The organism is Wenzhouxiangella sp. XN24 (assembly GCF_011064545.1).
Classification (GTDB): domain Bacteria; phylum Pseudomonadota; class Gammaproteobacteria; order Steroidobacterales; family XN24; genus XN24.
The window spans coordinates 113,941-228,366 of record NZ_JAAMFG010000017.1 but is presented as its reverse complement, the minus strand read 5'-3'; the positions used below and the strand labels follow the sequence as shown (position 1 = coordinate 228,366).

At 67.3% G+C, this 114,426-nt stretch carries 108 protein-coding genes (2 of these 108 cut by a window edge); 69 read left to right on the top strand and 39 right to left on the bottom strand.

Going from position 1 to position 114,426, the window contains the following annotated elements:
• From G6032_RS01265 to G6032_RS01175, 19 genes are all read left to right on the top strand, one after another.
• On the top strand, window positions 1-480 hold the final stretch of the coding sequence (locus tag G6032_RS01265; protein WP_346763733.1) for a DUF1538 domain-containing protein. 1,029 nt of this gene lie to the left of the window's left edge; 480 of the gene's 1,509 nt are visible here — the last part of the coding sequence; the start codon falls outside the window, past its left edge; the stop codon is at window positions 478-480.
• Entirely contained in the window at window positions 477-824 is a 348-nt protein-coding gene (locus G6032_RS01260) for a transcriptional regulator (RefSeq protein ID WP_165280308.1), read from the top strand. The genes G6032_RS01265 and G6032_RS01260 overlap by 4 nt, the downstream gene beginning before the upstream one ends.
• Window positions 825-882: 58 nt before the next feature.
• Window positions 883-1,290: a CBS domain-containing protein gene (locus G6032_RS01255; protein ID WP_165280307.1), complete on the top strand. Its 408-nt coding sequence runs from the start codon at window positions 883-885 to the stop codon at window positions 1,288-1,290.
• Window positions 1,283-2,461 (top strand): FAD-dependent oxidoreductase, encoded by a 1,179-nt coding sequence (locus G6032_RS15540; protein ID WP_165280306.1) that lies wholly within the window; start codon window positions 1,283-1,285, stop codon window positions 2,459-2,461. Before G6032_RS01255 ends, G6032_RS15540 begins: the two co-directional genes overlap by 8 nt.
• A complete protein-coding gene (locus tag G6032_RS01245) occupies window positions 2,458-3,708 on the top strand; it encodes a GTPase (protein WP_346763732.1) in 1,251 nt (416 codons plus the stop codon). Before G6032_RS15540 ends, G6032_RS01245 begins: the two co-directional genes overlap by 4 nt.
• Window positions 3,705-5,252 (top strand): GTPase domain-containing protein, encoded by a 1,548-nt coding sequence (locus G6032_RS01240; RefSeq protein ID WP_165280305.1) that lies wholly within the window; start codon window positions 3,705-3,707, stop codon window positions 5,250-5,252. Before G6032_RS01245 ends, G6032_RS01240 begins: the two co-directional genes overlap by 4 nt.
• A gap of 173 nt (window positions 5,253-5,425) precedes the next feature.
• A complete protein-coding gene (locus tag G6032_RS01235; protein ID WP_165280304.1) occupies window positions 5,426-6,214 on the top strand; it encodes a DUF3450 domain-containing protein in 789 nt (262 codons plus the stop codon).
• Window positions 6,211-7,650, top strand: coding sequence for a MotA/TolQ/ExbB proton channel family protein (locus G6032_RS01230; RefSeq protein WP_206211726.1), 1,440 nt, complete (start codon window positions 6,211-6,213; stop codon window positions 7,648-7,650). The genes G6032_RS01235 and G6032_RS01230 overlap by 4 nt, the downstream gene beginning before the upstream one ends.
• A 19-nt stretch (window positions 7,651-7,669) precedes the next feature.
• A complete protein-coding gene (locus G6032_RS01225; protein ID WP_165280303.1) occupies window positions 7,670-8,197 on the top strand; it encodes a MotA/TolQ/ExbB proton channel family protein in 528 nt (175 codons plus the stop codon).
• Between the two features lie 13 nt (window positions 8,198-8,210).
• Window positions 8,211-8,627 carry a biopolymer transporter ExbD gene (locus tag G6032_RS01220; protein WP_165280302.1) on the top strand — a complete coding sequence of 139 codons (417 nt, stop codon included), beginning with the start codon at window positions 8,211-8,213 and terminating at the stop codon, window positions 8,625-8,627.
• Between the two features lie 9 nt (window positions 8,628-8,636).
• Window positions 8,637-9,242 carry an energy transducer TonB gene (locus tag G6032_RS01215; RefSeq protein ID WP_165280301.1) on the top strand — a complete coding sequence of 202 codons (606 nt, stop codon included), beginning with the start codon at window positions 8,637-8,639 and terminating at the stop codon, window positions 9,240-9,242.
• A 2-nt stretch (window positions 9,243-9,244) separates the two neighbouring features.
• A complete protein-coding gene (locus G6032_RS01210; RefSeq protein WP_165280300.1) occupies window positions 9,245-10,573 on the top strand; it encodes a tetratricopeptide repeat protein in 1,329 nt (442 codons plus the stop codon).
• A 180-nt stretch (window positions 10,574-10,753) separates the two neighbouring features.
• Window positions 10,754-13,858, top strand: coding sequence for a TonB-dependent receptor (locus tag G6032_RS01205; protein ID WP_165280299.1), 3,105 nt, complete (start codon window positions 10,754-10,756; stop codon window positions 13,856-13,858).
• Window positions 13,859-13,942: 84 nt separating this feature from the next.
• Entirely contained in the window at window positions 13,943-15,835 is a 1,893-nt protein-coding gene (locus G6032_RS01200; protein WP_165280298.1) for a hypothetical protein, read from the top strand.
• Between the two features lie 183 nt (window positions 15,836-16,018).
• Complete coding sequence (locus G6032_RS01195) at window positions 16,019-17,398, top strand: sensor domain-containing diguanylate cyclase (protein ID WP_165280297.1); 1,380 nt, start codon at window positions 16,019-16,021, stop codon at window positions 17,396-17,398.
• A gap of 90 nt (window positions 17,399-17,488) precedes the next feature.
• Window positions 17,489-18,091, top strand: a complete 603-nt coding sequence (locus G6032_RS01190; RefSeq protein ID WP_165280296.1) for a DUF2799 domain-containing protein — start codon at window positions 17,489-17,491, stop codon at window positions 18,089-18,091.
• 25 nt (window positions 18,092-18,116) lie between these two features.
• Window positions 18,117-19,043 (top strand): winged helix-turn-helix domain-containing protein, encoded by a 927-nt coding sequence (locus G6032_RS01185; protein WP_165280295.1) that lies wholly within the window; start codon window positions 18,117-18,119, stop codon window positions 19,041-19,043.
• A 123-nt stretch (window positions 19,044-19,166) separates the two neighbouring features.
• Complete coding sequence (locus G6032_RS01180; protein ID WP_165280294.1) at window positions 19,167-19,589, top strand: hypothetical protein; 423 nt, start codon at window positions 19,167-19,169, stop codon at window positions 19,587-19,589.
• 98 nt (window positions 19,590-19,687) lie between these two features.
• Window positions 19,688-20,203: a Fur family transcriptional regulator gene (locus tag G6032_RS01175; protein ID WP_165280293.1), complete on the top strand. Its 516-nt coding sequence runs from the start codon at window positions 19,688-19,690 to the stop codon at window positions 20,201-20,203.
• Window positions 20,204-20,263: 60 nt separating this feature from the next.
• Here the strand turns inward: G6032_RS01175 and G6032_RS01170 are convergent, their stop codons facing one another.
• Window positions 20,264-21,427, bottom strand: coding sequence for a cation diffusion facilitator family transporter (locus G6032_RS01170; protein ID WP_165280292.1), 1,164 nt, complete (start codon window positions 21,425-21,427; stop codon window positions 20,264-20,266).
• A gap of 148 nt (window positions 21,428-21,575) precedes the next feature.
• Between G6032_RS01170 and G6032_RS01165 the strand changes: the two genes are divergently transcribed.
• From G6032_RS01165 to G6032_RS01145, 5 genes are read left to right on the top strand one after another with little or no spacing between them, the layout of a single operon-like run.
• Window positions 21,576-23,087, top strand: coding sequence for an alpha/beta hydrolase (locus G6032_RS01165; RefSeq protein WP_165280291.1), 1,512 nt, complete (start codon window positions 21,576-21,578; stop codon window positions 23,085-23,087).
• A gap of 16 nt (window positions 23,088-23,103) precedes the next feature.
• Window positions 23,104-23,850: an ATP-binding cassette domain-containing protein gene (locus G6032_RS01160; protein ID WP_165280290.1), complete on the top strand. Its 747-nt coding sequence runs from the start codon at window positions 23,104-23,106 to the stop codon at window positions 23,848-23,850.
• The gene (locus G6032_RS01155) at window positions 23,847-25,019 is read left to right on the top strand and encodes an ABC transporter permease (RefSeq protein ID WP_165280289.1); all 1,173 of its coding nucleotides are present in this window, start codon (window positions 23,847-23,849) and stop codon (window positions 25,017-25,019) included. Before G6032_RS01160 ends, G6032_RS01155 begins: the two co-directional genes overlap by 4 nt.
• A gap of 13 nt (window positions 25,020-25,032) precedes the next feature.
• Complete coding sequence (locus G6032_RS01150; protein WP_346763731.1) at window positions 25,033-25,587, top strand: LemA family protein; 555 nt, start codon at window positions 25,033-25,035, stop codon at window positions 25,585-25,587.
• Window position 25,588: 1 nt separating this feature from the next.
• Window positions 25,589-27,280 carry a DUF2207 domain-containing protein gene (locus tag G6032_RS01145; protein ID WP_165280288.1) on the top strand — a complete coding sequence of 564 codons (1,692 nt, stop codon included), beginning with the start codon at window positions 25,589-25,591 and terminating at the stop codon, window positions 27,278-27,280.
• A 28-nt stretch (window positions 27,281-27,308) separates the two neighbouring features.
• Here the strand turns inward: G6032_RS01145 and G6032_RS01140 are convergent, their stop codons facing one another.
• Window positions 27,309-27,662: a metallopeptidase family protein gene (locus G6032_RS01140; RefSeq protein ID WP_165280287.1), complete on the bottom strand. Its 354-nt coding sequence runs from the start codon at window positions 27,660-27,662 to the stop codon at window positions 27,309-27,311.
• Window positions 27,663-27,724: 62 nt separating this feature from the next.
• On the opposite strand from G6032_RS01140, the gene G6032_RS01135 reads away from it, so the two are divergent.
• From G6032_RS01135 to fetB, 3 genes are read left to right on the top strand one after another with little or no spacing between them, the layout of a single operon-like run.
• Complete coding sequence (locus tag G6032_RS01135; protein ID WP_165280286.1) at window positions 27,725-29,086, top strand: response regulator; 1,362 nt, start codon at window positions 27,725-27,727, stop codon at window positions 29,084-29,086.
• Window positions 29,083-29,712, top strand: coding sequence for an ATP-binding cassette domain-containing protein (locus tag G6032_RS01130; RefSeq protein WP_165280285.1), 630 nt, complete (start codon window positions 29,083-29,085; stop codon window positions 29,710-29,712). Before G6032_RS01135 ends, G6032_RS01130 begins: the two co-directional genes overlap by 4 nt.
• On the top strand, window positions 29,697-30,494 hold the full coding sequence (gene fetB, locus G6032_RS01125) for an iron export ABC transporter permease subunit FetB (protein ID WP_165280284.1): 798 nt from the start codon (window positions 29,697-29,699) through the stop codon (window positions 30,492-30,494). The genes G6032_RS01130 and fetB overlap by 16 nt, the downstream gene beginning before the upstream one ends.
• Here fetB and G6032_RS01120 read toward each other — a convergent pair.
• The gene (locus G6032_RS01120; RefSeq protein WP_165280283.1) at window positions 30,491-30,982 is read right to left on the bottom strand and encodes a DUF4920 domain-containing protein; all 492 of its coding nucleotides are present in this window, start codon (window positions 30,980-30,982) and stop codon (window positions 30,491-30,493) included. The genes fetB and G6032_RS01120 overlap by 4 nt on opposite strands.
• A 97-nt stretch (window positions 30,983-31,079) precedes the next feature.
• Window positions 31,080-31,550: a hypothetical protein gene (locus G6032_RS01115; RefSeq protein ID WP_240901842.1), complete on the bottom strand. Its 471-nt coding sequence runs from the start codon at window positions 31,548-31,550 to the stop codon at window positions 31,080-31,082.
• A 95-nt stretch (window positions 31,551-31,645) separates the two neighbouring features.
• Here G6032_RS01115 and G6032_RS01110 point away from each other — a divergent pair, with 95 nt between their 5' ends.
• The gene (locus G6032_RS01110; RefSeq protein WP_165280282.1) at window positions 31,646-32,755 is read left to right on the top strand and encodes a PQQ-dependent sugar dehydrogenase; all 1,110 of its coding nucleotides are present in this window, start codon (window positions 31,646-31,648) and stop codon (window positions 32,753-32,755) included.
• Between the two features lie 30 nt (window positions 32,756-32,785).
• Here G6032_RS01110 and G6032_RS01105 read toward each other — a convergent pair whose 3' ends face one another.
• From G6032_RS01105 to G6032_RS01045, 13 genes are all read right to left on the bottom strand, one after another.
• On the bottom strand, window positions 32,786-34,993 hold the full coding sequence (locus G6032_RS01105; RefSeq protein ID WP_165280281.1) for a patatin-like phospholipase family protein: 2,208 nt from the start codon (window positions 34,991-34,993) through the stop codon (window positions 32,786-32,788).
• Between the two features lie 58 nt (window positions 34,994-35,051).
• On the bottom strand, window positions 35,052-35,564 hold the full coding sequence (locus tag G6032_RS01100; RefSeq protein WP_165280280.1) for a DUF1043 family protein: 513 nt from the start codon (window positions 35,562-35,564) through the stop codon (window positions 35,052-35,054).
• A 109-nt stretch (window positions 35,565-35,673) separates the two neighbouring features.
• Complete coding sequence (locus G6032_RS15850) at window positions 35,674-37,407, bottom strand: hypothetical protein (protein WP_165280279.1); 1,734 nt, start codon at window positions 37,405-37,407, stop codon at window positions 35,674-35,676.
• A 43-nt stretch (window positions 37,408-37,450) separates the two neighbouring features.
• Window positions 37,451-38,836, bottom strand: a complete 1,386-nt coding sequence (locus G6032_RS01090; protein ID WP_165280278.1) for a DUF4397 domain-containing protein — start codon at window positions 38,834-38,836, stop codon at window positions 37,451-37,453.
• Window positions 38,837-38,838: 2 nt separating this feature from the next.
• Window positions 38,839-39,633, bottom strand: coding sequence for an AAA family ATPase (locus G6032_RS01085; protein WP_165280277.1), 795 nt, complete (start codon window positions 39,631-39,633; stop codon window positions 38,839-38,841).
• A gap of 14 nt (window positions 39,634-39,647) precedes the next feature.
• Window positions 39,648-39,926, bottom strand: a complete 279-nt coding sequence (locus G6032_RS01080) for a ubiquitin-like small modifier protein 1 (protein WP_165280276.1) — start codon at window positions 39,924-39,926, stop codon at window positions 39,648-39,650.
• A gap of 111 nt (window positions 39,927-40,037) precedes the next feature.
• The gene (gene yqeC, locus G6032_RS01075) at window positions 40,038-40,787 is read right to left on the bottom strand and encodes a selenium cofactor biosynthesis protein YqeC (RefSeq protein ID WP_165280275.1); all 750 of its coding nucleotides are present in this window, start codon (window positions 40,785-40,787) and stop codon (window positions 40,038-40,040) included.
• Complete coding sequence (locus G6032_RS01070; RefSeq protein WP_165280274.1) at window positions 40,784-41,863, bottom strand: hypothetical protein; 1,080 nt, start codon at window positions 41,861-41,863, stop codon at window positions 40,784-40,786. Before G6032_RS01070 ends, yqeC begins: the two co-directional genes overlap by 4 nt.
• The gene (gene moaB, locus G6032_RS01065; RefSeq protein WP_165280273.1) at window positions 41,860-42,378 is read right to left on the bottom strand and encodes a molybdenum cofactor biosynthesis protein B; all 519 of its coding nucleotides are present in this window, start codon (window positions 42,376-42,378) and stop codon (window positions 41,860-41,862) included. The genes G6032_RS01070 and moaB overlap by 4 nt, the downstream gene beginning before the upstream one ends.
• Window positions 42,379-42,415: 37 nt before the next feature.
• Entirely contained in the window at window positions 42,416-43,672 is a 1,257-nt protein-coding gene (glp, locus tag G6032_RS01060; RefSeq protein WP_165280272.1) for a gephyrin-like molybdotransferase Glp, read from the bottom strand.
• A 34-nt stretch (window positions 43,673-43,706) separates the two neighbouring features.
• Complete coding sequence (gene mobA / locus G6032_RS01055; RefSeq protein ID WP_165280271.1) at window positions 43,707-44,324, bottom strand: molybdenum cofactor guanylyltransferase MobA; 618 nt, start codon at window positions 44,322-44,324, stop codon at window positions 43,707-43,709.
• Window positions 44,321-45,049: a phosphate ABC transporter ATP-binding protein gene (locus G6032_RS01050; RefSeq protein ID WP_346763730.1), complete on the bottom strand. Its 729-nt coding sequence runs from the start codon at window positions 45,047-45,049 to the stop codon at window positions 44,321-44,323. The genes mobA and G6032_RS01050 overlap by 4 nt, the downstream gene beginning before the upstream one ends.
• Window positions 45,050-45,086: 37 nt before the next feature.
• The gene (locus tag G6032_RS01045) at window positions 45,087-45,791 is read right to left on the bottom strand and encodes an ABC transporter permease (protein WP_165280269.1); all 705 of its coding nucleotides are present in this window, start codon (window positions 45,789-45,791) and stop codon (window positions 45,087-45,089) included.
• Between the two features lie 265 nt (window positions 45,792-46,056).
• Here G6032_RS01045 and G6032_RS01040 point away from each other — a divergent pair, with 265 nt between their 5' ends.
• Both G6032_RS01040 and G6032_RS01035 read left to right on the top strand, forming a co-directional pair.
• A complete protein-coding gene (locus tag G6032_RS01040; RefSeq protein WP_165280268.1) occupies window positions 46,057-47,433 on the top strand; it encodes a sigma-54 dependent transcriptional regulator in 1,377 nt (458 codons plus the stop codon).
• A 46-nt stretch (window positions 47,434-47,479) separates the two neighbouring features.
• Complete coding sequence (locus G6032_RS01035) at window positions 47,480-47,701, top strand: DUF6494 family protein (protein ID WP_165280267.1); 222 nt, start codon at window positions 47,480-47,482, stop codon at window positions 47,699-47,701.
• A gap of 36 nt (window positions 47,702-47,737) precedes the next feature.
• Here G6032_RS01035 and G6032_RS01030 read toward each other — a convergent pair whose 3' ends face one another.
• Window positions 47,738-48,688, bottom strand: coding sequence for a helix-turn-helix transcriptional regulator (locus tag G6032_RS01030; RefSeq protein ID WP_206211725.1), 951 nt, complete (start codon window positions 48,686-48,688; stop codon window positions 47,738-47,740).
• Window positions 48,689-48,876: 188 nt separating this feature from the next.
• Here G6032_RS01030 and G6032_RS01025 point away from each other — a divergent pair, with 188 nt between their 5' ends.
• The 10 genes from G6032_RS01025 (at window position 48,877) to G6032_RS00980 (ending at window position 58,570) form a co-directional block, all read left to right on the top strand.
• Window positions 48,877-49,365 (top strand): DUF3305 domain-containing protein, encoded by a 489-nt coding sequence (locus G6032_RS01025; RefSeq protein WP_165280266.1) that lies wholly within the window; start codon window positions 48,877-48,879, stop codon window positions 49,363-49,365.
• Between the two features lie 6 nt (window positions 49,366-49,371).
• Entirely contained in the window at window positions 49,372-50,094 is a 723-nt protein-coding gene (locus G6032_RS01020) for a DUF3306 domain-containing protein (protein WP_165280265.1), read from the top strand.
• Entirely contained in the window at window positions 50,084-51,751 is a 1,668-nt protein-coding gene (locus G6032_RS01015; RefSeq protein ID WP_165280264.1) for a 4Fe-4S binding protein, read from the top strand. The genes G6032_RS01020 and G6032_RS01015 overlap by 11 nt, the downstream gene beginning before the upstream one ends.
• 160 nt (window positions 51,752-51,911) lie before the next feature.
• On the top strand, window positions 51,912-52,586 hold the full coding sequence (locus G6032_RS01010) for a molecular chaperone TorD family protein (RefSeq protein ID WP_165280263.1): 675 nt from the start codon (window positions 51,912-51,914) through the stop codon (window positions 52,584-52,586).
• 43 nt (window positions 52,587-52,629) lie between these two features.
• Window positions 52,630-52,833: a transcriptional initiation protein Tat gene (locus tag G6032_RS01005; protein WP_240901840.1), complete on the top strand. Its 204-nt coding sequence runs from the start codon at window positions 52,630-52,632 to the stop codon at window positions 52,831-52,833.
• A gap of 54 nt (window positions 52,834-52,887) precedes the next feature.
• Window positions 52,888-55,779 (top strand): formate dehydrogenase subunit alpha, encoded by a 2,892-nt coding sequence (locus tag G6032_RS01000; protein WP_165280262.1) that lies wholly within the window; start codon window positions 52,888-52,890, stop codon window positions 55,777-55,779.
• A 14-nt stretch (window positions 55,780-55,793) separates the two neighbouring features.
• Complete coding sequence (gene fdh3B, locus G6032_RS00995; protein WP_165280261.1) at window positions 55,794-56,381, top strand: formate dehydrogenase FDH3 subunit beta; 588 nt, start codon at window positions 55,794-55,796, stop codon at window positions 56,379-56,381.
• Window positions 56,382-56,447: 66 nt separating this feature from the next.
• Complete coding sequence (locus G6032_RS00990) at window positions 56,448-56,630, top strand: hypothetical protein (RefSeq protein ID WP_165280260.1); 183 nt, start codon at window positions 56,448-56,450, stop codon at window positions 56,628-56,630.
• 34 nt (window positions 56,631-56,664) lie between these two features.
• A complete protein-coding gene (locus G6032_RS00985) occupies window positions 56,665-57,765 on the top strand; it encodes a formate dehydrogenase subunit gamma (RefSeq protein ID WP_165280259.1) in 1,101 nt (366 codons plus the stop codon).
• A 94-nt stretch (window positions 57,766-57,859) separates the two neighbouring features.
• Entirely contained in the window at window positions 57,860-58,570 is a 711-nt protein-coding gene (locus tag G6032_RS00980) for an ankyrin repeat domain-containing protein (protein WP_165280258.1), read from the top strand.
• Here G6032_RS00980 and G6032_RS00975 read toward each other — a convergent pair.
• On the bottom strand, window positions 58,567-59,310 hold the full coding sequence (locus G6032_RS00975; protein ID WP_165280257.1) for a twin-arginine translocation signal domain-containing protein: 744 nt from the start codon (window positions 59,308-59,310) through the stop codon (window positions 58,567-58,569). The two genes, G6032_RS00980 and G6032_RS00975, sit on opposite strands and share 4 nt — an antisense overlap.
• A gap of 85 nt (window positions 59,311-59,395) precedes the next feature.
• The gene (locus G6032_RS00970) at window positions 59,396-59,854 is read right to left on the bottom strand and encodes a nitrous oxide-stimulated promoter family protein (RefSeq protein WP_165280256.1); all 459 of its coding nucleotides are present in this window, start codon (window positions 59,852-59,854) and stop codon (window positions 59,396-59,398) included.
• A 124-nt stretch (window positions 59,855-59,978) separates the two neighbouring features.
• Here G6032_RS00970 and G6032_RS00965 point away from each other — a divergent pair, with 124 nt between their 5' ends.
• Complete coding sequence (locus tag G6032_RS00965; RefSeq protein WP_165280255.1) at window positions 59,979-60,260, top strand: hypothetical protein; 282 nt, start codon at window positions 59,979-59,981, stop codon at window positions 60,258-60,260.
• A 127-nt stretch (window positions 60,261-60,387) separates the two neighbouring features.
• On the opposite strand, the gene G6032_RS00960 is transcribed toward G6032_RS00965, so the two are convergent.
• The gene (locus G6032_RS00960) at window positions 60,388-61,392 is read right to left on the bottom strand and encodes a serine/threonine protein kinase (protein ID WP_165280254.1); all 1,005 of its coding nucleotides are present in this window, start codon (window positions 61,390-61,392) and stop codon (window positions 60,388-60,390) included.
• Between the two features lie 228 nt (window positions 61,393-61,620).
• On the opposite strand from G6032_RS00960, the gene G6032_RS00955 reads away from it, so the two are divergent.
• The 4 genes from G6032_RS00955 (at window position 61,621) to G6032_RS00940 (ending at window position 64,657) form a co-directional block, all read left to right on the top strand.
• Window positions 61,621-62,892 (top strand): DEAD/DEAH box helicase, encoded by a 1,272-nt coding sequence (locus G6032_RS00955; protein ID WP_165280253.1) that lies wholly within the window; start codon window positions 61,621-61,623, stop codon window positions 62,890-62,892.
• Window positions 62,893-62,983: 91 nt separating this feature from the next.
• Complete coding sequence (locus G6032_RS00950; protein ID WP_165280252.1) at window positions 62,984-63,274, top strand: RNA-binding protein; 291 nt, start codon at window positions 62,984-62,986, stop codon at window positions 63,272-63,274.
• Between the two features lie 128 nt (window positions 63,275-63,402).
• Window positions 63,403-63,822 (top strand): hypothetical protein, encoded by a 420-nt coding sequence (locus G6032_RS00945; RefSeq protein WP_165280251.1) that lies wholly within the window; start codon window positions 63,403-63,405, stop codon window positions 63,820-63,822.
• Between the two features lie 79 nt (window positions 63,823-63,901).
• Window positions 63,902-64,657, top strand: coding sequence for a peptidase (locus tag G6032_RS00940; protein ID WP_165280250.1), 756 nt, complete (start codon window positions 63,902-63,904; stop codon window positions 64,655-64,657).
• Here G6032_RS00940 and G6032_RS00935 read toward each other — a convergent pair.
• From G6032_RS00935 to G6032_RS00920, 4 genes are all read right to left on the bottom strand, one after another.
• Entirely contained in the window at window positions 64,596-65,627 is a 1,032-nt protein-coding gene (locus G6032_RS00935; RefSeq protein ID WP_165280249.1) for a putative zinc-binding metallopeptidase, read from the bottom strand. The genes G6032_RS00940 and G6032_RS00935 overlap by 62 nt on opposite strands.
• On the bottom strand, window positions 65,624-66,559 hold the full coding sequence (locus G6032_RS00930) for an alpha-E domain-containing protein (protein WP_165280248.1): 936 nt from the start codon (window positions 66,557-66,559) through the stop codon (window positions 65,624-65,626). Before G6032_RS00930 ends, G6032_RS00935 begins: the two co-directional genes overlap by 4 nt.
• Window positions 66,560-66,561: 2 nt before the next feature.
• Window positions 66,562-68,013, bottom strand: coding sequence for a circularly permuted type 2 ATP-grasp protein (locus G6032_RS00925; protein WP_165280247.1), 1,452 nt, complete (start codon window positions 68,011-68,013; stop codon window positions 66,562-66,564).
• A 70-nt stretch (window positions 68,014-68,083) separates the two neighbouring features.
• Window positions 68,084-69,313 (bottom strand): saccharopine dehydrogenase NADP-binding domain-containing protein, encoded by a 1,230-nt coding sequence (locus tag G6032_RS00920; protein ID WP_165280246.1) that lies wholly within the window; start codon window positions 69,311-69,313, stop codon window positions 68,084-68,086.
• Window positions 69,314-69,448: 135 nt separating this feature from the next.
• On the opposite strand from G6032_RS00920, the gene G6032_RS00915 reads away from it, so the two are divergent.
• Genes G6032_RS00915 through G6032_RS00905 form a run of 3 tightly spaced genes read left to right on the top strand, consistent with a single transcriptional unit; the run spans window position 69,449 to window position 72,001 of the window.
• Window positions 69,449-70,555, top strand: coding sequence for an S-(hydroxymethyl)glutathione dehydrogenase/class III alcohol dehydrogenase (locus tag G6032_RS00915; RefSeq protein ID WP_165280245.1), 1,107 nt, complete (start codon window positions 69,449-69,451; stop codon window positions 70,553-70,555).
• Between the two features lies 1 nt (window position 70,556).
• A complete protein-coding gene (gene fghA / locus G6032_RS00910; protein ID WP_165280244.1) occupies window positions 70,557-71,420 on the top strand; it encodes an S-formylglutathione hydrolase in 864 nt (287 codons plus the stop codon).
• Window positions 71,417-72,001, top strand: coding sequence for a class I SAM-dependent methyltransferase (locus tag G6032_RS00905; RefSeq protein WP_165280243.1), 585 nt, complete (start codon window positions 71,417-71,419; stop codon window positions 71,999-72,001). The genes fghA and G6032_RS00905 overlap by 4 nt, the downstream gene beginning before the upstream one ends.
• Here G6032_RS00905 and hemP read toward each other — a convergent pair.
• Both hemP and G6032_RS00895 read right to left on the bottom strand, forming a co-directional pair.
• Entirely contained in the window at window positions 71,991-72,179 is a 189-nt protein-coding gene (hemP, locus tag G6032_RS00900) for a hemin uptake protein HemP (protein ID WP_165280242.1), read from the bottom strand. The genes G6032_RS00905 and hemP overlap by 11 nt on opposite strands.
• Before the next feature lie 96 nt (window positions 72,180-72,275).
• A complete protein-coding gene (locus G6032_RS00895; RefSeq protein ID WP_165280241.1) occupies window positions 72,276-73,325 on the bottom strand; it encodes an aminoglycoside phosphotransferase family protein in 1,050 nt (349 codons plus the stop codon).
• 89 nt (window positions 73,326-73,414) lie between these two features.
• Here G6032_RS00895 and thrA point away from each other — a divergent pair, with 89 nt between their 5' ends.
• The 5 genes from thrA (at window position 73,415) to arsB (ending at window position 79,581) form a co-directional block, all read left to right on the top strand.
• Window positions 73,415-75,877: a bifunctional aspartate kinase/homoserine dehydrogenase I gene (gene thrA, locus G6032_RS00890; RefSeq protein WP_165280240.1), complete on the top strand. Its 2,463-nt coding sequence runs from the start codon at window positions 73,415-73,417 to the stop codon at window positions 75,875-75,877.
• Complete coding sequence (gene thrC, locus G6032_RS00885; protein ID WP_165280239.1) at window positions 75,877-77,193, top strand: threonine synthase; 1,317 nt, start codon at window positions 75,877-75,879, stop codon at window positions 77,191-77,193. Before thrA ends, thrC begins: the two co-directional genes overlap by 1 nt.
• A 417-nt stretch (window positions 77,194-77,610) precedes the next feature.
• Window positions 77,611-77,970 carry a metalloregulator ArsR/SmtB family transcription factor gene (locus G6032_RS00880; protein ID WP_346763729.1) on the top strand — a complete coding sequence of 120 codons (360 nt, stop codon included), beginning with the start codon at window positions 77,611-77,613 and terminating at the stop codon, window positions 77,968-77,970.
• On the top strand, window positions 77,967-78,470 hold the full coding sequence (locus G6032_RS00875) for an arsenate reductase ArsC (RefSeq protein WP_165280237.1): 504 nt from the start codon (window positions 77,967-77,969) through the stop codon (window positions 78,468-78,470). Before G6032_RS00880 ends, G6032_RS00875 begins: the two co-directional genes overlap by 4 nt.
• Window positions 78,471-78,486: 16 nt before the next feature.
• Window positions 78,487-79,581: an ACR3 family arsenite efflux transporter gene (arsB, locus tag G6032_RS00870; protein ID WP_165280236.1), complete on the top strand. Its 1,095-nt coding sequence runs from the start codon at window positions 78,487-78,489 to the stop codon at window positions 79,579-79,581.
• Between the two features lie 670 nt (window positions 79,582-80,251).
• Here arsB and G6032_RS00865 read toward each other — a convergent pair.
• From G6032_RS00865 to G6032_RS15770, 3 genes are all read right to left on the bottom strand, one after another.
• A complete protein-coding gene (locus G6032_RS00865) occupies window positions 80,252-81,979 on the bottom strand; it encodes a thiamine pyrophosphate-binding protein (RefSeq protein ID WP_165280235.1) in 1,728 nt (575 codons plus the stop codon).
• 11 nt (window positions 81,980-81,990) lie between these two features.
• On the bottom strand, window positions 81,991-83,706 hold the full coding sequence (locus G6032_RS00860; protein ID WP_165280234.1) for a CoA-transferase: 1,716 nt from the start codon (window positions 83,704-83,706) through the stop codon (window positions 81,991-81,993).
• A 62-nt stretch (window positions 83,707-83,768) separates the two neighbouring features.
• Entirely contained in the window at window positions 83,769-83,903 is a 135-nt protein-coding gene (locus tag G6032_RS15770) for a hypothetical protein (RefSeq protein ID WP_276610759.1), read from the bottom strand.
• Between the two features lie 14 nt (window positions 83,904-83,917).
• On the opposite strand from G6032_RS15770, the gene G6032_RS00855 reads away from it, so the two are divergent.
• From G6032_RS00855 to G6032_RS00845, 3 genes are read left to right on the top strand one after another with little or no spacing between them, the layout of a single operon-like run.
• A complete protein-coding gene (locus tag G6032_RS00855) occupies window positions 83,918-85,024 on the top strand; it encodes a prephenate dehydrogenase/arogenate dehydrogenase family protein (RefSeq protein ID WP_165280233.1) in 1,107 nt (368 codons plus the stop codon).
• Complete coding sequence (locus G6032_RS00850) at window positions 85,021-86,334, top strand: MFS transporter (RefSeq protein WP_165280232.1); 1,314 nt, start codon at window positions 85,021-85,023, stop codon at window positions 86,332-86,334. Before G6032_RS00855 ends, G6032_RS00850 begins: the two co-directional genes overlap by 4 nt.
• 12 nt (window positions 86,335-86,346) lie before the next feature.
• Window positions 86,347-87,855 carry a helicase HerA-like domain-containing protein gene (locus tag G6032_RS00845; RefSeq protein WP_165280231.1) on the top strand — a complete coding sequence of 503 codons (1,509 nt, stop codon included), beginning with the start codon at window positions 86,347-86,349 and terminating at the stop codon, window positions 87,853-87,855.
• Here G6032_RS00845 and murI read toward each other — a convergent pair.
• Window positions 87,852-88,646, bottom strand: a complete 795-nt coding sequence (gene murI / locus G6032_RS00840) for a glutamate racemase (RefSeq protein ID WP_240901838.1) — start codon at window positions 88,644-88,646, stop codon at window positions 87,852-87,854. The two genes, G6032_RS00845 and murI, sit on opposite strands and share 4 nt — an antisense overlap.
• Window positions 88,647-88,873: 227 nt before the next feature.
• Between murI and G6032_RS00835 the strand changes: the two genes are divergently transcribed.
• From G6032_RS00835 to G6032_RS00790, 10 genes are all read left to right on the top strand, one after another.
• The gene (locus tag G6032_RS00835; RefSeq protein ID WP_165280229.1) at window positions 88,874-90,082 is read left to right on the top strand and encodes an acetyl-CoA C-acetyltransferase; all 1,209 of its coding nucleotides are present in this window, start codon (window positions 88,874-88,876) and stop codon (window positions 90,080-90,082) included.
• Window positions 90,083-90,097: 15 nt separating this feature from the next.
• On the top strand, window positions 90,098-92,230 hold the full coding sequence (locus G6032_RS00830) for a 3-hydroxyacyl-CoA dehydrogenase NAD-binding domain-containing protein (RefSeq protein WP_165280228.1): 2,133 nt from the start codon (window positions 90,098-90,100) through the stop codon (window positions 92,228-92,230).
• Window positions 92,231-92,285: 55 nt separating this feature from the next.
• Entirely contained in the window at window positions 92,286-93,062 is a 777-nt protein-coding gene (locus G6032_RS00825; protein WP_165280227.1) for an enoyl-CoA hydratase-related protein, read from the top strand.
• A gap of 2 nt (window positions 93,063-93,064) precedes the next feature.
• A complete protein-coding gene (locus G6032_RS00820; protein WP_165280226.1) occupies window positions 93,065-94,225 on the top strand; it encodes an acyl-CoA dehydrogenase family protein in 1,161 nt (386 codons plus the stop codon).
• Window positions 94,212-95,162 (top strand): nitronate monooxygenase family protein, encoded by a 951-nt coding sequence (locus G6032_RS00815; protein WP_206211724.1) that lies wholly within the window; start codon window positions 94,212-94,214, stop codon window positions 95,160-95,162. Before G6032_RS00820 ends, G6032_RS00815 begins: the two co-directional genes overlap by 14 nt.
• Entirely contained in the window at window positions 95,162-96,328 is a 1,167-nt protein-coding gene (locus tag G6032_RS00810; protein WP_165280225.1) for a CaiB/BaiF CoA-transferase family protein, read from the top strand. Before G6032_RS00815 ends, G6032_RS00810 begins: the two co-directional genes overlap by 1 nt.
• A 3-nt stretch (window positions 96,329-96,331) precedes the next feature.
• Window positions 96,332-97,132, top strand: a complete 801-nt coding sequence (locus G6032_RS00805) for a crotonase/enoyl-CoA hydratase family protein (protein ID WP_165280224.1) — start codon at window positions 96,332-96,334, stop codon at window positions 97,130-97,132.
• A gap of 1 nt (window position 97,133) precedes the next feature.
• Complete coding sequence (locus G6032_RS00800) at window positions 97,134-98,021, top strand: patatin-like phospholipase family protein (protein ID WP_165280223.1); 888 nt, start codon at window positions 97,134-97,136, stop codon at window positions 98,019-98,021.
• A gap of 196 nt (window positions 98,022-98,217) precedes the next feature.
• The gene (locus G6032_RS00795; RefSeq protein WP_165280222.1) at window positions 98,218-98,370 is read left to right on the top strand and encodes a DUF3096 domain-containing protein; all 153 of its coding nucleotides are present in this window, start codon (window positions 98,218-98,220) and stop codon (window positions 98,368-98,370) included.
• Between the two features lies 1 nt (window position 98,371).
• Entirely contained in the window at window positions 98,372-100,660 is a 2,289-nt protein-coding gene (locus G6032_RS00790; protein WP_276610756.1) for a heavy metal translocating P-type ATPase, read from the top strand.
• 18 nt (window positions 100,661-100,678) lie between these two features.
• Here G6032_RS00790 and G6032_RS00785 read toward each other — a convergent pair whose 3' ends face one another.
• The 7 genes from G6032_RS00785 to pdhA are packed head-to-tail and all read right to left on the bottom strand — an operon-like array spanning window position 100,679 to window position 111,493.
• Entirely contained in the window at window positions 100,679-101,677 is a 999-nt protein-coding gene (locus G6032_RS00785) for an aldo/keto reductase (RefSeq protein WP_206211723.1), read from the bottom strand.
• A 52-nt stretch (window positions 101,678-101,729) separates the two neighbouring features.
• Window positions 101,730-102,464, bottom strand: coding sequence for a 2,3-diphosphoglycerate-dependent phosphoglycerate mutase (gene gpmA, locus G6032_RS00780; RefSeq protein WP_240901861.1), 735 nt, complete (start codon window positions 102,462-102,464; stop codon window positions 101,730-101,732).
• Window positions 102,465-102,516: 52 nt separating this feature from the next.
• Window positions 102,517-103,275 carry an NYN domain-containing protein gene (locus G6032_RS00775; protein ID WP_165280220.1) on the bottom strand — a complete coding sequence of 253 codons (759 nt, stop codon included), beginning with the start codon at window positions 103,273-103,275 and terminating at the stop codon, window positions 102,517-102,519.
• Between the two features lie 31 nt (window positions 103,276-103,306).
• Entirely contained in the window at window positions 103,307-108,166 is a 4,860-nt protein-coding gene (locus tag G6032_RS00770; RefSeq protein WP_165280219.1) for an NAD-glutamate dehydrogenase, read from the bottom strand.
• The gene (locus tag G6032_RS00765) at window positions 108,163-109,428 is read right to left on the bottom strand and encodes a dihydrolipoamide acetyltransferase family protein (RefSeq protein ID WP_165280218.1); all 1,266 of its coding nucleotides are present in this window, start codon (window positions 109,426-109,428) and stop codon (window positions 108,163-108,165) included. The genes G6032_RS00770 and G6032_RS00765 overlap by 4 nt, the downstream gene beginning before the upstream one ends.
• A 5-nt stretch (window positions 109,429-109,433) precedes the next feature.
• On the bottom strand, window positions 109,434-110,411 hold the full coding sequence (locus G6032_RS00760; protein ID WP_165280217.1) for an alpha-ketoacid dehydrogenase subunit beta: 978 nt from the start codon (window positions 110,409-110,411) through the stop codon (window positions 109,434-109,436).
• Window positions 110,411-111,493 carry a pyruvate dehydrogenase (acetyl-transferring) E1 component subunit alpha gene (gene pdhA / locus G6032_RS00755; RefSeq protein WP_165280216.1) on the bottom strand — a complete coding sequence of 361 codons (1,083 nt, stop codon included), beginning with the start codon at window positions 111,491-111,493 and terminating at the stop codon, window positions 110,411-110,413. Before pdhA ends, G6032_RS00760 begins: the two co-directional genes overlap by 1 nt.
• Window positions 111,494-111,630: 137 nt before the next feature.
• On the opposite strand from pdhA, the gene G6032_RS00750 reads away from it, so the two are divergent.
• Window positions 111,631-112,470 carry a tryptophan 2,3-dioxygenase family protein gene (locus G6032_RS00750; RefSeq protein ID WP_165280215.1) on the top strand — a complete coding sequence of 280 codons (840 nt, stop codon included), beginning with the start codon at window positions 111,631-111,633 and terminating at the stop codon, window positions 112,468-112,470.
• 16 nt (window positions 112,471-112,486) lie between these two features.
• Here the strand turns inward: G6032_RS00750 and G6032_RS00745 are convergent, their stop codons facing one another.
• Entirely contained in the window at window positions 112,487-112,948 is a 462-nt protein-coding gene (locus tag G6032_RS00745; RefSeq protein WP_165280214.1) for a MarR family winged helix-turn-helix transcriptional regulator, read from the bottom strand.
• 105 nt (window positions 112,949-113,053) lie between these two features.
• On the opposite strand from G6032_RS00745, the gene hppD reads away from it, so the two are divergent.
• Complete coding sequence (gene hppD / locus G6032_RS00740; RefSeq protein ID WP_165280213.1) at window positions 113,054-114,112, top strand: 4-hydroxyphenylpyruvate dioxygenase; 1,059 nt, start codon at window positions 113,054-113,056, stop codon at window positions 114,110-114,112.
• 32 nt (window positions 114,113-114,144) lie between these two features.
• Window positions 114,145-114,426, top strand: partial view of a homogentisate 1,2-dioxygenase gene (locus G6032_RS00735; RefSeq protein ID WP_165280212.1) — the 5' end (the start) only. Its footprint extends 849 nt past the window's final position; only the first 282 of its 1,131 coding nucleotides appear in the window; it begins with the start codon at window positions 114,145-114,147; its stop codon lies beyond the right edge, outside the window.

Genomic DNA, 114,426 nt, shown 5'->3' with positions numbered 1-114,426 from the left:
GTCTATCTTTTCGCGTTCGCGATCGGCTTCGCCACCACCCTGGCCGAACCGGCACTCATCGCCATCGGCCGCCAGGCCGAGGAAGCGGCACGCGGCAAGCTGGACGCCACGGTGATCCGCATGCTGGTGGCCGTCGGAGTGGCCGTCGGTATCACCATCGGCGTCCATCGCATCATCAGCGGCGACTCGATCCATTTTTACGTGATGGGCGGTTACGCCATCGTGATCGTGCTGACACTGCTCGCGCCACGCTATATCGTGCCGCTGGCCTACGATCTCGGCGGCGTCACGACTTCCGAGGTCACGGTGCCGCTGGTGACAGCGCTGGGGATCGGCCTGGCTACGCAGATCGAGGGACGCAACGTGATGATCGACGGCTTCGGCCTGATCGCGTTCGCTTCCATATTTCCGATAATATCCGTGATGGCTTACGCCATCCTCGTGGAAATCGCCAACCGGCGAAGAGGACTCGTGTCATGAAATTTGCCCTGCTTGTCGCCATCGTCGCTGAAGATCTCGAGGAGAAAGCCATCGAGGTCGCCCGCCAGGCGGGTGCCGGAGGCATGACGATCGTCAGCGCCCGGGGAACCGGCGCGGAAGAGAAGAAGACGTTTTTCGGCCTGACTTACCAGGGCAGCCAGACGGTGGTGATCTGCATCCTCGAGAAAAAGCTCTCACTTGGGGTGATGAAAGCCCTGACCGAGGACCTCGATCTTAAAACCCACTCGAAGGGCGTCGTGTTCACCGTGCCGCTGGAGCACCTCGCGGGCATCGACATGCGCCAGATCGAAAGCTTTGCCGAGCAGATCCGCGAAGAGATCTGAACGCCGCCAGGCCCTGTTTCGCTTTTTCCCGAGATAACAGTTTCTTTCCGGAGGCCCCATGCTCGTCAAGGACATCATGCAGACCGACGTGGTCACGATCTCGCCGCTCGCCACCTTGCGCGATGCGATCGAGAAGATGAGAAGCCGGAAAGTGAAATCGCTCGTGGTCGAACGGCGCGATGCCCACGACGCCTACGGCATCATCACCTACGCCACCATCCTGCGCACGATCGTCGCGGAGGAGGGCGATATCGACCTCGTCAACGTCTACGATGTGTATCGTAAGCCGGTGATTACCGTGCCGCCGTCCATGGACGTGAAATATGTCGCCCGGCTGATGGCGCATCAGCGTCTCAGCCGGGTCGTGGTGCTGGAGACGGATGAGCTCGCGGGGATCATCACCATGAACGATATCGTCGGCGAGGTGCTGGCCATGGCGGACGACAAACCGGGACGCGATGCCTGAAACCAGGCGCCTCCTGCTTGCCGGCGGGGGGCACGTCCATGTACAGGCCTTGCGAGCCCTGGCGCGTCGGCCTGGCCCCGACGGCGACGTCGCCATGGTGACGCCGAGTCGCTTCCCGATCTACTCCGGCATGCTGCCCGGCTGGATGGCGGGCCATTACACGCTCGCCCAGTGCCGGCTCGACCTGGCGCCGCTCGCTGCGGCCGCCGGCGTGGAACTGGTGCTCGACCGGATCGACGCCATGAGCGCCGCGGATCGCTCCGTTTCGCTGGTCTCCGGTCGATGCATGCATTTCGAACTGGCGTCGCTGGATGTCGGCAGCGGGATCCAGGTCGCGGCGCTGGCCGGCACCGGCGCGGCGCTATTGCCCGTGCGACCCCTCGAGACCTTCGTCGCGCAGTGGCCGCGGATCGTCGCCGCGGCACGCGCCGGGAGCTGCCGGCGGCTGGTCGTCGCCGGTGGCGGCGCCGCCGGCGTGGAGCTCGCCTTCGCAGCACGCCACGCCATGGGGGTCGATGGGCTCGACGTGGCTGTCGAGCTGGTGGCCGCGGAAGAGGGCGTGATGCCGGAGCATGCCCGGGGAGTCCGGCGGCGGGTTAAGCGCCTGTTGGAGCGGCGCGGCATCCCGGTGCATCGTTCGCCTGCGAGCGGCGTGCCGGATGGCCTGTGCCTGGCCTCGGGCGAGCGGCTGGCGGCCGACTGGGTCATCGCGGCCACCGGGGCCCGGCCGCCGGCCTGGCTGGCGTCGTCGGGCCTGGCGCTGGATGCCCAGGGCTTCGTGCTCGTGGACGAGCACCAGCGCAGCACGTCTCATGCGACCGTGTTTGCGGCCGGGGATGTGGCTGCACGCGAAGATGTCCGCATGACGCGGTCGGGTGTCAATGCCGTGCGCGCAGGGCCGGTGGTCGGCGACAACCTGGTGGCCGTTCTCGAAGGCAAGGCCCTGCAGGCATTTCATCCCCGGCAACGAACCCTGTTCCTGCTCTCGACGGGGCCGCGCCACGCGATCGGCGTCTGGGGGCGCTGGAGCCTCGCGGGCCGTTGGGTATGGTGGCTCAAGAACTGGATCGACCGCCGTTATATCCGGCGCCATGGCGGTCCGGCCCAGTCCGCGCCGCCCCCTCGCGATGGCGCGGGCGCGGGCGCGGACAGCAGAGGGGGTTTGGCGTGAACGCGCCGTCGGGTCGCTGGAGCGCCTTGTGGCGCGCGCTGCAGAAGGCGCTGGCGCAGCCGGAGGCCGAACTCGAGGGGCTGGAGACCGCCGTGCGCGCAGCGGCATCGCGCCAGCCTGCGCCCGTGATCTGGTTGCTGGGGAAGGCGCAATCCGGCAAGACCTCGATCGTGCGGGCACTCACCGGGAGCTCGCGCGCCGCCATCGGCGATGGCTTCCAGCCTTGCACGCGGACGGCCAGCCGCTACGATTTTCCGTCGGACGCCCCCGTGGTCAGCTTCCTCGACACGCGCGGCCTCGGGGAGGTCGATTACCACCCCGATGACGACATCGCCTTGTGCGAGTCCCGCGCCCACCTGGTGATGGCGGTGGTCAAGGCCACCGACACCCGGCCCGGGGTGCTCGTCGATGTGTTGCGCAAGGTGCGCGGCCGGCATCCCGAATGGCCGCTGCTGGTCGTCCAGACCTGCCTGCACGAGGCTTATCCAGCCGGCATGGAGCACGTCGTGCCTTATCCGTTCGAGGCGGCCGACTGGATGGATCGTGTACCGGACGCGCTGCGCAGGTTGCTGCTGGCCCAGCGCGAGCAGTTCGAGGCGATGCCCGGTTTCGGCGCAGTGCATTGCGTGCCCGTCGATTTCACGCTTCCGGAAGACGGTTACGTGCCGGTCGAATACGGTATCGACAGCCTGTGGACGGCGATCGAGGAGACTTCGTCCCTGGGTCTCCAGGCACGGCTCCGCGCCGACCCGGAGGTCAGCGATCTATACAGCCGCGCGGCCCATCCGCACATTGTCGGGTACAGCCTGGCCGCCGCCGCCGTGGGTGCGGTGCCCGTGGTGGACCTGGCGCTCGTGCCGGCACTGCAGGCCCGCCTCCTGAAGGTGCTCGCGGGGATCTATCGCCTGCGCTGGAACGCGCGCAACAGTTCGGAGTTCATCGGGCTGCTGGGTGGCGGTTACGCCGTGGGTTACGGCCTGCGGATCGCGGGGCGCGGTATCGCCAAGCTCGTCCCCGTCCTGGGACAGACGGTGGGCGCGGTCTGGGGTGCGAGCGCCAGCGGCGCGATGACCTACGCGCTCGGCAAGGCCGCCTGTGCGTACCTGGCCCGCCGCCGCGAAGGGCAGGCGATCGAGGCGGAGACGCTGCGTGCCATTTATCGCGACGCGTTGAAGACGGGGCGGCGCATGATGCGGGAGCAGCGCTCGATCCAGCGCCTGCCGCCGCCGGACGCGCCCGACCGATGAAAGACCTCATCGCCCAGTTCGGCTGGCCGCGGCTCGTCGCGATCGCGATTGCGCTCGCGCCCCTGGTCATCTTGCCGGTGCTCGGCACCGTGTGGCTGTGGCAGGCGGGCGGGATGTTGTGGTGGCTCCTGGGCGTGGCGCTGGCCGCAGCGAGCGGGCTCTTGCTGAACAAGCTGGCGGTCATGCGCGAGCAGCGCGCCCTGGACCGATCGACCACCGAGCCGGGCGCGCACTGGCCCGGTGATGCGGAGCAATGCTGGCGCAAGGTGGAGGCCCTGGCGGACGAGGCCACCCCGGAGGAATGGCCGCTGAGCGACGGGGCGGGCCTGATGCGACTCGCCCGCAGGGTCCTGGTCATGGTGGCGGGGCACTTTCATCCCCGTGCCAGCCAGCCCCTGCTGCAGATGACCCTGCCGCACACGCTGTTGATCATCGAGCGCGCGTCCCGCGAACTCCGCGAAGAGGTCGTCGGGACGATTCCTTTCAGTCATCGGCTGACGCTCGGCACGGTGGCCCACGCACGGACCCTGCGGGAGCTGTTCCGGCGCCACGAGGGCTGGATTCGGGCCGCCCGGGCCGTGGTGTCGCCGCAGCGTGCGGTCGTCGAGGAGTTGCGCCGGGCGGTGTTCGGCGAGCTGCTCGAACACGGGTCGGACCGCGTGCAGACCTGGCTGCTGCGTGAATACATCCGCAAGCTCGGCTATCACGCGATCGAACTGTACGGCGGACTCGTGCAACTCGACGACAGTGTGCCGCTGGAGGCCCCGGTCCCCCGCCTGGCCGGCGACGAGGCTGCCGCCGATGCCCGCGCCGCTGACACCGCGGAACCACTGCGCATCCTGTTGCTCGGCCGCGCGAACGCAGGTAAATCCAGCCTCATCAACGCCTTGTTCGGCGAAGTGACGACGGCGACCGACGTCTTGCCGGACACCACCACCGGCATCGAGCCCTTCCGGCTGGATCGCGACGGCGCATTGCGGGCCCTGGTGTTCGACACGCCCGGCTTCGACGGCGAGCTTTTCGACGAGCGGGCCCTCGAGAGAATCGCCCGGGAAGCCGACCTGCTGCTGTGGGTGAGCGCGGCCAACCGCGCCGACCGGGCCGAGGAACGCGTGCGGCTCGACCGCTTGCGTGCTTCGCTCGCGGATCCGGCGCGGCGCGCCCCGCCGATGCTGGTGGTGATGACGCACATCGACCAGCTGCGCCCGATGCGCGAGTGGGATCCGCCCTACGTGCTCGATCCGCCACAGGGCGCCAAGGCCGGCCAGATCGTCGCAGCCATGGCCCGGGTCGCCGCCGACCTGGACGTGCCGATGGCGCAGGTCATTCCGGTTTGCCTGGCCGAGGGCATGACCTACAACGTCGACGATGCGCTCTGGGCCGCGATGCTGCTGGAGCAACCCGACGCCGATCGGGTGCGGCTGTTGCGCTGCCTGCGCGCGCGCCAGCGCGACGAGGACTGGCGCCTGCTCTGGGCCCAGCTGCGGTCGGCGGGCCGCGTGCTGGCCTCGCTGCGCGCCTCCGGCGGAACCGATTCCCGCTGATCCCGGGGCCCGCCACAGCCGGATCGCCGGCTGAAACATATTTGCAACATTTCTTTCCTAACATACGCGCATCGCCAATCCATGCCGATGCTCGATCCGCTGGGCCCGTCGCGCACCAGTGAGGGCAGGCTGTCTTGACCAATACGGATATCGCCGGATATCGGGAGCCCCCCATGCTATCTCGCCGCAAGCCTTTCAAGTCGCTGCTGGTTTCCGCGACTCTCGCGATGACCGCGGGCGCCATCACACTCGTTTCCGCCGCCGATCTCGACAACGTGATCCGGAAGGGCGACGAGCGGATCCGCGTAGCCCAGGCCTCCCAGGACCGCATCGATGACGTGGTCGAGGCGACCCGCGGCCTGGAAAACCAGTACCGGACTGTCCTCAAGGAGATCGACGGCCTCGAGGTTTACACCGACCTGCTTGCATCCCAGGTCGAGGCGCAGGGCACCGAGATCGAGGACCTGGGCGCATCCATCGACCAGGTGACGGTCATGGAGCGCCAGATCACGCCGCTGATGATCCGCATGATCGAGGGACTGGAGCAGTTCGTCGCGCTGGATGTGCCGTTCCTGCTCGAGGAGCGTCGCGAGCGCGTGGCAGGACTCGAGGAGCTGATGGCCCGGGCCGACGTCACCGTCGCCGAGAAGTTCAGGCGCGTGACCGAGGCCTACCAGATCGAGATCGATTACGGCCGGACCATGCTGGCTTACAAGGGCACCCTCGAACTCGACGGCGGTTTGCGCGAGGTGAATTTCCTGCGCGTCGGCCGCGTCGGGCTGTATTACCAGAGTGTGGATGCCGAGCGGACCGGCGTATGGAACAAGTCCACCGGCGAATGGCAGGCGCTCGATTCCAGCGAGGCGCGCAACCAGGTTCGCCTGGGCCTGCGGATGGCCAACAAGCAGGTCGCGCCCGACCTGCTCCTGCTGCCGGTACCGGCGCCCGAGGTGACGTCATGATGCGCAATTCCCTGCTTGCCGGCGTGCTCGCCGCTTCTCTCCTCGCCTCCGGCGTCCTCGTCTCCACCGCCGTACTTGTGCCGGGCGTTGCGGGCGCCCAGGAGCAGGCGCCGTCGATGGCCGAGCTGCTGCGCCGGGTCGAACAGGGCCAGGTGCGCGACCAGCAGGCCTTCCAGCAGCGCGAAGCGGAATTCCGCGGCGCCCGTGCCGACCAGGAGCGCCTGCTCGCCGAGGCGCGCGAGCGTCGTGCCGAGCTGGAGGGGACCAGCGAAGACCTCGAAGCCACCTACGAGGAGAACGAGGTGCGTATCGGGGAGCTCGAGGCCGCGCTCGACAAGCGGCTTGGGTCGTTGCGCGAACTGTTCGGCGTGCTCCAGCAGGTGTCCAGCGACACCCAGGGCCTGTTCGAGAATTCGCTGGTAAACATCCAGTACCCCGAACGCACCGCGTTCCTCGCTGACCTCGCGGCAAAGATGGGCACCACGTCCCGCCTCGCCTCCATGGAGGAGGTCGAGCGCCTGTGGTTCGAACTGCAGCGCGAAATGACCGAGCAGGGACGCGTGGTGCGTTTCCCGACCGAAATTATCGAGCTCGACGGCACACGCGGCCCGGCAGACGTCACACGTGTGGGCGTGTTCAACATCATCGCGGGCGACAATTATCTCCAGTTCACGCCGCAGACGGGCAATGTCTCCGTGATGCCGCGCCAGCCGGAACAGGGCCGATTCGTCCGCTCGGTCGCCAACCTCGACGAGGCCGCCGGCGGCACCGAGATGGTGAATTTCGCCCTCGATCCGACCCGCGGCCAGATCCTTTCCCTGCTGACGGAGAAGCCGAACCTGGTGGAACGCATCCAGCAGGGCGGGGTCGTCGGCTACGTGATCATCGGCCTGGGCCTGCTCGGGCTGTTGCTGGCCGCGGAACGGCTGGTCTCCCTCGGCCTCGCGAGCAGCAAGGTCTCCGCGCAGCTGAAGCGCGAGCAGCTCGACAGCGGCAACCCGCTCGGCCGGGTGCTCAAGGTGGGCGAAGAGAACCGGCGCAAGGACACGGAAACGCTGGAGCTCAAGCTCGGTGAGGCGATCCTCCACGAGACCCCGGCCCTGCAGCGCGGCATCCTGTTTCTCAAGCTGATCTCCGTGGTCGCGCCGTTGCTGGGGCTGCTCGGCACGGTGACCGGCATGATCGTGACCTTCCAGGCGATCACGCTGTTCGGCACCGGCGACCCGAAGCTGATGGCGGGCGGAATTTCGCAGGCGCTCGTGACGACCGTCCTCGGTCTCGTGGTCGCCATCCCGATCGTGTTCCTGCACACCATCGTCAACGGCCGCGCCCGCCGCATCCAGCACGTCCTGCAGGAGCAGGCGGCCGGCGTCATCGCCGAGCGCGCCGAGGAGCTCGGGGGCGACGGCGGCAAGCGCCAGGCCCTGGCGGCCTGAGTAACGGAATCCGGCCGAGATGCAAGGACTCTTCGACCAGTACGCGGCGATCCGGGATTTCCTGGAGCTCGGCGGCGACGTCCTCGACCTGATCGTCGTGGTCATTTTCGCCATGTGGGTGTTGATTCTCGAGCGGATCATTTTCTTCAGCCGCCAGCGTCGCCGCCTGGAACAGGCCGTGCGCCAGCGCTGGGAGACGCGGCCCGAGCGGCAGTCCTGGAACGCCAAGCAGGTGCGCGACGCGCTGGTGTCGCGTTTCAAGCTGCAGGCGAATGCAGGTATCCCGCTCATCAAGACGATGGTCGCGCTGTGTCCCCTGCTGGGCCTGCTCGGCACGGTCACCGGGATGATCGCGGTCTTCGAGGTCATGGCCGTCTCGGGCACCGGCAATGCGCGCTCCATGGCGTCGGGCGTGGCGATGGCCACGGTGCCCACCATGGCGGGCATGGTCGGCGCGCTGTCCGGCGTCTTCGCCGGCATCATGTTGTCAAGAAAGGCGGATCGCGCGGTCGAGAAACTGCGCGACAGCCTCACCATGGATCACTAGGGAGTCATTGCAGATGCGTCAGCCTCTCGGCGTCCTCAGCCGCGACGAAGAAGAACAGGAGATCAACATCACGCCGATGCTCGACGTGGTGTTCATCATGCTGATCTTCTTCATCGTCACGGCCTCTTTCGTCAAGGAGGCCGGCATCGACGTGAACAAGCCGGATGCCTCGACTTCCGTACCCAAGGAAAAGGCGAACATCCTCATCGCCATCGATGCCAACGACAAGATCTGGATCGACCGCCGCATGGTGGACGCGCGCGCCGTGCGCGCCAACATCGAGCGGCTGCACGCCGAGAATCCGCAGGGCACCGTGGTGATCCAGGCGGACAAGGACTCGCGCACCGAGATCCTGGTCGGCGTCATGGACTCGGCACGAATGGCCGGTGTCTATGATGTCGCGATCGCCGCACCGACGAGCGGGGAGTAGGCGGGCACCATGCTGTCGCGCTATGCCATCGCGATCCCCGGGGGACTGTTGATCACCTTCCTGCTGGTGTTTGCCATGCAGGCGCTGATCACCATGGGAAATCGCGACCTGGACGATTCGAGCGTCAGGCATTTCGTGGATTTCGTGCAGGCCCAGCGCGAGGAGATCGTCGAACGCAAGGATCGCAAGCCCGAGCGACCGCCCGAGCCGACGGCGCCCCCTCCGGACCAGCCGCAACCGCGCACCGATGCGATCGATCCGCTCTCGGACAGCATCAGCATCGGTGCCGCCCCCATGAGCACCGACGTGCAGCTCGGCGGCATCGGACTCGGGGGTGGTGATGGCGATTACCTGCCCATCGTCAAGGTGGCGCCCGTCTATCCGCAGCGTGCCCTGTCGCGCGGCATCGAGGGCTGGGTGGTGGTGGAATTCACGGTCACCACGGCGGGTACCGTCCGCGATGTTCGCGTCGTGCAGGCGGAGCCGCCCGGGATGTTCGATACGGCGGCACGGGACGCGGCCCTGAAATTCAAGTACAAGCCGCGCGTCGTGGACGGCGAGGCCATCGAAGTGGCCGGCGTCCAGAACCGCATCGTATTCAAGATCGAGCAATGAGCATGACCAGCAACCTTTCCGGCATCCTGGCGGGCACGCGAGAACGGACGCGGACTGGGGCGCATGTGCTGGCGCTCGTGATTGCTGCGACGTTCGGCGCGGGACTGTCCTGGGCGCCCGCGGTCGAGGCGCAGCAGCCCGGCGCACAGAAGCGCGAGTCACGGGCCACGCCCGCCATGCGCGAGAGCGTCTATCGCGAACTGAGCGCGGCGCAGACGGCGGCCGACAACGGTGACGCGACGGAGGCGATCCGCCTGCTGGATCGTGTGCAGCAGCGCAAGGATCTCAACAGCTACGAGCTGGCCCAGCTCTACAATTTCTACGCCTTCATCTATTACTCCCAGGACCAGTACGACAAGAGCGTCGAGGCCTACCGCAAGCTGCTGGCGCAGCCCGACATCCCCGAGGCGCTGGAGATCAGCACGCTCTACGGCATCGCGCAGCTGTCGCTCGTGACCGAGGATTACGAGGGCGCCGCGGCTTACCTGGAGCGCTGGTTCCGGCTGGTTCCCGATGCGGGTCCGGACGCCTATGTGCTGTTGTCACAGGCCTACTACCAGCAGGGCGAGCACGAAAAAGCGCTGCGCCCGCTCAACACCGCGATGAAGCTCGCCCGCGAACAGGGCCGGCCCATCAAGGAGAACTGGTGGCTCATGTCGCGGGCGCTGAATTTCGAGCTGGGCCACTACGGTCGCGTGGTGGAGGCCCTCGAGGCGCTGCTGACGGACTACCCGCGGAAGGAATACTGGGTCCAGCTGGCCGCCATGTACGGTCAGACGGACCAGGAGAAGAAACAGCTCGTCGCCTACGAGATCGCCAACGAGCAGGGCCTCCTGACCCAGGAGCGGGAGCTCGTGCTGCTCGCCCAGCTCTATCTCCAGCAGGACGTGCCCTACAAGGCGGCGCGGGTGCTGGAGGACGGCATGGAGAACGGCCGCATCGAGAAAAAGGCACGGAACCTGCGGTTGTTGTCGCAGGCCTGGATGCTCGCGCAGGAAAGTGATAACGCCATCGAGGCCCTCAGAGCGGCGGCAGCCAGTTCAGACGATCCGGAGCTCTACCTGCGCCTCGCGCAGCAATACGCGGGGCTTTCGCAGTGGCAAAACGCGCTGGAAGCTGCCGAAACCGCACTGGAAAAAAACGTCGAAGCAAAAGGCGAAACGCACATGCTGATGGGCATGGCGCAATTCAACCTGGATCGTCTCGACCAGGCCCGCCGGAGCTTCCGCGCCGCGACCGGTTTCGAGCGCAACGCGCCGAGCGCGCGGCAATGGATCGAGTACATCGACCGGGAGCAGGCGCGCAAGGAACAGCTCGCGCGCGCGCGGTGACGTTCTTGCAGCGCGCACTGCAGCAACGGCATGTGGCGCTACTCCAATTCGACATCCGGCTGTAACAGCAGCTTCATAAATCCCCCCTAGACTGCGCGCCAATCGACCGTTCGGTGCGGGTCGTCCAGACCATCGCGCCAGCAAATTCTAGTGTTCACCGCCCCCGGGGGATCTTTAATCATGCGGGTATTCGTAGCAGTCTGGCTCCTTGCGTTTTCGAGCATCGGCTTCGCAGCGCAGTATGGTCCCGGCGACGTGGCTGTTTTCGTTTTCGACCGCGGTCTCCCTGCCGAAGGCGTGACCGTCGAGCTGGATGGCGAGCGGCTGGGCGAGACCGACGAGCTGGGCGCGCTCGATCTCGTCGTCGGCGCAGGCGCTCACGAGTTCACGTTCTCCCGATCCGGACGCGTCGTCGCAACCGTCCCGTTCGATCTGTCCGCACGCCAGTCCGCGGAGATCTCCGTCACGCTACTTGGGATCGGCCGCGAACCCCGTGTGCAGCTGCGCCAGTTCGAGGGAGCAGAAGGTGTCGCGACTGTCGGCGGAACCGTTTACGATCCTTCGGGGAACCCGCTCGGCGGCGCCACCGTCAGTGTGCCGGGCCAGCAGGCCGAGGCGCTGACCGCGGACGACGGCAGCTTCAGCCTGCAGATGGCGCGCGGTGTGTTCGACCTGAGCATCGACCATCCGGAGTATCCCGCCCTGACCTTGCCGGGCGTGCGCGCCCTCGCCAGCGTGGAGGGATCGCTCGATATCGTCCTTCGCTCTGCCGCGACCGCCGACGGCGGCATCGAGGAACTGGTGGTCACGGGTCGTTATATCCCGGACACGGCCATCGCCAACGAGCGCAGTGCCGAGTCCGTGCTCGACGTGATCACCGCGAAGGAGATTTCCCTGGCGGGCGATTCGACGGCTGCGGATGCCCTGCAACGCGTCACGGGTGTGACCATCCAGAAGGATCTTCCCGTCGTGCGCGGTCTCAATGACCGTTTCTCGACCACCTTGCTGAACGGCGCAGAGATTCCCAGCCCGGACCCGTCGCGACGCGCCATCGGCCTGGATATTTTTCCGACCGACCTGATCGGCGGGATCTCCGTGCAGAAGACCTACACGCCCGACCTGCCCGCCGATTTCTCGGCCGGCGCCATTCGCATCGAGACGCGTGGCGTCCCGGAAGAGGTCGAGGGAAGCCTGTCGGCCAGCGTCGGCTACAACACCCGATCCACCACCGAGCGTGGCCTGATCTACCAGGGCGGCGATCGTGACGATCTCGGTTACGACGACGGCACACGGGATATCCCGAATGTCGCCGCGACGTTGACCAACAGCGGCCGCACGCCGCTCAGCGCACTGACGCCGGCGCAGAACGAGCAGGTGGCCGAGTCGCTGCCGAACAACTACAACATCATGGGTTCGGAGCTCGATCCGGATTTCGGCTTCGCCGCCTCTCTCGGAGGCCGGGCGGATCTCGGTGATGTGCCGGTCGGCGCACGAATCGCATTGCAATACGACAACAAGTGGCGCTTCCGGCGCGAGTCCCGCGCCAGCTTCACCAACATCACCTCCGGCGGATTGTTCGGCGAGGACTCGGAGCTGCAGCGCACGGAGAACACCGTCACCACCGGTGCCATGCTCGGCGCGACCGCCGAACTGGATCCCCGGAACACCATCAACCTGCTGTCGCTGTTGTCACGAATCTCCGTAGACGGGACGTTCTTCGAGCAGGGATTCAACGTCAGCGATTCGCGGGATTTCCGCAGCCTGACGCTGGAATGGTCGGAATCCCAGCTGTTGTCCAACCAGCTCAGCGGCTCACACGAGCTGGACTGGCTCGGCGGCTTCGCCGCGGACTGGCAGGTGTCGCTCTCGAATGCCGAGCGTGACGAGCCCGGTACCCGCGAATACACCTACTCCCGTCCCGCCGGCAGCGATGAAGTCTACCGGTTGGCGACCGGGCCGGGCGAAGCCGGCCTGCCTCCGGTGTGGAGCTGGGAATTCCTGGACGAAGACACCCTCGATGCGGGTCTCAATCTCGCCTTCCCGGCCGAGTTGTTTTCGAACTGGACCGGCGAATGGAAGGTCGGCGTCGGCGCCGTGCAACGCGAGCGGGACTACGAAATCGTCCGCTGGCGCTTCGCCCTGGCGCCGGGCGCAGGAGCGAACGATCCGTTCTTCTTCGAGACGTTCGCCTTCCCCTCGCCCGAAATGATCCTGATCCCGGAACGCATCGGACCCGACGGCTTCCAGCTGGTGAATGCCAGCACCGCGGCCGCCGGCGGGGCCAACGCCGACAACTACCAGGGCGAGCACGACATCCTGTCGACTTACCTCATGGGTGACTTTTACATCGGCAGCGCCTATCGCCTCCAGGCCGGTGCCCGCATCGAAGCCTCGGACCTGTCGGTGACGACGAGCTCCCTGACCACCCAGGGCGCGGTCAGCGAGGGGCGGATCGACGAAACGGACGTGCTGCCGGCCGTCAACCTGACATGGTTCCTCAACGATGAGAGCCAGCTGCGCATGGCTGCCAGCAAGACGCTCAATCGCCCGCAGTTCCGTGAACTTTCGCCGGCGCCCTTCCGCGATCCCGAGACCCGTTTCGAGGCCGTCGGCAATCCGAATCTCGACCAGGCCGAGATCCTGAATTTCGACCTCCGTTACGAGCGTTACTGGTCGAACGACGAAGGCTTCACCATCGCGGCGTTCTACAAGGATTTCACCGATCCTATCGAGGTCGTGACCATCGGTGGTGGCTCCGACGATCGCGGTGTGCGTTCCTTCGCCAACGCCGACGGCGCGGAGCTCTACGGCGTGGAGATGGATGCCCGCTACAACTTCGCCAGCCTGGCCCCCAACACGCCGTTCTTCTCGAACATGTACATCGCCGGCAACCTGGCGTTGATCGAGTCCGAGGTCGAGGTCAGCGCGTCCGATCTCGGGGTCAGCACCAACAGCAAGCGCCGCCTCCAGGGGCAGTCGCCCTGGGTCGGCAACGTGACTTTCGGTTACAGCAACCCGGAGCGGGAAATCGACGCGGTGCTGCTGGTCAACGCCTTCGGTGAGCGCATCAGCGAGGCGGGGATCAACGGTGTCCCCGACGCCGAGGAACAGACGGCGACGCAGCTCGATTTCAACTATCGCCAGGCGTTTTTCGACAACTGGATGCTCGGCGTTAAGTTCCGCAACCTGCTCGACAGCAAGATCGAGGTCCAGCAGGGCAACACGATACAGCGCAGCTACCGCACCGGCCGGACTTATTCGCTGTCCCTGGACTACCGGTTCTAGCCCGGTCCGGTCGACTCTTTCGTAATACCACCGCAACAACCACCACTTATCTTCGACGCGCCCACAGCTGGAGGAATCTCCGATATGTTTTCAAAGAACACCGCCCTTATCGCCATCATGGCCAGCGCCGCGATCATCGCGGGCTGTGATGATGACGACGGATCCGATTTCGGACCCGGATCTCCCTCGATCGTCATCAACCAGCCGCCCATCACCGTGATCGTTCCCGGTGGCGGCGGTGGCGAGACGCCCGACCCGACGCCCGGCGACGACACCGTGGGTGGCCAGCCGATCGGGCCCGGCCTGGTCGACAATCCCAACGACCCGATTCCGGACGGCGCGATCCTTGGCCTGGTCGCGTCGAACGACGGCGACAGCGCTACCGGCCCGACACCCGCGCCGGCCGCCGTCGCGTCGGATCCCTGGGCGATCGCCGATTTCTTCGCCGGCGCGAGCGCCACGACGCCCTTGAATAATACCGAGGACGTCCGTGGCGCCATCGACAGCACCGGCATGCCCATCGGCTCGCCGGCCCGCCTGTCCGCCGCCTTTTCCGCCCCGGACGTTTGGCCCCCCGCTTCGGCGACCGATGCGACCTCGCTGCCGTTGCCGTCCTATATCGGCAATACCAGCTACATCGGCGCGATGGCGCCCGGCGTCGCCCGCGCGGACCAGTGGACCCGCGACTGGACCGTGCGCGTCAACGGCAACAACGACGTTTGGGGCTTCGCCGGCGGCGAGCCTGGAACGGCCCTGGCCGGCAACACCTCCGCGCCGGTTGCTGACGGCACCTGCCCCACGGGCACGACACTGGCCGGATCGTTCTCCGACCTGATCGGCGCCCTGGCCGACGACGGCGAAGGCCTGTTCACCGGCAGCGCCGCGAGCGGCGACTACGACGTCTGTACGTTGGCGGCCCGCTATGACACCGACGCTTCGACGATCACGTTGACCAATGACAACGTCTACAACATCGCCGACGGTTTCCCCGGCACCAAGGTCGGCACCGGCGACGACGAAGACGCGACCAATGACGTCAGCGTCAACCTCGTGATCGAAGCCGGCACGCTGATCTACGGCGAGCCGCAGGAAGCGTTGATCGTCACCCGCGGTGCGACCATCGAAGTCAACGGCACCCGCGATGCGCCGGTGGTCATGACCTCCCGCGCGCAGCTGACGAATCGCTTCGACGGCGATCCTTCGACCGGCGTAGATGGCAGCCAGCAGGGCGAATGGGCCGGCTTCGCGCTCATGGGGCGCGCCCGCAGCAACCAGTGCGGCGGCGGCGATTTCGCCAACTGCAACGTGCTCGCCGAGGGCGGTGTTGGCAGCTATGGTGGCGACGACGACGAGGATTCCTCGGGCAACGTCAACTTCCTGGTCATCCGCCACGCCGGCAACGACCTCGACGGGCAGGGCAACGAGCTGAACGGCTTCACCCTGTTCGGCGTGGGCCGCAACACCGAGCTGCAGTACGTGCAGATCCACCGCGGCTTCGACGACGGCATCGAGTTCTTCGGCGGCAATGCCTTCATCCGTTACCTGGTGCTCACCGGCAACGGCGACGACAGCCTCGATTACGATTCCGGCTGGACGGGCGGTGCGCAGAACGTGCTGATCATCCAGGAGGGCGCCCCCCGCGGCAACAACGGGATCGAGGCCGATGGCCGCTTCGCGCTGGAGCCGTTCACCTTCGAGCTGCTGGCCAACGTGACGATCCTCGGCCCCATCAACCGCGCGTCGAACAATCCGGCTTCGGGTGATGAGGGTATCCGGTTCCGCGAGGGCAAGCGCGGGCAGGTGCACAACTCGATCGTCACGGGCGAGTACAGCGGTTGCATCAACTTCAACGACGATGACACCTTTGCGCGCGCCGACGAAGCGGGTGGCACGGCCCCGAACGACCCGGGCCCGCACCTGATCTTCCGCAATTCCATCGTGGATTGCGTCGCCGGACCGAACTACAAGCAGGAGTAAGGCTGACGGTTACACGCCCGACCCGCGCCACGGAAGGTGCGGCGCCGGGCGACCACCACCAAAATAGCCTGGAGCGGCGTCGCAGGAAACTGCGGCGCCGTTTTTTTAATGGCGCCGGTATCTCACGGAGCATCTATACTCGGGTTGAGTGAGCCATGCCCGCTGGTGTCACGGTGGACGGAAATGCTTTCGCAGGAACGGCTGTATTCCACCCTGGACGGACTCGAGACGTTGACCACCGATGTCTCCGAGGACGACCTCGTGAACATGGCCGTGGAGCTTGCGCAGTCGGCGACCGACAGCGCCATCGCCTATCTGCATTTTCTCAACGACGACCAGGAGACGATCGAACTCGTCACCTGGTCCGAAGCGACCCTCAGGCATTGCCAGGCGACTTACGACCGCCATTACCCCCTCGCCGCGGCGGGAATCTGGGGCGACGCGGCTCGTACGGGCCTGCCCTGTATCCACAACGATTATTCCGGCGAGGCCGGACGCCGGGGACTGCCGGCGGGTCACGTGCCGCTGTCACGCCACCTCGCCGTGCCGGTCGTGGACCAGGGGCGCGTGCGCATGCTGATCGGGGTCGGCAACAAAGCCGGGCCCTACGACGAGTTCGACACGCACCTGCTGGATATCGTCGCGCGTCGTGCGTGGTCCGTGGTTCGTCAGCGCCGCATGGTCCGCCGGCTGCTCAGTATCGAACGCCAGTTCGTCGAGATGGAGAACGTCAACCTGTTCTGCGGCCTCCAGTACGACTGCGATCTCGATCAACTGGCTTGCGATTCCATGTTCGCGACGGTTTTCCGCATGGGTGCGATGGAACCGCTGCCTGCCCGCCTGGAAGAGCTGCTGGCCTTCATCGCTCCGGAGGATCATCAGAACGTCCGCTGGCTGCTCGGCGAACCGGGCGAGACGCGCCGCGAGGCAAAGATCCGATGCCGGAGACCGGGCGGTGACTTCACGGCCGAGTTGCGCAGCAAGTACCGCCGGCGCGAACTGGGCCGCGGATTCGTGGCCGTGGCGACCTTGCAGGATTGCTCGCATCAGGTCGATATGGACGTGTTGCGGCACCGCGCCGAAACCGACCCGCTGACGGGATTGCCGAACCGCCATCGCCTGCACTCGTTCCTCGACGCTCCCCGGGACGCGCCCGGAGCCGGCCCGGTGGCATTTCATTACATCGACCTCGACGGGTTCAAGCCGGTCAACGACGCGCATGGCCACCTCGCGGGCGATGAGCTCCTGCGGATCATCGGCAAGCGCCTGCAGGGCACGGTCCGCGAGGAGGACCTCGTGGTGCGCCTCGGGGGCGATGAGTTTGCCCTCGTCCAGTCGACGGTCGACGGGCCGTCGTCGGTGCTGGCGATGGCAGAGAAGGTCATCGCGGCCATAGAAGCGCCGGTGGTGATACGCGACGAGACGCTGCAGATCAGCGCGAGCATCGGAGCGGCGATCCGGACAGGGTATGATCAGCCACTTCACGAGGTCATCGCCGCCGCGGACCGGGCGCTCTACCAGGCCAAGGCGGCGGGCGGTGGTCGCGCGGTCTTCTGGCATTGATCCAGCGTCGCCCGCATCACGCGGCCCGCTGTCAACGGATTGGAGCACGGCATGAGAACCGGAGTTTCACAACTTCGCGCAGCAGCAGCAATGACTTTCGTGGCGCTGGCCCTGGGTGGCTGTGCGTCGATGAACAAGAGCGAGTGCCTCGCCGTCGACTGGCGGGTCATCGGCTACGAAGACGGTGTCGCGGGCCATGCCGGCGATCGCGTCGCGGTGCATCGCAAGGCGTGTGCGAAGCACGGCGTGGCGCCTGACCTGGAGCGCTACCAGCAGGGGCGCCGGGAGGGCCTGGAGGAGTATTGCAGGCCGGCCAACGGGTTCCGGGTCGGCGCACGCGGTGTTGCCTACCAGGGCGTCTGTCCCGCTGAGCTCGAGGCCGCATTCACGGCGGCGCACCAGTCGGGCGCCCGGCTGCACTTGCTGGAGTCGCGGGTCGCGCAGGCTGATTATTCGCTTCGCGCGAAACAGCGCGAACTGGAGGCTCTCGAGGAATCGATGTTGCAGAACTCGCTGATCGTAGTCAGCGCCGAATCGACCGCCGAGGAGCGCGCGCAAGCCCTGCTCGATACGCGCCGCATGGCGGAGGACTCCGGGCGACTCAAGAGCGAGGTCCGCCAGCTCGAATCGGATCGGCAGGTCCTCGCACAGGACCTGGAAGCCTATCGCGCCAGCCTCGCGGAAGGCATCTAGGCGAGCCGGTCTTGTCATCCCCGTCGTGAGTCGTTACCGCTTCGACGCTTTTGTTTTCGATCCCGCTGACGGGCGACTCGAACATGCCGTTACAGGCGAATCCACCACGCTGCGCCCCCAGGTCGCGGCGCTGCTGGCCAGGCTCCTGGAGAGTCCCCGCACCGTCGTGGACCGCGAGGCGCTGTGCCGCGCCGTGTGGGGCGAGAAGGCCGTCGTGGATTTCGAGTCCGGGCTGGCGGCGGTGGTGCGGGAATTGCGCCAGGCTTTCGTGGAGCTTGGCGGTACGGCCGAACTCCTGGAAACCATGCCGCGCCGTGGTTATCGCCTCCTGGCCGACGTCATGCCGCTCGACCTGGGCGTCGGGCCGCCGGGGGACATGCCGGGTTCCCCGAATACGCGCCGGCTCGCCACCCGATGGCCCGGGTTCGTCCTCTTTTCACTGGCCGGAGCGGTGCTCCTGGCCGGTCTCGCCTGGTGGCTGCAGAAGGCGCCCGACCCGGCGGCAGGTGATGCGGAGCCTGGTCAGGCGGCGCTTGCCGTCTTGCCCTTCGAGCGTTTCGGCGCCCCGGGCACGGACGGCACGCGACCCGAACTGTTGCTGGCCGACAGCCTGCTGGCGGAGTTGTGGCGTGCCGACCTCAGGGACGTCGTGCTGATCGGTCGCGCGACCCTGCGTCCTTACCAGGGGCGAGAGGATGTGGCCACCGCGGTGGCACGGGATCTCGGCGCCCGCCTGCTCGTCGAGGGCAGCATCGTACGGAACGAAGCCGACTGGCAGGTCACGGCCCGCCTGCTGGAAATGCCCGGGGGGCGGGTCCTGTGGCTGGACACGGTGGAATCCTCCGCGGATGTCCTGCCGGCCGGTGACATCGCGGCTCGGCTTGCCGAAAGCCTCGCGCGCGCCTGGGCCACGCAAGCCGGACCACAGGCATTGCAGGGCCTCGGAGAGTAATCGCAGGGCACTGCAGAGTAATTCCAGGGAAGTTTCATGGAAATTCCAGGCGCTTCCCATGGCGGGAACGCCGCTCCGGCGCCATGCTCGTCTCATCGGACCATTCCATCGAGGGAGATTTCCATGCCCAGGCTCAGACTTTCGGCGGTTTTACCGGTCGCGCTCATCGGGCTGCTGCCGGTCACGCTCCAGGCAGACGATTTCGAGACCGTGAATCCCGGCCCTGACGCGGCGCAGATCAGCGGGAGGCCGGGTAACGAGGTACAGGATATCTACCCGGTGAATTTCATCGAGATCAACGGGAAAAACCTCATTCCGCGCAGCATCCTGTGGCTCGAGCCGGGCAGCTACACCATCAAGGTCCAGGTCCTCGCCACGCAACCCCGGCCGCCCGCCGCTCGTGCCAGGAGACACCAGGACTACCCCGGGCACAACGTCATCGAACTGGAACTCGAGGCCGGAAAAACCTACGAGATCCGCGCCCGTTTCAACAAGGGGAGCGAGGGGCCGCCGTACAGCGTGATACTGCACCGCGTCGATGAATAGCCCCGTTGCCGGATAGCGCCTCCCCGGGGCTTTCGCTATAGTGCGGCCACCGTGCCTATGACTCACGCATGCCGCCGATGGCTCCGGGGATACCGCGCATGACCCGGTCTTCCGTGCACCGCAACTGCGGCACGGCGGCTCGTGTTGCGCCGCGGGCCCCCGATCAGCAGGTCACGCTGGCCGCCGAACTTTGCGCGCAACGCGGCGCGCGCCTCACGGCGATCCGGCGCCTGGTCCTCGAGCTGTTGTGGCGGCGCAACGAGCCGATGGGCGCCTACGAGCTCATCGAGGACTGGAAGCGCGCCACGGGACGGACGGTCGGTCCGCCGACCGTGTATCGCGCCCTGGAATTCCTGATCGCGCAGGGCCTCGTGTCCAAGCTGGAGAGTCGCAATGCCTTCGTGCCTTGCGCGCACCCCGAGCACCACCACATCTGCGTGTTTTTCATCTGTGTCGTCTGCGGGGCCTCCACCGAACTCGAGGATCCCGATATCGAGGCGCAGCTGTCGCGCGATGCCGCCACACTCGGTTTCCGCATCGGCCGCCGGATCGTGGAGGTCCAGGGCACGTGCGCGGCGTGTGCGGACGAGTCAGGGGTGGCGCCGCACGCCTGAGCCCTGGATGCCGGGCCGGGCGAGTCGAGCCGAGCCGACGTTCGCACATGCCGGACTGGGTCAGGCGCGAAACGACACTCGCACGCGGGCCACGCTTTCCACCTGCCTGCTGGCTCGCCCCAGCCTGTCGGCTGCCTCGCGGGCGGCCTCGATGCTGTCGAAGGCCCCCAGCGGCAGCTGGAGCTCGAGATAGGCCTTGCCGTCGAGGTAATGAAACATGACGTCGTCCGGCGCCAGCGTCATGCCGACTTCCCGCCAACGCGGTTCCAGCTGCGCCAGCAATGCCTCCCTGCCCGGGAGATGGCTGCTAGGCGCCGCGCGCTGGTCATCTTCCGGGTCGATGTGCACCAGCACGTCGTCGAGATCTTCGTGGTTGGCCTTCAGCACGTCGGCAACCGCGTCGCTGATCCGGTGTCCTTCGGAGACGCTGATGCGCGGCGCCACCAGCACGTGCACGTCCGCGAGCAGGACGCTGCCCATGCGCCGCGTGCGCAGGGCGTGGGCGCCGCGCACCCCATCGATGCTGCGCACGACCGCCAGCAAGCGCTCCTGTTCCTCCGGCTCGACGCCGGTGTCGATCAACTCGAAAGCGCTGCGCCAGATCATCTTCGCACCCATGCGGCCGATCAGCACCGCGACCAGGATGGCGGCGGCCGCATCCATGAACGGCAGGCCGGCCAGTGTGGCGCCGACGCCGATCAGCACCACGATCGAGGAGACGACGTCGGAACGGTGATGCCAGGCGTTGGCCTCGAGCAGCCTGGAGCGCACCTTGCGCGCGCTGCGCATGGTGTAGTGATAGAGCGCTTCCTTGGAGACGATGGCGAGGACCGCGAAGAACAGCGCCAGGGGTGTAGGCGCGAGGAGGGCGTCCGGTGACAACAGGCGCCGGCCCGCATCCAGCACGATGCCCATGGCGACTGCGAGCAGCACCATCCCGACCGCCACCGTGGCCAGTGTCTCGATCCGCCCGTGGCCATAGGGATGACGGGCGTCGGCGGCCGCGTTCGCCTTGCGGGATGCGAACAGCACCATGAAGTCGCTGGCGAGGTCCGACAGCGTGTGGGCGCCGTCGGCGATGAGCGCCTGCGAATGCGTCAGCACGCCGCCGACCAGCTGCGCCATGGCCAGCCCCGTGTTGATGACCGCGCCGGCGAGGGTGACGCGCCGCATGATGCGGTAGCGTCCTTCCCCCGGGCGGCCTGCGGACTTAGCTGTCTCCATGGAATGTGGACTCCCGGGTCCCGCGCGAACTTCGTTCCGGAGTCGGAAAACCTTGAATGTATTGGTTTCTTGCGCCGGACAAGTTCACATTTTGACGGTAGACTCGGGCGTTTACCATCGTTGCACCTGCTGTATTCCGGAGGTCGGCTTGCTCAACGCCAGGAATCTTCCAACCCATCTTCCTTTGCTCTGTGCCGGCAGCCTGCTTCTCGCCGGCCTCGCCGCGAGTCATCCGGCCGAGGCCCGCACGCTGGGCGAGGTCGAATTCGAGTCCTGCGTGCTCACGGCGGCCGGGCTGCCCCGCCCGACCGAGGCCCAGTGCGCCACGATCGCCGTGCCCGAGGATCCGGCCGCGCCGGCGGGCCGCATGATCGACCTTGCGCTCGCCTGGATTCCGGCGGATGCCGAACCCGAGCCGGACCCGGTGTTCCTCATCGCCGGTGGCCCCGGGCAGTCCGCGCGGGAGAGCTACCCGGGTGTTTCTTTCGCATTTCGCGACATATCGAGGAGTCGGCATATCCTGTTGCTCGACCAGCGTGGCACCGGCGGCTCCAACCTGCTGGCCTGCCCGGAGTTCGATGCCGGCGATGAGTCCGTGGACCTTGCGGACCTTTCGATGGAGCAGATCCAGGAGTACGCCGAGGATTGCCGCGATGAGCTGTCGGAAAAGGCCGACCTGCGTTTCTACACGACCGCGGAGGCGGTCTTCGATCTCGATTTCGTGCGCCAGGCGATCGGGGTGGAGCAGGTGAACCTGGTGGGCGTTTCCTATGGCACTCGGGTGGCGCAGCAATACGCCAAGGCGCACCCGGAGCATGTCCGCACGCTGGTGCTCGACGGGGTCGTGCCCGCGACGCTGGCGCTCGGCGGCGAGCATGCAGTCAACCTCGAGGCCATGCTGGAGCGGCACTTCGAGCGCTGCCGGGAAACGCCCGCCTGTGTGGAAGCGCTCGGGGATCCGCGCGAGAAACTGGCGACGGTGGCGGCCCGCCTGCGCGCCGGCGGCCTGGAACCCGTGCGCTATCGCGATCCGACGAGCGGAGAGTGGCGCGAGGTGGAACCCGTCTACGAGCACCTGTCGGCGGTGATGCGCATGTACGCCTATTCGCCGCTGACGGCTGCTGCATTGCCCCTCGTGCTCGACCAGGCGGAGGCCGGGGACTATGCAGCCCTGATGGCCATGGCGGACATGATGATGAGCCAGCTCGGCGGGCAGATCGCCTCGGGAATGCACAATTCGGTGATCTGCACTGAGGATGCCGATGACGTCGCGGGGGGCGCCTCCGACGACGCCGCGGGCACGGTGCTGGGCGACGACTTTGCCGAGCTGCTGTTGACCCAGTGCGCGATCTGGCCGCGGGGCACCCTGCCGGAAGATTTCCGCAGTCCCCTGGCGGGCGACATCCCGGTGCTGGCGATCTCCGGCGAGTACGATCCCGTGACCCCGCCGCGCTACGGCGACGAGGTGGCGGCGTCGCTGGCGCGCGCGCGGCATCTCGTGCTGCCGGGCCAGGGCCACAGCGTGATGGGCGTCGGATGCATGCCGAAGCTGGCCGCCCAGTTCATCGAGGCGGCCGACGCCTCGGAACTCGATGCGAGTTGCCTCGAACGACTCGCGGCCCCGCCGCCCTTTTCCGGCCTGCATGGCTGGGAGCCTTGAACGGAGTATTGCCGTCATGATCAAGGTGAACGACCTGCACAAGACCTTCAAGGCCAAGACGGGGCTCGTACGCGCCGTCGACGGCGTGAGTTTCGAAGCGCCCGACGGCCGGATCACGGGCTTGCTCGGGCCCAACGGCGCCGGCAAGACGACGACGCTGCGCATGCTTTACACGCTCATGCGGCCGGAAAAGGGCACGGTGCACGTGGACGGGCTCGACGCGGTCCGGGAGGCGGCCGCGGTGCGTCGCAGCCTCGGCGTGCTGCCCGACGCGCGCGGGGTCTACAAGCGGCTGACGGCGCGCGAGAACATCACCTATTTCGGGCGTCTCCACGGTCTCGACGCGGGCACCATCGCGGCGCGTACCGAACGACTGGTGTCTGCGCTGGGGATGGAAGATTTCATCGATCGCCAGTCCGAAGGCTTCTCGCAAGGCCAGCGCACCAAGACCGCGATCGCGCGCGCGCTGGTGCACGACCCGAAGAACGTCATCCTGGACGAGCCCACGAACGGGCTCGACGTCATGACGACGAGAGGGCTGCGCGACTTCCTGCTGACCCTGAAATCCCAGGGTCGATGCGTGATCCTCTCGAGCCACATCATGCAGGAGGTCGGCCTGTTGTGTGACCACATCGTGATCATCGCGAAGGGGAGGGTGACGGCCCAGGGCAGCGCCGACACGCTGCGCCGTCTCAGCGGGGAGGAGAACCTCGAGGATGCCTTCGTGCGTCTCATCGGCTCCGAGGAGGGCCTCGCCGCATGAGCACCGTTTTCACCGTCATGCGCAAGGAACTGCTCGACCTGTTCCGTGACCGGCGCACCGTCATGCTGGGCCTGTTCATGGGGCCGTTGCTGTTTCCCGCGCTGATCCTCGGGATGGGTGCGATGGCGGAGTCGCGTGCCAAGACACAGCTGGAGAGCACGCTCGAGCTGCCCGTGATCAACGCGGAGCGGGCGGCGAATCTCATCGCCTACCTCGCGACCCGTGACATCGAGGTGATCGATCCGCCGGACGATCCCCAGCAGGCGATCCGCGACCAGGCCTACGAGGTGATCCTGAGCATTCCCGAGGACTATGCCGAGCGCTGGCGTGCCAGCCGTCCGGCGCTGGTCGAGGTCCTGTACGACAGTTCCCGACAGGATTCCCGCATTCCCGTGTCCCGCGTCGAAAGCGCATTGCGGTCCTACAGTCGCGAGGTCGCCACGATGCGACTGCTGTTGCGCGGCGTCGATCCCGCCCTGGGCGAAGCGCTGGTGCCGGGGCGGCGCGACCTGTCCACTCCGGAGGCCCGTCGCGGCATGGCGCTGGCCTTTCTGCCTTACCTGCTGATCTTGAGCGCGTTCCTCGGCGGCGCCTATCTCGTGATCGACGTCACGGCGGGCGAGCGCGAGCGCCAGTCCCTCGAACCGCTGCTGGCGACGCCCTCGAGCCGCGAGGCGATCATGAGCGGCAAGATCGCGGCCGCGTGTGCCTTCGGCATGCTGAGCCTGTTGTTGATCCTGTTGAGTTTCAAGCTCAGTTTCCAGTTCGCGGGGAGCGGTCCGTTTCGTGGCGTGGACGTCTCGTTTCTCGCGATGCTCAAGCTGCTGGCGATCCTCGCGCCGATGGTGTTGATCGGCACCACCCTGCTGACCCTGATCGCGGCCAGCGTGAAGTCGGTGAAGGAGGCGCAGAGCTACATGAGCGTGCTCATGCTGCTGCCCATCATCCCGACGATCGTGCTGTTGATCAGTCCCGTGAAAAACCAGTTGTGGATGTTCGCCGTGCCGTTCCTCGCACAGAACCAGACCATTCTCATGGTGCTGCGCGCAGAAAGCATCTCGGCGCTGGAATGGATGGTGTACGTCGGCGCGGGCTTCGGGCTCGGGTTGCTGCTATGGCTGGTGGCGGCGCGCCTCTATCACCGCGAGAAACTGGCCATCAGCGCTTGAGGAGAAAGCCTGCGTGTTGTCGCTGATCCTCACCATCCTGGTCGCCGGCCTGTTTTTCTGGGGCGTGCTGATCTTCAACCGGCTGGTGCGCGACCGCAACCAGGTGCGTGCCGCCTGGAGCGACATCGACGTGCAGCTGACGCGGCGTCACGACCTCGTGCCGCAGCTCGTCGATGCGGTTCGCGCTTACGCCGATTACGAGCGCGCTACGCTCACCGCCGTGACCGAGTTGCGCGCCCGGGCGGAGCGTGCCGCCCACCTGCCGGACAAGGCGCGCCTCGAGGACGAGATGGCGGCCGGCCTGCAGCGCCTCCTCGCCCTTGCCGAGGCTTATCCCGAACTCAAGGCCGACGGGAATTTCCTGCAGCTGCAACGTGACCTCGTGGAGGTGGAGGATCATCTGCAGTATGCGCGCCGTTTCTACAATGGCGCGGTGAGGATTTACAACACGCGCATCGAGACGGTGCCGGACCTCCTGGTGGCCCGGCCGTTGAGCTTCAGGCCCGCCGAGTTTTTTGCCGTGGACGACGAGCAGGCCCGGCTGGCGCCGCGCGTGGCGCTCGGCTGAGATGCTGCGCCGCTTCGCCTTCGCGCTGCTGATCGCCTCCGGGGCCATGCCGGCCTGGTCGGCCGAGCGCATTCTCGACTACCAGAGCGAGATCGAGGTCCGGGCGGACGCTTCGATGGAGGTCACCGAGACCATCCGCGTGCAGGCGGAGGGCGAGGCCATCCGGCGCGGCATCTTCCGCGACTTTCCGACCGACTACAAGGATCGCCTCGGCAACCGCTACCGCGTGGGCTTCGAGGTCCTCGAGGTGCGCCGTAACGGCGCCGACGAGCCATACCGCGTCGAGCGCCGCAGCAATGGCGTGCGGGTCTATGCCGGAAGCGCCGATCGTTTCGTCGAACACGGACCGCACGAGTACGTCATCCGCTACCGCACCGACCGGCAGCTCGGCTACTTCGAGAACCACGACGAGCTGTACTGGAACGTCACGGGGAACGGCTGGGACCTGCCCATCGAGCGTGCCGGCGCCGTGGTCCGCCTCCCGGCGTCGATCCCGATGGACGACGTCACCGTGGCGGCTTACACGGGTGCGCAGGGCGGCATGGGGCAGAGCTTTGCTACCGACATCGCCGGTCCGGAAGTCCGCTTCGACGTGACCCGGGCCCTGGGGCCGCGCGAGGGATTGACCATCGTCGTCGGCTGGCCCAAGGGCTATGTGCATGAACCCGGACCCGCAGAGCGCATGGAACGGACTTTGCAGGACAACCGCGGCCTGTTGATCGCGGCCGCCGGGCTCCCGCTGGTGCTCGGCTACCTGTTCTGGGCGTGGTGGCGTCATGGCCGTGATCCCCGCCCGGGGGTGGTGTTCCCGCACTACACGCCGCCCGGCAACTATTCGCCCGCTTCGGCGCGATACATCAGGCGCATGGGCTACGACGCCCGTGCGTTCACGGCCGCAGTGCTCAGCCTGGCGGTGAAGGGTCACCTGCAGATCGAGAAGCACGACAAGAAATACAGTTTGCTGCGCAGCGAATCCGACCAGCCGCTTGCCGCGGGCGAGGCCGCCTTGTTGCGCGCCTTGTTCGAGTCGGGGGCCGCGGTCGAGCTGGACAACGAGAATCATGCAACGATCAGTGCCGCCCGCAGCGCTCACCGCCGCGCCCTGCAACGCGACTACAGAAAGACTTATTTCCTCACGAATTCCGCCATGCTGCTGCCTTCTCTCGGCGCCACTGTCGCGCTGGCCGTCGCCATCGGCCTCCTGGACGCCTTCCAGCCGCTGGTATTCGTCCTGTTCGGCCTCGTCCTCGTGGCGCACATCGTGTTTCTCTACCTCATGCGCGCCCCGACCGCGCGAGGTCGCACGCTCATGGACAAGCTCGCGGGTTTTCGCAATTACCTGGAGGTCGCCGAGAAGGACGAACTGAACCTGCGCAATCCGCCGGAGAAGACGCCGGAGCTGTTCGAGCGCTACCTGCCTTTCGCGCTGGCGCTGGATGTCGAACAGGCGTGGGCGGAGAAGTTCGCCGGCGTGTTCGAGCGTCTCGAGGCCCGGGAAGGTACTACGTATCAGCCGGCCTGGTATCACGGGTCTTTCGACGCGCGCGACCTCGGCGGCTTCACGGCCGGGGTAGGCACGTCGTTGAACTCCGCCATTTCCTCGGCCGCCACGGCGCCGGGATCGACCTCCGGAGGCGGTGGCGGCGGCTTCTCGGGCGGCGGTGGCGGCGGAGGCGGTGGCGGCGGCTGGTGACGGCGGCAGATTGCCGTGTCCGCCGCGATCAGCCCCAGCCGATCTCGTCGAGGTAGTCGTCGTCGAGGCCGAAATAGTGGGCCAGCTCATGCAGTACCGTCCGCCGCACCTCCTCGCGCAGCGCCTCCGGCTCGAGCCCGAGCTCGAGGTGCGGCTGGCGGAAGATCCAGATCGTGTCAGGCATGACATCGACATAGTCGAGCCCGCGATCGGGCAGCGAGATACCCTCGTAGAGTCCCAGCAGCCCGTCGCCATCCGGATCCTGCTCGTCGTCCGGCCATTCCTCGACCACGACCCGCAGGTTCTCGATCCGCGCGACGGCCCAGTCCGGCAGGCTGTCGAGAATCTCGTCTATCGCTTGTTCAAACTCGGCGCGTTCCATGTGTGCAGATTAACAGCTGCGGGGGTCTGGACTCAGCCGGCGAACTGCCACAAAGTGTAGCCATGCCGCAGAAACGCGCCCTTGTCGTCGACGACTCACGTTCCGCCCGCGTCGCGTTGCAGAAGCTGCTCCAGCAGTACGATATCGCCGTGTCGTTCGCGGAGTCGGGTGAGGAGGCGATCGATTTCCTGAAGCACCAGGAAACCGACGTGATTTTCATGGACCACAGCATGCCGGGCATGGACGGTTTCGAAGCGGTGTCCGTCATCAAGTCCGATCCGCGTACGGCGATGATCCCGGTGATGATGTACACCGCCAAGGAGGGCGAAGTGTATGTCGGCCAGGCGCGCGCTCTCGGGGCGCTCGGGGTGCTGCCCAAGCAGGTGCAGCCGGGCGTGCTGTACGAGATGCTGCTCAAGCTCGGCCTGGTTCGGGAGCGGCGCGCCGGGCGGCGGCGGCGTGCTGCGGATCCGGCGGCCCCTGCCGCGGCGCCATCGGCATCCCAGGACGCCACCGACCGGCTGCTGGAGCGCCAGGCGCTCGGCGCCTCGATCCAGGCGCTCGTCACACGCACCCTGCAGGACCAGCATCTCGAACTGCGCTCCGACATCCTCGCGAGCAACCGCGATTTCGCCAAGCGGGTGGCGGAGGAAATCCATGCCAGGCAACAGGCGGACGAAGAGCTGCGACGCCTGGACGTGCCGCCGCCGCGTGGCCCCGGACGTCTCGGCGCGGCACTGATCGCGCTGCTTCTCCTCCTGCCGGCCGGCATCCTGGGATTCCTGTTTCTCGAGGCGCGCGCGGACCGGAATGCGGCTCATGTCGAGACCGCCCGGCTTGCGGAGGAACTGGCCGTGCAATCCGGCGTGGTCGATGCCTTGCGCGCCGAGCTGCGCGACCGCGTAGACGCGGAACGCCTCGAAGCCGGGGGCAGGTACCACGAGCTGGTCGATGCCCTGCAATGGGCGGTCAACCAGGACAACACCTACGGCTTCGACGACATCCCGTTCGACGACGTCCGGCTCGAGCGCCTGCGCGAACTGCTGGATCGGCTGGCCGGAATCGGATTCCGGGGGACGGTCCAGCTCGACGCGCACCTCGGCGAGTTCTGCCTGGCCCAGGACGGCGCGGGCGGCTATCGTCCGGCGGATCCCGAGGTCGCCGTCACGGAGTGTGCGCAACACGGTTACCCGCCCGGCCTGGCCGACGGCTTGAGCGAGCGCCAGTCGGTGAGCTTCGCAAACTTTCTCGCCAGTTCGCCACTGCTGGCCGACGGGGCCATCGAGGTCCGCGTCCGGGCCCGTGATCCCCGAGAGTCGGTGCGCCGCTATTCTTTCCCGGCAAGCATCCGCACGGCAGGGGAGTGGAACGAGGTCGCACGGCTCAATCAACGCGTCGAGTTCAGCCTCATTCCCGCCGAGTGAATGCCCCGGCCGCCAACGCCGACCGCCTCCGGATCCAGGGCCTGTCCATAGGTGCCCTGAACGACGTTTCGCTCGACGTGGCGGCCGGGGAGATCGTGTGCCTCTCGGGCGAGTCGGGTTCCGGCAAGACCCGGCTGCTGCGGGCGATCGCCGATCTCGAGCCTCACGAGGGCGAGGTGACGCTCGGGGAGGAACGACGATCCGCCGTGGCGGCCCACTGCTGGCGCGGCTGGGTGATGCTGGTCCCGGCGGAGAGCAGCTGGTGGGCGGACCGCGTGATCGAACACTTCATGGAACCGGTGCCCGGCAGCCTGGCGGCGTTCGGCTTCGGCGAGGAAACCCTCGACTGGGAGGTCGGCAGGCTGTCTTCCGGAGAGAAGCAGCGCCTGGCCGTGCTGCGGGCATTGTCACACGAGCCGCGCGCCCTGTTGCTCGACGAGCCGACGGCCAATCTCGATCCCGACACGACGCGCACGGTCGAGTCCTGGTTACGTGAACACGTGCGCGCGCAGCGCATTCCGGTGATCTGGGCGGCGCACGATCGGGCGCAGATCGGGCGCGTCGCCGATCGGCACTTCACGATCCGCGGCGCGGCGCTCGAGGAAGAGCCATGTCGTCAGGACTGATCGAACTGGCGTGGTGGGAGTTGGCGACCGGCGCCTTGCTGGTCGTGGCGCTGGCCGTTGTGACGCATGTCGGCCGGCTCGGCCTCAGTCGCGACCTGCTGGTCGCCGCAGCGCGGATGGGCCTGCAGCTCGCCATCATCGGCCTCGTGCTGGAGGCGCTGTTCTCCGTCGCCGCATTCCAGTGGGTGGCGCTGATGGCAGTCATCATGCTGCTGCTCGCGGGGCGCGAGGTCATGGCACGGCAGAAGCGGCGCATGACGGGCGGATGGGCGTTTGCCATCGGCACGTCCGCGATGTTCGTGTCCTCCTTCACCGTGACGGTTTTCGCGCTCGTGATCGTCATCGGGCCGGCGCCCTGGTACACGCCCCAGTACGCCATACCCCTGCTCGGCATGTTGCTCGGCAACACGATGACCGGGGTGGCGCTGGGCATGGACCGGCTGACCGACAGCGCGTGGCGGCAACGCCCGGTGATCGAGGGCCGGCTGATGCTGGGCATGACCTGGAGCGAGGCGATCGGCGACCTGCGGCGCGACGCCATGCGCAGCGGCATGATCCCGATCATCAACGGCATGGCGGCCGCCGGCATCGTCAGCCTGCCGGGCATGATGACGGGGCAGATCCTGGCGGGGAGTCCGCCGGCGCTCGCGGTAAAGTACCAGGTGCTGGTGTTCCTGTTGATCGCCGTCGGCACCGGATTCGGCACGGTCGTGGCGGTGCTGGCCGCGAGCCGCCGGCTGTTCGACGAGCGCCAGCGGCTCCGCCTGGAACGACTCTCCTAGCTGGTCGGGATCATCACCGAAGTGGCGACGATCGCGTATTCCTCCAGCGGTCCCTCGATGGCGGCGGGATCCTCGCCAGCATCCTCCGCGTAGTGGCGTGCCTGGGCCTCGGAGAGCTGCTTGCGCTTGAACGTCCCGACGATCGTCACGTCCTTGCCGCCGGAATCCGTAGGTACGAAGAAGCTGTAGTCCACGAAGGTGATGCGCGCGACGGAGTCGCCGTCCTGTGCGACGAAGAAGCAGCCCTTCTTCTGGCAGACTTTCGAGACCGTGGCGGTGGCATGGACCTGCTGGTCGGCGTACTTGTCGCTCGCCGCGATGATCTGCCCCAGCCGCACCGGTTCGCCTTCCGCGTCGATGGGCGCGCCGAAGACCTCGTAACCGTCCCCGGTCTGTACGGGCTCGGAAAGCCGGATGGCCTCACTGGCTCCGGCAGTGGAGACGACGAACAGGGCGAAAAGCGAAATCGGCAGGGCGAGTGTCTTCACGGCGGCACCTCGGCAGTGATTGAAGGCCAGGCATGACACCGGCAGGTGGCACGCGCTGGCGGAGTCCGGGCAGGAAGAATAGCAAGCAGAGGCCGCTTCACGCCACAGGCGTCGGACGCCGGGCAGGGGCCAGCGCCGCGAAGGTGACCCCGCCCGCGGTCCCGGCGGCGACCATCAGCAACAGGCCGGCGGCCTGGCGGGTCGCGGCGACGGGTGTCATCGGCAACAGCGTGTTCATCAGGAAAATCGCCGCCCAGACAGCCGCGCCGCCGGCGAGGCCGAAGAGTGCCGCACGCGCGACACCACCGGGCGCCCACCGGCGCGCCAGGCCGGCCGCGACGGGAAAGGCGATGCCGAAGCCCGTGGCGACGATGAGTGCGAGTCCGGGCGCGAACCCCGCGATATCGAGCAAGGTCGTCTCGATGCGCAGCCCGGTCGGCACCGGTCCGTCGAGCGTGGCCACCGCAGCGAGATTGAACTGGGTCTGCACGATGCTGCCGAGCACCGCCGCGACGCCGGCGGCGAGCAGCCAGGCGAGTATCAACGTGATGTTTCTCTTCCGTTGCATGGGCTCCTCGTGGCGACCCTGCGCTGCGGCCACGCCAAAAAAGGTCCGCCGGGCTTGCTAAGCTTGCAGTGTCACCGATCGGAAAAAGATATCCAATGACTGCACGCTCGATCATCCCCTGGCTCGCCACCCTGCTGCTGCTGGCCGGCGCGCACTCGGGCGCGGCCGATTACCGCGTCACCACGGTCGCCGCCGGGCTTGAGCACCCGTGGTCGATCGCGTTTCTGCCGGGTGGCGACATGCTGGTCACGGAGCGCGCCGGGCGGCTCAGGCTCATCGAGGGCGGGGTGCTGCAACCGACGCCCGTCGGTGGCGTGCCCGAGGCTTACGTGCGCAGCCAGGCCGGTCTCTTCGAAGTCCTGCTCGACCCGGAGTACGAGAAAAACGGCTGGGTCTACCTGTCGTTCGCGCATGGCACGGGGCGTGCGAATTCGACGCGGGTGGTGCGCGGGCGGCTGCGTGGCGACGCGCTGGAGGATGTCCAGGTGCTGTTCACGGCCCAGCCGACCCGTGACACACCCTTGCATTATGGCGGGCGCATGGCGTTTCTGGGCGACGGCACGCTCGTGATCGGCCTCGGGGACGGTTTCGATTTCCGTGAAGAGGCCCAGCGACTCGACAGCCACACCGGCTCCATCGTGCGCATCCGCCGCGACGGCGGCATACCGGAAGACAACCCCTTCGTCGGTCGCGAGAACGCCTTGCCGGAGATCTACAGCTACGGGCACCGGAATGTACAGGGGCTGGTCTTCGACGCGCGAAGCGGCCGCTTGTGGGCGCACGAGCACGGCCCGCGCGGCGGGGACGAGGTGAACCTGATCCTGCCCGGACACAACTACGGCTGGCCCGTGGCCACCTTCGGCGTGGATTACTCCGGTGCCCGCATCACGCCTTACACCTCGCGACCCGGCATGGAGGACCCGGTCATCGACTGGACGCCCTCCATCGCGCCGTCCGGGATGACGCAGTACCGTGGCGAAGCGTTTCCCGCATGGGACGGCGATCTGCTGGTCACGGCGCTGGTGGCCCGCGAGCTCCGCCGCATCGTCCTCGATGGCGAGGAGGTCGTGGAGCAGCTTTCGCTGCTCGAGGAGATCGGTGAACGCTTGCGCGACGTGCAGGTCGGTCCGGACGGGGCGCTGTACATTCTCACCGACTCGTCGCGTGGACGTGTCCTGCGAGTCGCGCCGGCCCCGGCCCCGTAGTGCCCTGTGGCACGTTTTTCCGGCGTTCCTTCAGTGCAGCTTGTCGAGCAACGTGCCCTCGGGGATCGGGCGACCCAGCGCCAGATGCAGCTGCACGCCGCCGTCGTCCGCGGCGCCGAGCGTCAGGAGCAGCGGCCCGGCGAGGGTGCGCGCCTGGAAAGAGAGCGAGGCGCCGAACAACGTGTCCGCCGGGGCCGCGTCGAATCGCTCTGTGACGCGCAGCGCATGGAGTCCGAAGCCCGCGAAGAACACTTGCCTGAACACGGCCTGCAGTTCGGCGACCTTGAGGGCCCAGACCGCGCTGCCGGACCAGTAATTGGCGCCGCGTGATTCGCCGCGTGCCAGGGCCGGGAAGCTCCGCGCACCGCCGATGCTGAAATCCCGGTAGAGCGGCGGGTCGCCGCTGAAGGTCCGGCCGGCGCCCGCGGAAAGCTGCAACAGGCTGCCGCGCCACTGCGTGGCGTGTCCGATCACCGCTTCGGCCTGGCGATAGGACAGCTCACCGCCCAGGCGGCTGCCCGAGTCCGTGTACACCAGCTGCACATAGTTGCCCCGGGTCGGCAGGATCTGTGTATCGCGCGTATCGTGGATGGCGCCCAGCACCACGCTCGTGTCCCGTGCACTCCCCAGCTCGACTTCCGGTATCGAGCCGGTGTCTTCTTCCAGCTCCGCGACGATCCAGCGCAGCCCGCCGTGCAGGCGCGTGTGGTTGCCGATATTCATGCCGAGGTCCAGCTGCAGCTCGGTCTCGAACAGGTCGTAGCTCGCCAGCCTGTCGCCGTCGTCGAAGATGTCCTCGATGGTGCGCCGCACCGACGCCCGGGGCTCGACGTAGAAGCGTTGCGGCACGTCGAGCGGCTGGTAGAACGCGGTCTCGAGCTCGCTGACCTGTCCCAGCTGGAGTGCATTGCGCCATTGCCCGCCGAGGCGGTTGAGCCATTCCCTTCGATGATCGGCCCGCAGGGCGAACAGGACATCGCCCCCCGAGGAGCCAGCCAGGCCGAGGTCGAAGCGCAGGAAACTCGGCTTGCCGCTGCGTTCCACCGGGTTGACCTCGAGACGTTGCGCGCCGCCTCGCGTCGGCTGCAAGCGATAGTCCACACGTAAAAAATCGCCGCTGGCGAACAACGCGCTCATGTCCCGCTCGAGCTCTGCCAGCGAGACGACGTCCCCCGGGCGGGTCTTCATGCGCGTGGCGAGGTAATCGGCGGAGGCGTGGCGCAGCGGCGCGAAACCAATCTCCCCGATCTCGATCGGCCCGACCGGGTCCGCATGGATGCGATCGCGCCACTGGCGATATTCGTCCTCTCCGAGGGCGTAACGTTCCAGTTCTGCGGCGACCTTGCGGGTCGCACTTGCGCCCAGCGGGATCGTTTCCGGCACCCGGTCGAAATCCGAGCTGCCGATGTCGCCCACGGGTACGATGACGGCCACGTCCTCGTCATCGAGCGTGGCGAGCTGCGCGCGTTCGTTCGCTTCGACCACCGCATTGACGGAGCGGCCTACCAGCGCGAAAGGGGAGCGAAGCGTCTGCGGTTCGGGCGTGGGCAGCTTCAAGGCCACGGCGATCACGACATCCGCGCAGAGATCCCTGGCGACGTCGATCGGCAGGTTGCGGATCAGGCCACCGTCCACGAGCACCTGGTCGTCCACCGTGACCGGCGCGAACACGCCGGGCACGGCCATGCTGGCGCGCATCGCCTGGCTCAGGTCACCCGAGCCGAGCACCACCATCTCTCCGGACCTGAGATCCGTGGCTACGGCGCGAAAAGGAATCGGCAACTCGTCGAAGTCGGTCGTATCGCGGGAATCACCGATCAGCAGCCGCAACAGCTGTTCCACATACTGCGTGGACAGGAAACCTCCGTCTCCGCGCAAACCGCCGCGATCGACAATGAAATCGATCGTGTTGCTGTAGGTGGCGCCGGTCCGCTTGCGTTGCATCGGCACGAGGTGGCGCCGGTCCCCGGGGCCGAGTGTCGCTGTCCAGTCGATGGCCAGCATTTCCCGCTCGATGGCCTGCGGCGGCACGCCGGACGCAAATGTGGCGCCCACGAGTGCACCCATGCTCGTGCCGGTGACGCAATCGACGGGGATCCTGAGTTCATCGAGCATCTTGAGCACGCCGACATGCGCGCCGCCGAGCGCGCCGCCGCCGCCCAGGACCAGCCCGATCCGGGGTCGCTCCGCGTCCGCAGCGTCCGTCGGTTCCGACGCCCCGGCAGAGGCCGGAGACATGGCTGTCAGCAGGCCGGCAAGAGCGGCGACTGCGGTCCGTCGGCGGGCAGGTCGAATGCTACTGCCCGCGCCGTGTGGCGTCGTCTTCATCCGCCCGGTCCGCGGCCGTCTCGTCGCCCGCCCGTTCGGCGTCTCCGGCAGGCGCGGCCGTCTCGTCGCCCGCCCGTTCGGCATCTTCGGCAGGCGCGGCCGTGTCATCGCCCGGCGGTGCGGCATCTTCGGCAGGCGCGGCGTCTTCGTCGGCCGCCGGGTTTGCGGCAAGGCGGCGCTGTTCGGGCTGGGCGAGAGAAGAGGCGGCGGACTCGCCACGGATCGCGCCCAGCTGTCGCTCACTGCGCGCGAGGTGTTCATAGAGGTCGCGGTAGTCGGCTGTCACTTTATCGAACAGCTCGGCGGTGCGCTCGAAGTGCTGGCCGACCTCCTGGCGGTAGTTCTGCAGGTCTTCGCGCGCCTCGTTGCGTTCTTTCTCCAGTGCCGTGACGCGAGCTGCGGAGCCGGGCCAGAGCCGCCCTGCGCTGAAACCGAGCGCGATCCCCACGGCGACCACGAGGAGCCATCCCACGGTGCTCATCCGGCGTTCTCCCTGGTTCGAGTGTGTTGCATGGCCGCAGGCTGCAGCCTCTTCAGTAAAGTATACCGTGGCTAAAATGGCCCGGCTGTCACCATGGCCGTGGGCATCATCAGCTCATCCGGCCGTGATCGAGCGGTCGCTCGCGATGCATCAACAGCCACTGGGAGTGCTCCTCGAGGGCTGCATCACCGAGCGCCTTGAGAATATGGCGGCGGCCTTCATCCGACGTGGCATCGTCCAGACGGCGATGTGCGTTGCGGAAAATTTTCGCCATGAACAGGTACTGCTTGATCAATTCCTTCTCGGCACGCTTCTGGGCATAGGCCTCGCGGACCGCGGCGATCAACGGCAATATCCCCATCAGCACGATGAGCAGACTCTTGGTATCCGGGGACATGCCGCCACCGAAGGCCACGAGCAGCACGGCGACCGCGATGCCGGACCAGAGGCATATGGCGCCGATGGCCCCGGTAGTGCGGCTGCGCTTCGTGCGTTCCTTTGCCTTGCGTTCGTAGTAGGCCAGCTGCCCCTGGCCGACTCGCGGCGCACCGACCCATTCCCTTTCAGTGAATTCGAGGCCTTCCCGGTTGGGGGGCACGACGTCGGAGAGCCTGCCCGCGTGGCGCATGACGTTGCGAATCCAGCCCAGCTCGACGTCCTGTTTCTGCAGGAAGTTATCGTGGGCGAACTTGCTGTTGCGTCCGGTGGTCACGCCCGCAGACACCCAGTAGCACTGGACACGCAGCCCCTCGGCCAGGGCCCGGTAATCGAGATATTTTCGGTGCCATGCGCGGCGCTCGGCGAGCTTGTGGACCAGGACTCCGCCAAGAAAAAACGCGAGGAAAAGATAGGCCATCACGTCGAGCCCGCTGAAGTCCGTATAGGCGATGAAGGCCAGGCCCATGAGTGCCGCCAACGTGTAGATCGTACGCAGCGCCCGGACCACCCTGACCTGGAAATGAACCGCCAGCCAGTCGGCGGCCATGAACAGGCTGTTGATGGGATCGAGAACAGGCGCCACCACCGGGGGCGTATCCGGGGGCAGGAGCGACCAGCCTTGCCTCGCGATGCGGTCACGGTATCGCAATACATCGCGATTGAACTCCGCCATGCGTTCGAAGATCCGAGCGTAGACCGGTGGCATCTCCCGGCAGCGAGGGGTCGTTTCGTCGGTCGTGAACCAACTCTGCTCCATTGGCGCCAGTCCGGTGGCGGGCTCACCTGTCGGCCGGTCTCGCGAACAGACGATGTGGTAGACAAGGTCGCTCTCGTCCTCTGCGAGCACCTGTTGCTGACTTTCGGCGTTCATGGAGAAACCCGGCATGACGTCCCAGTGGTGGAATTCCACCACCTGGGCTGTCCCGCCGAGCTGTTCGGACGGTTTGCCGTCCCAGAGAGCCAGCAGCACATGGCAGTGCGCGCAGATGAATATCCCGAGCCGCGCATAGTGCGCGTCGCGGCGCGCGCCCGCGGCGATCGTTTCTGCAGTGTCCCCCGGCAGCAAAGGGAGTTCGATGACCTCCGCCGAGGCGCATAGCGCCCGAAAGGCCTGCCGGGATCCTTCCGACTCGAAGTCCTCCTCGTATTCGTCAGCCCCGAAGGGCAGCGGTACGATCAGTGGTATGCCGAGCGCACGCGCTTCCTCGGCGACCAGTCGATCCGCACCCTCGGCCAGGGCGCTCATGACGACGACGGGCAGATCGAGATGCTGCCGTTGCATCGCCGCCAGGAAGTCACGAACACGCTCCCTCAACGCCGGTATTTCGCTCTCTACCAGGTCGCGATGACCCGTTACGCCGATGACCAGTGGAACGATATCCGCCGGCGGGCGTGTGTCGCTCACGTGCTTCGCCACCGCGGGCGGTCGCAGCCTTCCATCGTGTGGCTCAGGGGACGAACTCCGGGAATATTTCGAGCACTTCGGTTTCGCCCTCGTTTTCCGGCGGAAAGACGGCGAACGTCGCCGCATCGCCATCCGCCAGCGTCACGGGAACGGGGCCGATAAGGACGTTTTCCTCCGCACCGTCTTCGTCGCCGATCTCGGTGATCGTCAGGAAATAGTCGCCCGGCGTCCGCGGGATATAGTTGGTGGCTGTGCCGAAGGGCTGGCCCGGAAACACCCGGGTCGCCGGAGAAGGCGCCTCCTGCTCATCGGTCGTCAGGTAGACCAGCAGGAATTCCCGGTCGGGCGCGAGGTGGGCGAGCCGCACCTGGCTCTGGCCGGCGATACTCCGGACCACGGTTTCCACGCGAAACGTCCGCGCGCTGGCCGGCGGTTCGACCAGGAAAACTTCGTACTGCGTGGGCACCTCGTACTCGAATTCGTCGCTCGCGAGCACGTTGGCGGGGGTCCCGCTTTCGCGGAACTGGAGTTCCGTGGTGGCTTCGGGCAGGGCGACGCGCGCAGTGCGCGTGCCGAAAGGGATGTCGCTGAACAGCACCTGGTCGGGCTCGGTGACTGCCACCAGGTCCGCCGGCGGCGCGCCTGGCGATGCGTGCCACGCGCGCGCCGTGGCCGGCGTTCCCTGGTCGTTGAACCTCGTGTTGATCGCGGTGGATCCGGCGATCAGGAACACGGGCGAGGGCCCGGGCAGGATGGTCGGCGCGATCGCGAAGAGCCATTCGGCGCCCGGCCCGGTCGCGGTCGGGAGCTGGGCGAACTCGATCTCCCCGGTGTCCATGACGACATCGAAGGTGCCGGCGTTCGTGAGGCGAATCCGCGTCGCACCGAAGGGCACCTCGAGGGACTTGGAATGATCCAGCGGGGCGATCGTGGCAAAGGGGGCGGTGGAGGTCAGCTCGGTGTCGGGTGCGGTCACGTAAACGTCGAGCGCGGGGAGCGAAGGCGTCGCATGGGCGAACTGGAAATAGAGCGAGGCCAGCGGACGCGGCCGGCGCGGTCCGACGACGGTAATCGCCTCGGGCGCGTCGAAGCTGCCGGCAAGGATGACCGCGGACAGCGAATCTTTTTCGACAGGCACGTCCACTGTCAGCAGCGTTCCGCCGACTTCGGCATTCGGTTCGAGATATTCCGCCGTCATCAGCGCCGTGGGGTCCGCGCCGCTCAGCAGTGACTCACCACCCTCATTGGTCGAAATGCCGTAGGCCGTGTTGCGACGAAACACGTAGTCATCGAAGCTGACGCGCACCACAGGGGCGTCCGGGACCGCGTGCATCACCTTGAACCAGATGAAGTCCGCCCCATCGCCACTACAGGAGGCGATGCTGGTCAGCAGGACGACGGCGGCAAGCCGGGCGACTGGATGGCGCATTTTCACTCCGGGTTAGAAACTGGCGGTCCCGTCCGGGACGCGGAGCCGGGAGCGCATTGTAACCGCGTGACCGTCGCGGCGTGGTCGGCCGGGCGGAATTCCGTCGCGGGCGACGGGTCGGCGCAGCGCCGTCCGATCCAGCTCAGCAGCGGCGCCCATTGCTCGAGGTCGCGTCTCACCTGGTAGGGCTTGAACTCGTGCACGCCGAGCCCCTGCTGGGCCGCATGAGCGTAGACCTGGCTGTCGCGCAGCACCGTCAGGCACGGGATTTCCAGCGTGTCGAGGAAGCGCATGAGGCGTGCCTGGGCGACCGTGCCCTGGCGGACGCGGTTGGCGATCACGGCGACGCGACCCTGGCGGCGGTCTTCCTTGGCCACCAGCAACAGGTCACGGATGAAGCCCGCGGCGGCGTGAATGTCGATGTCCGTCGCCCCGACGGGGATGATCACCGCGCGAGCACCACGCGTGTATTCCGTGATGTTCTGCGCGGGGACGGCGGCCGCGGTATCCACTACGAGGTATTCCGTGCCGGGCGGCGTGCGCAGCTGCCAGCTGCGGGTCATGTGCTGGTTGAGCCGGAACGCGGCGATGCCGTGGATCGGCGGCCGCGTGTCCGGCCGGTTGGCCAGCCACCGGGTCGAGCAGCCTTGCGGGTCATAGTCCATCAGCGCGGTCGGGCCACCGTGCACGGCGCACCATGCGGCCAGGTTGGTCGCCACGGTCGTCTTGCCCGAACCGCCCTTGGGGTTCAGGACGACGAGGCGCCGGGGAACGCCCGGAAGGTTCTCCGGGAGCATGCGGGGCGCGCCGCTCAGCCGCCGGCCACGGCCGGGATGATGGCCATGACGTCGCCGGGCGCCAGGGGGGTGCGCAGGCCGTCGAGACGCCGCACGTTACGCTCCCCCACGAACACGTTGACGTAAGGCCGCAACTCGCCTTCCGGCGTCAGGATGCGCGACAGCAGCGCCGGGCGCTCCTCGCCCAGGTGTGCGAGGGCCTCGCCGACCGTGGCCGCGGACACGTCCAGCTCGCTGGCACCGTCCGCGAATGGCCGCAGCGGCGCCGGGATCTGCACGGTTACCTGGTTCATTCCGTCTCCCGTGACTCCGACGCGCCTATCCTCGCCGAGACGAGGAGGGGCACGCAAGCGCGCTGGACAGACTGGCATCGGCATCGACGTCGATACCGGCGCATCATGAATTCATCGCTTCACGATCGTCAGTTGCGGTTCGGCTCCCTTGAGCCGCGCCAGCACGACGTAATCGAAGCGCCCGGTTTCCTCCAGCGCGCGCTCGGCCGCTTCGCGCGCGAAACCCATCCTGGTCGCGTCATCCACCATGTTGATGACCGGGACGATGCGCGCGGCACCGGCGCCCTTGAGCAGGCCCTCTTCGCTGCTCATCAGCCGCGCCGCATGGAGTGGCGTGAACGCTTCTCCCGCCCGGGCACCGGTGATTGCAGCGAGTCGCTCGACGCGGTGCGCTGTCCGCTCCGAGAGCGGTTCGCCGAGCGCGCGTGCGGACAGCACGGGAATCAGCGTGGTGATGCCCGGCGGCAGCACAGGCTCTTCGGCCGAAGGCGCTTTGACCCAGCGCATGCGGGCGCCATCGGCCTTAACGAGCGTGATGTCGAAATGAAGGGCGGCATGCAGGGCGTCGATCCTGGGCGGCGGCACGCCCGCCAGTCGACCGGGCTTGCTGCCCGGGCAGGCGTAGGCGACGAAGCGCGCGTCCCCGAGCGCGACGATGTCCTGCTCCAGCCGATCCTCGGGCGCGATGACGATCCGAGCGCCGAGACTGGCGGGCGGCGGCAGGGTGCGCACCGTCGTGGTGAACGCGATTCGCCCGGGGTGTCTTGCGGCGATCGCGAACAGCACGCTTTTCTTGCCGCCCGCCCCCGTCGTGCAGACGATGCCGTCGCGTGCGCAGAGCAGGTCGAGGAGATCGGTCAAGAGGGCCTCCGCAATGCCTTGACCGAGAGCACGCGGGGCAGGAAACCGGCGACCGGTTCCCACGTCCGGGCGCCGTCGAGGCTGGCGAAGACGTGGCCGCCGGACGTGCCGAAGAACACGCCGCCCGCATCGTCCGCATCCAGCGCCTCCCGCAGTACGGTGATCCACGCATGCGCGGCGGGCAGGCCATCGCTCATGGAGCGCCAGGTGGCGCCGGCGTCACGGCTGCAATACACGCGGAGCCGCCCGTCCACCACGGCGCGCATGTGCGAGTCCGACTCGGGCACCTGGAACACCGTGTCCGGGTCGCGCGGATCGACCGCGATGGCGTAGCCGAAGTTGCCCGGCAGGCCGGCCGTGATCTCGATCCAGCTGCGCCCCCCGTCGTCGCTGCGCCACGTGCCGTGGTAGCACTGGCGGTAGAGTCGGTCCGGCCGGGCCGGGTGCATGACCAGGCGATGCACGTTGTGGCCGCTTTCCGGGTACGGTGTGGGCAGGTTTTCCGCCCGGACGCCGTGATTGGCCGGCGTCCAGCGCCTCCCGCCGTCTTCGCTGCGATACACGCCTCCCGCAGAGATCGCGGCCCACAGCCGGGCGGGATTCATCGGGTCGATGTAGATGGAATGCAGCGAGAACCCGCCGCGTGCCGGCTCCCAGCTGTCTCGTGTCGGATGCGCGTTGAGCCCCGTCACCGCCTGCCAGCTGGCGGCCCGATCGTCGCTCAGGAACAGCCCTGCCGGATCGATCCCGGCATAGAGCCGGCCGCCCGGTGCTGCGGCCAGGTACCAGATGGCTTTCAGCGCAGTGCGATGCACGCCGGGCGGATGCTGTGGCGCGCTCGGCAGGGAGGTCCAGTTACGGCCCCCGTCTTCGCTGCGATAGATGTGCGATCCCCAGACCTTGTGGCTCGCCGCCGCGTAGAGCACGCCCGGTTCATCGGGTGGCGCACAGGTGTGGATGATCTCGTAGCCGGCGATGTGCGGTCCATCGAGCTGCCATCCCTCGGCCGAGGGTGTCGCGATGAACAGGCCTTTCTGGGTGCCGACCACCAGCGCCCGCCCGTCGTCGCGCCTCACGTCTCCAGCAGCCTCGGCATCAGCTCCACCAGGTTGCACGGCCGCGTGCGCCGGTCGAGCTGCGCCGCGATGATCTCGTCCCAGCCGGTGGCGCAGGCGCCGGAAGAGCCGGGCAGGCAGAAGATGTAGGTGCCGTTGGCGACCCCTGCGACGGCGCGCGACTGGATGGTGGAAGTCTTGATCTGCTGCCAGGAGATCATGCGGAAGATCTCGCCGAAGCCGTCGAGCACCTTGTCGAGCAGCGGCGCCACGGCTTCCGGCGTGCCGTCGCGCCCCGTGACGCCGGTGCCGCCGGTGGTGATCACGGCGTGCACTTCGGGAGCGGCGATCCACGCCGACACCACGGCGCGGATCGCGTAGACGTCGTCCCGCACGATGCGCTTCTCCGCGCAGCGGTGGCCCGCCTTGGTCAGTCGCTCGACCAGCAGCTTGCCCGACTTGTCTTCATCCTCGCCGCGGCTGTCGGAGACGGTCAGGACGGCGATGTTCAACGAGACGAATTCCGGTTTGCTCATGTTCGGGTTGCTCGTGATCGATTTCAAGGAGTGAGTTTCAACACAGCGCTGCAAAAGGCTGGACTTCGACTTCGGTCTCTGCGTCCAGCGAGCCGCAGTCCTCGGGCAACACGATGAAACAGTTGGCGTGGGCCATGGAGCGCAGAATACCGGACCCCTGTCGCCCCGTGGCTTCGACGCGGTAGCCGCCGTCCGCTGCGACACTCAACAGGCCGCGCTGGAATTCGCGACGCCCCGCCTTCTTGCGCAACGGCGTGGTGAGCGTGGCGGTCACCCGCGGCACGATCTCCGGCGCCGTGAGTCCCTTGAGCCGTTGCAGCGCCGGCTGCACCAGCTGGTAGAACGTCACCATGACGGAGACGGGGTTGCCCGGCAGGCCGAAAAACAGCGCGCCGCCGACCCGGCCGAAGGCGATCGGCCGACCGGGCTTGATGGCCACGGTCCAGAAACCGACTTCGCCGATCCGGTCGAGGGTCTCGGTGACGAAATCCGCCTCGCCCACCGATACGCCGCCGGAGGTGATGACCGCGTCGGCTTGCGCGGCCGCCGCCAGGAAGGCCTGTTCGAGGTCCTCGCGCCGGTCGCGCACCACGCCGAGGTCGATCACCTCCACGCCGAGCCGCTGCAGCATGCCGTACAGCGTGTAGCGGTTGCTGTCGTAGATCTGCCCGGGGCCGAGCGTTTCGCCGATCGAGGCGAGCTCGTCGCCGGTCGAGAAGAACGCAACCCGCGGGCGGCGCCGCACGCGCACCTCGCCGACGCCGAGCGAGGCGATCAGGCCGAGATGGGCCGGGCGCAGCAACACGCCCGCGTCCAGGGCGATCGCGCCGGCCTTGAGGTCCTCGCCGGCGAAGCGAACGTTCTGGCCGGGCTTGTGGCCCGTACCGATGATCGCGGTGTCGCTTTCGCGCTGCACCTGTTCCTGCATGACGACCGTGTCGGTGCCGGCGGGCACCGTGGCCCCGGTCATGATGCGCACGCATTCGCCTTCGCCCGCCGTGCCGTCGAACGGCCGTCCGGCCCATGCCGTGCCGATCACGCGGAACGCGCGGGAGCCGTCGCCGGGCAGTTGTGCCCCTGCGAGCGCATAGCCGTCCATCGCGGAGTTCGTGTGGGCGGGGACATCGACTGTCGAGTGAATCGGCGCATACAGCACGCGGTCGAGCGCATCGCGCGTGGCGAGCAGCTCGAAGCCCTCCACCGGGCTGATCTCCGCGGTGATCCGCGCCAGCGCCTGTTGCAGCGTCTGGGCCGCATCGTCATGTCCGCCGCAACCGGCGTTCTGGTGTTTCATAGTCTGTTCCTGGCCGTGACTGGACCCGGTCCCGTCAGGCGCCTGGGTCTCCGGCCATGAGCCGGGCTTCCAGCGCGCTGCGCTCCGCCGGGTCGTTCACGTTGACGAAGTTTTCCGGGCAATCCGAGAAGTCTACCCGGGCCAGGCGATGCCGGGCGAACCAGAGATCGATCTTGCGGTCGCCGGCCGCGAGATAGGCCGCCAGGCTGTCGGCGAGCTTGCGCTGCACCAGCGCGAACACCGGTTGCAGCCGTTCACCGTCGAACGGGACCGCGATCTCCGCATCCTGTTGCTGCATTGCCGCGTGGAGGCGGTGGGCAAGATCAGGGACGAGCAGGGGACAGTCGCACGGCACCGTCAGCACGAGATCGGTGGTGGCGGCGCCCAGGCCTGCCGAGAGGCCGGCCAGGGGACCGAGGAACGCCCCGTCGGCATCGGTCACCACGGGACGGCCGAACGCGGCGTAACGTTCGAGATTGCGATTGGCATTGATGACCATGTGCTCGACCTGGGGCTCGAGGGCCGCCAGGACGTGCTCGATCATCGGGCGCCCGCAAAGCTCCACCAGGCCCTTGTCCGTGCCGCCCATGCGCGTGGCGCGGCCACCGGCGAGGATGACGGCCGTCACAGGAAGCTTGCGGCGTGAGTTCAAGCGAGCAGGTCTCCCCTGATGAATTGCGCGGCAGCCGGGCTTGACGGCGCAGCGAAAAATCGCTCCGCCGGCGAATGCTCCAGCAACCGGCCATGGTGAATGAAAAGCACGTCGGTCGCCAGACGCCGTGCCTGGCCGATGTCGTGCGTCGTCATGATGACATGCGTCCCGGCGGCCTCAAAGCCGCGGATCAGTTGCTCGATGCTGCGGGTCGCCGCCGGGTCCAGGTTGGCGGTGGGTTCGTCGAGGAGCAACACCTCGGGTCGCAGGACCCAGGCGCGCGCCATGGCGAGTCGCTGCTGCTCGCCGCCCGACAAGGTGCGGGCGGACTGCTCCGCCTTGTCCTCGAGGCCGGCCGCCTGCAGCGCTTCGCGCGCCAGCGCCGACTGCCGCGTGCGCACCACGCCATGCAGGCGAAGGCCGTGGCGCAGGTTGGCCGCGACCGAGCGCCGCAGCAGGACCGGGCGCTGGAACACCATGCCGCGCCGCCGGCGGTCCTGGGCGGGCGTACGGCCGCTCCAGCTGATGCTGCCCGCCGTGGGGCGCAGCAAACCGTGGCAGAGTTTCAAAAGCACGCTTTTGCCCGCGCCGTTCGGGCCCAGCACGACGGTGCGTGCAGTGTGGCCGATGACGAAGGAAACGTCGTCGAGTATCCGTTTCTCGCCCATGACGAAACGGAGTCCACGGACTTCGAGCGGCATCAGCGCGGTGTGGACGCCGGACACCGCACCTGGCGAGGTCCCGGGCGTGGCGCCGCGATGGTCAGGCGTAGCGACGATGGGCCACCTCCCCGACGAGTGTTGCGGCGGCATTGATGGCGGCCGCGATCACGATGAGGATCAGGCCGAGCGCCAATGCCAGCGCGAGGTTTCCCTTGCTGGTCTCCAGGGCGATGCTGGTCGTCATGACGCGGGTGTGGTGGAGAATGTTTCCGCCGACGATCAGCACCGCGCCCACCTCGGCGATCGCGCGCCCGAAGCCCGCCAGGATCGCGGTCAGCAACCGGAAGCGGCCGTCCCACAAGAGCGTGGCGATGCTGTCCAGGCGGCTGGCGTCCATCGAGCGCAGGTACTCGTCGTACTCCTCGTGCAGGTCTTCGATGGTCTGGCGGGTCAAAGCCGCGATGATGGGGACCACGAGCACGAACTGCGCGATGATCATGGCGGCGGGCGTGAACAGCAGGCCGAATTCGCCAAGCGGCCCGCTGCGCGACAGCATCATGTAGACCAGCAGGCCGACCACCACCGGCGGGAGGCCCATCAGCGCATTCAGCGAGATCGTGACCGCCCGTCGGCCCGGGAAGCGGAACATCCCGACCACCGCGCCGAGCGGCAGGGCCACCAGCGTGGCGAGCAACACGGCCCCCACGCTGACCTGCAGCGACAGCAGCACGATGGCCACGAGCTCGGGATCGAGTCCGAAAACCAGTTTCGCCGCCATCGCGAAAGCGCTGGAGATGTCGTTCATGCGATCGGTGGGATGTCCTGGGAATTCAACGGTGGCTTTTGCCCGGCGAGTCCATGCAATTGCAATGCCATTTTCCCTTTGCGCTCGGTCTGTGTCACCCTTTATCTCTCGCTTCGCAAATGCTACTGGTCAAATTGACGCATTGCGACAATAAAGACCATAAACGCCCTGTGCATTGCGTATTTATGACCCAGCTCGTAGCATTCCGTTTCTCGTGTTCGATCTGTTCCCTGTCGTTCATTTTCGCCCACCAGGAGTGTTTTTCTTGGATTCGACGAACGCAGCCGGCCCGGTATCACTGAAGGCGTCCTCCGTGCTCCTCGTCGGAGGACGACCGGCTGAACGCAGCCGGCTGCGCGCTGCGCTGGGCAAGCATGTCGCCCTGGTGGATTCCGCCGAGAACGCGCTCAAGGCGAAGCGGCTGATGACGCGTTGCGAGTTCGAGTTCCTGGTGGTGGACGGCGGGCTGGAGGACATTCCGGCGCTCGACTGGATCGACAGCCTGCGCCGCGAAGGCGCCGCGCAGGCCATCGTGCTCGCCCTGGAGGCCGCTGATTCGGCAACCGTCCTCGAGGCGATGCGTCGGGGAGCGGCGGATGTCCTGGAATGGCCGATCGTCACCGAGGCGCTCCTCGCGGCATTGCAACGTCATGCGGTGGGGCCGGCCGCGCGTGCGCCGACCCGGCTGCCCGATCCGGGCGCGGCGGAAGCGCGGGAGCGCGAGCTCGTGGGGGACAGCGCCCTGATGCGCCAGGTCCGCGACCTGGTGCGGCGGATTGCGCCTCTGCCCGGCACGGTCCTGATCGAGGGAGAGACCGGCACCGGGAAGGAGCTGGTCGCCCGCTGGCTGCACGCCTGCAGCACCCGGCGGGGCGACTTCGTCGCCGTGAATTGCGGCGCGATCGCCCCCGAGTTGCTCGAAAGTGAATTGTTCGGTCACACGAAGGGCGCATTCACGAGCGCCCACCAGGGTCGCGAGGGATTGTTCGTCGCCGCCAGGGGCGGCACGTTGTACCTCGACGAGGTGAGCGAGATGCCGTTTCCCCTGCAGGTCAAGCTGTTGCGCGTCCTCGAGGAGGGCACCATCAGGGCCGTGGGATCCGACCGGGAGATTCCGGTCGACGCGCGCATCGTCGCTTCGACCCAGCACGATCTGCTGGCGCTGGTGCGCGAGCGCCGTTTTCGCGAGGACCTGTATTTCCGTCTCAACGTGGCGCAGGTCAATTTGCCACCGTTGCGGGACCGGCTCGACGACATCGCGACCCTCGCCCGGCATTTCATGGGCGTGCTTTCGGCCCGGCTCGGCGTGGAACCGCTGGCCCTCGACACGCGTGCCATCGCGCGCCTGCAGGACCATGCCTGGCGCGGCAATGTCCGGGAACTCAAGAATTTCGTCGAACGGAGCCTGATGCTCGGCGCGCTGGCCACCGAGCAGCTCGCGCCGGCGGAACAGGAGGCGCCGAGACCGGTTGCCGAGTATCCTCTCGACTGGACGCTCGAAGAAGTCAAAGAACACCACATGGCGCGCGTTCTGAACGCGCTGGGCGGCAACAAGTCAGCTGCCGCCCGCCGCCTGGGCATCTCCCGCAAGACGCTGGAACGGCGCATGCAGCTCGGGCCGGGCAACACCGAGTCCGCCTGAACACGATTCACCCCTATCGATTGACCCCTATCGAGGAGAACACAAGATGACGACAGCCGCGCTCGACGAAGACAAGTTCAACCTGGAGATCCGCAAGTTCCTCAAGGTGGTGGGCATCACTTCGCAACGTGAGATAGAGGCCGCGATCCGGGAAGCCGTGGCTGCGGGGCGGCTGGGTCCGGGCACCACGGTGGCCGCGAAGGTCACGCTGCAGTTGCCGGCGCTCGGTATCGAGCGGGAGATCGACGGGGAGCTGGAATTGTCCTGACCGCTGCCGCTCTCCGAGACGGGGGCGGAGGCCGGCCTACACCGGCCAGACCAGGTTGCCGGTCTGGCCGAAGTCGTAACCGCCGAATTTCTGCGCGAGACGGCGACACTCGCTGCCACGCAGGTAATCGATCAACTTCTGGAAGAGCGTCCGGAAGAACATGCCGCGGTGCATCGCGAAATCGAAGGCCTCCCAGCCGATCGGGATGAAGTCGAGCCCGAATTCCGTCGCTGCAGCGCGGATGCCGATGCCCACGTCGGCGTAGCCCATCGCCAGTGCGGACGCCGCGTCGCGTTCGGAATAGGCCATGGACGTGACGCGGCGCGCGGCCGGGTCGAGCCCGTGGCGCGTGACGACCTCCTGCAGGAAGCGTTGCGAGCCGGCACCCTCCTGGCGCATCACCCAGCGGTTTTCCCGGGCAAAAAGTTGCTCGGGATCGCTGCCGGCCAGCCCGGGGGCGACCATCAGGCCCTGTTCGCGAAGAAAGATGCGCACGAGAATCCAGTCATTGTGCGGCGGATGCTGTTTGAGCAAGGCCGGGTGGCGCTGCTGGCTCTCTTCCGCCGGCCCCCAGTGGATGCCGCAGATGTCGGCACGCCGCCGGGCAAGCAGGGACAGTCCCAGCTGGGTGCCGGTCGAGGTGTAGCTGATCAGGGCGCGCGCCTGCACCTCGTTCGCCACGTGCATGATGGCGCGATAGATCACCGGGTCGTCGCTGCCCGCGATGAGCATCCGGTCCGTCAGCAGGCCCCCATGACTCGATTCGAGCAGCCACTGGTCCACCAGGTCGCGGGGAAACAGCCATTTGCCCGTCACCTTGGTGGCTGGAATGATGTTGTCCGCGACCAGCGCGTAGACTTTTTTTTCGTTGACCTGGAGGTAACGGGCGACCTGCTTGACGCTCATGAAGCGCGGCAGGTCGTCGCCTCGCGTAACCGCGGCGTCCGGAGCGCCCGCTGCGGGATTCTCGATGATGGCACGGCTCATGTCTTCCTCCGGCGAAAAGCTCCTGATCAAAGGAGCCAAAGACCCAGATCGCAGGCACTTGAGTCATGCAAGAAACATTCCGTATGCTTGAAGGACTCAGGAAAGTGCAAGCAGGACGCAGATCGAACTGGTAGTCTATCTGTCCGAGAAGATTCCGCCCCCGGAACCCCCACGACAGCCTTCAAGATATGCGTTTCCAACCTCTGGTAAATATCCCGGTCGCGGTCGTGCTGGCTCGCAAGGAGATCAGCCGTTCCGGCTGGACGATCCTCAACTGGGAAGGCGTGGCGGTTCTCGCGGGCGAAAGGTTCGCCGCTGGCGAGGCGCGGCGCCAGTTGCTCAGCGAGGCCGACGGCGTAGCGCAGTACTTGTGGGACGGCCTGCGGCTCGAGCTTTATCGCGATGCGGCGGAAACCTACTGGTTCAACCTGACCGCAACGGAGCCCTCGCTGTTTATCATCTGCAGCGAGGAGGAGGGCGGCGAACTGCTGCCCATCGCCGTGACCGCGGACCATGATCAGTCCACCAGTGCGACGGAAGCGGATTGCAAGGTGTTCGCGGTGCCGATCCCGGCCGAGATCATTCCGCAGCTCGAAGAATTCGTGATGACGCATTTCAAGCCGCAGAAGCGGCGCAAGCGCCGCCGCGACGAGTTGTCGGGCGACGGAGTGCAGTGATCCGCCATGGCTGATCGCGAACAGGCCAGGCCAGGCGCGCCGGCGGCGCCTGCCGACGAGGAGCACAAGGACGAGGAGTCGTTCCTCAGTCGCTGGTCCCGGCTCAAGGCGCAGAACAAGGCGCCCGAGCAGGCGCCGCCGGCTGCGGAGCACGCCGATGCACCTGCAGAGGCGCCTTTGGCCGAAGCATCCCCCGCGCCTGCACCCGAGGCCGAAGGCGAGCCGCCGGGTGACGAGGATATGCCGCCGCTCGAATCGCTGACGCCGGACTCGGACTTCAGTGCCTTCATGTCGCCGCGCGTCAGCGCGGGCTTGCGCAAGCAGGCCCTGCGCAAGCTGTTCCGCAGCGAGAAGTTCAATGTCATCAGCGAGCTCGACGACTACATCGACGACTACCGGAACTACCCGGCGTTGGGCGACATAGTGACCTCCGACATGAAGCATGCCGCAGCCAGGCTGCTCAAAAAGCAACTGGAGGCGGCGGAGGCCGCGGCGACCGACGACGCGGCGGCGGGAACGGCAGCGGGCGGCGTGGCGGCGACGGACGCCGGGTCCGCACCGTCTGTGGAGAGTGAGGCTGCCGGTGGGGATCCCGCGGGCGGCGATAATGATCGGGCTGCCGCTCGTCAGCCGGGTGAGACCGGCGAGCAGGCGGCGACCGGCCCGAGCGAAGAAACCGCGGAAATCGATCCGAACAACGACCAGGAGCAGCCGCCACGTGACGCATGAGCTTCCCGCCACGAGCAGCGCCGGGCGCGCGCGCGCCCAGGCATTGCAGATGCCTGTTTCGATCGAGGGCCAGCCGACCTCGATCGTGACCTATAAATCGAGTGGCCGACTGGTCATCGTGGGCGAGGAGGATCTCGCGCTTTCGCTGGCGCGCCGACTCGGCGAAGCGATTCCCTGTACCGTGCTCGTGCCTTCTGCGGCGCGGCCCGAGCCCGGCACCCGCGAGGGGCGTGTCGTCGTGCGCGGCGGGCGGCCCGAAATCGAGGGCCGGCTCGGTCGCTTCACGGTCAATCTCGAAACGCCCGACGGCACGGTGTCGCTGTCCGAGGCGGCCGGCAACCCGGGGAGTTTCTTCGACCTGGTGCTCGATCTTTCCCCCGTGCCGCTGATGACGCACGAGGTGCCGCCGGTCGGGTATTACGCGCCCGCGGGCGACGACGCCAAGCTCGAGAAGGCGCTCGCCGAGATTCCCGAGATGAGCGGGGAGTTCGAGAAACCCAAGTATTTCAATTACAACCCGGACATCTGCGCGCACGGCGGCAGCGGCATCGTCGGCTGCACGCGCTGCATCGATGCCTGCCCGACGCTGGCGATCACCTCCATCGGGGAAAAAGTCAGCGTCGATCCCTACCTGTGCCAGGGTGCCGGGAGTTGCGTCGCAGCCTGCCCGAGCGGCGCGATGAGCTATGCCTTCCCGGCAGTCAGCGACCTGCTGGCCCATCTGAAGCTGTTCCTCGGCGCGTTCCGCGACGCCGGCGGCGAGAGTCCCGTGGTGCTCATTCACGACGCCTGGTCGAGCAAGACCGTGGCCGAGACGCTCGGCCCCGAGATGCCGGAGGACGTGCTGCCGCTGGAGGTGGAGGAAGTCGGCTCGGTCGGGCTGGACACCTGGCTGGCGCTGCTGGCCTACGGGGCCCGGGCGGTGGTCGTCGTAGTGACCGACACTGCCCCGCGACGCATGGTCACGGAGATCGAGGCGCAAGTGCTTTTCGGCCGCGGAATCCTCGAGGGCATGGGCTTCCCTCCCGAGAGCCTGACTGTGATCAGCAGCGCCAGCGCCGCGGCCGATCCGGCCGGCTGGTGGGGCGCGCTCCCGGCCGCCGGCATCGCCAAGCCGGCCAGGTTTGCGTTACCCGACGACAAGCGCGCGATCCTGCGGCTGGCGATCGAGCACCTGCACCGGCATGCCCCGGCGCCGCGCAAGACGACGGAATTGCCCGCCGGCGCGCCATTCGGGGAAATCAAGGTCGACAAGAACGCGTGCACGCTGTGCATGGGCTGCGTCAGCGTCTGCCCTGTGGCGGCGCTGGATGCCGGCGGCGACCTGCCGCAACTGAAGTTCACGGAGTGGAATTGCGTGCAGTGCGGCCTTTGTGAAAAGGCCTGCCCGGAAGACGCGATCACCCTGCATACCCGTTTTCTCTACGACGCCGAGCTGCGCCAGCAGCCGCGGATCCTCAACGAGGAGCAGCCTTTCTGTTGCGTGGCCTGCGGCAAGCCGTTCGGCACCCGCTCCCTGCTGGAGTCGATGCTGAAGAAGCTGGAAGGGCACTGGATGTTCCAGGACGAAGCCTCCCGCCGTCGCCTGCAGATGTGCGAGCACTGCCGCGTCAAGGACATGTTCAAGTCCGGCGGCCCTGGCGTTCCCGGCGCCTGATCTGCGACATTGTTAACCGACTTGCGGACAAAATGACCCAATTGATCCCATATAGGTATTTATCTTGGTAATTTTTCCTCTCTTTATAGCCCGTCATTCCCTAAATACATGGCCTGAATGTTGCTAAATGATTGACCATAATGATAAAGACGAGCATTCGATGACGGACGCTGTCACTGAAGGCGGGGCGGAGGTTTCAAGGGACGTAGCGATCAATGGCATCGCCGCGGAAGAGCAGTTGCGCGCCAATGCGTGGAGCCTGCTGGCCCAGTTACTGGGCGCCGCGCCCGACGAACAGATCCTCAGCCTGCTGGCGGAAATCGACGCGGACGAGGTGAACTCGGACGACCTGCTCGGCGCGGCCTGGCGCATGCTCGGCACCGCTGCGGGGCGCAGTTCGCCCGCGGAGCTGGAAGAGGAGTATCACGACCTCTTCATCGGCGTGGGCCGTGGCGAACTGGTGCCCTACGGCTCCTGGTACATGACCGGATTCCTCATGGAGCAGCCGCTTGCCCGCCTGCGCGAGGAACTCCTCCAGCTGGGATTCGAGCGCCAGGAAGGCGTCAAGGAGCCCGAGGATCATGCGGCGGCGTTGTGTGACGTCATGGCCATGATCAACACCGGCGATCAACCGGCCTCGCTCGAGCAGCAGGCGGGATTTTTCGATCGTCACATTTCACCCTGGATGGCCCGCTTCTTCCGTGACATGCAATCGGCCCCGTCGGCGCGTTTCTATCGCGCGGTGGGCCAGCTCGGGGAGCAGTTCATCGAGGTGGAGAAACGGTATCTCAACGATTTCCTTTCTACGCCGTCGGCGCAAAAGAGTTTCAGTTGAGATTTGGATTTTGTAATCGGAGCGGACTCAAGTGGAGAGCACAATGAGCCTGAAAAAAGAGACGGAATATAACGGCAGGCGCCGGTTCCTCAAGGGTTTGGCAGTGGCCGGTGGTGCGACTGCGATGATCGTCGCGACCGGGACGGCGACCGCCGCGCCGGAAGTGACCCTGACGTCGAAGCCCGCGAAAAAGGGCTACCACGAGACGTCGCACATCCGAACTTACTACCAGAAGGCCCGTATCTAGCCCCGTCCGGGACTGGATGCGATGCCCTAACGGTCAAACAGCGGAGAATCGGCGATGAAGCTGACCAAGAAAACTACTGCTACCAATAACGAGTCCACCAGCGCACTGAACGGCGTGCTGGGTCGGGCGATCGACCGGCGCGCCTTCCTGCGCCGGACCGGCCTGGCGCTCGGCGCCGGCGCGATCGCCTCGGCGCTGCCCCCGGCGATGATGCGCCGCTCGCAGGCCCAGGCGGCCCGCGAGATGGTGAAAGGCCCGATCGAGATCAAGCGCTCGGTCTGTACCCACTGTTCAGTCGGCTGCGGCGTCGTCGCCGAAGTCCAGAACGGTGTCTGGACGGGCCAGGAACCGGATTTCGACTCCCCGTTGAACCTGGGGGCGCATTGCGCCAAGGGCGCCTCCGTGCGTGAGCACGGGCATGGCGATCGTCGGCTCAAGTACCCGATGAAGAACGTCAACGGAAAGTGGCAGCGGTTGTCATGGGACCAGGCGATCAACGAGATCGGCGACCGCCTCCTGGACATCCGCGCCAAGCACGGCCCCGACAGCGTGATGTGGGTCGGCTCGGCGAAGATGAGCAACGAGGGCGCCTACCTTTATCGCAAGAACGCGGCCATGTGGGGGACGAATAACGTCGACCACCAGGCCCGTATCTGCCACTCGACGACGGTCGCCGGCGTAGCCAACACCTGGGGCTATGGCGCGATGACCAATTCCTACAATGACATGCACAACAGCAAGTGCATGTTCTTCATCGGCAGCAACGCCGCCGAGGCGCACCCGATCTCGATGCAGCACGTGCTGCGCGGTAAGGAGAACGGCGCCAAGCTGATCGTCGCGGACCCGCGCTTCACGCGCACCGCGGCGCATTCGGACCAGTTCCTGCGGCTGCGGCCGGGCACCGACGTGCCCCTGATCTACGGCCTGCTGTGGCACATCTTCGAGAACGGCTGGGAGGACAAGGAATACATCCGCCAGCGTGTCGCCTTCATGGACGACATCCGGGCCGAGACCGCCAAGTGGACCCCCGACGTCGTCGAGAACGTCACCGGGATTCCCGGCGACGAGGTGAAGAAGGCCGCGCAGACCATGGCCGAGCATCGTCCCGGCACCATCGTCTGGTGCATGGGCGGCACGCAGCACACCATCGGCAACAACAACACGCGCCTCTACAGCGTGCTGCAGCTGGCGCTGGGTAATGTCGGCGTGTCCGGCGGCGGCGCCAACATCTTCCGCGGCCACGACAACGTCCAGGGCGCCACCGACTTCGGCATCCTGGCCGACACGCTGCCCGGCTATTACGGCCTCGCCGAGGGCTCCTACAGGCACTGGGCCCGCGTGTGGGACGTCGACTTCGACTGGCTGAAGGCGCGGTTCGACCAGGCCAGCTATCCCAACGGATCGAACATGGTGCCGGCAATGAACCTGCCGGGGATCACCGTGTCGCGCTGGTACGACGGCGTCAACGAATCGGACGAGAACGTCTCCCAGAAGACCGCGCTGAAAGCGCTGTTCCTCTGGGGTCACGCGATCAACAGCCAGGTGCGTGGCGCCGAGCAGAAGCAGGCGCTGGAGAAGCTGGACCTGGTGGTCGTCGTCGATCCTTACCCGACGCACACCGCCGTGCTGCCGGATCGCGACAAGGAAGGCATGTACCTGCTGCCGGCCTGCACGCAGTTCGAGACCTACGGGTCCCGCACCGCGTCCAACCGGTCGCTCCAGTGGGGCGAGAAGATCATCGAGCCGCTGTTCGAGTCGCTGCCTGATCACACGATCATGTACAAGCTCGCCAAGAAGCTCGGCTACTCCGACCAGCTGTTCAAGAACATCCAGGTGAACGGCGAGGAGCCCCTGATCGAGGACATCACGCGGGAGTTCAACCGCGGCATGTGGACGATCGGCTACACCGGCCAGAGCCCGGAGCGCCTCAAGAAGCACCTCGAGAACAAGCACACCTTCAATGTCACGACGCTGAAGGCCGAGGGCGGACCCTGCGACGGCGAGACCTACGGCTTGCCGTGGCCCTGCTGGGGCACCCCGGAGATGGGCCATCCCGGCACGCACGTGCTCTACGACACCAGCAAGCCGGTGGCCGAAGGCGGCCTGAATTTCCGCGCCCGTTTCGGCGTGGAGTACCAGGGCGTGAACCTGCTGGCCGAGGATTCCTGGAGCAAGGGCGCCGAGATCGAGGACGGCTATCCCGAGTTCACCGCCGACATGCTGAAGCAGCTCGGCTGGTGGGATGACCTGACCGAGGAAGAGAAGGTCGCGGCCGAGGGCAGGAACTGGAAGACCGACCTCTCCGGCGGCATCCAGCGCGTCGCCATCAAGCACGGTTGCGCGCCCTTCGGTAACGCCAAGGCGCGTTGCAAGGTGTGGAACTTCCCCGATCCGATTCCCGTCCACCGCGAGCCGCTGTACACCAGCCGCCGCGACCTGGTCGAAGAGTATCCGACCTACGAGGACCGCAAGGCCTTCTGGCGCCTGCCGACCCGTTACGGCTCGATCCAGGCCCAGGACTTCTCCAAGGACTTCCCGCTGATTCACACCAGCGGCCGCCTGGTCGAGTACGAAGGCGGTGGCGAGGAGACGCGGTCCAACCCCTGGCTCGCCGAGCTGCAGCAGGAGATGTTCGTCGAGATCAACCCGGCGGACGCCAACGATCGCGGCATCAAGGACGACACCTGGGTGTGGATGGACGGACCGGAAGGCGGCGTGATCAAGCTCAAGGCCATGATCACCAACCGCGTGGGCCGGGGCGTCGTGTTCACGCCGTATCATTTCGGCGGGTGGTTCGAGGGCAAGGACTTGTTATCCAAGTATCCTGAAGGCACTCATCCGTATGTCCGGGGCTCTGCAGCGAACGATGCGTTTACCTACGGGTACGACTCGGTCACGAACATGCAGGAAACCAAAGCCTCGCTCTGCCAGATTCGCCCGGCGTAAGGAGTTAACTCACCATGGCGAGAATGAAATTTCTTTGTGATTCCGAGCGCTGCATCGAGTGCAACGGTTGTGTAACGGCGTGCAAGAACGAGCACGAAGTGCCCTGGGGCGTGAATCGCCGCCGCGTGGTCACGCTCGACGACGGCCTGCCGGGCGAAAGCTCGATCTCCGTCGCCTGCATGCACTGCACGGACGCGCCTTGTGCGGCCGTCTGCCCGGTGGATTGTTTCTACACCACCGACGACGGCATCGTCCTGCACGACAAGGACCTTTGCATCGGTTGCGGCTACTGCTTCTATGCCTGCCCGTTCGGCGCACCCCAGTTCCCGCAGAAGGAAGCCTTCGGCATCCGCGGGAAGATGGACAAGTGCACCTTCTGCGCAGGTGGCCCGGAGGAGAACAACTCGGAAGACGAGTACATCAAGTACGGGACCAACCGCATCGCCGAGGGCAAGCTGCCGCTGTGCGCGGAGATGTGCGCGACCAAGGCGCTGCTGGCGGGTGATGGCGACATGGTCGCCGACATCTACCGCGAGCGCGTCCTGAAGCGCGGCAGCCGTCCGCAGACCTGGGGCTGGGAAACCGCCTACAAGGAAGCCTAGGCGCGTGATAACACACCGGGCGGGGCGGCCTACGGGCCGCCCCCGCACCGGTCCTGGAGAGAGACGATGAGAATTATCACCCTGGCTCTGCTGGCCGCGGCGTCCGTGGCTCTTGCGGGCTGTTCGGATGTCACGGTTTACGAGCCTGGCGTATACAAGGGTTCGAGCGACCCCTTGGTCGAGGACCTCAGGTCGGAAGAACTGAGATCTGCCCTTGAGGATCGCGTCGAACACCAGCGCGACCGTTAGTCACTCAGCCCACACGACGGGAGGATTCCACGTGATGGTCGACAATACACAATCGGAAGTCAGCGGACGCCAGCGGCGGAAAGCCCGCCGGATCGTCTGGAGCGTCGCGCTGATTCTGGGTCTATCCATGATCCTGCCGCTGAGCGGCTGGCTGCTCACCGAGGGCCCGTCAGGGCAGGCGGTAGCCCAGCAGGCCCAGTCCGGCGATGATGCTGCACAGCTCGCGCAATCGGAGCAGCAGCGGCGTGATTTCTGGCGCCAGGCGCGGGGCGGCGTGTCCGGCTACAGCGCAGTGACCGGCCAGGAAACCGGCGTGCTCATCCAGAGCGGCGGCGACGTCTGGCGCGCGGTGCGCGAGGGGCCCCTGTTGCGCTGGGGCGGCATCGGCCTGCTCGGCGTCATCGTGGCGATCCTGTTGTTCCACTTCGTTGCAGGTTCCGTGAAGCTCGAACACCGTACCGGCCGGACGATCACGCGCTGGAGCACGTACGATCGAACGATCCACTGGGTCACCGCGGCACTCTTCATCATCCTGGCGATCACCGGGCTCAGCCTGCTGTTCGGGCGCATGGTCCTCACGCCGATCCTCGGCAAGGAGGGCTTCGCCGCCTTCGCCGCGATCGCGAAGCCGGTGCATGACTGGCTGGCCGTCCCCTTCATCGTCACCCTCGTGATGATGATGGTGCCGTGGCTGAAGGACAGCCTGCCGAAGGCCTATGACTGGACCTGGATCAAGATGGGCGGCGGCTACCTCGACAAGTCGAAGCACCCGCCGGCCGGCTTCGTCAACGCCGGCGAGAAGATCTGGTACTGGAGCCTGTTCTTCGGCGGGATCGTGCTGGTGGTCTCGGGAGTGTTCCTGCTGTTCCCGAATCTCGGCACGGAGCGCGGCGGGATGCAGATCGCACACCTCGCGCATGCCATCAGCGGCATCGGCCTGATCGCTTTCTCGGTCGGTCATATCTATCTCGGCACCTTCGGCAACGAAGGGTCCCTCGAGGGGATGATCACCGGCGAAGTGGACGAGGCCTGGGCCAAGGCGCACCACAGCGTCTGGTATGACGAACTCAAGAAGCAGGGCACGCGCCCCGCCAACGTGGAAGCACCACGGGGGGCTGGGCACGCGGCGACCTGACCCCAGGTTGACGTAAACCGGAGCGGGGGCGCCTCAACGGCGCCCCCGTTTTTTTGGCTGGCGATTTTCGTGCGGACGGGGCATCCTTTAGTCTATGAAAATCACGCTGACACCGATTGTGCTCGGCCTGCTGCTTGCAGCAGGATCGGCGCCCGCCACGGACTCTTCCGCGGAGGACTATCCGTCCTGGGACGGGAACCTCGAGACGCTTCACGAGCATGCGGCGCCCTCCTCCAGCGGCAAGACGGAGCTCATGGCTGCGGCCAGCGAGGGCCGTCTCCCTGAGGTCCGGCGCCTCGTGGAGGCCGGCGCCGGAATCGACGAAAGAAATGCAAACGGCGGAACCGCCCTGATGTATGCGGCGGCGGCTGACGAGGTGGAGACCGCCGCCTTCCTGCTGGCGAACGGTGCCGATGCGAACGCGCGCGCCCGAATTGGCTGGACGCCGTTGCTGGTTGCCGCGGCCAAGGGCAGGGCGACGGTCATCGAGCTGTTGCTGGCGAGCGGCGCGGAAGCAGCGACTCCGGATGCCTATGGATGGACGCCGCTCATGCGGGCGGTTTCCGGCAACTACATCGAGGCCGTCGAAGTGCTGCTGGCGTCGGGGCAGGCGGAACTCGAGGCGCGGGAGGAGTCGGGCGCGACCGCGTTACACATTGCGGCGGGCAGGGGTTTCGCCGGGATCGTGGAGTGCCTCCTCGAAGCTGGCGCCGAGCCACTGGCCACCGATGGCGCCGGACGCACGCCCGCGGAGGTCGCACGCATGCAGGGCCACCGGGAGGCGGAGGCCTTGCTGAAGTCCTAGCAGACGTTGGTGTTCTGGCTGTATTCGCCCAGCGGCAGCACCGTGGTCGTCGGCCCGGCCGGCGCCCTGATGGCCTCGCTGCCCTGTTGCATGGCGAGCTGGAAACCGAATTTCTCGAAGAAGCGCTCGAACATGTCGCCACCATAGGTGCCGAGAGCGCGCAGTTCGCCCGTCTGTTCGTCGAACGCCAGGTCCACGGCCGCCAGGGGTTGCGGTGCAGGACCGCCCAGCACGCGGCAACCCTCGGCGGGGTCGTACACGCTGCCTTCCGAGCAGCAGTAGATCACTTGCTCGCGCTCGGTCGGCGTGTAGTCCTTGTCCGTGAAAGCCATCGGCCCGTGGCGGTAGTGGATGAAGCTGACGGTCGGTGTCGGGTAGGTCATGCGGTGTGCGCAGATTGCGGAAAACGCGACCACGGAGCGCTGCGGGCCGACGCCGCCGCGCCAGCGGTAACTGCGACCGTCGTCCATCTCCAGGCGTTCCTGGGGGAGGGCGGGTTTGCCCAGGTTGATCAGGAAACACGGCGTGCTGACGAAAGGATAGTGAAAGACATAGCTTTCGCCGACGGCGAGCTGGTCGATGCGCAGCGGCGATCCCGTGGCATCCACCAGCGTCGCCGGGGGCGCCGGGACTCGTTCCGGCGTCGAGTCCGCCAGCAGCGAGGGGCTGCTCGCGACGAGCGCGCCGGTGCTGGCGCAGAGCTTCAGAAAACCACGTCGGGAAACCGGGTCGCCGGCCATGCTTAGCCACCTTTCGGATCAGATTGCCTGATCGTAGCATTCGTCACGCACGCTGCAACAGATCCGTCGGCCGCCCGGCGCGAACCTATTCCTGCAGTCTGTCGTCGGGCCCATTCTCGCGCGTGGTCGCGTGCGGATCGGCGGCGTCCCGGCGCGCCCTGCGGCGCCGGATTTCCATGGGATGCTCGACTTTGCGCACCTTGTCGACGAGGTGCATGAGCGCCAGCCAGGGATGTCGATAGGTCATGCGCGGTCCCGCATAAGCCATGATCACTCGCGCGTGTTCGCGCTGCGCCCGCTTGTAGCAGTGGATGGGACACTTGGCACAGGTCGGCTTGGCTTCGCCATAGGGGCATTTTTCGAGACGCCGCTCCGCATAGGCCAGAAACGCCCGGCAGTCGTCGCAGGTGGCTCCCCGGCGCGCGGCCTCGTCATGATGATCGGCGCACCAGATCTCCACCATGCATTCCATCGTGCGGTACTCGCGCCGCAGGCGCGGCGTGAGGAGCAGGCTGCCGCCTGCAGCAGTGCCATGCTTATTCATGCAGGCTATATACATATTTTCCCCCTTCAGATGCAATAGGCATCCGCCCTGGTTCTCGAATGCCCCGGCGTTCAGGATGGCACTTGCGCGGGCGATTCGCGCCCAGATGGAGTAAGCTGGGGAGATGACTGAAAAGATCGAGAAAGCCGCCGCAGGGCGCACGGATCATCCGTTCAAGGTGTCGTCCATCACGCGTGCGGAAGCGCCCGAGGGGGCTGTCTCCGCAACCTGGTACCGCTACGAGATCGCGCAGGGCCCCAATGCCATCGTCGGGCACCGGGAAGGCAGCCTGCAGGCCGTCACCCAGGCGGTCGCGGACATCGTGATCCGGCTCAACGAGCGCCGGCTCGGCAAGGCGGGTCGCGTGCAATTGACGCCGGGGCCCAAAAAGAATCGCGGCAGCTGAGCTGGGCTGAGCTGACCTGAGCTGGGCTGGACTGGGCTGGGCTGGACTGGGCTGGGCTGGACTGGGCTGGGCTGGGCTGGGCTTTGGGGTATCGCCCGGGCCATCGCAGGGCCGGCGGCTCGCCGACTCAGCGGTCCGCCGGGCGCCAGTCGAGCGGCGGTTCCTGCAGCAGCGCCAGCTGCTCCCGCAGCGCCTGCACGTGGTCTTCCCAGTACCTCGGTGTACCGAACCACGGAAATGCGACCCGAAAGGCGGGGTCCGTCCAGCGGCGCGCGATCCACGCTGCGTAATGCATGATCCGCAATGCACGCAGGACTTCGATGAGCGCGAGTTCGGCGGGATCGAAGGGCCTGAATTCCTCGTACCCTGCGAGCAACTCCGCCAACTGCGGTTCCTGCTCCGCGCGTTCGCCGGACAGGAACATCCACAGGTCCTGGATGGCCGGCCCGGTGCAGGCGTCATCGAGATCGACGATGTGGACCTGCTCATCGAGCGCCAGGACATTGCCGGGATGGAAGTCCCCGTGCAGGCGCAACTGGCGAGCCTGCACGGCCTCCCAGCGGTCCTCGATCGTCGCCAGCAGGTCCTGGCAGACGCTGGCGTACGCCGGCTCCATGTAGTCCGGAAGAAAACCTCCGGCGAGCAGGTCGTCACGCGATGCGTGGCCGAACAGTGCGGGCGAGAGATGGGGACGATGGCTGAAGGCCGCCCCGCTGCCCACCAGGTGGAGTCTTGCCACCAGCCGGCCCACCTGGCGCAGCAGGCGCAGGTCGTCCAGCTGCGGCACGCGGCCGGCCACGCGGGGCGTCAACGCGAAGCGGAACTCGCCGTGCTGCAACAGGCTGTGCCCATCGTGGCGCAGGGGCGCGACCACGGGGATGTCACGCGCCGCGAGTTCGTACGCGAAGCCGTGTTCCTCCAGGATCGCGGCGTCCGTCCACCGGCCGGGGCGATAGAATTTCGCCACCACCGGCGTGCCGTCCTCGATGCCCACCTGGTACACCCGGTTCTCGTAGCTGTTCAGGGCCAGCAGTCGTCCATCGCAATGCAGGCCGAAGCGCTCCACCGAATCGAGGATGTCGTCAGGCTGCAGGTCCTGGTAGGCGAGGGAGGGGTCGTGATTTCTGCTCATGCTTCGATCGCACAGACGGAGCGGCAATATACCAGTCGGACTGCCCCCGGTCCGGCATGGACAATCCGCCTCCTTGTGTTATAGTCGCTGAACTCCTGATGCACACCGGTCTGCATCCGGCCCTTGCGGCACGCCCTTCTGGTCAGCCTCGAGCAACACAACAATCGAGCCTTGACCGGCCGGAGCCCAGCTTCCGGCAGGCGTTACAGATCAGGAGATCACGTTTTTATGTCATTCGACTCTCTCGGCCTCTCGGCCGAGCTTCTTCGTGCAGTGGCTGAAGAAGGCTACGACACGCCGACCCCCATCCAGGTCCAGGCAATCCCGGTCATCCTGCAAGGCAGGGACGTTCTCGCAGGCGCCCAGACGGGCACCGGCAAGACCGCCGGCTTCACGTTGCCCATGTTGCAACACCTGTCCGCCAGGCCTGTTGAAGGCCGCAGGCGCATCCGCACGCTCGTGCTGGTGCCGACCCGCGAGCTGGCCGCCCAGGTGGCCGCCAGCGTGGACACATACGGCCGCCACCTCCCGCAGCTGCGGTGCGCCGTGGTATTCGGCGGCGTCAGCATCAATCCCCAGATCGCAACGCTTCGGCGCGGCGTCGATATCCTGGTCGCTACGCCGGGCCGCCTGCTCGACCACGCGCAACAGCGCACCGTGGACCTGTCCTCCGTGGAGATCCTGGTGCTCGACGAAGCGGATCGCATGCTCGACATGGGCTTCATCCGCGACATCCGGCGCGTGCTTGCCATGCTGCCGAAGCGGCGCCAGAACCTGTTGTTCTCCGCGACCTGCTCGGACGAGATCCGCTCCCTTGCGAACGGCCTGCTGGACAACCCGGTGGAGATCGAGGTGGCGCGTCGCAATATCACGGCCGAACTCGTCACCCAGGTCGTGCACCCGGTGGACCGCGCCCGCAAGCGTGAGCTGCTGTCGCACCTGATGAGCACGGGCGACTGGCGCCAAGTCCTCGTGTTCACCCGCACCAAGCACGGCGCCAACCGGCTCGCCACGCAGCTGGAGCACGATGGCATCAGCGCTGCGGCCATCCACGGCAACAAGAGCCAGGCGGCGCGCACCAAGGCGCTGGCGGACTTCAAGGCCGGCAAGGTGCGGACGCTGGTGGCGACCGAGGTCGCTGCGCGCGGACTGGATATCGACCAGTTGCCGCATGTCGTCAACTTCGAGTTGCCGCACGTCTCGGAAGACTACGTGCACCGTATCGGCCGTACCGGTCGGGCAGGCAGCGAAGGCGAGGCGGTGTCGCTGGTGTGCGTCGACGAGCGGCGCTTGCTGGCGGATATCGAGCGCTTGCTCAAACGTAATATTCCGCAGCGTATGATTGCCGGGTTCGAGCCGGATCCCTCGATTCGTCCCGAACCGATCGAGACCGGGCGGCGTGGCGCGCCACCTGCCAAGAACCGCGGCCGCGGTGTGCCGGAGCGACAAGGTCGCCGGTCGCGTGGCGCCAGGCCGCAGGATCGAAGAATTTGCCCCTGAGGGCAACCCAGCAGCGGACGCTTTGTGCGTTGGCCGTCCACTGCTGTCGTTATGACGACAACGCACTTTTTGTATGGAATGAGCAATAGTTATGAACATCTATGTTGGAAATCTGGCCTACAGCGTGACTGAGGACGATCTGCGGACCGCCTTCACCGAATTCGGTACCGTCACTCGTGCCACTGTTATCACGGACAAGTTCTCGGGCCAGTCCAAGGGCTTCGGCTTCGTCGAGATGGCGAACAGCTCCGAGGCCGAGGCAGCCATTCGGGGCCTGAACGACAAGCCCCTGAACGGCCGCAACATCAAGGTCAACCAGGCCAAGCCGCGCGAAGAGCGCCCCGCCCGCAGCGGTGGTGGTGGCGGCGGCGGTCGCTGGTAAGACCGTCAGCTTGAACGGATCCTTCGGGTTCGTTCTGCGGAGAGGGCCCCATCCGGGGCCCTTTTCGTTTCCACCCTTGGCGTAACTTGCTAAGGTTCGCGGCAAACACACCCGAACAGGACGCAGCGATGGCAGAACAGGACATGGGCGCCGGCATGAATGCCGCCGAACTCTATCTCGAGGAGATTTTTACCGACCGCCGGGTGGGCACCATCCAGCGCCTGAGCCCGGTCACCGCCGACGGTGCGCCGGACCCGGCGCGATCGGTGGTTTATGTAGGCCAGGCACAGGTCATGACGCCGGCAGGCGCGTTGCCGCTGTCGTTCGAGATCCCGTCGACTTCGTTGTCGGAGGCGGTGGAAGGCTTTGCCGCAGCCGCTGAGAAAGCGGTGGGCGAGACGATGCGGCGCCTGCAGGAAATGCGCCACGAGGCGGCCAGCTCGATCATCGTGCCGGAGGGCGGCGGCAGTGGCCTGGGTGGCGGCGGGCTGGGCGGTGGCGGGCTGCCGGGCGCAGGCCCCGGCGCGGGCAAGATCCGCATCCCCTGACCGCCGAAATGTCAGCAAGCGGAGACGTCGGCTTCGCTACAATGGGGCGATCGATGGCAGGCGACTCGGACAGGCCGGCATGACATATTGCGTGGCGATCTCGGTGGATGAAGGTCTCGTGTTCGCTTCGGACTCGCGCACCAATGCGGGCCCGGACCAGGTGAGCGTGTTCGGCAAGATGCACGTGCTGGTGGAAGAGGCGGACCGGTTCCTGGTGCTTCTCTCCGCGGGCAATCTCGGCACGACACAGGCCGTGCGGACGCGCATCCGCCACGACCTGGAGTTCGACCGGCAGCCCAATCTGAGGACCCTGCCGAGCATGGCCGAGGTGGCCGAGTATCTCGGGTCCATCAACGCGGAGCAGCGACGCAAGCACGCCGAGAACAGCGAGCACGACGGCGCGATGACCGCGACCTTCGTCCTCGGAGGACAGATCGCAGGCCGCGACCCGGGCATCTTCCTGGTCTATCCCGAGGGCAACTACATCCGCGCCTCGAGCCAGACGCCTTTTCTGCAGATCGGCGAATCGAAGTACGGCAAGCCGATCCTGGATCGCCTCGTCAAGGCTTCGCTGTCGCTCGAGGACACGGCGCGTGTCGCCCTGATCTCGATGGATGCGACGATGCGGAGCAACGTCACGGTGGGCCCGCCGATCGAGGTGTTGATCTACAACCTGCGCAAGCCGCGTCTCCTGCGCCACATGGTGTTCGGGCCGGACGACGATTACCTGCGCGAGCTGGGCCGCAGCTGGCAGGGCTACGTGGAGAAAGCGTTCAGTGTCCTGCCGCCGCTGCCGCCCCGGCCCACGGAGTTGCTGCGAGTCGTCGATGAATGAACGCCAGCTTGGCGCGCACGGGACCGTTCAGGACGAAGGGATAGGGATCATCGACCCCCAGGCCGCGTGCGAGCTCGTTCAGCCGCACCGACACGGATATCCATAGCGAGACTTCGGCATCCCAGTCGGCCGCCGGTGCGGCGACGAAGTGCGTGGCGCGGGCGGTTTCCAGTCCGTCGGTGATGTGCAGGTAGTGCGACCAGCATTCCGCCCAGTCTTCCAGGGGATGGCTGGATGCATACGGACTGACGTAGCGCTCGCCCCAGTCAGCCGCGGGGCCGGCCTCGTGGTAGCGCGCCAGCGCCGTCGCGTAGTCGTCGCGCTCGTCGCCGAACAGGGCGCGGAATTCGTCTCTTGCCGGGCCCGGCGGCGCCAGCAGTTCGTGGTAGTAGTGGCCGCTCTCGTGGCGGAAATGCCCGAGCAGCGTGCGGTATCTTTCCGACATCTGTTCGCGGACCACGTGGCGCGCGACGTCGTCGGCCTCGAGCAGGTTGATGGTGATGATGCCTGCGCGATGGCCCGTCATGACGAGCGACTCCGCGACCTGCGGGTTGCTGCGCTGGTCCTCGAGAAACTCGAAACGCAGCGGTGCGCGGCCGTGCGCCGCCTCCAGCGGCAGGCCCAGCTGGATCAGGCTGTACACGAGACGCCGCTTGGCGTGTTCAACGCGCCGCCAGAGCACGAGATTGTGCTCGGTGGAGAGGTTGGGGATGATGCTGTTGAGCCGACACGCCACGCAGAAGTGGGCAGGATCGTCGGCGGGCAGCAACCAGTTGCACGCCGTGTGCAGGTCCCGGTTGCGACAGGCTTTCCATTGCCCGCCGTCGGCGGCGCCGAAAAACGTCTCTCCGGGTGGGCGCGAAAGGAACTCGGCCTTCTCAGGCGCATAGCCGAGGTCCGCGCCGCACGCGGTGCACCAGTAGTCGTCGAAGAACACCCGCGCGCCGCAGTTGCAATCGAACAGCTTCATGCGGCCCGGTCCGGCAGGAACCATGCGCCCGAGACTTCGGCGTGCACCTGGGCGAGCTCCAGCTGCAGATCGTCCATCAGGTTTCGCAACGTCGTCTTCTCGATGCCGCCCGTGCGTTGCGCGTCGAGGATCCGTTGCAGCCGCACGGCGCAGTGCAGCGGCGCCTGGTGTTTCGGCAGCTTCAACATGCTGGCTTCCAGCTCCAGCAGGCAATGGCTGACCGCTCGCGGGAACAGCGGGTCGTTCAGCAGGAAGCGGATGACGTCCTCTGCGCGGATCCGGCGGCGCACGTACTGGCGGTACATCTGGTAACCGGACAGCGACTTGAGCACCGCCATCCAGAGCGTGTTCTCGAATCTTGCGACTGCATCCTCCGCTTCCAGCAGGCTGGCGGCCGCGATGTCGATGATGCGTGTCGTCATGTCGGCTCGCTCCAGGTTCCGCCCGAGACGAATGAAATGATAGGCGTCGCCATGGCTCATCGTGCCTGACAGCAGTCCGGTCAGCTGCTGCACGCCCTGGACGATTTCCGAGAGCACCTCGTGGCGGCGGCGCGGCGAGGCGATTTTCGGCAGGGACTTCCGCCCGTACAGGTACAGCTCGTTGACGCAACGCCAGGCCTCGGTCGGGCACAGGTCGCGGGTGGTGCGGAAATTCTCGCGGGCCTGGCCCAGCGAGGCGACGATCGAGCTGGGGCTGTCCGGATCGGCGATCAGGAACCTCAACGTGTCGCGATCATCCGGTTGGGGGAAGCGTGCGTCGAAATCCTGCCGGGCGCCACAGATGTCCACCAGCAGGGGCCAGTCGACGCCCGCATCGCGCGGCAGGTCGAGCAGGGCTGCATCGTAGACCCGCACCAGCCGCGCGGTATTCTCCGCACGCTCGAGATAGCGTGCGCCCCAGTACATGCGTTCGGCCACCCGTGACAGCATGTTCAGCTCTCCTCGCTCTCGACGACCCAGGTATCCTTGCTGCCGCCGCCCTGGCTCGAATTGACGACCAGGGAGCCCTCGACGAGCGCGACTCGAGTCAGCCCGCCGGCGGTCACCTCGTTGCGTTCTCCCTGCAGGCTGAAAGGCCGCAAGTCGAGGTGGCGAGGTTCGAGTCGACCGTTGACCAGGGTCGGTGCAGTGGACAGGCTGAGGACCGGCTGGGCGATATAGTTGCGCGGCTCCAGCGACACGAGCCGGCGGAACTTGTCGATGTCCGCATGGCTCGCGGCGGGGCCGATCAGCATGCCGTAGCCGCCGGATTCGTTCACCGGCTTGACCACCAGGTTCGCAAGATTCTCCAGCACATGCCGACGGTCCTTCTCTTCGATACAGGCGTAGGTCGGCACGTTGGGCAGGATGGCATCCTCGTCGAGATAGTAGCGGATGATGTCCGGCACGTAGGCGTACACCAGCTTGTCATCCGCGACGCCCGCGCCCGGGGCGTTGGCGATCGCGACCTTGCCGGCGCGCCAGGCCCGCATCAGCCCGCGCACCCCCAGCATCGAGTCGGGACGGAACTCGTCAGGATCGAGGAAGGTGTCGTCGACCCGGCGGTAGATCACGTCCACGCGTTCGAGGCCTGCGATCGTGCGCATGTAGACGCAATCGTCGTCGGCGACGACCAGGTCGCCGCCCTCGACGAGTTCGGCGCCCATCGCCTGGGCGAGATAGGCATGCTCGAAATAGGCCGAGTTGTAGATTCCGGGTGTCAGGACGACGACTTCCGGATAGTCCAGCGGCCGGGGGGAGAGCGACGCGAGGGTGTCGAACAACAGGGAAGGGTAATCGTCCACCGGCAGGATACGGTTGCGGGAAAACAGTTCCGGAAAGACCTGCTTGGTCACGATCCGGTTTTCGAGCATGTAGGAGACGCCCGAGGGAACGCGCAGATTGTCCTCGAGCACGTACAGCGTGCCGTCCGCATCACGCACCAGGTCGCTGCCGCAGATGTGCGCCCAGGCGCCATGGGCCGGTTTGACTCCCCTGCATTCCTTGCGGAAGTTGCCGGAGGTCTCCAGGAGCGCGCGGGGAAAGCGCCCGTCCGCCACGATCCGTTGCTCGTTGTAGAGATCGTCGATGAACAGGTTCAGCGCGGTCATGCGCTGTTTGAGCCCGGCCTCGACGCGGCGCCATTCGCTTGCCGGGATGATGCGCGGGATGATGTCGAACGGCCAGGCGCGATCGATATTCTGGCCTTCGCTGTAGACCGTGAAAGTGATGCCCATCTCGAGGATGGCGCGCTCCGCGGCATCCTGGCGCCGACCCAGCTGTTGCGCACTCAGTGCCGAGAGATGTTTTGCCAACTCGCGCGCATGGGGCCTGGGTCGCCCGGGGGCGCCCAGCAGCTCGTCCCATCCGGTTCCCGGGTCGTAGTCGCGCCAGCTTATTTTCATCGGCTGATCTCCCTCATCCGAACAGGGCGGTCCACGCGAAGCACCGGCCGGGGAGGCCCTCGACGGGCACTCACTCGTCGATGGTAAAGCTGATGTCGGCTCGCTCCTCGAGCCGTTGCCGGAGCAGGCCGCCGAAGGCCGTCGCCGGGGTCCAGGAACCGCCCCCGACCGGCAGGCGAGCCTCGTCGAGGGCCAGGCACAGGGCGGCCTCGCCGAGCATGCGGGCCGTGGCGCCGTAGCCGGGATCACGCCGCCCGACGACCCGGGCCCTGAGCTGTCGCTCGGGCGCCGTGGGGTGCCGGCCGATCAGCAGCATCTCGAAGCCTCCGGCTTCGCGGGCCGCTTCGTCGGGGCCCTCGCCCGGCTGCGGCAGAAACAGGCGATTCATCACCGCGCGGGTCGGCCCCAGCGAGGCGGCGGCCATGAATGCGCCGAGGCCCGCCGTGACGGCGGCGGCGCGGGCGAAACCCGCGGCGCCCTCGCCCGTGAGCACCGCCTCGGTGTAGCGGAAGCGGTGGCCCCAGGGCCAGCCGAGCAGGGCATGGCTTCGCCTCACGATCCGCGTGTTGACGCTCGCCATGACGAAAGGCGCGGTCCAGCCGTCGGCGTCGGAGTCGAGCAGGGGACGGACCTGGTCGCGTCCGTCCGGTCCCTTGCGCTGCTTCGCGGGATTCAGGGCGTAAGGGTCGCCCATCACACGGCGATCGTCCGGATTGCGTTTTGCCGCGTCCAGCGCATTGAGCATGCTGGCCACGGTGCCGCCGCTGAAGGTGCCCTTCATGCGCCGAACGAATAATTTCACCGAACTGCAGGGGCGGCCGTAGCGCGCGAGAGCCTCTTCCTGCAGGAACTGGCAGCCGAGATCGGAGGGGACCGAGTCGAAGCCGCAGGAGTGCACGATGCGCGCGCCGGTCTCGGTCGCCCGCGCCTCGTGCGCGTCGATCATCTGTCGCATCCAGTGGACTTCGCCGCTCAGGTCGCAATAGTGCGTGCCCGCTTCGGCGCAGGCGGCCACGAGTCCCGAGCCATGCAGCGCATAGGGGCCGACCGTGGAGCAGATCGCGCGCGCGCTGCGCGCCAGCCCGGCGAGGGAGTCGGCGTCGTGACTGTCGCCGAGCAGCACGGGGATCCGCGGCGCGCCGATGTCGCGCAACACGGCCCCGAGCTTGTCGGCATCGCGACCCCCGACCGCCCAGCGCAGCTTGCGATCCTTGCCGGCACGGACCAGGTGCTCCGCGACGAGGCGTCCCGTGAAGCCGGTGGCGCCCCATAGGACCAGGTCGAAGTCGCGATCTTTCATGTCCTGTGCCGGGCCTCGCGAGGATACGATGTAAGCGCCTTACGATAGCAAGAATGGCTCGCGGCCGGGGCGCAGGTGGTCATGCGGGACCGCGGATTCCATAATCGGGCTGTCAGTCAAAATCCGGAGACGCTCATGAAGACGCGCGCCGCAGTCGCCCTGGCAGCCGGCCAGCCCTTGTCGATCGAGACGGTGGACCTCGACGGGCCGCGCGAGGGCGAGGTCCTCGTCGAGATTCGCGCCACGGGCGTCTGCCACACCGATGCGTTCACGCTGTCCGGCGAGGATCCCGAGGGTGCCTTCCCGGCGATCCTGGGCCACGAAGGCGCCGGCGTGGTGGTCGACGTGGGACCGGGAGTCCGGACGCTGCGCAAGGGCGACCACGTCATCCCGCTGTACACCCCCGAGTGCCGGGAGTGCGAGTTCTGCCTCAACCCGAAGACCAACCTCTGCCAGGCCATACGCGCCACGCAGGGTCGGGGCGTGATGCCCGACGGCAGCAGCCGCTTTTCCCTGGACGGCCGCCCGCTGCTGCATTACATGGGCTGTTCCACGTTTTCCAATTACACCGTCCTGCCCGAGATCGCCGTGGCCCGGATCCGCGAGGATGCGCCCTTCGACAAGGTCTGCTACATCGGCTGCGGCGTGACCACGGGGATCGGCGCGGTGGTGTTCACGGCCAAGGTGGAGCCGGGTTCGACGGTGGCGGTGTTCGGCCTCGGCGGCATCGGCCTCAACGTGGTGCAGGGTGCGCGCATGGTCGGCGCCGACCGGATCATCGGCATCGACACGAACCCTGCCAAGGCGGCCCTCGCCGAGCGCTTCGGCATGACCGATTTCATCAATGCCGCGGAGGTGGCCGACGTCGTCGGCGAGATCGTGTCGGTGACCGGCGGCGGCGTGGACTATAGTTTCGAGTGTATCGGCAACGTGCAGGTGATGCGCCAGGCGCTCGAGTGCTGTCACAAGGGCTGGGGCACCAGCGTCATCATCGGCGTGGCCGGCGCCGGGCAGGAGATCGCGACCCGCCCGTTCCAGCTCGTCACGGGCCGCAACTGGCGCGGCAGCGCCTTCGGCGGCGCGCGCGGGCGCACCGACGTGCCGAAAATCGTGGACTGGTACATGGAGGGCAAGATCAACATCGACGACCTGATCACGCACACGATGCCGCTCGAGGACATCAACGACGCCTTCGAGCTCATGCATCGCGGCGAGAGCATCCGCTCCGTGGTGTTGTACTGAGATGGCGATCGCCAATCTCCTCGAGACGATCTCGGAGCACCGTTGTTTCGGCGGGACGGTGGGCTATTACCGGCACCGCTCGGCGGTCAACGACTGCGAGATGCGGTTTGCCGCTTTCGTGCCGCCGGCGGCGCGCAACGGAGCGGTACCGGTGCTGACGTGGCTGTCGGGGCTCACCTGCACGGAAGAGACCTTCATGATCAAGGCGGGGGCGCAGCGCGTGGCGGCGGAGCGGGGCCTGCTGCTGATCGCGCCCGACACCAGCCCGCGGGGGGAACGCGTGCCGGATGCGGAGGACGCGGCCTGGGACCTGGGCCTCGGGGCGGGATTCTATGTCGATGCCACCGAGTCGCCGTGGGCGGGGCACTACCGGATGTACAGCTACGTCACCGCCGAACTGCCGGAGATCGTCGCGACGGCTTTCCCCGCGGACATGCGCCGCCAGGGCATCTTCGGGCACTCGATGGGGGGTCACGGCGCGCTGGTGCTGGGGCTGAGGCATCCCGAGACCTACCGCTCGGTATCCGCGTTCGCCCCCATCGCGGCCCCCGCAAGCTGTCCCTGGGGCCAGAAAGCGTTCAGCGCCTACCTGGGCCCGGATCCGGCGGCCTGGCGGGACTGGGACGCCACCGAACTGCTCGGCCGGGGCCGGCGCTCACCGCACACGATCCTCGTGGACCAGGGGCTCGAGGATCCTTTCCTGGCCGCGCAGCTGAATCCCGAGGCGCTGGAGGAAGCCTGCGCCGCCGCCGGCCAGCCTCTCGAGCTGCGCCGCCATGCCGGCTACGACCACGGCTACTATTTCATCGCCTCGTTCATGGCGGACCATCTTCACCATCATGCTGCCGTACTGGGTGCCCCATGAGCCAGGCCGACCGCGAACGCTGGGATGCACGCTACGCCCCCGAAAGCCTCGTGATGGGGCCGGCGCCGAAGCGCTTCGTGCTCGAAATGGAGGGTGTTTTGCCGCATGCGGGCCGGGCGCTGGATATCGCCTGCGGCGAAGGCCAGCTGCCCGGCTGGCTCGCGCAACGGGGACTTTCGGTGACCGCGGTGGACATCTCGCCGGCCGCGCTGGACAAGCTGCGCACTCGCGCGGCCGAGGGTGGTTATGCGGACCGGCTCCAGGTGATCGAGGCCGACCTCGACGAGGGCCTGCCCCCTGTGACCCCGGGCCTCGACCTCGTCACGTGCGTGGATTTCTATTCGCCGGCAGTCATCACCGAGGCCCGGCGGCTCCTCGCGCCGGGCGGGCTGCTGCTGGTGCAGGTGGTGTTACAGGCCGCCAACGGCGACAGCCCGCATCGCGCGCGGCCCGGCGAGGCGCTGGGCTTCGCGACGGGACTGCGGCTGCATTTTTATCGCGAGGGAGTGATGGGCGGCCGCACGCTTGCGCAGTTGCTCGCGCAGCGGGTTCCGGCGTCGTTCATGCCGTTCAGCGACTGAGGACGAGCTTCCCTTCCGGGTTGACCTGCAGCCGGTATTCCTCGGCCTCGTGCACGATCACCACTTCCTTGTCACCGCCCAGCACGACACGGCTGGGGATGCGCACCGGGCGCTTGGCCAGGCGGTTCATCAGGCCGCTGCCCTCGGAACCGATCTGCTCGGGAGTCTGCTTGTTCAATGGACATACCTCGGACGCCCGTAGCTTGGAGACTTACTTTGGGGCGGCCGGGGCGCCGGCGGCAATCGGGGATTACCGCAGGTGCTCTGCACCATTTCAGTGCGGCGTGAAGGCTCGGGACACCAGCGTTTCGAGCCGCGCGCGCTGCGCCACCAGCGACCGGTGCACGTTGAGCTGGCCCCGCGCCCGCGCCAGGTTGTGCTCGCCCCGGCTCGCAAACGCCCTGGGATTCCAGCCGAAATAAGACTCGTTCAACGTGTCCGCGCAGAATCTTGCGGCCAGTTCCACCTGGATCGTCGCGGTGGCTTCCACCATGGCGCCTGCTTCCTCGCGACTGAGCCAGTCACCGGCCACCACCCCGTAGCCGCGCGTCGCGGCTGCGAACAGGCCGACGGAGAAACCGCTGCGCGGATCGTCTTCGGAGGCGATATTGCACCAGGAACGGAAGGCGTCACCGAGCTCCAGCGGCAGCGCCATGCGCCCGAGCGTGTCGAGATCGAGCATGCACAGCGCCCGGTCTTCATGCGCCGCGAAGACCAGGTTCGTGATCTTGGGATCACCGTGTACGACGCGCGGTGCGGTCGCGGGGAGAGGCGAGAGGGCCCGGGCCGCCGTGAAGATTTCCGCGGCGAGCGCGGCGGCCTGAGGGTAGAGCCGATGTCCGCGGTGCGCCTCGAGCGCCCGCTCGAGGTCGCGCAGATGTCTCTCGGGCTCATGCACCGGCGGCCGCACCGAACGGAACTGGTGGCCCAGGTCATCCAGTGCCCGATGAAAGTTTGCCAGCAACTCGCCGGCGGTCTCGGCTTGCGCTTCGTTGGTCACCGTCTCGAGGACCCGGCCATCGATATGCGTCATCAGCCGCCATGCGCCGCGCTCATCCGGCAACCACAGCCGCCCGTCGCAGGCGCGCACCAGGCGCGGCGTCAACAGGCCCCGCCCGGCCAGGTGCGCGGTGACCGCCTCGATGTCCTCGTTGACCTCGGGGGGGAAAACCGGGTTGAGCTGCTGTAGCACGTAACGCGTGCCGCGCCGGTCGAGTGCCGAGAATGTCCGGTTGATCAGGCCGCTGCCCAGCGGCCTGATCGATTCCGGCACCAGGTTCCAGGCGGCGGCGACGTGCAGATCGGGGGCATCTTCAAGGTTCACGCAGCGCATCGTCCACGGGACGGGGCCTGGCGGCAAGGCCCGCGTGTCCGTTGCGGCGCAATAGCCGCTGTCGTAGGCTCCGCAGTCATATGAAAAACCATGTCGACATCGTGCATAAATTCGGCGGCACCAGCCTTGCGGGACTGGATGAATTCCGTCGCGTCATCTCCATCGTCGAGTCGGCGGGACCGCGGCCCGTGGCCGTGGTGGTCTCGGCCCCCGCCGGTATCACGGACGCGCTGCATGGCCTGGTGCGCGCGGCGGAGGCCGGTGAGGACTGGTCTGCCGCGCTGGATGCCGTGATGGCCCGTTGCCATGGCCTGGCGCATGCGCTGCTCGACCGCGAGCGGCTCGGCGCCTGGAACACCGCGATCGAGCGGGAACGCGAGGACATCAATGATGTCTTGAAGGCCACGGCGCTGATCGGCCGTGCGCCGGCCGCGGTGTTCGCGCTGGTTGCAGGGCATGGCGAGCTCTGGTCGGCACGCCTGCTGGCGGCGGCACTCGCCACCCGGGGTATCGATGCTGACTGGTTCGACGCGCGCGACGCGCTGACGGTGATCGACAGCGAGCTCGGCCCCGCCGTCGCCTGGGAACAGACCCGGACCCGGTTCGCGGCTAGCTGGACACCGGCGCCCGCCGTGCGGGTGATCACCGGCTACATCGCGCGCGACGAGCGCGGCGGGCCGACGACGCTCGGCCGCAACGGCAGCGACTTCTCCGCATCGATTTTCGCCGCCCTGCTGGAGGCCGGCGAGGTCGTGATCTGGACCGACGTCGACGGGGTCATGAGCGGCGACCCGCGGCGCATTCCGGATGTGTCGATCATCCGCGAACTCTCCTGGCACGAGGCGATGGAGCTGGCCTACTTCGGCGCCAAGGTGCTGCATCCCCGCACCATGGCGCCGCTCGTGGCGCGCAGCATCCCGGTATGGATACGGAATACCGCACACCCGGAAGGCAGCGGCACGCGCATCGGTGCGGTGAGCAGCGACGGCGGCGTCAAGGGGGTCACCACCATCGCGGGAATGGCCCTGCTGAACCTCGAAGGCGCCGGCCTGATCGGTGTGCCGGGCACCGCGAGCCGGTTGTTCGAGGCCTTGCGCAATGCCGGGATCTCGGTGGTGTTGATTTCGCAGGGCAGTTCCGAGCACTCGATCTGCTGCGCGGTGCCCGAGGAGGACGGCCTGCGCGCGCGCGAAGCGGTGCGCAATGCCTTCGCGGCCGAGATTCACCAGGTGCAGGTCGAGGGCGTCGAGCTCGTCCCCGACTGCAGCATTCTCGCGGTGGTCGGCGAGGGCATGCGGGGCATGCCCGGCGTGGCGGCCAAGATGTTCGGGGCACTGGGCCGCGCCGGGGTCAATGTGCGGGCTATTGCCCAGGGCGCGTCGGAACGCAACATCTCGGCGGTGATCCCGAGCGAGGAGGCGGATCGCGCGTTGCGCGCCGTGCACGCGAGTTTCTATCTTTCGCCACAGGCCGTCTCGATCGGCCTGATCGGCCCCGGCGGCGTGGGGGCCCAGCTGCTCGACCAGGTCGCCGGCGAGATCCCGCGCCTGGCCAGCGAATCGCGGGTCGATTTACGGGTGCGGGCGATCGCCGGCTCCCGGCGCATGGTGCTCGCGACGCGAGCCGTGGATCTCGGCACATGGCGCGAAGCGCTGCAGTCTGGAGAGCCGACGGACCTGGACACGTTCGCGGATCACGTGCAGGCCGAACACCTGCCCCACGCGGTCATCATCGATTGCAGCGGCAACGCGGCCGTCGCGGCGCGCTACACGGACTGGCTGGCGCGCGGCATCCACGTCATCACGCCGAGCAAGCTGGCAGCGTCCGGCCCGCTGGACGTGTGGCGACGGCTCCAGGAGACACGCCGCGAAGCCAACGTGCGGTACCTCGGGGAGACCACCGTGGGCGCCGGCCTGCCGATCATCCAGACGCTCCGCGACCTGCGCCAGACCGGCGACGAGATCATCGCCATCGAGGGCATCCTGTCCGGCACGCTCGCGTTTCTGTTCAACGGCTACGACGGTGCCAGGCCGTTTTCCGCCATCGTGAGCGAAGCCCGGGCGCTGGGATTCACCGAGCCGGACCCGCGCGACGACCTGTCCGGACTCGATGTGGCCCGCAAGCTGGTGATCCTGGCACGCGAGATGGGGCTGGAGCTCGAACTCGACCAGGTCGAAGTGGAGAGCCTGGTGCCGGAGGCGCTCGCCGACGGCGGTATCGACGAGTTTCTCGAGGGGCTCGCGGCCGGCGATGACGATATGCGCGAGCGGCTCGAAGCCGCCCGGGCCCGCGACCACGTGCTGCGTTACGTGGCGAGGCTCGACGGGCGCAGCGGCAAGGCCGTCGTGGGTCTCGAGGAACTGCCGGCCGATCATCCCTTCGCCTATGCACGGCTGACGGACAACGTGGTGCAGTTCGTCACCCGGCGCTACAAGGACAATCCGCTCGTCGTGCAGGGGCCCGGCGCCGGGCCAGGGGTGACCGCGGCCGGCGTGTTCGCCGACCTGCTGCGGCTGACCGCCTACCTGGGCGCGGACGTCTGATGCAGTTCCTGAGCACGCGCGGCGGTGCGCCGCCGGCGAGCGTCGGGGACGCGATGCGGGCCGGCCTCGCGCCGGATGGCGGCCTCTATGTTCCGGCGCGCTTCCCCGCAGCGGGTTACGACGCCGTGCCGCGGGACGCCGAGCTCGCTACGGTGGCCGAGCGCGTGCTGGCGCCGTTTTTCGCTGCGGATCCGCTGGCGGAGACACTGGGTGACGTCTGCGCCGAAGCACTGGATTTCCCGACCCCGCTGACCGAAGCGGGGGACTTCCACGTGCTCGAGTTGTTTCACGGTCCCACGGCGGCCTTCAAGGACGTCGGCGCGCGGTTTCTCGCCGCCTGCCTCGCGCGGCTCGCCGGCGAACACGAGCGCACGGTGCTGGTCGCGACCTCCGGCGACACCGGTGGCGCGGTCGCGGCGGCATTCAACGGTCGGCCCGGCTTCCGCGTCGTGCTGCTCTACCCGAAGGGCCGCGTTTCGGACCGCCAGGAGGCGCAGCTCACGGCCTGGGGCGACAACGTGCTCAGCCTGCGAGTGGACGGCGACTTCGACGATTGCCAGCGAATGGTGAAAGAAGCCTTCGGCGATGCCGAGCTGCGCGAGCGCGCCTGTCTCACGTCGGCCAACAGCATCAGCATCGGCCGCCTGCTGCCGCAGATGGCCTACTACGCATGGGCTGCGACGCGGGTGTTTCACGCCACCGGCAAGACACCGGGATTCATCATTCCCAGCGGCAACCTGGGTAACTCACTCGCATGCATCTGGGCGCGGCACTGCGGCCTGCCCGTCGGGCCGATCGTCCTGGCGACCAACGCCAACGAGACGGTGGGCGATTTCTTCGCCGGCGGATCGTGGGCGCCGCGCCCCACGGTGCAGACGCTGGCCACCGCGATGGACGTCGGCAACCCGAGCAACATGGAGCGCCTGCTGCACCTGGCCGGCTCGGAGGCCGCGGCGCGGCGCGAGGCGCGCGCAGTCCGCGTCTCGGACGTCGAGATTCGCGACGCGATCGCCGCGGGCCCGAAGCGCTACGGCCGCACCTGGTGCCCGCATACGGCGACCGCGGTGCGCGCCTGGGAGACGTTGGGCCACGAGGCGTTAGAACGACCCTGGGTGGTCGTCGCGACGGCGCACCCGGCGAAATTCGAGGACGTGGTCGAGCCGCTCGTCGGTGAGACGGTGCCGTTGCCGCCGGCGCTGGCCGAGCTGATGGCGCGGCCGCGGAACTTCGTGGAGATCGGGCCGGAGTTCGCGGGCTTCGCGGAGTTACTCGGTGAAAGTTCGCGACCGGACCATGACAGGGTTCCCCTCGCTTAGAAATCTTTATGCGCTCGTGGAACCCTGTCACGTTCCGGCCGCTGGGCCGAAGCATGCGGAAACGTCTCGGGGCGCCGGCCCGTCGATCCGGCAGCGGCGGATGGCGGGAACGCCTCGGGGCGCCATGCCTGTCGATGCGGCAGCGGCGGATGGTGGGAACGCCTCGGGGCGCCATGCCTGTCGATGCGGCAGCGGCGGATGGTGGGAACGCCTCGGGGCGCCATGCCTGTCGATGCGGCAGCGGGGTGGGATGTCACGGGCTCACCGAGCGCATAAAGATTTCTAAGCGAGGGGAGCCCGTGGCGTCCCGCCGCGCGGTCCCGAAGGAGCTCTTGCCCGGCCCGTCCTGGTATCGAAGCCAGGGTTCCCGCGCGACAATGTTTCGACTATAGTCGAAACATGGAAACGACCTCCGCAGTGCGAAGTCTCTCGGCCCTGGCGCACGAACACCGGCTCGGCGTGTTCCGCCTGCTGGTGAAAGCCGGCGCACCGGGGCTCGCTGCGGGGGAGATCGCCGGGACACTGGAACTGCCGCCATCCAGCCTGTCGTTTCACCTCGCGGCACTCGAAAACGCGGGCCTGGTGACGGCCACGCGGACCGGTCGTTTCATTCACTACCGTGTCGAGCCCGACGCTATCCGCGCGCTGCTCGGCTACCTCACCGAGGACTGCTGCGAAGGCCGCCCGGAGCTGTGCGGGCGTGCGCGGCCCTGTGCGCCTGCCGCCGGACCCGCATCGGGGCCCGCGACGGCGAGACAAGGGAAAACCAGGGCATGACAGAACCACGAATCTACCGGGTGCTTTTCCTGTGCACCGCCAACTCCGCGCGCAGCATTCTTGCGGAGGCGGCACTGAGTCGCGCAGGCGGTGGACGTTTCGAGGCATACAGCGCGGGCAGCACCCCGCGCGGCCGGGTCAACCCGGCAGCCCTGGAATTGCTCGCCGATGAGGGTTTCGACGTCGCGCAGTTCCGTTCAAAAGGCTGGGACGAGTTCGCCGAACCCGGTGCGCCTGAACTGGATTTCATCATCACCCTTTGCGACAGCGCCGCAGGCGAGGCCTGTCCGGTATGGCCCGGTCGACCCATCACGGCGCACTGGGGGTTGCCCGATCCTGCATCCGTCGAAGGGGAGGCCGCACAACGGGCCGCCTTCGCCGAAACCTTGCGGGCGATCGAGGCACGCATCGCACAACTGCTGGACCTGCCGCTGGACAAACTCGAGCCGGACGAACTGAAACGACGGCTCGCCGCCATCGGTGCGGGGCGGGATTCATGAACCGGGACACAATGACATGAGCGAAAACGTCGCACGGCGCATGACGCTGCTGGATCGCTACCTGACGGTGTGGATTTTCGTCGCCATGGCGTTCGGCGTCGCGCTCGGCCGCCTCGCGCCCGGATTGCCCGGCATGCTGGATCGCTTCAGCATCGGCACGACCAGCATCCCGATCGCCGTGGGCCTGATCCTGATGATGTACCCGCCGCTGGCGAAAGTGCGTTACGAGGAAATGGGCCGGGTGTTTCGCGACTGGAAGATCCTCGGCCTGTCGTTGCTCCAGAACTGGCTGGTCGGCCCCGTGCTGATGTTCCTGTTGGCGATCGCATTCCTGTCCGGCTACCCGGAGCTGATGGTCGGTTTGATCCTGGTCGGCATCGCCCGGTGCATCGCCATGGTGCTGGTGTGGAACCAGCTGGCGCACGGCAACAGCGAGTATGCCGCGGGCCTGGTCGCGCTCAACAGCGTGTTCCAGGTGCTGACCTTCGGCCTGATGGCCTGGTTGTTCATCTCGGTGTTTCCCGGCTGGCTCGGCATCGACCTGTCGGGCGTCACCGGCGCCGGCGGCAAGACCGTGGCGGACATCACCATCGGCGAGATCTTCAGGAGCGTGATGATCTATCTCGGCATTCCCTTCGCCGCGGGCATCCTGAGCCGCGTCCTCCTCCTGCCGTTGAAGGGCCGCGAGTGGTACGAGACGGTGTTCATCCCGCGCATCTCGCCGATCACCCTGGTCGCGCTGTTGTTCACCATCATCGTCATGTTCAGCTTCAAGGGTGAGCAGATCCTGCAGTTCCCGGCCAAGGTCCTGTTGGTCGCCATGCCGTTGACGATCTACTTCGTGCTGATGTTTCTCGCCAGCTTCTTCATGGCGAAGAAGGCGGGCGCCGACTACTCGCGCAGCACGACGCTCGCCTTCACCGCATCCGGAAACAACTTCGAGCTCGCTATCGCCGTGGCGATCGCGATCTTCGGCATCGCCTCGGATGTGGCCTTCGCCACCGTCATCGGGCCGCTGGTCGAAGTCCCGGTGCTCATCGGCCTGGTGCACGTCTCGCTGTGGCTGCGGCGGCGCTTTTTCCCCGACGAGGTCGCGCGGGCGCCGGGCTGACCCCTTCTGGGTTCGCGGCCGGACCGCGGCTTCTCTTGCGCTGGGGTCCGCGACCGGACCACGGCTTCTCTTGCGCTGGGGTCCGCGACCGGACCATGACAGGGTTCCCCTCGCTTAGAAATCTTTATGCGCTCGTGGAACCCTGTCACGCTCCGGCCGCTGCGCTCCTGCCGGAGTCAGCGTGGCCTCGTCTCGCCTCCGCGCTGCTGCCGGAGCCAACGTGGTTCCGTTCGGTCGCTGTGCCGGAGCCGGAGGGAGCGCGGTTCCATCCGGCCGCTGTGCCGGAGCCGGAGCCAACGTGGCGCAGTTCGGCTGCCGCGCCGGAGCATGCGTGAGCGCGGTCTCGTCCTGTCGGCGCATCGAAGCTTGCTCAAGCGCCCCCGCGCGCTTCCGTTGTCGATGTGCGAGCGGGGGCGGACCCTCATGGGCTCACCGAGCGCATAAAGATTTCTAAGCGAGGGGAGCCCATGAGGGGTCGGCCCTGCGGTGCCGAAGGAACCCGGGCAGACGCCCCTGCGGTGCCGAAGGAACCCGGGCAGACGCCCCTGCGGTGCCGAAGGAACCCGGGCAGACCCCCTGCGGTGCCGAAGGAACCCGGGCAGACGCCCCTGCGGCCCCGAAGGAACCCGGCATACGCCCCTCGAGTCCGCAGTCCCGAAGCCGCGCCAGGCTAGATCGACAGCGACCCCTCGCGGAAATCCGTCTCGGCCAGGTGCACGTTGACCAGCACCGGCTGACCCGCGGCAGACAGCTCGCGCGCCTTCGCCAGCGTCGGCGCGATCTCGTCGTCGCTGCTGATGACCAGTCCCGCCGCGCCGAGGCCTTCAGCGGCCCGGTGGTAATCCGTCCGGGCCAGGCGCACGCCGACGTCGTCACCGAGCATCTTCACCTGCTCGCGCGCGATCTGCGCCCAGCAGGCGTCGTTCCCGATGATCGCGATGGGGGCGAGTCCGTGGCGCACGTAGCTGTCGAACTCGATGAGGCTGTAGCCGAGCGAGCCGTCGCCGTAGAGGATCCAGACCTCCGCCGAGGGCCGGGCCCGCGCCGCGCCGATGGCGAAGCCGCCGCCGACGCCGAGCGTGCCGAAGGCGCCGGGGTCGAGCCAGCGCAGGGGGCCGCGGGGACGCACGACATAGGAGGCCGTGCCCACGAAGTCGCCGCCGTCGGCGACCAGCACGCTGTCGTCCGGCAGGATCTTGTCGATCTCGCGACACAGCCTGAGCGGATTCACGCCTGCGCCGCCGACGGCCGCGCGTGCATCGATGTCAGCCTCCCGCGCGGCGTCGCGGGCAGCTAGTTCCTCCAGCCACTCGCTGCGATCCGGCGGGCTGCCGCTCATCGCGTCGGCAAGATCGCGCACGCACAACCCGGGGTCGGCCAGCAGCGCGTCGTCCGGCTTGCGGTTGAGGCGCAACTCGCGGCGGCTGAGATTGAACGAAACCAGCCGCGCGCTGCGGCGGATCTGCTTGCCGTAGTCGAGTCGGAAGTCGCAGGGCACGCCGGCGAGGATGACGAGGTCGGCTCCCTTGATGGCGTCGCGGCGACGATGCCGGAACAGCAGCGGATGCTCCGCGCCGAGCAGGCCGCGTGACATGCCGGAGAGGTACACGGGAATGCCGAGCTTGATGATCGCATCCCGCAGGAGATCGGCATCGGCCGCACGCGCCACGGCCTGGCTGCCGCAAACCATGACGGGCCGCCTGGCGGCGGCCAGCTGTCGCGCGATGTCGCGGATCGACTGGGGACGCGGCAGGACCGCGGGCGATTCGCTCGCCGGCTTCGGCATCTTCCGGCCGCCCGCGAACAATCTTTTCGTATGTCGTTCGAGGTAGAAACGTACGGCCTTGTCCGCCAGGCTGTCGCCGCGCGGCATGCTGTCCGCATACCACCCGCGGATGATCTCCTCGTCGTAGAGCAGGTCCACCGGGCACTCGACGAACACCGGTCCCGGCACGCCCGTGTCGGCCGCTTCCAGGGCCTCGACGATGGCGGGTGCGAGGTCGCGCAATCGCTTCACGGCGCGCGCGTACTTCACGTGGGGCTTCATCAGCGGCATCTGGTCGATGTCCTGCAGGGCGCCACGATTTTTCAGGGCGGTGGCCGTGGCTCCGCCGAGCACCAGCACCGGTGACTGCGCGAGCTGGGCGTTCTTCAGCGGCGTGATGGTGTTCGTCAGACCCGGTCCGGCCGTGACCGCGGCCACGCCCGGAATGCCGGTCAGGCGGGCATGCGCATCCGCGGCGAAGACGGCCGTGGCCTCGTCGCGCACGTCGGTGATGCGGATGCCGATGCGTTTCGCCTCGACCAGGATCGGGGAGATGTGCCCGCCGCAAAGAGTAAAGATTTCCCGGACCCCGCGATCGTGCAGGACCCGCGCGATTCGCGCGCCACCGTTCATATGTTCCCCCTTCAGCGTCCTGCGCCGACGCCCCAGGTCAGCGCATAGTCTACCCCGGTCAGCACGGACGAGGGGGCTTCGATCGGGCCGGCCGGCGGCAGGCCGAACCGGACGCCGCAGTTCGGCCGGATGTCGCGTTCGACGTCCAGGCCCGGCATGATCATTTCCAGCACGAGCCCGCCGCGGGTCAGGCGAAAGGCGCCGACCGTCGTGACATACCAGACCTCCTTGCCATCCGCGAGTGCCTGCCTGCCGCTGAAGGTCACTTCCGACACGGTGTCCACGAGCTTGGGCTCGCCGGCCTGCTCCAGCACCATCCGGCCCTGCTCCACGCGCCACTTTGCGCCCTGCATGAAGCTGCCGACGAAGATGCAGGTACGCGCACTGGCCGTGATGCTCGGCAAGCCGCCGGGACCGACGTAGTTCGACAGGCGGGGGCCGCGCCTGGAGACGTTGACGTTGCCGGCCGCATCCACCTCGAGAAAGCCGAGGACGGTGGCGTCCAGGTTCTCGAGATAGTGCCGGAACATCCAGGCGGAGCTTTCCATCCGCTCGGGGTTCACGGCCGCACCGAAGTAGATGCCGGGGGCGGGCAGGCCGCCGAGGACACCGGTCTCGGTGGTGAAGGTGAGCGCGGGGCGAAGCTCGCTCTGGTAGAGCTCCCGGCAGACCTCTTCGCCGTAGCCCACGCCGATGTTGACGCAGGCCGGCGCCTGCACGGTTTTCGCGAACACGTGGGCACCGAGCCGCGCCAGCGCGCACTCGACCGGGCCGCGCACCGGCGTAAGGCGCAGGAAGCGGTTGATGTAGCGCAGTTTCTCGATGGCCGCGGCATCGTCGCCGTCGCCGCCCGGCGAGAACAGTCGCCAGGCCTTGCGTTGCGGCGCGAGGATGCTCTGTTCCTGGCGAGGGTTGACCACGATCGCGTCCACCATCGAGGCCGGCAGGCTCACGCGCGACGGATCGGCCGGAATCACGTCGGCGACGGACACCAGGACCTGGCCGCCATTCGCGCGCGCCGCACGTGCCGCTTCGTGGATTTCGGTGATGGTGGCGGCGTCATGCAGATAGATGTTGCCTTCGGCATCCGCCCAGGGCGCCGCGATGACAGCCACCTCCAGCCGCGGCAGGCGGAACGACAGTTGCTCGCCGTCAGAGTCGATGAAATTGTCGCGTGCCTGCGGCGTGACGGGGGAGCCGCGACCGCAGCGGGGATCGAGCACGGTGCCCACGCCGGTGCGGCTCAGTACCACGTTGTCGCCGTGGCCGTCGGCCTGCGCCTCGAGTGCGAAACACATCTCCCCCTGCGGCATGACGTGGAGTTCGAGTCGCCCTGCTTCGGCGAGCGCCAGCATCGAGCGGGTCGTCTCGACATGACCCGAAATGAATCGTGTCACCAGGCCGTCGAGGCCGACTTCCTCGACGGTGCCGGGCGCCCGGCCGCGGCCGCCCTGGCCGCCGACGGCGATCCACGTCAGCCCCCGGGGTCTGCCGTGCGCCTGGAAATGCTCCCGGATCGCCCAGAGCAGCGTCGAACAGCGCGCGTTGCCTGCCATGCCGGTCGAGAGGCAGCAGGCGCCATCCGGCACCCTGGACGCCGCTTCGCGTGCGGTCACGAAGCGCGCGTCCAGCCGGCCGGGCGGCCGGTAATCGAGATTACGGCGAGCCCAGGTGAGGCGCCAGCGGACGACGCGCGTGGCGAGTAAAAGGCGCTCGAGCAGTTGCATGTCAACGAAGCATGATGCCGCAACTCCGGCTGGACGACGTAGGGAATTTCCCTTACCGGTCGTCATTCTGCAGCACCCGGCGCGTAACGGGCGAACCATTCCGCGACGGAGTTTGCGGGTGCGTCGATGCCGGGCAGCAGAAACACGGGACTGACCCGGCCGATGCGCTGGGCTATGCTGGCGATCTTTTCGGGCATGGAGGGCGCGAGCCTTGACGGATCCGCAGCAGGCACTGGCCCGGCTCAGGGGGGAACTCGACGCACTGGACGGCGAGCTCGTGGACATGGCGGCACGCCGCCAGCGCATCGTCGCCGAGATCGGCCGTCTCAAGCGGAGTCATCGCCAGCCGACGCGTGATTACTCGCGCGAGCGAGAGGTGCGCGAACTGGCGCGAGCGCGGGCCCTGCACCACGGGCTCGACCCGGAGCTCGGCGAGCGCCTCGTCGGCGCGATGATCGAGGCTTCGCTGACCAGCCAGGAACGGGATCGGCTGGAAGCGTTCGGCGGTGGCGCCGGGCGCAGCGCCCTGGTGATCGGCGGCGCCGGGCGGATGGGCCGCTGGTTCACCGAGTTCCTCGCCACCCAGGGATGGGCGGTGAGCGTTGCCGATCCGGCCGGTCCGGTGGCAGGCCTGCCGTGGCATGCCGACTGGCGCGGCCCGGCACGTGATGCGGAACTCGTGATCGTCGCGGCGCCGCTGGCCGCGACCGCAGCGATTCTCGAGGAGCTGGCCGACCTTTCGCCCGCAGGACTGGTGGTGGAAATCGGTTCGATCAAGGCGCCCGTGGCCGCCGCACTCGCCACCCTGCGCGATGCCGGGGTGGCGGTCGCTTCGATTCACCCGATGTTCGGTCCGGACGTCCGCCTCCTCGCCGGACGCCATGTCATCCTCGTCGACATCGGCGCGCCCGCCGCTCTCGCCACCGTGCGCGCACTGTTCGAACAGACCTCGGCGGGTTTGGCGGAGATGTCCCTCGAGCAGCATGATCGCCTGGTGGCCTGGGTGCTGGGCCTGTCCCACGCCGTGAATATCGCCTTCTTCACGGCGCTCACGGCCAGCGGTCGGGACATCGCCGAACTGGCCGCATTCGCCAGCACCACCTTCGGTGCGCAGCTGGGCGTCGCCACGCGGGTCGCCCGGGAAAACCCGGAACTCTATTTCGAGATCCAGTCCACCAACCCCCACGGGATCGAGCCCCTGGAGGCGCTCGCAGCCGCAGCCGCGGCCGTGGAGGAGGCGGTCGCGCAGGACGATGTCGAAGCCTTTACCGCGTTGATGCGCGCCGGCGCACGGTACCTGGAGAATCCCCAGTCTTGAAGCGGCAGGCCTGGGTCGGTTCGTTCTACGACCTTGTCACGGGCGACGAGGACGCACGCGTGTGCAAGGACATTCCCGACGCCGCATGCCGGGAGCAGCCGGGAAACTTCTTCCTGCAACTCGCGTCCCTCGTCTGTACGAAGATCGGCGACGAAATCGCCAGCGCGAAGCTGGTGCTGCCCTGGTTGTTGTCCGCGGCCGGCGCACCCGCGTTTTTCATCGGCCTGCTCGTGCCGATCCGGGAGTCCCTGTCTCTCATGCCGCAGTTGTTCGTGGCCGCAGCGATCCGCGCGCGTCCGATCAGGAAATGGCTCTGGGTCGGGGGCAGCATCGTACAAGGGCTTTGTGTCGCGGCGTTCGCCGGCGTGGCTCTGACCCTCGAGGGCGCGGCGGCGGGCTGGGCCGTCGTCGGGCTGCTGACCGTGTTCGCGATCGCGCGCGGGGTCGCATCGGTGGCGAACAAGGACGTCATGGGCAAGACAGTCTCCAAGACCCGCCGCGGCACCCTCACGGGTTACGCCACGGCGATGGCGGGAGTGGTCACCGTACTCCTCGGCGCCTGGCTGCAATTCGGCGGTGGAACGCCCGCCGATGTCGGCGGCATCGTCGTGTTGCTGTTGATCGCCGCCGGCCTGTGGTTGTTTGCGGCCGCCTTGTTCGCCGGCATTCGCGAGACGCCCGGGGCGACCGCGGGCGGGGGCAATGCCGGTCGGGATGCCCTGGCGAGCCTGTCCGTACTGGTTACGGACCGGTTGTTCCGGCGCTTCGTCATCACCCGCGCGCTGCTGGTCTCGACGGCTTTGCTGGTGCCTTTTTACGCTGTGCTGGCGCGCGAGCAGACCGAGGCCGGGCTCGGCGGACTCGGTGCGCTGCTGGTCGCGGCCGGTATCGCCGCGACGGTCAGTGCCGGCTTCTGGGGGCGCATGGCTGATCGCTCCAGCCGGAACGTGTTGCGCACAGCCTCGGGCGTTGCCGGCCTGCTGAGCCTCGGCATCGCCGGCTGGCAGATGGCGGGCTCGCCGGGATTGCCCGACGGCGTGGTGATCCTGGCGGCGTTTTTCGTCATGGGCATCGCCCATGCCGGGATTCGTATCGGCCGGAAGACTTATCTCGTGGACATGGCGACGGCCGAGACGCGCGCCACCTACGTTGCCGTGAGCAACACGGTGATCGGGATCGTGCTGCTCATGGGCGGGGTTTTCGGTGCGGTGGCCGGATGGATCGGCACCGCCGAGACCATCGGGATACTGGGGTTGTTCTGCCTGGCCGGGTCGATGGGCGCGCAACGACTGGAAGAAGTGACGCGATAACGGGGGACTCTGATGCAGGAAAATCATGTTCTACTCGGTGGCAGCGATGCCGGGCACGTGTTGCTGGATCCACGCTATGCGAATCGCCATGGCCTCATTGCAGGCGCGACCGGTACCGGCAAGACGGTGTCGCTGCAGGTGCTGGCGGAGGCGTTTTCGGCACGCGGCGTGCCGGTATTCCTCGCCGATGTGAAAGGCGACCTCGCCGGCCTGTCGCAGCCCGGCGCGCCGCACCCGCGCATCGACGAGCGCGTGGCGACCATCGGCATGCCGGCCCCGGTATTCGCCCCTGCCCCGGTGGTGTTCTGGGACGTGTTCGGCAAGGGCGGGCATCCTTTGCGCACGACGATTTCCGAGATGGGCCCGATGCTTCTCGCGCGACTGCTCGAGCTGAACGAGACGCAGGAAGGCGTGCTGCATGTCGTGTTCCACTACGCGGACGAAGAGGGGCTTTTGCTCCTCGACATGCCGGATCTGCGCGCGCTGCTTGCCCACGCCGCGGAGAACCACAAGGAGATCTCGACACGTTACGGGCGCATCACGAGCGCTTCGATCGGCGCCATCCAGCGCCGCCTGCTCGCGCTGGAATCGCAGGGCGGCAACAACTTTTTCGGCGAGCCTGCGCTGGAGCTCGTCGACCTGATGCGCACCGACCTGTCGGGCCGCGGCATCATCAACGTGCTGGACGCCCGCGAGTTGTTTCACTCGCCGCGGGTGTACGCCACCACGCTGCTGTGGCTGCTCGCGGAACTCTTCGAGCAACTGCCCGAGGTGGGCGATGCACCGCTGCCGAAGCTGGTGTTTTTCTTCGACGAGGCGCACCTCTTGTTCGACAACGCGCCGCCGGCGCTGGTCTCCAAGGTCGAGCAGGTCGTGCGCCTGGTGCGTTCGAAGGGTGTCGGGGTGTGGTTCGTGACGCAGAGCCCGCTGGACCTGCCGGATCCGGTGCTCGGCCAGCTGGGCAATCGCATCCAGCATGCGCTGCGCGCCTTCACGCCCCGCGACCAGAAAGCGGTGCGCGCGGCGGCGACGACCTTCCGCCAGAACCCCGCGCTGGACACCGAGACCGTGATCACCGAGCTGGGTGTCGGCGAGGCGCTGGTATCGACTCTGCAGGCCAAGGGAATTCCCGGCATCGTGCAACGCTGCCTGATGTCGCCGCCTGCCACGCGCATCGGTCCGATCAGCGACGCGGAGCGCAGCGTGGTGCGCGGCCGCAGTCCAGTGGGCGGGCGCTATGAGCAGCTCGTGAACCGTGAATCGGCCTACGAGATCCTGGCGATACGCGCCGAGCAGGCCGCTGCCGCTTCGGCCGCCGAACAGGCGGCGCAACGCGAAGCGGCCGAGCGCGAAGCAGCCGCGCGCGCCACGGCATCCAGGCGTCCCCGGGCCAGCAATCGCCAGGGCTATGTCGAGGCGGCGACCAAGAGTGCGGTGCGCAGCATGAGCAGCCAGCTGGGCCGCAGCCTGGGCCGCTCGCTGCTGCGGGGCATTCTCGGTTCCCTGTCCAAGTCCCGCTAGCTGCGGCCCGCGTATTCGGCCGGCAGTTCCGTGAGCGTCGCCGCGTCGTCCCAAAGCCGCCGTAAAGCCCCCAGCGAGGCGCCTGCATCCCCGCTGGTGAAGAAATTCGTCGCACCGCGTTCCCCGGCCTGCAGGCCCGCGGCCTGCGCCACTTCGCGCACCCGGCGGGCCACGGCCTCGCCGGTGTCGATGACCCGGACGTCCGGACCCGCGGTCGTCTCGATGAGCGGCCGCAGGAACGGGAAATGCGTGCAGCCGAGCACCAGCGTATCGGCCCCCGCCCTGACCAGCGGAGCGACGAACTGCGTGACGAGTGCGCGTGTCAGCTCGCTGTCGAGTTCGCCCGCTTCGACCTGTTCGACGAGACCCGGACACGCCCGGGTCAGCACCTGGATGTCGCCGCCGAACTGGTCGAGCAGGGCGGCGAAGCGCGCACTCTGCAGAGTCCCCACCGTGGCGAGCACGCCGACCACGCCGCTGCGGGTCGCCGCGGTGGCGGGCTTGACCGCCGGCTCCATGCCCACGATCGGGATGCGGAATGTTTCCCGGAGCAGGGGCACGGCGGCGGCAGTGGCGGTATTGCACGCCACGACGATCATGTCGTGACCGTGGTAGACCAGGTAGCGCGACAGCGCGAGTGAGCGGACCCGGATCACGTCCTCGCTGCGCGCGCCGTATGGCACCCAGGCCGAGTCCGCGAGATAGGTGAGATTCGCCGCAGGTATGCGACGGCGGATCTCCCGGAGCACGGAGAGCCCGCCGAGACCCGAATCGAACACCCCGATGCGCAAATCGATCGCTCCGCCTAAAGGGTTAACGCTACCCCTCCCGTGGATGCACTGCAACATAGCAAGGAAGTTCTCTTCGACATGCTGTAGTCAGAATTGCGCGGCTATAATGGCCGAGTCAAACGGTCGTATGACTTCGGGTCCGCGGCCTCGTCCATTGCCCCCAGTCGTCAGCCCGGCGGCCTTGTGCCGCTGAAGCCGGACGCCCACCACCTACGGGACAGCGAGTCATGACAGACGCTTATATTCTCGATCACGTGCGCACCCCGCGCGGCCGCGGCAAGCCCGACGGCGCCCTCCACGGCATTACGCCCATCCAGTTGCTGACCCAGGTGCTGGAGGCCATTCGCGACCGCAACGAACTCGACACGGCGCTGGTGGAGGACGTCATCATGGGCTGCGTGGCCCCCGTCGGCGAGCAGGGCGCCAACGTCGCACGGGTCGCCGCGCTCAATGCGGGCTACGCGCAGTCGGTGCCCGGCAAGCAGTTGAACCGCTTCTGCGCCTCCGGCCTCGAGGCCGTCAACACCGCCGCGGCGCTGGTGATGGCCGGCCAGGCCGACCTGGTGATCGCCGGCGGGGTCGAGTCCATGTCACGCGTCCCCATGGGCTCGGACGGCGGCGCCATGGCGACGGACCCGCAGGTCGCCTGGAACACCTACTTCGTGCCCCAGGGCATCAGCGCCGATCTCATCGCGACGCGCTACGGCATCAGCCGCGAGGACTGCGATCGTTACGCGGCGGAAAGCCAGCGCCGCGCCGCCGAGGCCTGGCAGGCGGGTCGTTTCGCGGGCTCGATCCTCCCGGTGCGCGACCGGCTGGGGCGCGTCGTGCTGGACCGCGACGAGCACATGCGGCCGGGCACCACGGCCGAGGACCTTGCCGGCTTGCGCGCCGCCTTCGAGATTCCCGGCCAGCAGGCGGGCTTCGACTCGGTGGCGATCCAGCGTTACCCCGATGTGGAGTCGATCCACCATGTGCACACCGGCGGCAATTCCAGCGGCATCGTCGATGGCGCCGCCGCGGTACTCGTGGCCAGCAAGCAGATGGCCGAACATCTCGGGCTTGCGACCCGCGCGCGGATTCGCGCCTTCGCCTCGGTGGGCAGCGAGCCCACCATCATGCTCACGGGGCCCGCACCCTCGGCGGAACGCGCCCTGGAAAAAGCGAAGATGAAGCGCGGCGACATCGACCTGTTCGAGCTCAACGAGGCCTTCGCTTCTGTCGTGCTGCGCTACATGCAGCAGCTGGATGTGCCGAGCGACCAGATCAACGTCAACGGCGGGGCGATCGCGATGGGGCACCCGCTCGGGGCCACGGGCGCGATGGTGCTCGGCACGCTGCTCGACGAGATGGAGCGCCGCGACCTGGCCACCGGCCTGGTCAACTTGTGCGTGGGGGCCGGCATGGGCACCGCGACCATCCTCGAGCGTCAATAAGAAGGGATGCCGAACATGAATGACAACATCAAGTATTCAGTGGACCACGACGGCATCGCCCAGCTGGTGATCGACGTGCCCGACCGGCCCATGAACGTCCTCACGCCCGCCTTCATGCAGGCGCTCGACGAATGCATCGACAAGGTCGCGGGCGATGCCGCCGTCAAGGGCGCCATCATCACCTCGGCGAAGAGCAGCTTCGTCGCCGGCGCCGACCTCAAGGACCTGGTCGGCGTGTTTGCGCGCGGCCAGGGCCCGGCCGAGATCTACGAGTTCGCGCGCAGCTTCACCCTCATTTTCCGCAAGCTGGAGACCTGCGGTAAGCCGTTCGTTGCGGCCATCAACGGCACGGCGCTGGGCGGCGGTCTCGAGCTGGCGCTCGCCTGCCACCACCGGGTCGCCATCGACGACCCGAAAACGCGCCTCGGCCTGCCCGAAGTGCAGGTGGGACTGCTGCCGGGCGCCGGCGGCACCCAGCGGCTGCCGCGCATGATCGGCAGCGAGAAAGCGCTGCCGCTGATGGTCGAGGGTACGCATCTCGATCCGGCCAAGGCGCATGCGCTGGGATTCATCGAAGAGTTGGCCCCCGATGCCGAGCAGATGCTGACCAGGGCCCGCCAGTGGATTCTCGACAAGGGCGACCCGGTACAGCCCTGGGACAAGAAGGGCTTCAAGTTCCCGGGCGGCGCCGGCGCGAGCCGTCCCGGCACCGCGCAGACTTTCATGGTCGGGACCGCGCTGGTGGCGCAAAAGACCATGCACAACTACCCGGCGCCGATCGCCATCCTGTCCTGCGTCTACGAGGGCAGCATCGTGCCCATCGACAAGGGCCTGGAGATCGAGTCGCAGTACTTCGTCGAGCTCCTGACCGGGCCCGTGTCGCGCAACATGATCCGCACGCTGTTCCTGGACAAGGGCGCGGCCGACAAGCTGGTGCGGCGGCCCAAGGACGTGGACAAGGTCCCGGTCCGCAAGCTGGGCGTGCTGGGCGCCGGGATGATGGGCGCGGGCATCGCCCATGTCTCGGCGTTCGCCGGCATGGAGGTGGTGCTGCTGGACACGGACCAGGCCAACGCGGAGAAAGGCAAGGGCTATTCCGCTAACCTGCTCGAGAAGCGCGTGTCACGCGGCAAGATGGCGGCCGACAAGGCCGCAGAGGTCCTGGCGCGCATCAAGCCGACGACGGATTACGCCGATCTCGCCGGCTGTGACCTGGTCATCGAGGCCGTGTTCGAGGATCGCGAGATCAAGCGCAAGGTCACCGAGGCCACCGAGGCGGTAATCCCCGCGAGCGCGATCTTCGCCTCCAACACCTCCACGCTGCCGATCACCGGCCTGGCGCAGGCGTCGCAGCGCCCCGCGCAGTTCATCGGCATCCATTTCTTCTCGCCGGTGGACAAGATGCCGCTGGTCGAGATCATCGTCGGCGAGCAGACCGGCGACACGGCCATCGCGCGGGCGCTCGATTACGTGCAGCAGATCCGCAAGACGCCGATCGTGGTGAACGACAGCCGGGGTTTCTACACCAGCCGGGTGTTCGGCACCTACGTCAAGGAAGGCGTGGCGATGCTCGCCGAGGGCGTCAAGCCGGCGCTGATCGAGAACGCCGCGAAGATGGCGGGCATGCCGGTGGGTCCGCTCGCGGTGTCCGACGAGGTGACGCTCGACCTGTCCTACAAGATCATGAAGCAGACCCGCAAGGATCTCGGCGACGCCTACCAGCCGCACCCCGCCGATGCCGTGATCGAGAAATTCCACGACGAGCTCAAGCGGCTCGGCAAGCGTTACGGCGCGGGCTTCTACGAGTACCCGGAGGGCGGCAAGAAGCGTCTCTGGCCGGGCCTCGCGGAGATCTACCCGCCGGCGGCCGAGCAGCCGGATGTCGAGGCCGTCAAGCGGCGGCTGCTCTACATCCAGTCGCTGGAGACGGCGCGTTGCATGGAAGAGGGTGTCGTGACCGATCCCGCGGATGCCGACGTCGGTTCGATCTTCGGCTGGGGCTTCCCGCCGTGGACCGGCGGCACCGCCAGCCTCGTGGACACGGTGGGCATGGCGGCGTTCCTTGCGGAATGCGATCGCATGGCGGACGCCTTCGGCGAGCATTACCGGCCTTCAGAGTGGCTGCGCAACCGCACCCAGCTGCGCTGAGTCGAACGTAACCGATGCGCCCCGGGCGACGCAGCTTTCGCCCCAGGAGAGATCGATGACCGATACCGTCCTTTACGAACGCCACGGCCCCGTCGCGGTGGTGACACTGAATCGTCCGGGCGTGCTGAACGCCTTCAACCGGGAACTGGCCGATGACTTGCGCGAGGCCATGATACGCGCGGCCGGCGACCGCGAGATCCGGGCGGTGATCCTGCGCGGCGCCGAAGGCAAGTTCAGCGCCGGCGCGGATCTCAAGCAGGGTTTCCCGAAGGACCGGCGCGTCGAGGACGTGATCAACACCGACTTCCGGCCCACGCTCGACATGATCGCGGGCATGGAGAAGCCGGTGATCGCCTCGGTCGCCGGGCCGGCTGCGGGGATCGGCCTGTCCTTCGCCCTGGTGTGCGACCTGGTCGTGATGGCCGACGATGCCTACCTGCTCTCGCCCTTTGCGGCCATCGGCCTGATTCCCGACGGTGGGGCCACCTGGCTGCTGGCGCGCCAGCTCGGTTACCACCGCGCCTACCAGCTGTGCATCGAGTCGGAACGCATCCCGGCGCAGCGCTGCCTCGAGCTGGGGCTGGCGAATCGCGTGGTGCCGGCGGCGCGGCTGGACGAGGACAGCATGGCCTGGGCCGCCGAGCTTGCGGAACGGGCACCGCTGGCGCTGGCGCGCACGAAGCTGGCGATGCGCGCCGCCATGGACCTGAGCCTCACGCAGGCGATCGCCTACGAGGCGCACCTGCAGACGGCCTGCCTCGAGAGCGAGGACGCGAAGGAAGGGATCGGCGCGTTCGTCGCCAAGCGCAAGGCCCAGTTCAAGGGACGATGAGCATGCAAAGAAACATCTTCGAGGAAGAGCACGAGATCTTTCGCGACTCCGTCGCCCGCTTTCTCCAGGCCGAGGCCGCGCCGCATCTCGACGACTGGCTGGCGGCGGGGATCGTCGATCGCGAGTTGTTCAAAAAAGCCGGCGAGCAGGGCTATTGCCTGATGTGGGCCGGCGAGGACTACGGCGGCATGGGCGTGGAGGATTTCCGTTTCGAGCAGATCCTCATCGAGGAGAACGCTTTCCACGGCGACGCCGGATTCGGTCTCACGCTGCACAATCGGCTGTGCGGCCCGTATATCGGCCAGCTCGGCAACGACGAGCAGAAGGCGCGTTTCCTGCCCGGCTGTGTCAGCGGCGAGACGATTCTCGGCATCGCCATGACCGAACCGTCGGCGGGCAGCGACGTGGCAGGGATCCGCAGCCGCGCGGAGGAGCACGATGACCACTGGGTGCTGAACGGCTCCAAGATCTACATTTCCAACGGCATCAACGGCGACGTGTTCATCGTCGCGGCGCGCACCGTGCCCGAGCACCCGCACGGGATCGGCCTGTTCCTCGTCGAGCGTGGCATGGAGGGCTTCAGCCGCGGGCGCAACCTGAAGAAGCTCGGCCTCAAGGCGCAGGACACGGCGGAGCTGTTTTTCGACAACGTGAAGGTACCCAAGGCGAACGTCCTCGGCGATCCGCGCAAGGGCTTCTATTACCTGATGCAGTTCCTCGCCGAGGAGCGCCTGATCGTGGCCTGCGGTTGCGTGGCCGCGGCCGAGGCGGCCCTGCGGCTCACGCTCGAGTACGTGCAGGAACGGCATGCCTTCGGCCACGCGATCGCGGCGTTCCAGAACACGCGGTTCAAGCTGGCCGAGATGCGCACCCGGATCGACGTCGCGCAGACTTTCGTCGATCGCTGCGTCATGGATCACAACGAGGGCAAGCTCTCGGCGGACGTCGCGGCCGAGGCGAAGCTGTTCGCCAGCGAGGTCGAGGGCTGGGTCACCGACGAGTGCCTGCAGCTGCATGGCGGCGCCGGTTACATGGACGAGTACGCCATCTCCCGGCTGTATGCGAACGCACGCGTATCCCGCATCTACGCGGGCAGCAGCGAGATCATGAAGGAAATCATCGCCCGCTCGATGGGCCTGGATCCGCGCCGTGGCACTGCCTGAGTCGTTTCGCGGACGGATCGCCGTGCCCGCGGTGGCGGCACCGATGTTCCTGGTGTCCGGGCCGCAGCTGGTCATCGAGGCCTGCCGCAGCGGGGTGCCGGCCTGCTTCCCGGCGCTGAACCAGCGCAGCACGGCCAAGTTCGTCGAATGGCTCGACGAGGTCGGCGGGGCGCTCAACGACAGCGACGCGCCGTGGGGAGTGAACCTCATCGTGCACCGCTCCAACCCCCGGCTCGAACAGGATCTCGAGGCCTGCGTGCGCCACCGGGTGCCCTTCATCGTCACCTCGCTCGGCGCCGTGCCGGATCTCGTCAAGACGGTTCATGGCTACGGCGGGATCGTGTTCCACGACATCGTCAGCCTGCGCCACGCCCACAAGGCGGCCGAGGCGGGGGTGGACGGGCTCATCGCCGTCTGCGCCGGGGCGGGCGGACACGCGGGGCCGACCAGTCCCTTCGCCCTGGCCAGCGAGATCCGCCAGTTCTTCGACGGCACGCTGCTGCTCGCGGGCGCCATCAGCGACGGCCGGCAGGTCGCGGCGGCGCTGATGATGGGGGCGGATCTCGCGTGGATCGGCAGCCGCTTCATCGCCACCCGGGAGAGCCTCGCGCCGGAGGCCTATAAGCAGATGATGCTGGCCGCCAGTGCCGCGGACGTGGTCTACACCGATGCCGTGTCGGGCGTGCCGGCGAATTTTCTCCGCCAGAGCCTCGAGGACAACGGCTTCGATGTCGCCGCGCTGGCGAAGCGCGGTCTCGGCAGCGGCAAGCTCAAGGATCTCGGTGACGAGGCGCAGGCGTGGAAGACCATCTGGTCGGCCGGCCAGGGCGTCGGCACCATCCGGGATGTCCCGGGCACGGCCGAGCTGTGCGCACGGCTCAAGGCCGAGTTCGATGCGGCGTGTGCCGCCGGAGTCCCCTGGCCGGAGCGCGGTTGATGGCGGGACCGCTCACGGGGCTGACGGTGATCGAGGTTGCGGGGCTCGGGGCGGGGCCGTATTGCGGGATGATGCTGGCCGACATGGGTGCGCGGGTGCTGCGCGTGGAACGCATGCCGCTGCCGCGCGCCGCGCCGCCGCTCCCCGATCCGCTGGCGCGCGGACGCGAGAGCATCGCGCTGGACCTGCGCAAGCCGGAGGGTGTCGTGGCGCTGCTGCGCCTGGTGGAGGACGCCGACGCGTTGTTCGAGGCCTTTCGGCCGGGGGTCGCGGAGCGGCTCGGCTTCGGTCCGGACACCTGCCTCGAGCGGAACCCGCGCCTCGTCTACGGGCGGATGACCGGCTGGGGCCAGCAGGGTCCCCTGGCCCGGGCCGCCGGCCACGACCTGAACTACATCGCCCTGTCCGGCGCGTTGCACAGCATCGGGCCCGTGGGCGGCAAGCCCGTGCCGCCGTTGAACCTGGTGGGCGATTTCGGCGGCGGCGGGCTGTTGCTCGCGTTCGGCCTGGCCTGTGCCTTGCTGGAACGCGAGCGCTCCGGTGCGGGCCAGGTGATCGACGCAGCCATGCTCGACGGGGCGGCCTCGATGATGAACATGTTCTCCGGTTTCCGTGCGCTCGGGCTGTTCGACGAGCGTCCGGGCGCCAGCATGCTCGGCGGGGCCGCGCACTTCTACGACACCTACGAGACGGCCGACGGAAAATATGTCGCCGTGGCGCCGATCGAGCCGGAGTTCTACGCCGAGTTTCTCGAGCGCCTCGGCCTGGACGCGGCGCGTTTCGCGCCACACGCCTTCAGTTTCGGCCGTCCCGACACCTCGGCGTGGGCGGCGCTCAAGGCCGAGATCGCCGCCGTGTTCAGGACGCGCAGCCGCGCGGAGTGGTGCACGTTGCTCGAGGGCAGCGACGCGTGTTTCGCGCCGGTGCTGTCGCTGGGGGAGGCACCGGAGCATCCGCACAACGCGGCCCGGGGCACCTTCGTCGAGGTCGGCGGCGTGGTCCAGGCCGCGCCGGCGCCGCGTTTCAGCCGCAGCGCGCCGGAGGCGCCGCGTGCAGCGCCCCACCCGGGCGCAGACACCCATGCGATCCTGGCGCGGGCGGGCTACGATGAGACGTCCCTGCAGGCGCTGGCCGCAGCGGGCGTCATTCCGCAACAACAGGAGTAAGCGATGAGCGAGGAACGCGTCAGTATCGAGCGCCGCGGCCACGTGGCGGTGGTGACCCTGTCCCGGCCCGAAAAGCGCAATGCGCTGGATCCCGCCACTTTTGATGCGCTGGACGCAGCGGCGCGGTCGCTCTCTGCGGACCGGGAATTGCGCGCCGTGGTGCTCGCGGGCGCCGGGAAGAGTTTTTGCGCCGGGATCGACCTGGGGTCGTTCGCCGGTGGCGAGGCGGTGTTTCTAAAGCTGCTGTCGCGCCGCGAAGGCGAGGCGGCCAACCTGGCGCAGCGCGCCGGCTGGGCCTGGCGCGAATGTCCCGTGCCGGTCATTGCGGCCTTGCACGGCGAAGTCTTCGGCGGCGGTCTCCAGCTCGCGCTGGGCGCCGATCTGCGCATTGCCCGCCCGGACGCCCGCCTTTCGATCATGGAGATCCGCTGGGGCCTTATCCCCGACATGTCCGGCAGCCAGACGCTGCGTGGTCTCGTACGCCGCGACGTGGCGCTCGAGCTGGCCTGGAGCGGGCGCATCGTCCCGGGCGAGGAGGCCCTCGGGCTGGGCCTGGTGACGCGCCTCGCCGATGACCCGCTGGCGGAAGCGATCGCGCTGGCGGAAGCGATCGCGAAGCGCTCCCCCGATGCGGTGCGCGGCGCCAAGCAGCTGTTCAACCATGCCTGGGAGTGCCCGTCGCACGACGGGCTCGCGCTGGAGGCGGAGCTGCAGATGCAGATCCTCGGGCAGGCCAACCAGATGGAGGCGGTGCGCGCCGGCCTGGCGGGCGACACGCCACAGTTCGGGCCGCCGGTCAGGTGAGATGAGCAAGCAGGAAGGCAAGCGGGGGAAGCGCGTGGCGCTGGTGCTGGGCAGCGGCGGTGCGCGCGGGCTCGCCCATATCGGCATCATCCAGCATATCGAGTCGCTGGGTCACGAGATCGTCTACATCTCGGGATGCTCCATGGGCGCGCTGGTGGGCGGAATCTACGCGGCGGGCCAGCTCGAGCCCTATGCCGAATGGGCGCGCAAGCTCGAAAGGCGCGACATGTTCAGCCTGCTGGATTTTGCCTTCGGCTGGACCGGCCTTTTCAAGGGCGATCGCCTGATGGGCGTGCTCAAGGAACTCGTCGGCGATCATGTCATCGAGGACCTGCCCATCGGCTTCACGGCCGTGGCGACGGATCTGCGCGAGCAGCGGGAGATCTGGTTGAACAAGGGCTCGTTGTTCGATGCCATCCGCGCGTCCATTGCGATTCCCACGGTGTTCACGCCGCACGTGTACCTCGGCCGGATCCTGGTGGACGGCGGCTTGCTGAACCCGATCCCGATCGCGCCGGCGCTCAACCAGGATGCCGACATGATCATCGCGGTGAACCTCAACGCCGCGTCGCGCAGCTCGCGTGAACGGGCGCGGCAACTGGTGGATCCGGATCAGGATGCGACGGACGGCCGGTCTCCCGAGGCCGAGTCCGAGGCGGAGGACGGGTCAAAGGATCCGAAGCTGCCGGGCATCATCGACGTGGTGACGGCGTCGATCGACCTGATGCAGAACTCCATCGCCCGCATGAAGCTGGCGGCCTACACGCCGGACATCGTCATCGACGTCCCGCGTGATGCCAGCCTGTTCTATGAATTCTACCGCGCCGAGGAACTCATCGAGCTCGGCCGCGAGCGCGCCCAGGCCGCCCTGGCCGGGCCACGCAGCTAGGGGGATAGCGCGCTCCTGCATCCGCCGCACGCAGACGTCGAGCTCCGGCCCGCCGCCCTGGCGCGCTGCAGGCCGCGAGGCGGTTGCTACACTTATTAGCGATGAATGCTCTTCGTCGTATCGTCTTGCCGGGCGTGTCGTCGAGCAGGGCCGCAGCATCCCTGCTGCGCTGCATGGAACCCCGAGGACTCCTGTCATGAGTTTGAATTTCACCCTCACGCCGCTGGTATCGCTGATCGCAGGCATTCTCATCCTGCTCGTGCCGCGGCTGTTGAACTATATCGTCGCGGCATACCTGATCATCGTCGGACTGATCGGCCTGTTCGGCGTCAACCAGATGCATCTCTGAGTTGACTGAAACGAAGGATCCCGTGTGCGGGATGACGGTCGATCCCGAGACCAGCAAATATCGTGCGGAGTACGACGGGACGACCTGGCATTTCTGCGCGCCCCGCTGTCGCGATAAGTTCCTCGAGGACCCTGGAAGTTACCTCGGGGAGAGCCATCCGCCGCCTCCCGCGCCGCCGGGCACCATCTACACCTGTCCGATGCACCCCGAAGTGCGGCAGGAAGGGCCGGGCGATTGCCCGATCTGCGGCATGGCGCTGGAGCCCGAGGAGGTCACCGCCGATACCGGCCCCTCGGAAGAGCTGAGCGACATGACGCGGCGGTTCTGGATCGGCCTCGTGCTGGCGCTGCCGGTGCTGGTGCTGGACATGGGCGGGCACCTGTTCGGCCTGGACCAGCTCGTCGCGCCGCAAACCACCAACTGGATCCAGCTCGCGCTCGCGACCCCGGTGGTGCTCTGGGCGGGCTGGCCGTTCTTCGTGCGCGGCTGGCGCTCCGTCGTGCGCCGCAGCCTCAACATGTTCACGTTGATCGCGATCGGCACCGGCGTCGCGTGGCTCTACAGCGTGGTCGCCACGGTGGCGCCCGGCATCTTTCCGGAGATGTTCCGCCAGCCGGACGGGTCTGTCGCCGTCTATTTCGAAGCGGCGTCGGTGATCGTCGTGCTCGTGCTGCTGGGCCAGGTCCTGGAGTTGCGGGCGCGGGAAAAAACCTCCGGCGCCATCCGCGCACTGCTGGATCTCGCGCCCGCCACCGCGAGGCGTCTCGACGAGCAGGGCGGCGAGGAGGACGTGCCGCTGGACCAGGTGAAAGTCGGGGACCGGCTGCGCGTGCGTCCCGGCGACAAGGTGCCGCTGGACGGCGCAGTGCTCGAAGGACGCTCCTACGTGGACGAGTCGATGGTGACCGGCGAGCCGCTCGCCGTGCCCAAGGAGGCGGGCGACACCGTGATTGGCGGCAGCATCAACAACCAGGGTTCGTTCATCATGCGGGCCGACAAGGTGGGGCGCGACACCATGCTGGCGCAGATCGTGCAGATGGTGGCCAACGCGCAACGCAGCCGTGCGCCGATCCAGGGCCTGGCCGACAAGGTCGCAGGCTACTTCGTGCCCGTCGTGATCCTCGTGGCCGTGATCGCCTTCGTCGCCTGGTCGCTATGGGGCCCGCCGCCGGCGATGGCGCTGGGTCTCATCGCCGCGGTGAGCGTGCTGATCATCGCCTGCCCCTGCGCCCTCGGGCTCGCCACACCGATGTCGATCATGGTGGGCGTCGGCCGTGGCGCGCAGGCCGGCATCCTGGTGCGAAACGCCGAGGCGCTCGAACTGCTGGAAAAGGCCGACACGGTCGTGATCGACAAGACCGGCACGCTGACCGAGGGCAAGCCGCGGGTGACGGCCGTGCGGACCGCGGAAGGCTTCGAGGAACGGGAGCTCGTCCGCCTCGCGGCGGCGCTCGAGCGTGGCAGCGAGCATCCGCTTGCGGAAGCCATCATCGAGCACGCCAGGGCACTGCGACTGGAGCTGCCCGCCAGCGAAGGCTTCGACTCACCGCAGGGCAAGGGCGTGGTCGGCGAGATCGAGGCGCGCCGCATCGCCCTGGGCAACCGGCTGCTGATGGAGAACGAGGGGGTGGACATCGCCGCCCAGGCCGAAGCAGCGGAGTCCCTGCGGCACGACGGCGCCACGGTCATCTTCGCCGCCGTGGACGGCCGGATCGCCGGCCTCATCGCCATTGCCGACCCGATCAAGGAAACCACGGCGGCTGCGGTCAAGGCGTTGCATGACGAGGGCATCCGCGTGGTCATGCTCACGGGCGACAATCGCACCTCGGCCGAAGCGGTGGCCCGCAAGCTGGACATCAACGAAGTGGAGGCCGAGATCCTGCCGGAGGACAAGGGGCGGGTGGTGCAGCGGCTGCGCGACGAGGGTCGCATCGTGGTCATGGCGGGAGACGGGGTCAACGACGCCCCTGCGCTGGCGCTCGCGGACGTCGGCATCGCGATGGGAACCGGCACCGACGTGGCGATCGAAAGCGCCGGCGTCACGCTGCTGCGCGGGGACCTGATGGGCATTGCCCAGGCGCGGCGCCTGTCGCGGGCGACGATGCGCAATATCCGCCAGAACCTGTTTTTCGCCTTCGTCTACAACGCCGCCGGCGTCCCGGTCGCAGCGGGGATACTTTATCCCTTCGTCGGGATCCTGCTGTCGCCGATCATCGCCGCAGCGGCCATGAGCTTCAGTTCAGTGTCGGTCGTGACCAACGCGCTGCGCCTGCGACGCGCGGCGCTCTAGGCGTTTCGGGCGGCCGCTTCACCACGCGTAGGCCTGCGGCGCTTCGCCCCCCGGACCCGGGAAAATGTCGTCGAGCGTACTCAGCGCGTCGGCGTCGAGGCTCACCTCGGTAGCGCGGACGGCGCTCTCGAGTTGCTCGATGGTGCGGGGACCGATGATCGGCGCGGTCACGGCGGGGTTATGCATCAGCCAGGCCAGCGCGATCGTGGCGGGGGCCTCGCCGAGTTCGTCGCAGAACGTTTCGAAGCGCTCGAGTTGCGGCCGCTTCGATTCGATGTATTTCTTCATGCCCTCGTCGACCCGGCGCCCGGCCTCGAGCTTGCGCAGCACGCCGCCCAGCAGCCCCCCGCCGAGCGGGCTCCACGGGACCAGGCCCAGGCCGTAGTGCCGGCAGGCCGGGATCACCTCGAGCTCGACCATGCGGTTATCGAGATGGTAGGTGCTCTGCTCGCTCACCAGGCCCAGGGTGCCGCGCCGCGATGCCTCCTGGCAGGCGGTCGCAATATCCCAGCCGGCGAAGTTGGACGAGCCCGGGTAGGTCACCTTGCCCTGTTGCATGAGGACATCGAAGGCCTGCCAGATCTCGTCCCAGGGACATTCCCGGTCGACGTGGTGCATCTGGTACAGGTCGATATGATCGGTCCGGAGACGCTGCAGGCTGGCGTCGCAATGCTTGCGTATCTTGTAGGCCGAGAGGCCGGGACCGTCGCTGTTCGGCTCGGGGCGTGGGTAGACGGCCTCCATCTTGCCGTACACCTTGGTCGCCAGCACGACGGCGTCGCGCCGGCCGTCGCCGAGGGCGAACCATTCGCCCAGGATACGCTCGGTCTCGCCGGGCGTCGCCGACCATCCATAGACGTCAGCGGTGTCGAAAAAGTTGATGCCGAGTTCCAGCGCACGATCCATCATCGCGAACGCCGCCTTGCGGTCGGTGTGCCAGCCGAAGTTCATGGTGCCGAGGCAGAGCCTGCTGACGCGGAGGCCATGTCTTCCGAGGTGGGTGTGCGGCACGCTCATGATGGAACTCCTCCTGTCGCCGGTCATTGCCGGACGTGGCCCTCGCGCCCGCTCAGGCCTTGGCCTGGTTGGCAACCGCCTCGGCGGCCTTGCGCGCCGCTTCCGGGTCGCCGAGATAGCGGCTTCCGGTCGAACGCAGCTCCGCGTCCAGTTCGTACAGCAGCGGGATGCCCGTCGGTATGTTGAGCTTGACGATGTCCTGTTCGCTGACGTCGTCGAGCATCTTCACGAGGGCGCGCAGGCTGTTGCCGTGGGCGGCGATGATGACGTTGCGTCCGGCGCGAATCTGCGGCGCGATCTCCGATTCCCAGAAAGGCCGGACCCGCGCCAGCGTGTCCTTGAGCGACTCCGCGGCGGGAAGGCGCTGCGGATCCACGTCTGCGTACTTGGCCTCGAAGCGGGGATGACGGGGGTCGTCGTCCTCCAGCGGCGGGGGCGGCACGTCGTAGCTGCGCCGCCAGATCAGCACCTGTTCCTCGCCATGGCGCCGCACGGTTTCGGCCTTGTCGAGACCCTGCAAGGCGCCGTAATGCCGCTCGTTCAACTCCCACGCCCGCCGCACCGGAACCCACATGCGGTCCATCCCGTCCATGACGATCCACAGCGTGCGGATGGCCCGCTTGAGCGTGGAGGTGAACGCCAGGTCGAATTCGAGTCCCTCGGCCTGGATGAGCCGGGCCGCTTCCGCCGCTTCCTCGCGACCCTTGTCCGTGAGGTCCACGTCCTCCCAGCCGGTGAACAGGTTGGCGAGGTTCCATTCGCTCTGGCCATGACGAAGCAGGATCAGTTTGTGTGCCATCGATCAGTCTTCCTGTGCTTGGCGCCGGCTGCGGCGCGTTTCAGCGCGTGGTGGCGCTGACGAGGTAATTGCCGCGGTTCTCGTCGTACTCGAGGCCGATCAGGCCGCGCTTCTCCGCATCCTTCAACAGGTCGGAAAAGCTGTTGTAGCCGTAATAGCTCTCGCTGAAACCCGGGTGCACGCGCTTGATGGTCTGCTTGACCATCGAGCCCCAGAGCTGGTCGTAATCCGTGTCCAGCGACTCCACGATTTCCACCAGCTTGTCCATCGCCTCGGTCTTCTTGTCCTTGGGCTCGGTCTTGCCACGGGTGCGCTTCGGCTTGGCGGCCACGCGGACGAGATCGTCATAGTAGATGAACTCGTCGCAACCGTGGATCAGCAGGTCCGAGGTCGAGCTCTTCACGCCGCAACCGATGACGCGCTTGTTGTTCTCCTTGAGCTTGGACACCAGCGGCGAAAAATCGCTGTCGCCCGAGAGCAGCGCGAATATGTCGATATGCTGCTTGGCATAGCAGAGATCGAGCGCGTCCACCACCATGTGGATGTCCGCGCTGTTCTTGCCGCTGTGCCGGCTCTGGGGGATGTCGATCATCTCGATGCCCTGGGAATGGAACTCGCGGGTGTATTCGCGATAGCCGCTCCAGTCGCAATAGGCCCGCCGGAACACCAGGCGGCCCTTCTCGAGCAGGCGCTTGATGACGAGTTCGACGTGAAACTTGTTGTCGCCCTTCATGTCGCGCACGCCTAGCGCGAGGTTTTCGAAATCGATGAAGACCGCGATCAGCGGTTCGGTAGCCATGTCTGCCTTCCTTGTGTCATGCGGCTCGCAGTCAGTCCTGGACGAGCCGGCGAATTTCCTGGAGCGCGACGGACAGCGTGGCAAAATCCAGTGAGCCCCCATCCCGCATCTCGTCCAGGGTCTGGCTGAAATGTGCAGCCCGCTCGCTGCGCGCGGCGAGCCATTCGTCCACGGCCGCGCGCGCATCGCGATCCGGGCGCGCGACCTGCATCATGTTGGCGCACAAAGCGCGGTGCAGGCCATAGAGATTGTCGCGCAGGCTGCCGCGGGCCTTGGCCTGCCACATGCCCTCGACGCGCAGGTTGTCCACCTCGTCCGAGATCCAGTACAACTGCAAGGCCTCTCCCACCCTGAAATATACCTCGGCCGCATAGCGGACGCCGACGGTGCAGTTTTCGGCCAGCGCGATGATGTCGAGCGCGGAATGCATCGGCGCCAGCGCCGCCATCTTGCGCGCCAGTGACCGGGGCACGCCGGTTTCCACGTACAACTTCGCTGCGGTCTCGTAGCGCTCGAGGCGCGCGCCCTGCATCACTTCCGGCAGGCACTCCAGCAACTCCATGACGCCCGGGTTGAGCCGGGCCACCGCGACCGCGATGTCCGGCAGTTCGTCGCGTCGATCGAGCAACCAGCGCGAGGCCTGCTTCATCAGCGCCTGGGTGGCGCGCAGCATGGCATGTTGCACGGCGGCGTCGATGCGGTTGTCGAGGCTCTCGATGGCTTCCCAGATGGCCCTGATCTCGAAGACCTCCCGCGCGATGGTGAACGACCGGGCCACGGACGCTATGTCGGCCCCGGTCTCGTCCTGCATGCGGAAAGCGAACACCGAACCCATGCGGTTCACCAGGCTGTTGGTGATCATCGTGGCGATGATCTCCCGCGCGAGCGGATGTTCCCGCAGGTAGTCGATGTAACGGCTTTGCAGAGGCTGCGGGAAATAACGCTGCAGTTCCTTGCCGAGATACGGGTCCTCCGGGACACTGGAGCGCACCATTTCCGCGTAGAGCGACATCTTCGCGTAGCTCATGACGACCGAGAGCTCGGGCCGGGTCAGGCCCTTGCCGCTCTTGCGGCGTGTCTCGATCTCTTCTTCATCCGGCAGGAATTCCAGGGCGCGATTGAGCCCGCCGCGTTTCTCGAGCTGGCGAATGAACCAGGCGTGTTCGTTGGCCCGCTCCGGGGCGGTCGCCTCCGCGATGCTGATCGCCTGGGTCTGGAGGTAATTGTTGCGTAACACCAGCGACGCCACTTCGTCTGTCATGCCGACGAGGAGTTTCTCGCGTCTTGCAGGCGTCAGCGGCCGGTGACGGTTGGCGATGTCGATGAGGATCTTGATGTTGACTTCGTGGTCGGAGCAATCGACGCCCGCCGAGTTGTCGATGAAATCCGTGTTCAGCCGCGTGGCCGCCCGCGCCGCTTCGATGCGCCCGCGCTGCGTGAAACCGAGATTGCCGCCTTCCCCCACGACGCGGCAACGCAACTCGCTGCCGTTGATTCGCACGGCGTCGTTGGCCCGGTCCCCGACTTCGAGGTGACTTTCCGTGGACGCCTTGACGTAGGTGCCTATGCCGCCGTTCCACAGCAGGTCCACCGGCATGCGCAGGATGGCCTTCACCAGTTCATCCGGCGTCAGGGCCCTGGTTTCGACGTCCAGCAGCGCCTGCGCCTGCGGCGAGAGCTCGATCAGTTTTTCGCTGCGCGACCAGACGCCCCCGCCGGCCGAGATGAGATTCCGGTCGTAATCGTCCCAGCTGGAGCGCGGCATCGCAAAGAGGCGCTCGCGTTCGGCGAAACTCGCCTCGGTATCGGGGTCGGGATCGAGGAAGATGTGCTGGTGATTGAACGCCGCGCAAAGTCGCAGGCACCGTGAGAGCAGCATGCCGTTGCCGAACACGTCGCCGCTCATGTCGCCGATCCCTGCCACGGTGAACGTCTCGTTCTGGATATCGCGGCCGAGTTCCCGGAAGTGGCGCTTCACGGCTTCCCATCCGCCGCGTGCGGTGATGCCCATTTTCTTGTGGTCGTATCCCATCGACCCGCCCGAGGCGAAGGCATCACCGAGCCAGTAGTCGTGCTCCGCGGCCACGGCATTGGCCGTGTCCGAGAACGTGGCCGTACCCTTGTCCGCGGCCACGACGAGATAGCTGTCGTCGCCGTCGTGCCGGATGACGTCCTGTGGCGGCACCAGCACGCCGTCGACGAGGTTGTCCGTCAGGTCCAGCAGGCCGTTGATGAAGGTCTTGTAGCAACTGACGACCTCGCGCATGACCAGGGTGCGGTCGCCGGAGGGCAGTCTCTTCGGCACGAAGCCGCCTTTCGCACCGACCGGCACGATCAAGACGTTCTTGACCGCCTGGGCCTTCATCAGGCCCAGCACTTCGGTGCGGAAATCCTCCCTCCGGTCCGACCAGCGTAAGCCGCCGCGCGCCACCAGCCCGCCGCGCAGGTGCACGCCTTCGACCCGCGGCGAGTGAACGAAAATCTCGAACATCGGGCGGGGCAGCGGCAGGTCGGGAATCTTGTGCGGGTCGAGCTTGAGAGACAGGTAGGCCCTGGGTGATCCATGTTCGTCGAACTGGAAGTAGTTGGTCCGCAGGGTGGCGAGGACGAGTGCCCGGAATGCGTTGAGCATGCGATCCGCGTCCAGGCTGGCCACGGCGTCGAGCGCATGGGCGAGCGCCTGGTTGACCGTGAGCGTCGTGCGTTCCCGTCGTTTCTCGGGAAGCGCGGGATCCGAGCGCGCCTCGAACAATTCGACCAGCATGCGCGCCACCAGTGCGTGTTCCGCGAGCACCTGTTCCATGTACGCCTGCGAAAAGGGCAGGCCGGTCTGCAGCAGGTAACGGCAGAGGGCGCGCAGCAGCGCGGCCTGCCTCCAGTTGAGGCCGGCCTTCAGGATCAGGCGGTTGAAACCATCGTTCTCGACCCGGCCGAGCCAGATGTGCTCGAAGGCTTCCTTGAACAAGTCGTTGACTTTGCCGGGGTTGATCGCCATGCCGTCGCCCGTGTGCATCTCGAAGTCCTGCACCCAGACCTCTGTCGGGCCCTTGGCGTGCGTCGCACGCAAGCGATAAGGGCGCTCGCTGATCACGCGCAGGCCCATGTTCTCCAGCATCGGCAGGATTTCCGAAAGCGGCAGCGGTTCACCGGCCTGGAACAGCTTGAAGCGCACGCGGTCCTCGGGCAGGCCGGCCGGCCGGTAGAGGCTCATCCGCAATCGCCGCGGCTCCGCCTTGATGGCTTCGAGGCGCTCGATGTCGAAGGTGGCCTCGCGCGCGCTGATGTCCTCGACGTAGGCGGCCGGGAATGCGTCCGTGTACTCGCGCAGCAGCGCGAGCCCGTCTTCCTCGCCGAAACGCGACACCAGCTCCGTCCGCAGCTCGTCGGCCCAGGTTCGCACGGCTTCCGCGATCTTCTTCTCCACGGCGCCGACGTTCACTCGAGGCACGGTGCCCTGCGGGGTGCGGACGATGAAATGGACGCGGGCCAGCTTGGACTCGGACATCTCCACGGCCGATTCGATGCTCACACCGCGAAAGGCATCCAGGAGGATCTCCTGGATCCGCTCGCGCACCTGGGTGTTGTATCGCTCGCGCGGCACGAACACCAGGCAGGAAAAGAAGCGCCGGAAGGCATCGCGGCGAACGAACAACTTGGTGCGCTGGCGCTCCTGGAGCGAATAGATGCCGGTGCTGATGCGGACCAGGTCGGCCAGCGTGCTCTGGAAAAGCTCGTCGCGGGGGTAGGTGTCGAGAATGTGGACCAGCGCCTTGCCGCCGTGGCTGTCCGCACGCAGTCCCGAGCTGGCGATGACCCGGCGCAGCTTGTCGCGCAGCAGGGGAATTTCGCGCGGTGTGCGGCTGTAGGCTGCCGACGTCCACAGGCCCAGGAAGCGACGCTCTCCCGTGACCCGGCCGTCGCTGTCGAATCGCTTGACGCCGACGTAGTCGAGATAGCTGTTGCGGTGGACCGTCGCGCGCGAATTGGCTTTCGTGATGATCAGCAGGTCGCGTGAGCGGGCCTGGCGCCGGATTTCCCGACCGGCGAGCGAGGTCGTCGGCTGCACGTCGGCCGGCGGGGGACGGCGCAGGATGCCGAGCGCGCTGTCCGGGACGGGGCGCAGCAGGTCTGCGTCCTCTCCCTGGATGAGCTCGTACTCACGATAGCCGAGAAAAGTGAAATGGTCGTCGGCCATCCATTCCAGGAGCTCGCGGCTTTCCTTGACGATCTCCTGGTCGAGTGGCGGCGGCCGTGTGTCCAGCTCCGCACAGATCTCGCGAGCCCGGCCCCGCATCGCGCCCCAGTCCTGGCAGGCGGCGCGCACATCGCCGAGCACGCGCTCGAGCCGGGCGAGGATCGCCTGCAGGACGTCCGGCGCGGTTTCCCGGTCGATCTCCAGGTGCATGAAGGATTCCAGCCGGGCGTCCGGCCCCGCGTGCTCCGGCAGGGGGACCTCGAGCAGGCGCCCCTCGTCGTCGCGCCGGACGTGCAACACCGGGTGGACCGTCAGGTGGATATAGCTGCCGTGGCGGTTGAGCGCCATGCTCGTGGAATCGACCAGGAACGGCATGTCGTCGGTGACGACCTGGACGATGGTGTGCGGGGAGTTCCAGCCTTCCTCGGCCGGCGAAGGATTGCCGACCAGGATACGCGGCGTGCCGGGCTGGCGATGCAGCGCAAGGCGCAGGTGGGACAACGCCGCGCCCGCCAGGTCGACCGCCCCGCGGTCCTTGAGGTCGTCGAGCGCGGTGTTGCGGTAGTACTGCGCGACGTAGGCGGCCACATCCAGGCCCGCTTCCGCGGCCTCCGAAGTACTCGCCGCCGCCACCACCTGGTCGAGGAAGCGGCTGCGCGCGTCGGCGGCGCGGCGTTGCGGAAGGGTGTCCGTCATTCGTGTTTTTGCAGGTCCGCGATGGCGGCGGCCAGGAAGCGGCAGGCTTCGCCCCCGGTGGCGCAGCGATGGTCGAAAGTCAGCGACAACGGGATGCGCCGATGGGTCTCGATGCCGCCCATCACGGCGACGATGTCGTGCCGCAGGCCGCCGGCGCCGAGGATCGCGATCGTCGGCGGCACCACGACGGGGGTCGCGTAGCGGCCGGCCATCATGCCGAAGTTGGACAGGGTGAACGTGAAGTCGCGCATGTCCTCGGGCTTGACGCTGCGCTCGCGGGTCGCCGTCTTGATGGCGTTCAGGTCGGCGCGCAATTCCTGCGGTGATTTCTGTCCGACATCGCGGACGACCGGCACGATCAGGCCCTCGGGCGTATCTACGGCGATCGCGATGTCGACCCGCGACTCGAGCTGGCGGCTCATGTTCTCGCCGTCATAGAAGCCGTTGAGCGCCGGTTCCGCCCGGCAGGCCACGGCGATGGCCCGCAGCAGCCGTGCCGTGATGTCCTGGCCCGGCACCCAGTGGTGAATGTCGGCGTCGTCGAAGATCGTGCACTGGGATACGAGATCCCGCGCGGCGCTCATGCTCTGCGCCATGGCCCGCCGCGGACCGCGCAACCGCTCGGGCTCGCCGGGCGGCAGCTTGACCCTGGGCGCCTGGCGGGGTGCGGGGGGCGACGTGCTCGCCGCCGCGGCGCGGACGTCGTCGGCCACGATACGTTCGTGACGCCCGGTGGGCCGGCAGTCTTCGAGCTTCACACCGAGTTCCCTGGCCAGCGCCCTGACGGCCGGAGCGGCCTTAATTTTGCCGGCGGTGCGGCGCCGGCCACGCCCTGCGATATCGGCGTCCTCCAGGACGTCGTCGCTGCTCATCATCTTGCCGACGACGGTGCCCGAGTCCGCGCGGTCTTCGTCAGCAGTCGCGGCGGGCTTGGCGGGCTCTGCAGGCGTATCGACCTTGGCGGCCGTCGATTCCGCGGAGCCGGATACACTTCCGCTCGCCGCGGCGTCTGTCGTGTCGACGCTGGTGTCGATGTCCACGAGCGGGGAATGCGTCGGCAGGATCGTGCCGTCCGGCGCATGGATTTTGGCGATCCGCCCGGTGTAAGGCGCAGGCACCTCGACCACGGCCTTGGCGGTCTCCACCGACAGCATCGGCTGATCGACATTCACCATGTCGCCTTCGGCCACGAGCCAGCTGACGATCTCGGCTTCCGGCAGGCCTTCGCCGAGATCCGGCAAGTTGAAAGTCTTGACGCTCATTGCGGCTAGTCCTCGAAGGTCTTTTTGACGCCGTCGATGATGCGGGCGACGCTGGGCAGGTATTCGTACTCGAGCTTGAACAGCGGCATGACCGTATCGTAGCCGGTCACGCGAACGATGGGCGCCTTGAGGTCCCAGATGCCCTTCTCGGCGACGCCGGCAGCCACTTCGGCGCCCACGCCGCAGCTCTTGGCGGCTTCATGAACGATCACGAGCCGCCCTGTCTTCTCGACCGATTCCAGGATCGTGTCGAGGTCCATCGGGCTGATCGTGGCAAGATCGATGACCTCCGCATTGATGCCTTCTTTCTCGAGCTCCGCAGCGGCCTTCAGGGTCTCGAAGGTCATCGCGCCCCAGGTCACGATCGTCACGTCTTCACCCTCCCGCAGGATATAGCAGGTATCCAGCGGCAGTGCCTCGCCGTTGTCGACGACTTCCTGTTTCTGCAGGCGGTAGATGCGCTTGGGTTCGAGGAACACCACGGGATCGGGATCGCGAATCGCCGCCAGCAGCAGCCCGTAGGCACGTCGTGGCGAGGAGGGGATCACCACGCGTACGCCCGGCATGTGCGCGAACATCGCCTCGGTGCTCTCCGAGTGATGTTCCGGGGCATGAATGCCGCCGCCGAATGGCGCGCGCAGCACCATCGGCACGTGCATCCGCCCGCGCGTGCGGTTTCGCAGCCGCCCGGCGTGATTGATCATCTGGTCCACCGTCGGATAGATGAAACCCATGAACTGGATCTCGCACACCGGACGCATGCCCTGCGAAGCCATGCCGATCGACATGCCGGCGATCATCGACTCGGCGAGCGGCGTGTCCATCACGCGCTCTGCGCCGAAACGCTGCTGCAAGCCGGCGGTCGCGCGGAACACCCCGCCGTTCACGCCCACGTCTTCGCCGAGCACGATCACCCGGTCGTCATGTTCCATCTCCCAGGCCAGCGCCATGGTGACGCCTTCGATCAGCGTGATCTGCGCCATCAGTGGTGGCCCCCGGAGTTCATGAAGCGGCGCGCCGTTTCGCGTTGCTCGACCATGCTCTCCGGCAGGGTGGCGAACATCGAGTCGAAGATCGATTCCACCGGCTGCGGCGCGGTGTCCAGGTAGGCGGCCACGGCCGCATCGACCTGTCGCATGCAGTCCGCTTTCAGTGCGGCCTCGTCGGCCTCGCTCCAGGCGCCCGTCTGCTCGAGATAGCGACGGATACGGATGAGCGGCTCGAGTTTCCAGGCCTCCTCGACCTCGCCCTTCTCGCGATAGCGGCTCGCGTCGTCCGCAGTGGTGTGGTCCGACAGGCGATAGGTCACGGCTTCCACGAGCGTCGGTCCATCCCCCTTGCGTGCGCGTTCCAGCGCCTCTTCCATCGTCTGCCGCACGGCGATGACGTCGTTGCCGTCCACCTGGATGCCGGGCATGCCGGCGGCCACGGCTTTCTGCGCGAGCGTCTCGGTGGCCGTCTGCAACCACAGCGGCACGCTGATCGCCCACTTGTTGTTGACCACCACGAACACCACCGGCAGGTCACGGACCGCGGCGAGATTGAGCGCCTCGTAGAAGTCGCCCTGCGAGGTGCCGCCGTCGCCGATCACGCTCACGGCGCAACGCGGCTCGCCGCGCAGCTTGTAGGCCATTGCGGCACCCGCCGCGTGCAGGCACTGGGTGGCGATCGGCACGCACCAGGGGAAATCGTGCTGCGGGCCCGCGAAGCGGTTCCCCCGTTCGTCACCACCCCAGTAGAGCAGCACCTCTTCCATTTTCACGCCGCGCCAGAACTGCGCGCCGTACTCGCGGTACATCGGTGCGAAACAGTCCTCGGGCCGCATGGCGGCGCCGACGCCTACATGAGCCGCTTCGTGCCCCAGGCTGGATGCGTAGGTGCCCAGCTTGCCGGTGCGCTGCAGGTTGATCGCCTTGGTATCGAAGGTGCGTGTCAGCACCATCAGGCGGTAAACGCGGAGCAATTCCTCGGGGTCGCTGGCGAAAGCCGGCAGGTCCGCGACGACGCTGCCATCCGGGTCCAGCACCTGTCGATACGGGATCCGAAACTCCGCAATGGTCTTCACGACGTCATCCTCCTGATATTCTGGTCGCGGGCCGGATCGCCGGACCGCAAATAGCGCGGCATTATACACCGCGCCCGCCGCCGCAGAGGGCGGCGCCCAGCCCACCGGATGCTGCGTCGCCGCAGCAGGAGCGCTCGATGGGAAGAAGAAAAATGGAAGCCGGTATCCACCGTGACCTGGAGGACCGGCTCGGCTATGCGGGGTACCTGGGACTCGACCGGATCCTGGGGGCCCAGCAGCCCTTGTCCGATCCGCCGCATCACGACGAGATGCTGTTCATCGTGCAGCACCAGGTTGCGGAACTCTGGATGAAACTGATCATTCACGAGCTGGAGGCGGCCATCGCGTCGATGCGGGCGGACCGCATCGAGCCCTGCTTCAAGGTTCTTGCGCGGGTCAAGCTGGTGCAACAGCAGCTGTTCCACCAGTGGGGCGTGCTGGAGACCCTGACGCCCGCCGAATACGCGCGCTTCCGTCACGTCTTCGGCCAGGCCTCCGGCTTCCAGTCGATGCAGTTCCGTCTCCTCGAGTTCCTGCTCGGCAACAAGGACAAGGATTCCCTCGTGGTGTTCCGGCACGATGCTGCAGCGCTGGAACGGTTGCAGGCCGCCCTCGAAGCGCCCTCGATCTACGACGAGTTCCTGCGCCTGCTGGCGCGGCGGGGATTGCCCGTGCCCCCCGAGCGGGTGACGCGCGACTGGTCCGAGCCCTGTGATTCCCATCCGGGCGTGGTGGCGGTGTTCAAGACGATCTACGAGGACACGCAGCGCTACTGGGACGCCTACGACATGTGCGAGAAACTCGTCGATGTCGAGGTCAATTTCCAGTTGTGGCGCTTCCGTCACCTGAAGACCGTGGAAAGGATCATCGGGCACAAGCGCGGCACCGGCGGATCGTCCGGGGTGCGCTTCCTCAGGGCGGCCATCGATATCCGGCTGTTTCCGGAACTGATCGACGTGCGCACGGAAATCGAATGAAGCCACGGCCGGCGAGTCACGCGATGCGCGGCGGTTGCAGTGTCGCAGCGTGCGCTTCCAGCTTGTCGAGCAGGGCGTCCAGCGCGCGCCGCTGTGCGTCGTCCAGCACCTCGAGCAGGGTCGCTTCGTAGTCACGCAGCGCCGGCGCCACCCGACGATAGATCTGTCGCCCCGCCTCGGTGAGCTCCAGCGCGCTGCGTCGCCGGTCGCCCTGGACGAATTCTCGCTGGACGCGGCCCGTTTCGAGCAGGCGGCGCACGGCACGGCTCACGGCGACCTTGTCCATCGCGGTGCGTTCGGCCACCTGTGCTGCCGACAGGCCCGGGGCCGGCGCAAGCACCGCCATGACGCGCCACTCGGGAATGGAAAGGCCGAAGCGCTGCGAGTAGGCCGCCGAGATGGCGGTGCTCAACCTGTTCGACAGTACCGAAAGCCGATAGGGGAGAAAGGTCTCGAGGACCAGAATCTCGTCGTTCATTGGTGCAATGCAGCTTGTTGCCTAAAACCCTCTGGGACTATAATAGTTTCATATGTAACTAATCAACCCTTCTTGTACATGCTGCAAGACCTGCGGAGATATCCAATGACCGAGGTTCATGACAACCCCCTGGGGATCGACGGTTTCGAATTCGTCGAGTTCGCCGCACCTGATGCTGCGCTGCTGCACAGCCTGTTTCGCCACATGGGCTTCACCGCGATCGGCCGCCATCGCGCGCGGAAGATCACGCTTTACCGGCAGGGCGAGATCAATTTTCTCGTCAACGAGGAACCCGACAGCTTCGCGGCGGATTTCGCCCGCGAGCACGGCCCGAGCGCCTGCGGTTTCGCGATCCGTGTCGCGAATGCCGAGCGTGCCCACGACTGGGCCATCGAGCGCGGGGCGGACCCGTTGACCAACAAGCCCGCAACCCTCGCGGTGCGCGGCCCGGTCATCTCCGGCATCGGCGGGAGCGCCCTGTACCTGGTCGATCGTTACGGCGAGCGCGGTTCGATCTACGATATGGATTTCGAGTACCTGCCCGGGGTGGATCGCCATCCTGCAGGATACGGCCTCACGTTCATCGACCACCTGACGCACAACGTCTTCCAGGGCAACATGGACAAGTGGGCCGGCTTCTACGAGCGGATCTTCAATTTCCGCGAGATCCGTTACTTCGATATCAAGGGCGCCAAGACCGGCCTCGTGTCGCGCGCCATGACGGCGCCGGACGGCATGGTGAGAATCCCGATCAACGAGGCGACCGACGACAAGTCGCAGATCGCGGAGTATCTCGAGGAGTACCACGGCGAGGGCATCCAGCACATCGCGTTGTTCACCGACGACATCTACGCGTCCGTCGAGGCCTTGCGCGCCGACGGGATCGAGTTTCTCGACGTGCCGGACACCTACTACGAGATGGTCGACGACCGCATGCCCGGACACAAGGAAGACCTGCCGCGCATGGCGGAGAACCGCATCCTGATCGACGCCGACAACGAAACACGCGAACGCCTGCTGTTGCAGATCTTCACCCAGACCTGCGTCGGTCCGATCTTCTTCGAGATCATCCAGCGCAAGGGCAACGAGGGCTTCGGCGAAGGCAATTTCCAGGCGCTGTTCGAATCGATCGAGCGCGACCAGGAACGGCGCGGCGTCATCTAGACCACGGGTTAGACCACGGGAGCCTCACGACGATGAAAAAACGGATCTCCTTCCCGAAGATCGAGGGCCGCAGCTCGCGCCAGGCGCATGCGGACCTGCCCGAGGGCACCTTCGAGCGGGAGCTGGGCAAGGAGGGGTTCTTCGGCCCCGCGACGCACATGTACCATCGCCGTCCCCCGACCGGGTGGAGCGATTTCGAGGGCCCGCTGCGCCCACGCGCCTTCGACACGAACCGGCTCGGTGCCGCGGCCGATTCGCCCTGGGCGGCGAGCCGCCTGTTGCACAATGCCGCGGTCAAGTTTCGCCACTGGACG

Coding starts and splice junctions, on each gene's coding strand:
- glp (WP_165280272.1), bottom strand. CDS start 43,672: ATGAAACACCAGAACGCCGGTTGCGGCGGACATGACGATGCGGCCCAG.
- G6032_RS01110 (WP_165280282.1), top strand. CDS start 31,646: ATGACTGCACGCTCGATCATCCCCTGGCTCGCCACCCTGCTGCTGCTG.
- G6032_RS00945 (WP_165280251.1), top strand. CDS start 63,403: ATGGCAGAACAGGACATGGGCGCCGGCATGAATGCCGCCGAACTCTAT.
- G6032_RS01240 (WP_165280305.1), top strand. CDS start 3,705: ATGAAAGACCTCATCGCCCAGTTCGGCTGGCCGCGGCTCGTCGCGATC.
- G6032_RS00830 (WP_165280228.1), top strand. CDS start 90,098: ATGAATGACAACATCAAGTATTCAGTGGACCACGACGGCATCGCCCAG.
- G6032_RS01205 (WP_165280299.1), top strand. CDS start 10,754: ATGCGGGTATTCGTAGCAGTCTGGCTCCTTGCGTTTTCGAGCATCGGC.
- arsB (WP_165280236.1), top strand. CDS start 78,487: ATGAGCGAAAACGTCGCACGGCGCATGACGCTGCTGGATCGCTACCTG.
- G6032_RS01090 (WP_165280278.1), bottom strand. CDS start 38,836: ATGCGCCATCCAGTCGCCCGGCTTGCCGCCGTCGTCCTGCTGACCAGC.
- G6032_RS00820 (WP_165280226.1), top strand. CDS start 93,065: ATGCAAAGAAACATCTTCGAGGAAGAGCACGAGATCTTTCGCGACTCC.
- G6032_RS01220 (WP_165280302.1), top strand. CDS start 8,211: ATGCGTCAGCCTCTCGGCGTCCTCAGCCGCGACGAAGAAGAACAGGAG.
- G6032_RS00845 (WP_165280231.1), top strand. CDS start 86,347: ATGCAGGAAAATCATGTTCTACTCGGTGGCAGCGATGCCGGGCACGTG.
- G6032_RS01215 (WP_165280301.1), top strand. CDS start 8,637: ATGCTGTCGCGCTATGCCATCGCGATCCCCGGGGGACTGTTGATCACC.
- G6032_RS01255 (WP_165280307.1), top strand. CDS start 883: ATGCTCGTCAAGGACATCATGCAGACCGACGTGGTCACGATCTCGCCG.
- G6032_RS01135 (WP_165280286.1), top strand. CDS start 27,725: ATGCCGCAGAAACGCGCCCTTGTCGTCGACGACTCACGTTCCGCCCGC.
- G6032_RS01140 (WP_165280287.1), bottom strand. CDS start 27,662: ATGGAACGCGCCGAGTTTGAACAAGCGATAGACGAGATTCTCGACAGC.
- thrC (WP_165280239.1), top strand. CDS start 75,877: ATGCAGTTCCTGAGCACGCGCGGCGGTGCGCCGCCGGCGAGCGTCGGG.
- fdh3B (WP_165280261.1), top strand. CDS start 55,794: ATGGCGAGAATGAAATTTCTTTGTGATTCCGAGCGCTGCATCGAGTGC.
- G6032_RS01225 (WP_165280303.1), top strand. CDS start 7,670: ATGCAAGGACTCTTCGACCAGTACGCGGCGATCCGGGATTTCCTGGAG.
- G6032_RS00980 (WP_165280258.1), top strand. CDS start 57,860: ATGAAAATCACGCTGACACCGATTGTGCTCGGCCTGCTGCTTGCAGCA.
- G6032_RS01155 (WP_165280289.1), top strand. CDS start 23,847: ATGAGCACCGTTTTCACCGTCATGCGCAAGGAACTGCTCGACCTGTTC.
- G6032_RS01230 (WP_206211726.1), top strand. CDS start 6,211: ATGATGCGCAATTCCCTGCTTGCCGGCGTGCTCGCCGCTTCTCTCCTC.
- G6032_RS00985 (WP_165280259.1), top strand. CDS start 56,665: ATGGTCGACAATACACAATCGGAAGTCAGCGGACGCCAGCGGCGGAAA.
- G6032_RS01000 (WP_165280262.1), top strand. CDS start 52,888: ATGAAGCTGACCAAGAAAACTACTGCTACCAATAACGAGTCCACCAGC.
- moaB (WP_165280273.1), bottom strand. CDS start 42,378: ATGAGCAAACCGGAATTCGTCTCGTTGAACATCGCCGTCCTGACCGTC.
- G6032_RS01085 (WP_165280277.1), bottom strand. CDS start 39,633: ATGCTCCCGGAGAACCTTCCGGGCGTTCCCCGGCGCCTCGTCGTCCTG.
- thrA (WP_165280240.1), top strand. CDS start 73,415: ATGAAAAACCATGTCGACATCGTGCATAAATTCGGCGGCACCAGCCTT.
- G6032_RS00940 (WP_165280250.1), top strand. CDS start 63,902: ATGACATATTGCGTGGCGATCTCGGTGGATGAAGGTCTCGTGTTCGCT.
- G6032_RS00770 (WP_165280219.1), bottom strand. CDS start 108,166: ATGACGGACACCCTTCCGCAACGCCGCGCCGCCGACGCGCGCAGCCGC.
- G6032_RS01175 (WP_165280293.1), top strand. CDS start 19,688: ATGACCCGGTCTTCCGTGCACCGCAACTGCGGCACGGCGGCTCGTGTT.
- G6032_RS01190 (WP_165280296.1), top strand. CDS start 17,489: ATGACTTTCGTGGCGCTGGCCCTGGGTGGCTGTGCGTCGATGAACAAG.
- G6032_RS00930 (WP_165280248.1), bottom strand. CDS start 66,559: ATGCTGTCACGGGTGGCCGAACGCATGTACTGGGGCGCACGCTATCTC.
- fghA (WP_165280244.1), top strand. CDS start 70,557: ATGGCGATCGCCAATCTCCTCGAGACGATCTCGGAGCACCGTTGTTTC.
- G6032_RS01005 (WP_240901840.1), top strand. CDS start 52,630: ATGAGCCTGAAAAAAGAGACGGAATATAACGGCAGGCGCCGGTTCCTC.
- G6032_RS00950 (WP_165280252.1), top strand. CDS start 62,984: ATGAACATCTATGTTGGAAATCTGGCCTACAGCGTGACTGAGGACGAT.
- G6032_RS01180 (WP_165280294.1), top strand. CDS start 19,167: ATGCCCAGGCTCAGACTTTCGGCGGTTTTACCGGTCGCGCTCATCGGG.
- G6032_RS00810 (WP_165280225.1), top strand. CDS start 95,162: ATGGCGGGACCGCTCACGGGGCTGACGGTGATCGAGGTTGCGGGGCTC.
- G6032_RS00975 (WP_165280257.1), bottom strand. CDS start 59,310: ATGGCCGGCGACCCGGTTTCCCGACGTGGTTTTCTGAAGCTCTGCGCC.
- G6032_RS01080 (WP_165280276.1), bottom strand. CDS start 39,926: ATGAACCAGGTAACCGTGCAGATCCCGGCGCCGCTGCGGCCATTCGCG.
- G6032_RS00920 (WP_165280246.1), bottom strand. CDS start 69,313: ATGAAAGATCGCGACTTCGACCTGGTCCTATGGGGCGCCACCGGCTTC.
- G6032_RS01105 (WP_165280281.1), bottom strand. CDS start 34,993: ATGTCTCCGGCCTCTGCCGGGGCGTCGGAACCGACGGACGCTGCGGAC.
- G6032_RS00775 (WP_165280220.1), bottom strand. CDS start 103,275: ATGGCTACCGAACCGCTGATCGCGGTCTTCATCGATTTCGAAAACCTC.
- G6032_RS00965 (WP_165280255.1), top strand. CDS start 59,979: ATGACTGAAAAGATCGAGAAAGCCGCCGCAGGGCGCACGGATCATCCG.
- G6032_RS01100 (WP_165280280.1), bottom strand. CDS start 35,564: ATGAGCACCGTGGGATGGCTCCTCGTGGTCGCCGTGGGGATCGCGCTC.
- G6032_RS00915 (WP_165280245.1), top strand. CDS start 69,449: ATGAAGACGCGCGCCGCAGTCGCCCTGGCAGCCGGCCAGCCCTTGTCG.
- G6032_RS00955 (WP_165280253.1), top strand. CDS start 61,621: ATGTCATTCGACTCTCTCGGCCTCTCGGCCGAGCTTCTTCGTGCAGTG.
- G6032_RS00835 (WP_165280229.1), top strand. CDS start 88,874: ATGACAGACGCTTATATTCTCGATCACGTGCGCACCCCGCGCGGCCGC.
- G6032_RS00865 (WP_165280235.1), bottom strand. CDS start 81,979: ATGAACGGTGGCGCGCGAATCGCGCGGGTCCTGCACGATCGCGGGGTC.
- G6032_RS01200 (WP_165280298.1), top strand. CDS start 13,943: ATGTTTTCAAAGAACACCGCCCTTATCGCCATCATGGCCAGCGCCGCG.
- G6032_RS01030 (WP_206211725.1), bottom strand. CDS start 48,688: ATGAGCCGTGCCATCATCGAGAATCCCGCAGCGGGCGCTCCGGACGCC.
- hppD (WP_165280213.1), top strand. CDS start 113,054: ATGACCGAGGTTCATGACAACCCCCTGGGGATCGACGGTTTCGAATTC.
- G6032_RS01170 (WP_165280292.1), bottom strand. CDS start 21,427: ATGGAGACAGCTAAGTCCGCAGGCCGCCCGGGGGAAGGACGCTACCGC.
- G6032_RS00765 (WP_165280218.1), bottom strand. CDS start 109,428: ATGAGCGTCAAGACTTTCAACTTGCCGGATCTCGGCGAAGGCCTGCCG.
- G6032_RS00750 (WP_165280215.1), top strand. CDS start 111,631: ATGGGAAGAAGAAAAATGGAAGCCGGTATCCACCGTGACCTGGAGGAC.
- G6032_RS00745 (WP_165280214.1), bottom strand. CDS start 112,948: ATGAACGACGAGATTCTGGTCCTCGAGACCTTTCTCCCCTATCGGCTT.
- G6032_RS00825 (WP_165280227.1), top strand. CDS start 92,286: ATGACCGATACCGTCCTTTACGAACGCCACGGCCCCGTCGCGGTGGTG.
- G6032_RS00875 (WP_165280237.1), top strand. CDS start 77,967: ATGACAGAACCACGAATCTACCGGGTGCTTTTCCTGTGCACCGCCAAC.
- G6032_RS00760 (WP_165280217.1), bottom strand. CDS start 110,411: ATGGCGCAGATCACGCTGATCGAAGGCGTCACCATGGCGCTGGCCTGG.
- G6032_RS01025 (WP_165280266.1), top strand. CDS start 48,877: ATGCGTTTCCAACCTCTGGTAAATATCCCGGTCGCGGTCGTGCTGGCT.
- G6032_RS01210 (WP_165280300.1), top strand. CDS start 9,245: ATGACCAGCAACCTTTCCGGCATCCTGGCGGGCACGCGAGAACGGACG.
- G6032_RS00935 (WP_165280249.1), bottom strand. CDS start 65,627: ATGAAGCTGTTCGATTGCAACTGCGGCGCGCGGGTGTTCTTCGACGAC.
- G6032_RS00960 (WP_165280254.1), bottom strand. CDS start 61,392: ATGAGCAGAAATCACGACCCCTCCCTCGCCTACCAGGACCTGCAGCCT.
- G6032_RS00785 (WP_206211723.1), bottom strand. CDS start 101,677: ATGAGCGTGCCGCACACCCACCTCGGAAGACATGGCCTCCGCGTCAGC.
- G6032_RS00990 (WP_165280260.1), top strand. CDS start 56,448: ATGAGAATTATCACCCTGGCTCTGCTGGCCGCGGCGTCCGTGGCTCTT.
- G6032_RS01145 (WP_165280288.1), top strand. CDS start 25,589: ATGCTGCGCCGCTTCGCCTTCGCGCTGCTGATCGCCTCCGGGGCCATG.
- G6032_RS01020 (WP_165280265.1), top strand. CDS start 49,372: ATGGCTGATCGCGAACAGGCCAGGCCAGGCGCGCCGGCGGCGCCTGCC.
- G6032_RS01010 (WP_165280263.1), top strand. CDS start 51,912: ATGACGGACGCTGTCACTGAAGGCGGGGCGGAGGTTTCAAGGGACGTA.
- G6032_RS01235 (WP_165280304.1), top strand. CDS start 5,426: ATGCTATCTCGCCGCAAGCCTTTCAAGTCGCTGCTGGTTTCCGCGACT.
- G6032_RS00805 (WP_165280224.1), top strand. CDS start 96,332: ATGAGCGAGGAACGCGTCAGTATCGAGCGCCGCGGCCACGTGGCGGTG.
- G6032_RS01195 (WP_165280297.1), top strand. CDS start 16,019: ATGCTTTCGCAGGAACGGCTGTATTCCACCCTGGACGGACTCGAGACG.
- G6032_RS00800 (WP_165280223.1), top strand. CDS start 97,134: ATGAGCAAGCAGGAAGGCAAGCGGGGGAAGCGCGTGGCGCTGGTGCTG.
- G6032_RS15770 (WP_276610759.1), bottom strand. CDS start 83,903: ATGCCCGAAAAGATCGCCAGCATAGCCCAGCGCATCGGCCGGGTCAGT.
- G6032_RS00970 (WP_165280256.1), bottom strand. CDS start 59,854: ATGAATAAGCATGGCACTGCTGCAGGCGGCAGCCTGCTCCTCACGCCG.
- G6032_RS15540 (WP_165280306.1), top strand. CDS start 1,283: ATGCCTGAAACCAGGCGCCTCCTGCTTGCCGGCGGGGGGCACGTCCAT.
- G6032_RS01035 (WP_165280267.1), top strand. CDS start 47,480: ATGACGACAGCCGCGCTCGACGAAGACAAGTTCAACCTGGAGATCCGC.
- G6032_RS01045 (WP_165280269.1), bottom strand. CDS start 45,791: ATGAACGACATCTCCAGCGCTTTCGCGATGGCGGCGAAACTGGTTTTC.
- G6032_RS00925 (WP_165280247.1), bottom strand. CDS start 68,013: ATGAAAATAAGCTGGCGCGACTACGACCCGGGAACCGGATGGGACGAG.
- G6032_RS01115 (WP_240901842.1), bottom strand. CDS start 31,550: ATGCAACGGAAGAGAAACATCACGTTGATACTCGCCTGGCTGCTCGCC.
- G6032_RS00795 (WP_165280222.1), top strand. CDS start 98,218: ATGAGTTTGAATTTCACCCTCACGCCGCTGGTATCGCTGATCGCAGGC.
- G6032_RS01260 (WP_165280308.1), top strand. CDS start 477: ATGAAATTTGCCCTGCTTGTCGCCATCGTCGCTGAAGATCTCGAGGAG.
- fetB (WP_165280284.1), top strand. CDS start 29,697: ATGTCGTCAGGACTGATCGAACTGGCGTGGTGGGAGTTGGCGACCGGC.
- G6032_RS00905 (WP_165280243.1), top strand. CDS start 71,417: ATGAGCCAGGCCGACCGCGAACGCTGGGATGCACGCTACGCCCCCGAA.
- G6032_RS01160 (WP_165280290.1), top strand. CDS start 23,104: ATGATCAAGGTGAACGACCTGCACAAGACCTTCAAGGCCAAGACGGGG.
- G6032_RS00860 (WP_165280234.1), bottom strand. CDS start 83,706: ATGCAACTGCTCGAGCGCCTTTTACTCGCCACGCGCGTCGTCCGCTGG.